Origin of the sequence: Curtobacterium sp. NPDC088465 (assembly GCF_044753165.1) — a bacterium.
In the GTDB taxonomy this organism is placed as follows: Bacteria; Actinomycetota; Actinomycetes; order Actinomycetales; family Microbacteriaceae; genus Curtobacterium.
In genome coordinates this window covers 1-115,343 of the sequence record NZ_JBIVMR010000001.1, presented here as the reverse complement: position 1 = coordinate 115,343, position 115,343 = coordinate 1, and the positions used below count along the sequence as shown (strand labels likewise).

Annotated in this window: 102 protein-coding genes and 1 tRNA gene (1 of these 103 running past the window's edge); 75 read left to right on the top strand and 28 right to left on the bottom strand. The window is 72.2% G+C overall.

Annotated features, from left to right (window positions below; translation table 11 throughout):
- The 4 genes from ACIP6W_RS00515 to ACIP6W_RS00500 all read left to right on the top strand — a co-directional run.
- Positions 1–1,298, top strand: the 3' portion of a protein-coding gene (locus ACIP6W_RS00515) for an anthranilate synthase component I family protein (protein WP_400427641.1). It extends 205 nt beyond the left edge of the window; 1,298 of the gene's 1,503 nt are visible here — the last part of the coding sequence; its start codon lies beyond the left edge, outside the window; the stop codon is at positions 1,296–1,298.
- Positions 1,299–1,416: 118 nt separating this feature from the next.
- Positions 1,417–2,313, top strand: coding sequence for a hypothetical protein (locus tag ACIP6W_RS00510; RefSeq protein WP_400427638.1), 897 nt, complete (start codon positions 1,417–1,419; stop codon positions 2,311–2,313).
- 83 nt (positions 2,314–2,396) lie between these two features.
- A complete protein-coding gene (locus tag ACIP6W_RS00505; RefSeq protein ID WP_400427636.1) occupies positions 2,397–4,007 on the top strand; it encodes a DNA polymerase Y family protein in 1,611 nt (536 codons plus the stop codon).
- 10 nt (positions 4,008–4,017) lie between these two features.
- Positions 4,018–7,431: an error-prone DNA polymerase gene (locus ACIP6W_RS00500; protein WP_400427634.1), complete on the top strand. Its 3,414-nt coding sequence runs from the start codon at positions 4,018–4,020 to the stop codon at positions 7,429–7,431.
- Between the two features lie 36 nt (positions 7,432–7,467).
- Here the strand turns inward: ACIP6W_RS00500 and ACIP6W_RS00495 are convergent, their stop codons facing one another.
- Positions 7,468–8,967 (bottom strand): sensor histidine kinase, encoded by a 1,500-nt coding sequence (locus ACIP6W_RS00495; protein ID WP_400427632.1) that lies wholly within the window; start codon positions 8,965–8,967, stop codon positions 7,468–7,470.
- On the bottom strand, positions 8,964–9,641 hold the full coding sequence (locus tag ACIP6W_RS00490; protein WP_066653196.1) for a response regulator transcription factor: 678 nt from the start codon (positions 9,639–9,641) through the stop codon (positions 8,964–8,966). Before ACIP6W_RS00490 ends, ACIP6W_RS00495 begins: the two co-directional genes overlap by 4 nt.
- Before the next feature lie 217 nt (positions 9,642–9,858).
- Between ACIP6W_RS00490 and ACIP6W_RS00485 the strand changes: the two genes are divergently transcribed.
- Positions 9,859–10,272 carry a hypothetical protein gene (locus ACIP6W_RS00485; protein WP_400427630.1) on the top strand — a complete coding sequence of 138 codons (414 nt, stop codon included), beginning with the start codon at positions 9,859–9,861 and terminating at the stop codon, positions 10,270–10,272.
- Positions 10,273–10,322: 50 nt separating this feature from the next.
- Here ACIP6W_RS00485 and ACIP6W_RS00480 read toward each other — a convergent pair whose 3' ends face one another.
- The gene (locus tag ACIP6W_RS00480) at positions 10,323–11,399 is read right to left on the bottom strand and encodes an aromatic acid exporter family protein (RefSeq protein WP_400427628.1); all 1,077 of its coding nucleotides are present in this window, start codon (positions 11,397–11,399) and stop codon (positions 10,323–10,325) included.
- Between the two features lie 80 nt (positions 11,400–11,479).
- On the opposite strand from ACIP6W_RS00480, the gene ACIP6W_RS00475 reads away from it, so the two are divergent.
- Both ACIP6W_RS00475 and ACIP6W_RS00470 read left to right on the top strand, forming a co-directional pair.
- Positions 11,480–12,724: a phosphotransferase enzyme family protein gene (locus ACIP6W_RS00475; RefSeq protein WP_400427626.1), complete on the top strand. Its 1,245-nt coding sequence runs from the start codon at positions 11,480–11,482 to the stop codon at positions 12,722–12,724.
- A gap of 476 nt (positions 12,725–13,200) precedes the next feature.
- Complete coding sequence (locus ACIP6W_RS00470) at positions 13,201–15,327, top strand: DEAD/DEAH box helicase (RefSeq protein ID WP_400427624.1); 2,127 nt, start codon at positions 13,201–13,203, stop codon at positions 15,325–15,327.
- Positions 15,328–15,450: 123 nt separating this feature from the next.
- On the opposite strand, the gene ACIP6W_RS00465 is transcribed toward ACIP6W_RS00470, so the two are convergent.
- Positions 15,451–15,723, bottom strand: a complete 273-nt coding sequence (locus ACIP6W_RS00465; RefSeq protein WP_349874149.1) for a mycoredoxin — start codon at positions 15,721–15,723, stop codon at positions 15,451–15,453.
- 60 nt (positions 15,724–15,783) lie between these two features.
- Between ACIP6W_RS00465 and ACIP6W_RS00460 the strand changes: the two genes are divergently transcribed.
- Positions 15,784–17,316: a CYTH domain-containing protein gene (locus ACIP6W_RS00460; protein ID WP_400427622.1), complete on the top strand. Its 1,533-nt coding sequence runs from the start codon at positions 15,784–15,786 to the stop codon at positions 17,314–17,316.
- A 369-nt stretch (positions 17,317–17,685) separates the two neighbouring features.
- On the opposite strand, the gene ACIP6W_RS00455 is transcribed toward ACIP6W_RS00460, so the two are convergent.
- From ACIP6W_RS00455 to ACIP6W_RS00440, 4 genes are all read right to left on the bottom strand, one after another.
- Positions 17,686–18,066, bottom strand: coding sequence for a hypothetical protein (locus ACIP6W_RS00455; protein WP_400427619.1), 381 nt, complete (start codon positions 18,064–18,066; stop codon positions 17,686–17,688).
- Positions 18,059–18,574, bottom strand: coding sequence for a hypothetical protein (locus ACIP6W_RS00450; protein WP_400427616.1), 516 nt, complete (start codon positions 18,572–18,574; stop codon positions 18,059–18,061). Before ACIP6W_RS00450 ends, ACIP6W_RS00455 begins: the two co-directional genes overlap by 8 nt.
- A 97-nt stretch (positions 18,575–18,671) precedes the next feature.
- Positions 18,672–20,843, bottom strand: a complete 2,172-nt coding sequence (locus tag ACIP6W_RS00445) for a S9 family peptidase (RefSeq protein WP_400427613.1) — start codon at positions 20,841–20,843, stop codon at positions 18,672–18,674.
- Positions 20,840–22,072 (bottom strand): Fic family protein, encoded by a 1,233-nt coding sequence (locus tag ACIP6W_RS00440; RefSeq protein ID WP_400427611.1) that lies wholly within the window; start codon positions 22,070–22,072, stop codon positions 20,840–20,842. Before ACIP6W_RS00440 ends, ACIP6W_RS00445 begins: the two co-directional genes overlap by 4 nt.
- A gap of 110 nt (positions 22,073–22,182) precedes the next feature.
- On the opposite strand from ACIP6W_RS00440, the gene ACIP6W_RS00435 reads away from it, so the two are divergent.
- A complete protein-coding gene (locus ACIP6W_RS00435) occupies positions 22,183–23,382 on the top strand; it encodes an amidohydrolase (RefSeq protein ID WP_400427608.1) in 1,200 nt (399 codons plus the stop codon).
- Between the two features lie 148 nt (positions 23,383–23,530).
- Here the strand turns inward: ACIP6W_RS00435 and ACIP6W_RS00430 are convergent, their stop codons facing one another.
- Together ACIP6W_RS00430 and ACIP6W_RS00425 are read right to left on the bottom strand one after the other, a co-directional pair.
- Complete coding sequence (locus tag ACIP6W_RS00430; protein ID WP_400427605.1) at positions 23,531–24,421, bottom strand: aminodeoxychorismate lyase; 891 nt, start codon at positions 24,419–24,421, stop codon at positions 23,531–23,533.
- 35 nt (positions 24,422–24,456) lie between these two features.
- On the bottom strand, positions 24,457–24,807 hold the full coding sequence (locus tag ACIP6W_RS00425) for a tryptophan synthase subunit alpha (RefSeq protein ID WP_066653218.1): 351 nt from the start codon (positions 24,805–24,807) through the stop codon (positions 24,457–24,459).
- Between the two features lie 84 nt (positions 24,808–24,891).
- Here ACIP6W_RS00425 and ACIP6W_RS00420 point away from each other — a divergent pair, with 84 nt between their 5' ends.
- On the top strand, positions 24,892–25,398 hold the full coding sequence (locus tag ACIP6W_RS00420; protein WP_400427603.1) for an 8-oxo-dGTP diphosphatase: 507 nt from the start codon (positions 24,892–24,894) through the stop codon (positions 25,396–25,398).
- Here ACIP6W_RS00420 and ACIP6W_RS00415 read toward each other — a convergent pair.
- The 3 genes from ACIP6W_RS00415 to ACIP6W_RS00405 all read right to left on the bottom strand — a co-directional run bounded on the left by ACIP6W_RS00415 (position 25,395) and on the right by ACIP6W_RS00405 (position 29,195).
- A complete protein-coding gene (locus ACIP6W_RS00415; RefSeq protein ID WP_066653223.1) occupies positions 25,395–25,694 on the bottom strand; it encodes a hypothetical protein in 300 nt (99 codons plus the stop codon). The two genes, ACIP6W_RS00420 and ACIP6W_RS00415, sit on opposite strands and share 4 nt — an antisense overlap.
- Positions 25,695–25,747: 53 nt before the next feature.
- Entirely contained in the window at positions 25,748–27,172 is a 1,425-nt protein-coding gene (locus ACIP6W_RS00410; protein ID WP_251154808.1) for an ABC transporter permease, read from the bottom strand.
- Positions 27,173–27,506: 334 nt separating this feature from the next.
- A complete protein-coding gene (locus ACIP6W_RS00405; RefSeq protein ID WP_209686086.1) occupies positions 27,507–29,195 on the bottom strand; it encodes a sodium:proton antiporter in 1,689 nt (562 codons plus the stop codon).
- Between the two features lie 116 nt (positions 29,196–29,311).
- Here ACIP6W_RS00405 and ACIP6W_RS00400 point away from each other — a divergent pair, with 116 nt between their 5' ends.
- The 3 genes from ACIP6W_RS00400 to ACIP6W_RS00390 all read left to right on the top strand — a co-directional run bounded on the left by ACIP6W_RS00400 (position 29,312) and on the right by ACIP6W_RS00390 (position 32,474).
- Positions 29,312–30,568: an inorganic phosphate transporter gene (locus ACIP6W_RS00400; RefSeq protein WP_081984745.1), complete on the top strand. Its 1,257-nt coding sequence runs from the start codon at positions 29,312–29,314 to the stop codon at positions 30,566–30,568.
- The gene (locus ACIP6W_RS00395) at positions 30,568–30,864 is read left to right on the top strand and encodes a hypothetical protein (RefSeq protein ID WP_066653232.1); all 297 of its coding nucleotides are present in this window, start codon (positions 30,568–30,570) and stop codon (positions 30,862–30,864) included. Before ACIP6W_RS00400 ends, ACIP6W_RS00395 begins: the two co-directional genes overlap by 1 nt.
- Before the next feature lie 125 nt (positions 30,865–30,989).
- On the top strand, positions 30,990–32,474 hold the full coding sequence (locus ACIP6W_RS00390) for an aspartate ammonia-lyase (protein WP_066653235.1): 1,485 nt from the start codon (positions 30,990–30,992) through the stop codon (positions 32,472–32,474).
- Positions 32,475–32,577: 103 nt separating this feature from the next.
- Here the strand turns inward: ACIP6W_RS00390 and ACIP6W_RS00385 are convergent, their stop codons facing one another.
- Both ACIP6W_RS00385 and ACIP6W_RS00380 read right to left on the bottom strand, forming a co-directional pair.
- Positions 32,578–33,666 (bottom strand): YihY/virulence factor BrkB family protein, encoded by a 1,089-nt coding sequence (locus ACIP6W_RS00385; protein WP_066653237.1) that lies wholly within the window; start codon positions 33,664–33,666, stop codon positions 32,578–32,580.
- A gap of 176 nt (positions 33,667–33,842) precedes the next feature.
- Positions 33,843–35,159, bottom strand: coding sequence for an MFS transporter (locus ACIP6W_RS00380; RefSeq protein ID WP_400427600.1), 1,317 nt, complete (start codon positions 35,157–35,159; stop codon positions 33,843–33,845).
- 245 nt (positions 35,160–35,404) lie between these two features.
- Between ACIP6W_RS00380 and ACIP6W_RS00375 the strand changes: the two genes are divergently transcribed.
- The 3 genes from ACIP6W_RS00375 (at position 35,405) to ACIP6W_RS00365 (ending at position 39,067) form a co-directional block, all read left to right on the top strand.
- On the top strand, positions 35,405–35,776 hold the full coding sequence (locus ACIP6W_RS00375; RefSeq protein ID WP_058728797.1) for an FKBP-type peptidyl-prolyl cis-trans isomerase: 372 nt from the start codon (positions 35,405–35,407) through the stop codon (positions 35,774–35,776).
- Entirely contained in the window at positions 35,776–36,612 is an 837-nt protein-coding gene (locus ACIP6W_RS00370; protein ID WP_066653239.1) for an aldo/keto reductase, read from the top strand. Before ACIP6W_RS00375 ends, ACIP6W_RS00370 begins: the two co-directional genes overlap by 1 nt.
- Before the next feature lie 208 nt (positions 36,613–36,820).
- A complete protein-coding gene (locus ACIP6W_RS00365; RefSeq protein ID WP_400427598.1) occupies positions 36,821–39,067 on the top strand; it encodes a HelD family protein in 2,247 nt (748 codons plus the stop codon).
- On the opposite strand, the gene ACIP6W_RS00360 is transcribed toward ACIP6W_RS00365, so the two are convergent.
- The 3 genes from ACIP6W_RS00360 to ACIP6W_RS00350 form a co-directional block, all read right to left on the bottom strand.
- Positions 39,057–39,335, bottom strand: coding sequence for a protealysin inhibitor emfourin (locus tag ACIP6W_RS00360; protein WP_066653244.1), 279 nt, complete (start codon positions 39,333–39,335; stop codon positions 39,057–39,059). The genes ACIP6W_RS00365 and ACIP6W_RS00360 overlap by 11 nt on opposite strands.
- A gap of 17 nt (positions 39,336–39,352) precedes the next feature.
- Positions 39,353–40,405 carry a M4 family metallopeptidase gene (locus ACIP6W_RS00355; RefSeq protein ID WP_400427595.1) on the bottom strand — a complete coding sequence of 351 codons (1,053 nt, stop codon included), beginning with the start codon at positions 40,403–40,405 and terminating at the stop codon, positions 39,353–39,355.
- Positions 40,406–40,489: 84 nt separating this feature from the next.
- Positions 40,490–41,590, bottom strand: a complete 1,101-nt coding sequence (locus ACIP6W_RS00350) for a glycoside hydrolase family 6 protein (RefSeq protein ID WP_209686078.1) — start codon at positions 41,588–41,590, stop codon at positions 40,490–40,492.
- A 103-nt stretch (positions 41,591–41,693) separates the two neighbouring features.
- On the opposite strand from ACIP6W_RS00350, the gene ACIP6W_RS00345 reads away from it, so the two are divergent.
- The 3 genes from ACIP6W_RS00345 (at position 41,694) to ACIP6W_RS00335 (ending at position 43,303) form a co-directional block, all read left to right on the top strand.
- Positions 41,694–42,140 carry a VanZ family protein gene (locus ACIP6W_RS00345; protein ID WP_066653249.1) on the top strand — a complete coding sequence of 149 codons (447 nt, stop codon included), beginning with the start codon at positions 41,694–41,696 and terminating at the stop codon, positions 42,138–42,140.
- Between the two features lie 118 nt (positions 42,141–42,258).
- Entirely contained in the window at positions 42,259–42,528 is a 270-nt protein-coding gene (gene rpsO / locus ACIP6W_RS00340) for a 30S ribosomal protein S15 (RefSeq protein WP_058742593.1), read from the top strand.
- 154 nt (positions 42,529–42,682) lie between these two features.
- Positions 42,683–43,303: a CE1759 family FMN reductase gene (locus tag ACIP6W_RS00335; RefSeq protein ID WP_400427593.1), complete on the top strand. Its 621-nt coding sequence runs from the start codon at positions 42,683–42,685 to the stop codon at positions 43,301–43,303.
- A gap of 27 nt (positions 43,304–43,330) precedes the next feature.
- On the opposite strand, the gene ACIP6W_RS00330 is transcribed toward ACIP6W_RS00335, so the two are convergent.
- Positions 43,331–44,542: a coiled-coil domain-containing protein gene (locus tag ACIP6W_RS00330; RefSeq protein WP_400427590.1), complete on the bottom strand. Its 1,212-nt coding sequence runs from the start codon at positions 44,540–44,542 to the stop codon at positions 43,331–43,333.
- Between the two features lie 306 nt (positions 44,543–44,848).
- On the opposite strand from ACIP6W_RS00330, the gene ACIP6W_RS00325 reads away from it, so the two are divergent.
- Entirely contained in the window at positions 44,849–47,122 is a 2,274-nt protein-coding gene (locus tag ACIP6W_RS00325) for a polyribonucleotide nucleotidyltransferase (RefSeq protein ID WP_066653253.1), read from the top strand.
- An 81-nt stretch (positions 47,123–47,203) separates the two neighbouring features.
- On the opposite strand, the gene ACIP6W_RS00320 is transcribed toward ACIP6W_RS00325, so the two are convergent.
- Together ACIP6W_RS00320 and ACIP6W_RS00315 are read right to left on the bottom strand one after the other, a co-directional pair.
- A complete protein-coding gene (locus tag ACIP6W_RS00320) occupies positions 47,204–47,731 on the bottom strand; it encodes a YbhB/YbcL family Raf kinase inhibitor-like protein (protein ID WP_400427588.1) in 528 nt (175 codons plus the stop codon).
- A gap of 124 nt (positions 47,732–47,855) precedes the next feature.
- The gene (locus ACIP6W_RS00315; protein WP_066653259.1) at positions 47,856–48,503 is read right to left on the bottom strand and encodes a TetR/AcrR family transcriptional regulator; all 648 of its coding nucleotides are present in this window, start codon (positions 48,501–48,503) and stop codon (positions 47,856–47,858) included.
- Positions 48,504–48,748: 245 nt separating this feature from the next.
- Between ACIP6W_RS00315 and ACIP6W_RS00310 the strand changes: the two genes are divergently transcribed.
- Positions 48,749–50,083, top strand: a complete 1,335-nt coding sequence (locus tag ACIP6W_RS00310; RefSeq protein WP_066653262.1) for a pitrilysin family protein — start codon at positions 48,749–48,751, stop codon at positions 50,081–50,083.
- Positions 50,084–50,088: 5 nt separating this feature from the next.
- Positions 50,089–50,691 carry a histidine phosphatase family protein gene (locus ACIP6W_RS00305; RefSeq protein WP_066657952.1) on the top strand — a complete coding sequence of 201 codons (603 nt, stop codon included), beginning with the start codon at positions 50,089–50,091 and terminating at the stop codon, positions 50,689–50,691.
- 50 nt (positions 50,692–50,741) lie between these two features.
- Here the strand turns inward: ACIP6W_RS00305 and ACIP6W_RS00300 are convergent, their stop codons facing one another.
- Complete coding sequence (locus ACIP6W_RS00300; protein WP_251154818.1) at positions 50,742–51,251, bottom strand: GNAT family N-acetyltransferase; 510 nt, start codon at positions 51,249–51,251, stop codon at positions 50,742–50,744.
- Between the two features lie 22 nt (positions 51,252–51,273).
- Between ACIP6W_RS00300 and ACIP6W_RS00295 the strand changes: the two genes are divergently transcribed.
- Both ACIP6W_RS00295 and ACIP6W_RS00290 read left to right on the top strand, forming a co-directional pair.
- Complete coding sequence (locus tag ACIP6W_RS00295; protein WP_209686068.1) at positions 51,274–52,026, top strand: 4-hydroxy-tetrahydrodipicolinate reductase; 753 nt, start codon at positions 51,274–51,276, stop codon at positions 52,024–52,026.
- A 47-nt stretch (positions 52,027–52,073) separates the two neighbouring features.
- Positions 52,074–52,490, top strand: coding sequence for a tetratricopeptide repeat protein (locus tag ACIP6W_RS00290; protein ID WP_400427585.1), 417 nt, complete (start codon positions 52,074–52,076; stop codon positions 52,488–52,490).
- 109 nt (positions 52,491–52,599) lie between these two features.
- Here ACIP6W_RS00290 and ACIP6W_RS00285 read toward each other — a convergent pair whose 3' ends face one another.
- Positions 52,600–53,511 (bottom strand): TIGR01777 family oxidoreductase, encoded by a 912-nt coding sequence (locus ACIP6W_RS00285; RefSeq protein WP_400427582.1) that lies wholly within the window; start codon positions 53,509–53,511, stop codon positions 52,600–52,602.
- 78 nt (positions 53,512–53,589) lie between these two features.
- Between ACIP6W_RS00285 and ACIP6W_RS00280 the strand changes: the two genes are divergently transcribed.
- The 17 genes from ACIP6W_RS00280 to dapF all read left to right on the top strand — a co-directional run bounded on the left by ACIP6W_RS00280 (position 53,590) and on the right by dapF (position 72,131).
- The gene (locus tag ACIP6W_RS00280; protein ID WP_251154821.1) at positions 53,590–54,414 is read left to right on the top strand and encodes a thymidylate synthase; all 825 of its coding nucleotides are present in this window, start codon (positions 53,590–53,592) and stop codon (positions 54,412–54,414) included.
- Positions 54,414–54,920, top strand: a complete 507-nt coding sequence (locus ACIP6W_RS00275; protein ID WP_400427580.1) for a dihydrofolate reductase — start codon at positions 54,414–54,416, stop codon at positions 54,918–54,920. Before ACIP6W_RS00280 ends, ACIP6W_RS00275 begins: the two co-directional genes overlap by 1 nt.
- 372 nt (positions 54,921–55,292) lie before the next feature.
- Positions 55,293–56,270, top strand: a complete 978-nt coding sequence (gene dapA, locus ACIP6W_RS00270) for a 4-hydroxy-tetrahydrodipicolinate synthase (protein WP_058730183.1) — start codon at positions 55,293–55,295, stop codon at positions 56,268–56,270.
- Between the two features lie 48 nt (positions 56,271–56,318).
- Positions 56,319–57,995 (top strand): ribonuclease J, encoded by a 1,677-nt coding sequence (locus ACIP6W_RS00265; RefSeq protein ID WP_209686063.1) that lies wholly within the window; start codon positions 56,319–56,321, stop codon positions 57,993–57,995.
- A 183-nt stretch (positions 57,996–58,178) separates the two neighbouring features.
- On the top strand, positions 58,179–59,198 hold the full coding sequence (locus ACIP6W_RS00260) for an HlyD family efflux transporter periplasmic adaptor subunit (protein ID WP_400427578.1): 1,020 nt from the start codon (positions 58,179–58,181) through the stop codon (positions 59,196–59,198).
- On the top strand, positions 59,195–59,962 hold the full coding sequence (locus tag ACIP6W_RS00255; protein WP_400427576.1) for an ABC transporter ATP-binding protein: 768 nt from the start codon (positions 59,195–59,197) through the stop codon (positions 59,960–59,962). Before ACIP6W_RS00260 ends, ACIP6W_RS00255 begins: the two co-directional genes overlap by 4 nt.
- Positions 59,959–61,206, top strand: coding sequence for an ABC transporter permease (locus ACIP6W_RS00250; RefSeq protein ID WP_066653280.1), 1,248 nt, complete (start codon positions 59,959–59,961; stop codon positions 61,204–61,206). Before ACIP6W_RS00255 ends, ACIP6W_RS00250 begins: the two co-directional genes overlap by 4 nt.
- A gap of 68 nt (positions 61,207–61,274) precedes the next feature.
- Positions 61,275–64,352, top strand: coding sequence for a DNA translocase FtsK (locus ACIP6W_RS00245; protein WP_400427573.1), 3,078 nt, complete (start codon positions 61,275–61,277; stop codon positions 64,350–64,352).
- 4 nt (positions 64,353–64,356) lie between these two features.
- The gene (gene pgsA / locus ACIP6W_RS00240; RefSeq protein ID WP_066653285.1) at positions 64,357–64,992 is read left to right on the top strand and encodes a CDP-diacylglycerol--glycerol-3-phosphate 3-phosphatidyltransferase; all 636 of its coding nucleotides are present in this window, start codon (positions 64,357–64,359) and stop codon (positions 64,990–64,992) included.
- A gap of 44 nt (positions 64,993–65,036) precedes the next feature.
- Positions 65,037–65,564, top strand: a complete 528-nt coding sequence (locus ACIP6W_RS00235) for a CinA family protein (protein ID WP_400340869.1) — start codon at positions 65,037–65,039, stop codon at positions 65,562–65,564.
- 155 nt (positions 65,565–65,719) lie between these two features.
- Positions 65,720–66,028 carry a helix-turn-helix domain-containing protein gene (locus ACIP6W_RS00230; RefSeq protein ID WP_058742950.1) on the top strand — a complete coding sequence of 103 codons (309 nt, stop codon included), beginning with the start codon at positions 65,720–65,722 and terminating at the stop codon, positions 66,026–66,028.
- A 65-nt stretch (positions 66,029–66,093) separates the two neighbouring features.
- Positions 66,094–66,318 (top strand): DUF3046 domain-containing protein, encoded by a 225-nt coding sequence (locus ACIP6W_RS00225; RefSeq protein ID WP_209686053.1) that lies wholly within the window; start codon positions 66,094–66,096, stop codon positions 66,316–66,318.
- 257 nt (positions 66,319–66,575) lie between these two features.
- On the top strand, positions 66,576–67,634 hold the full coding sequence (gene recA / locus ACIP6W_RS00220) for a recombinase RecA (RefSeq protein ID WP_066653287.1): 1,059 nt from the start codon (positions 66,576–66,578) through the stop codon (positions 67,632–67,634).
- The gene (locus tag ACIP6W_RS00215) at positions 67,631–68,734 is read left to right on the top strand and encodes a RecX family transcriptional regulator (RefSeq protein ID WP_400427570.1); all 1,104 of its coding nucleotides are present in this window, start codon (positions 67,631–67,633) and stop codon (positions 68,732–68,734) included. The genes recA and ACIP6W_RS00215 overlap by 4 nt, the downstream gene beginning before the upstream one ends.
- Positions 68,735–68,795: 61 nt before the next feature.
- Entirely contained in the window at positions 68,796–70,289 is a 1,494-nt protein-coding gene (miaB, locus tag ACIP6W_RS00210; protein ID WP_251154829.1) for a tRNA (N6-isopentenyl adenosine(37)-C2)-methylthiotransferase MiaB, read from the top strand.
- Positions 70,276–71,244, top strand: a complete 969-nt coding sequence (gene miaA / locus ACIP6W_RS00205) for a tRNA (adenosine(37)-N6)-dimethylallyltransferase MiaA (protein ID WP_400427567.1) — start codon at positions 70,276–70,278, stop codon at positions 71,242–71,244. Before miaB ends, miaA begins: the two co-directional genes overlap by 14 nt.
- Entirely contained in the window at positions 71,241–72,131 is an 891-nt protein-coding gene (gene dapF / locus ACIP6W_RS00200) for a diaminopimelate epimerase (RefSeq protein ID WP_066653297.1), read from the top strand. Before miaA ends, dapF begins: the two co-directional genes overlap by 4 nt.
- Positions 72,132–72,422: 291 nt before the next feature.
- Here dapF and ACIP6W_RS00195 read toward each other — a convergent pair whose 3' ends face one another.
- Positions 72,423–73,037: a class I SAM-dependent methyltransferase gene (locus ACIP6W_RS00195; RefSeq protein WP_209686045.1), complete on the bottom strand. Its 615-nt coding sequence runs from the start codon at positions 73,035–73,037 to the stop codon at positions 72,423–72,425.
- A 61-nt stretch (positions 73,038–73,098) separates the two neighbouring features.
- On the opposite strand from ACIP6W_RS00195, the gene hflX reads away from it, so the two are divergent.
- A complete protein-coding gene (gene hflX, locus ACIP6W_RS00190) occupies positions 73,099–74,637 on the top strand; it encodes a GTPase HflX (protein WP_251160849.1) in 1,539 nt (512 codons plus the stop codon).
- 195 nt (positions 74,638–74,832) lie between these two features.
- On the opposite strand, the gene lexA is transcribed toward hflX, so the two are convergent.
- Positions 74,833–75,477: a transcriptional repressor LexA gene (gene lexA, locus ACIP6W_RS00185; protein ID WP_066653301.1), complete on the bottom strand. Its 645-nt coding sequence runs from the start codon at positions 75,475–75,477 to the stop codon at positions 74,833–74,835.
- Between the two features lie 235 nt (positions 75,478–75,712).
- On the opposite strand from lexA, the gene ACIP6W_RS00180 reads away from it, so the two are divergent.
- The 24 genes from ACIP6W_RS00180 (at position 75,713) to ACIP6W_RS00065 (ending at position 100,654) form a co-directional block, all read left to right on the top strand.
- Entirely contained in the window at positions 75,713–76,087 is a 375-nt protein-coding gene (locus ACIP6W_RS00180; RefSeq protein ID WP_066653310.1) for a LysM peptidoglycan-binding domain-containing protein, read from the top strand.
- A 98-nt stretch (positions 76,088–76,185) separates the two neighbouring features.
- Positions 76,186–77,310, top strand: a complete 1,125-nt coding sequence (locus ACIP6W_RS00175) for a histidinol-phosphate transaminase (protein ID WP_400427564.1) — start codon at positions 76,186–76,188, stop codon at positions 77,308–77,310.
- A complete protein-coding gene (hisB, locus tag ACIP6W_RS00170; RefSeq protein ID WP_066653318.1) occupies positions 77,307–77,909 on the top strand; it encodes an imidazoleglycerol-phosphate dehydratase HisB in 603 nt (200 codons plus the stop codon). The genes ACIP6W_RS00175 and hisB overlap by 4 nt, the downstream gene beginning before the upstream one ends.
- The gene (gene hisH / locus ACIP6W_RS00165) at positions 77,906–78,541 is read left to right on the top strand and encodes an imidazole glycerol phosphate synthase subunit HisH (protein WP_066653320.1); all 636 of its coding nucleotides are present in this window, start codon (positions 77,906–77,908) and stop codon (positions 78,539–78,541) included. The genes hisB and hisH overlap by 4 nt, the downstream gene beginning before the upstream one ends.
- A gap of 109 nt (positions 78,542–78,650) precedes the next feature.
- Complete coding sequence (priA, locus tag ACIP6W_RS00160; RefSeq protein ID WP_066653322.1) at positions 78,651–79,397, top strand: bifunctional 1-(5-phosphoribosyl)-5-((5-phosphoribosylamino)methylideneamino)imidazole-4-carboxamide isomerase/phosphoribosylanthranilate isomerase PriA; 747 nt, start codon at positions 78,651–78,653, stop codon at positions 79,395–79,397.
- Between the two features lie 5 nt (positions 79,398–79,402).
- Positions 79,403–80,236: an SseB family protein gene (locus ACIP6W_RS00155; RefSeq protein WP_400427562.1), complete on the top strand. Its 834-nt coding sequence runs from the start codon at positions 79,403–79,405 to the stop codon at positions 80,234–80,236.
- Positions 80,237–80,346: 110 nt separating this feature from the next.
- Complete coding sequence (locus tag ACIP6W_RS00150) at positions 80,347–81,225, top strand: ParA family protein (protein WP_066653324.1); 879 nt, start codon at positions 80,347–80,349, stop codon at positions 81,223–81,225.
- Positions 81,209–82,105 (top strand): ScpA family protein, encoded by an 897-nt coding sequence (locus ACIP6W_RS00145; RefSeq protein WP_374109569.1) that lies wholly within the window; start codon positions 81,209–81,211, stop codon positions 82,103–82,105. Before ACIP6W_RS00150 ends, ACIP6W_RS00145 begins: the two co-directional genes overlap by 17 nt.
- On the top strand, positions 82,095–82,781 hold the full coding sequence (gene scpB, locus ACIP6W_RS00140) for an SMC-Scp complex subunit ScpB (RefSeq protein WP_285841128.1): 687 nt from the start codon (positions 82,095–82,097) through the stop codon (positions 82,779–82,781). The genes ACIP6W_RS00145 and scpB overlap by 11 nt, the downstream gene beginning before the upstream one ends.
- A gap of 1,195 nt (positions 82,782–83,976) precedes the next feature.
- The gene (locus ACIP6W_RS00135) at positions 83,977–84,732 is read left to right on the top strand and encodes a pseudouridine synthase (protein WP_066657976.1); all 756 of its coding nucleotides are present in this window, start codon (positions 83,977–83,979) and stop codon (positions 84,730–84,732) included.
- A gap of 11 nt (positions 84,733–84,743) precedes the next feature.
- A complete protein-coding gene (locus ACIP6W_RS00130) occupies positions 84,744–85,877 on the top strand; it encodes a prephenate dehydrogenase (protein WP_374109571.1) in 1,134 nt (377 codons plus the stop codon).
- A 200-nt stretch (positions 85,878–86,077) separates the two neighbouring features.
- The gene (gene cmk, locus ACIP6W_RS00125) at positions 86,078–86,761 is read left to right on the top strand and encodes a (d)CMP kinase (protein WP_245172547.1); all 684 of its coding nucleotides are present in this window, start codon (positions 86,078–86,080) and stop codon (positions 86,759–86,761) included.
- 122 nt (positions 86,762–86,883) lie between these two features.
- Complete coding sequence (gene der / locus ACIP6W_RS00120; protein ID WP_066653326.1) at positions 86,884–88,407, top strand: ribosome biogenesis GTPase Der; 1,524 nt, start codon at positions 86,884–86,886, stop codon at positions 88,405–88,407.
- A 15-nt stretch (positions 88,408–88,422) separates the two neighbouring features.
- A complete protein-coding gene (locus ACIP6W_RS00115; protein WP_400427560.1) occupies positions 88,423–89,022 on the top strand; it encodes a hypothetical protein in 600 nt (199 codons plus the stop codon).
- 70 nt (positions 89,023–89,092) lie between these two features.
- The gene (locus ACIP6W_RS00110; RefSeq protein ID WP_209686029.1) at positions 89,093–89,623 is read left to right on the top strand and encodes a hypothetical protein; all 531 of its coding nucleotides are present in this window, start codon (positions 89,093–89,095) and stop codon (positions 89,621–89,623) included.
- A gap of 58 nt (positions 89,624–89,681) precedes the next feature.
- On the top strand, positions 89,682–94,145 hold the full coding sequence (locus ACIP6W_RS00105) for an FtsK/SpoIIIE domain-containing protein (protein WP_400427558.1): 4,464 nt from the start codon (positions 89,682–89,684) through the stop codon (positions 94,143–94,145).
- 129 nt (positions 94,146–94,274) lie between these two features.
- Entirely contained in the window at positions 94,275–94,571 is a 297-nt protein-coding gene (locus tag ACIP6W_RS00100; RefSeq protein ID WP_058728075.1) for a WXG100 family type VII secretion target, read from the top strand.
- Positions 94,572–94,651: 80 nt separating this feature from the next.
- Complete coding sequence (locus ACIP6W_RS00095) at positions 94,652–95,203, top strand: hypothetical protein (RefSeq protein WP_144411262.1); 552 nt, start codon at positions 94,652–94,654, stop codon at positions 95,201–95,203.
- On the top strand, positions 95,200–96,054 hold the full coding sequence (locus ACIP6W_RS00090) for a hypothetical protein (RefSeq protein ID WP_251160843.1): 855 nt from the start codon (positions 95,200–95,202) through the stop codon (positions 96,052–96,054). Before ACIP6W_RS00095 ends, ACIP6W_RS00090 begins: the two co-directional genes overlap by 4 nt.
- Positions 96,047–97,546, top strand: coding sequence for a hypothetical protein (locus ACIP6W_RS00085; RefSeq protein ID WP_209686022.1), 1,500 nt, complete (start codon positions 96,047–96,049; stop codon positions 97,544–97,546). The genes ACIP6W_RS00090 and ACIP6W_RS00085 overlap by 8 nt, the downstream gene beginning before the upstream one ends.
- A gap of 631 nt (positions 97,547–98,177) precedes the next feature.
- Entirely contained in the window at positions 98,178–98,645 is a 468-nt protein-coding gene (locus ACIP6W_RS00080) for a hypothetical protein (RefSeq protein ID WP_209686020.1), read from the top strand.
- Between the two features lie 244 nt (positions 98,646–98,889).
- Complete coding sequence (locus ACIP6W_RS00075) at positions 98,890–99,324, top strand: hypothetical protein (protein ID WP_400340809.1); 435 nt, start codon at positions 98,890–98,892, stop codon at positions 99,322–99,324.
- A 103-nt stretch (positions 99,325–99,427) separates the two neighbouring features.
- Positions 99,428–99,676, top strand: a complete 249-nt coding sequence (locus tag ACIP6W_RS00070) for a hypothetical protein (protein WP_209686016.1) — start codon at positions 99,428–99,430, stop codon at positions 99,674–99,676.
- 108 nt (positions 99,677–99,784) lie between these two features.
- On the top strand, positions 99,785–100,654 hold the full coding sequence (locus ACIP6W_RS00065; protein ID WP_066653379.1) for an oxidoreductase: 870 nt from the start codon (positions 99,785–99,787) through the stop codon (positions 100,652–100,654).
- Positions 100,655–100,869: 215 nt separating this feature from the next.
- Here ACIP6W_RS00065 and ACIP6W_RS00060 read toward each other — a convergent pair whose 3' ends face one another.
- Both ACIP6W_RS00060 and ACIP6W_RS00055 read right to left on the bottom strand, forming a co-directional pair.
- A complete protein-coding gene (locus tag ACIP6W_RS00060) occupies positions 100,870–103,038 on the bottom strand; it encodes a RecQ family ATP-dependent DNA helicase (RefSeq protein WP_400427553.1) in 2,169 nt (722 codons plus the stop codon).
- Positions 103,039–103,128: 90 nt separating this feature from the next.
- Positions 103,129–104,643, bottom strand: coding sequence for a hypothetical protein (locus tag ACIP6W_RS00055; protein ID WP_400427551.1), 1,515 nt, complete (start codon positions 104,641–104,643; stop codon positions 103,129–103,131).
- 71 nt (positions 104,644–104,714) lie between these two features.
- On the opposite strand from ACIP6W_RS00055, the gene ACIP6W_RS00050 reads away from it, so the two are divergent.
- From ACIP6W_RS00050 to ACIP6W_RS00020, 7 genes are all read left to right on the top strand, one after another.
- Positions 104,715–105,545, top strand: a complete 831-nt coding sequence (locus ACIP6W_RS00050) for an endonuclease/exonuclease/phosphatase family protein (RefSeq protein WP_400427549.1) — start codon at positions 104,715–104,717, stop codon at positions 105,543–105,545.
- Complete coding sequence (locus tag ACIP6W_RS00045; protein WP_400340801.1) at positions 105,542–106,141, top strand: hypothetical protein; 600 nt, start codon at positions 105,542–105,544, stop codon at positions 106,139–106,141. The genes ACIP6W_RS00050 and ACIP6W_RS00045 overlap by 4 nt, the downstream gene beginning before the upstream one ends.
- A gap of 170 nt (positions 106,142–106,311) precedes the next feature.
- A tRNA-Pro gene (locus ACIP6W_RS00040) sits at positions 106,312–106,385 on the top strand.
- Positions 106,386–106,507: 122 nt separating this feature from the next.
- Positions 106,508–107,488 carry a GNAT family N-acetyltransferase gene (locus ACIP6W_RS00035; protein WP_400427547.1) on the top strand — a complete coding sequence of 327 codons (981 nt, stop codon included), beginning with the start codon at positions 106,508–106,510 and terminating at the stop codon, positions 107,486–107,488.
- A 99-nt stretch (positions 107,489–107,587) separates the two neighbouring features.
- Positions 107,588–109,075 (top strand): hypothetical protein, encoded by a 1,488-nt coding sequence (locus ACIP6W_RS00030; RefSeq protein ID WP_400427545.1) that lies wholly within the window; start codon positions 107,588–107,590, stop codon positions 109,073–109,075.
- Between the two features lie 80 nt (positions 109,076–109,155).
- Entirely contained in the window at positions 109,156–109,785 is a 630-nt protein-coding gene (locus ACIP6W_RS00025; RefSeq protein ID WP_400340796.1) for an SRPBCC family protein, read from the top strand.
- Positions 109,782–110,453: a DUF4166 domain-containing protein gene (locus ACIP6W_RS00020; protein ID WP_251160833.1), complete on the top strand. Its 672-nt coding sequence runs from the start codon at positions 109,782–109,784 to the stop codon at positions 110,451–110,453. The genes ACIP6W_RS00025 and ACIP6W_RS00020 overlap by 4 nt, the downstream gene beginning before the upstream one ends.
- Positions 110,454–110,465: 12 nt before the next feature.
- Here ACIP6W_RS00020 and ACIP6W_RS00015 read toward each other — a convergent pair whose 3' ends face one another.
- The gene (locus ACIP6W_RS00015; protein ID WP_066653399.1) at positions 110,466–110,714 is read right to left on the bottom strand and encodes a hypothetical protein; all 249 of its coding nucleotides are present in this window, start codon (positions 110,712–110,714) and stop codon (positions 110,466–110,468) included.
- 306 nt (positions 110,715–111,020) lie between these two features.
- On the opposite strand from ACIP6W_RS00015, the gene ACIP6W_RS00010 reads away from it, so the two are divergent.
- Entirely contained in the window at positions 111,021–112,130 is a 1,110-nt protein-coding gene (locus ACIP6W_RS00010) for a fatty acid desaturase family protein (protein ID WP_400427542.1), read from the top strand.
- Positions 112,131–112,262: 132 nt separating this feature from the next.
- A complete protein-coding gene (locus tag ACIP6W_RS00005) occupies positions 112,263–115,046 on the top strand; it encodes an alpha/beta fold hydrolase (protein WP_400427540.1) in 2,784 nt (927 codons plus the stop codon).
- The last annotated feature ends 297 nt before the right edge of the window (positions 115,047–115,343 follow it).

Genomic DNA, 115,343 nt, shown 5'->3' with positions numbered 1-115,343 from the left:
TCCGGCACGAGGACCGACGTGCGGTGCTCGACGTCCCGTCCGCCGCACGGCAGTGGTTCGGGGCGTCGCGCACCGAGGGGCGTGCCGCGTTCGCGGTGCTCGACGACCTGCTGACGTGGACCCCGCAGCTCGACGCCCCGGTGCCGGGCTGCGGCTTCGCGCTCGGCTGGGTCGGGTTCCTCGGGTACGAGCTCGGACGGGAGTCCGGCGGCCCGGACCGCACCGCGGCGCACGCGGACGCCGACCTGCGTTTCGTGGACCGCGCGGTCGTGGTGCACGCCGACGGCAGCGCCTGGGCGCTCGCACTGGTGACCGACGACGAACCGGTGGCCAGTGCGGCGAACCGTGCGTGGCTCGACGGGCCGCACACGGGACGGCCGTCGGCCGACCCGCCGGACGGTGCCACGGGCCTCCCGGTCGACGCCGACGGACGCGTGACCCGCGACGCGTACGAGGCGGCGGTCGAGGCGTGCCGCGCCGAGATCCGTGACGGGAACGCGTTCCAGGTGTGCCTCACGACCGCCTTCGCGGTCGGTGCGTCCGGACGGGAGGCCCTGCTCGCGCCCGCCACCGATCCGCACCTGGTCGAGTACCTGCGACTGCGGCGTGCGGACCCCGTCCCGTTCGGTGCCTGGCTGCGACTCGGCCCCCTGCGGGTCGCGAGCCGTTCCCCGGAGCGGTTCCTGCGGGTCGACGCCGACGGCACGGTCGTCGCTGAGCCGATCAAGGGCACCCGGCCCCGCGACACGGACCCGGACCGCGACGCCGCAGCGCGTACGGCACTCGCTGCGAGCGCGAAGGACCGCGCCGAGAACGTCATGATCGTCGACCTGCTGCGGAACGACCTGCTCCGGACGGCGGTGCCGGGAACGGTGCACGTCGAGCGGCTCTGCGACGTCGAGACCTACGCGACCGTGCACCAGCTCGTGTCGACGGTGTCCGCCGTGCTGCCGGCCGGGGCGTCCCGCGCGGCGGTCGTGCGCGCCGCGTTCCCGCCGGGGTCGATGACGGGGGCGCCGAAGATCAGCGCGATGGCCATCGCCGACCGGCTCGAGGGCGCGCCGCGGGGCGTGTACTCGGGGGCGGTCGGGTACTTCTCGGCGGACGGTTCGGTCGACCTGTCGGTGGCCATCCGCACACTGGTGACGGTGCTGGACGACCGGGGAGCGGAACGGTCTCGGACGTTCGGGGCCGGAGGCGCGGTGACGTGGTCCTCGGTCGCGTCGGACGAGGCAGACGAGGTCGAGACGAAGACGCGGTCGGTGTTCGGAGCACTGGGGGCCTCGGCCCGCTGGTGAGCCGGACGACCGTCCCGGTGCGGGGCGGTTCCGCCGCCCGGTGCGGTCCGGGCGTGTCGAACGGGTGTTCGATCCGGTCGTCCGGCGGATGTCGGACCCGGTTGACATCATCGAACACATGTTCGAATATGAGGGCATGCAGACGGCGGCGGCACTCCTGTCGCCCGGGCCCGAGGGGGCGACCGGGCCCGACGTCCCTGCTCGCGCGGGGGGCCGGTCGGGGTCGACCCGTCCGACCCGACGCGTCGACCACCTGGGCGACGCCCGGGCGGCGCTCGAACGCATCACGGCGCTGCGCTCCCGGGTCTCCGAGATGGAAGCGCCCCGCGTCGACGTCCAGGGGCTCCCCACCGCCGACGCCCTGCAGCCGTTGCTGCCCGGCGGCGCGATCCGGGTCGGGGGGTCCTACGCCGTGCAGGAGTCCGTGCTGCTCGCCATGACCATGCTGCAGGCGGCATCGGCCGAGGGCGCATGGTGCGCCGTGGTCGGGGTGCCGTCCTTCGGGGTCGAGGCGGCGGCGGCGATGGGGATCGACCTCGAACGGCTCGTGCTCGTGCCCGACCCGGGCGACCAGTGGCTCACGGTGACCGCGGCACTCGCCGACGTGGCACAGGTCGTCCTGACGCGACCGCTCGGCCGGGTCGTGCCCGGTGACGTCTCCCGGCTGTCCGCGCGGTTGCGGCAGCGGGGCGGAGCGCTCGTCGCCCTCGGGGCCTGGCCGGGCGCCGACGTCACGCTGCGGGTGAGCGGCTCGGTGTGGAACGGCATCGGCGACGGCCACGGGTACCTGACGGAGCGGCGTGCCACGGTGACGGCGTCCGGTCGCGCGGGGGCCGGACGCCCCGTCAGCGCCGACCTGCTGCTGCCGGCGGCCGACGGGGCGGTGCGACCCGCTGCGCCCCTCGTCGCGCGGGCCGGCGGTACCGGCACGGGCGTCGCCGGTGCCCCCGGCGCCGTGGGGGCCGACGGTGCCGGGGCGTCCCGGGTGCTCCGCCCGGTCGCGGTGGCGTCGTGAGTCCGCGGGGACGAGCCCGTGCCGCCTCGCTACGCGGTGCGACCCGGGGGACCGTCGGCGCGGGGGTGCCGGGGCCGGGGGCCGTGCGTGCCGACGCGCTGGCTCGTGGTGGTGCCCTGCCGGAACCGCCGCCCACGCGCACGATCGTGCTCTGGTGCCCGGACTGGCCGGTGATCGCGGCCGCTCGGGCCGCGGGGTCGCCGCCCGAGCACCCGTTCGCCCTGGTGGCGAAGGGAGTGGTGTTCGCCAGCTCGGCCAGTGCCCGGCAGCAGGGGGTCGTGCGGGGCCTCCGCGTGCGCGAGGCCCAGGCACGCTGCCCGGAACTCGTGGTCGAGCCCTACGACGACGCGCTCGACCACCGCGCGTTCGAACCCGTCATCCGCGCGATCGAGGAGGCGGTCCCCGGGGTCGAGGTCCTGCGTCCGGGCACGGTCGCCCTGCGCTCCCGGGGGCCCGCTCGGTACTACGGCGGCGAGCGGGCAGCCGCGGCGACGCTGGCCGGGATCGCTGCCGACCACGGTGCCCCGGGTGTGCGCGCCGGGGTGGCGGACACCCCGTTCGCGGCCGAGCAGGCAGCGCGGGCGCGTCCGGTGCGGCCGGGGGAGCGCGTGCGCATCGTTCCGGTGGGCGGGTCGGCCGCGTTCCTGGCGGACCTGCCGCTCGGGGTGCTCGGCGACCCGGACCTGGCGATGGTGCTCGGGCGGCTCGGCATCGCCACGCTCGGCGACTTCGCCGCGCTCGGCGACGAGCAGGTGCGCGACCGGTTCGGTGTCGCCGGGGCGTTCCTGCACCGGCTGGCGGGCGGCCGTGACCCGCGCGAGGTCGCCGCGCGGGCGGTCCCGCCGGAGCTCCGGGTCGAGGCGTCCTTCGAACCGCCGCTCGACCGAGCCGACCAGGTGGCGTTCGCCTTCCGCCGGTCGGCCGACGACTTCGCCGCACGGCTGCGCGCGGCCGGACTCGTCGCGACCACGATCCGGGTGGGCATCGTCGACGAACGCGACCTGCTGCTCGAACGGACCTGGGTGCACCCGCGTTGGTTCGACGCCGCCGACGTCGTCGACCGCGTGCGCTGGCAGCTCGCCGGCGGCGTGGACCCCTCGGGGCTCGAGGCACCCGTGGTCCAGGTGGTGCTCGAGCCGGTCGCGGTCGACGACGCGTCGAACCACGAGCGCGGACTCTGGGGGACCGGACCCGACGAGCGGGTGCACCACGCCCTCGCCCGGGTGCAGGGGCTCGTGGGGCACGAGGGCGTGGTCACCCCGCGGATCGGCGGCGGCCGCACACTGGCCGAGCGCGTCGTGCTCGTGCCGTGGGGCGACGCTCCGGTCGGCGGCGAGCGGGCGCTGGCGACCGTGCGCGACCGACCGTGGCCGGGGCGGCTCCCTGGCCCACCGCCCGCGACCGTGCTCGAGCGGCCCCGTCCGGTGGACGTCGTGGCAGCGGGGGGCGCCACCGTCGACGTCGACGACCGCGGCGCACTGACCGGGGTGCCGGAGCGGTTCCGGGCCGAGGGCGAGCGCGGCGGCCGGTACGCGTCCGTGACCGCGTGGGCGGGGCCGTGGCCGCTCGTCGTGCGGTGGTGGGAGGCCGGCGGGCGGCGACTGCACCGACTGCAGCTCGTCGACGACGACGGCCGGGCCTGGTACCTGGTGCTCGCCGACCACCGGTGGTGGGCCGAGGCGGTCGCGACGTGAAGGAGACCTGATGGGCTACAGCAACCCACCGATCCCGTGGTCGCAGTTCGAGCGCGCCCTGTCGGACAAGCGTCCGGACAGTGCGCACGCCGGAGACGGCGGGGACAGCCCGGCGTGGTCACGCAAGCGGTCCCGGTACGTCCCGCCGACACCCGTGGCCGACGACGACGCCCCGGTCGTGCCGTACGCCGAGCTGCACGCGCACTCGACCTTCAGCTTCCTCGACGGCGCCAGCGGTCCGGAGCACCTGGTGGAGGAGGCCGCCCGGCTGCACCTGCACGGCCTGGCGCTGACCGACCACGACGGGTTCTACGGTGCTGCCCGGATGGCCGAGGTGGCCGAGGCGTACCCGACCGTGACGACCGTGTACGGCACCGAGCTGTCCCTCGGGCTGACCGAACCGCAGAACGGCGTCCCCGACCCGGAGGGCACGCACCTGCTGCTCCTCGCCGACGGCCAGGACGGCTACCACCGGCTCGCGGCCGCCGTCACGCGGGCGAACCTGGCCGCCGGTGCCGAGAAGGGGCGGCCGCAGTACGACCTCGACGAGCTCGCGGCGCAGGCCGACGGGCACTGGCGGGTCCTCACGGGCTGTCGGAAGGGCACCGTGCGCCAGGCCCTCGAGCGCGGGGGCGAGTCGGCGGCGGACGAGGCCCTGCGTGCGCTGCTCGACCGGTTCGGCACGGCCGGGGTGGTCGTCGAGCTGACCGACCACGGCGAACCGCTCGACACCGCCAGGAACGACGTCCTCGCGGCGCTCGCAGCGCGGCACGGGCTGCCCGTCGTGGCCACCGGGAACGTGCACTACGCGACCCCCGACCGCTTCCCCGTGGCGACCGCGCTGGCGGCCGTGCGGGCGCGGCGCAGCCTCGACGAGATCGACGGCTGGCTGCCGGCGGCCCCCACCGCCCACCTGCGGTCCGGTGCCGAGATGGCCAGGCGCTTCGCCCGGTGGCCGGGCGCCGTCGAGACGAGCGTCGACCTGGCCGACGAGCTCGGCTTCCGCCTGCGGACCGCCAAGCCCGGGCTGCCCGACGTCGAGGTCCCCGAGGGACACACGACGATGTCGTGGCTGCGCGAGCTCACCTGGCAGGGTGCCCGACGGTTCTACCCGGGCAGCGCCGACGGTGTCGACCCGCAGAAGCGCGAGCGCATCGAGCGGGAGCTCTCCGTCATCGCGGACAAGGACTTCCCGGGGTACTTCCTGATCGTGCGGGACATGGTGCAGTACGCCCGACAGCGGGGCATCCTGTGCCAGGGGCGCGGCTCGGCGGCGAACTCGGCCGTCTGCTACCTGCTCGAGATCACCGCGGTCGACTCGATCCGGTACGGACTGCCGTTCGAGCGGTTCCTGTCGGCGATGCGCGACGAGGAGCCCGACATCGACGTCGACTTCGACTCGGACCGTCGCGAAGAGGTGATCCAGTACGTCTACGAGAAGTACGGACGGTTCAACGCGGCACAGGTCGCGAACGTCATCACCTACCGGCCGAAGGGTGCGGTGCGGGACATGGCGAAGGCACTCGGGCACAGCCCCGGGCAGCAGGACGCCTGGTCGAAGCAGGTCGAGCGGTGGGGATCGGTCACCGAGAGCCAGGACCACGACATCCCGGACACCGTGGTCGACATGGCACAGCAGGTGCTCGGCTTCCCCCGGCACCTCGGCATCCACTCCGGCGGCATGGTGCTCACCGACCGGCCCGTGGGCGAGGTCGTGCCCATCGAGCACGCCCGCATGGACGGTCGGACCGTGCTGCAGTGGGACAAGGACGACTGCGCCTTCATGGGGCTCGTGAAGTTCGACATGCTCGGGCTCGGGATGCTCGCGGCACTGCAGTACTCGTTCGACCTGGCCGACGAGCACTGCGGGGAGCGCTGGGACATGCACTCGATCCCGAAGGAGGAACAGGGCGTCTACGACCAGCTCTGCCGCGCGGACACGATCGGGGTGTTCCAGGTGGAGTCACGCGCACAGATGGGCACGCTCCCGCGGCTGCTGCCCCGGCGGTTCTACGACCTGGTGATCGAGGTCGCGCTGGTCCGCCCGGGGCCGATCCAGGGCGGCGCCGTGCACCCGTACATCCGGCGCCGGACGGGCGAGGAACCGATCACGTACATCCACCCGTCGCTCGAGCCCGTGCTCGAGCGGACGCTCGGGGTGCCGCTCTTCCAGGAGCAGCTCATGCAGATGGCCATCGCCGTCGGCGGGTGCTCCGGGGACGACGCGGACCTGCTCCGCCGGGCGATGGGCTCGAAGCGCGGCCACGAGAAGATCGAGCGGTTGCGCGAGAAGCTCTACGCGGGGATGGCGGCGAACGACATCCACGGCGAGGACGCCGACGCGATCTACGCCAAGATCCAGGCGTTCGCGAACTTCGGGTTCGCGGAGAGCCACTCGATCAGCTTCGCGCTCATCGTCTACGCGAGTGCCTGGATGCGGTTGCACTACCCGGGGGCGTTCCTGGCGGCGCTGCTCCGGGCGCAGCCGATGGGGTTCTACTCACCGCAGACCCTGGTGGCCGACGCCCGGCGGCACGGGGTGCGGGTCCTGCGGCCGGACATCCTGCGCTCGGCGGTCGACGCGACGCTGGAGCCCCTGCCCGACGGCGAGGGCGGTGCGCCGGGATCCGACACCTGCCTGGCTGAGGAGCAGCCGCCCGTGCTGCCGTTCGACGGCTCGCTGCCCGACGACACCGCGGAACACCGCCGCGACGGTGCCTTCGCCGTCCGACTGGGCCTCGCCGAGGTCGCCTCGCTCGGTCGGAGGAGCGCCGAGGCGATCGTCGCGGAGCGCGAGCTGCACGGACCCTTCACGGACATGTCCGACCTGGCCCGGCGGGTCCGGCTGACGACGGCGCAGCTCGAGGCCCTGGCCGCGGCGGACGCCTTCGCCGGGCTCGGCATCGACCGGCGCAGCGGCATGTGGTCGGCGGCGCAGGCGGCAGCGGAACGACCCGACCAGCTGCCCGACACCCAGGTCACCGTGCAGCCGCCGCTGTTCGGGCAGATGACGAGTGGGGACGTCCTGATCGCGGACATGTGGTCGACGGGCATGTCGACCGACGACCACCCGGTGCACCACGTCCGGCCGCGACTGCGTGCCCGCGGGGTGCTCAGCGTGCAGGACACCGCGACGGCGGAGACCGGACGACGGGTCGAGGTGGGCGGCATCGTGACGCACCGGCAGCGCCCGGCGACGGCGTCGGGCATCACGTTCCTGAACGTCGAGGACGAGACCGGCCTGGTGAACGTCATCTGCAGCGTCGGGGTGTGGGGGCGGTACCGGCGGGTGGCGCGGGAGTCACCGGCCGTGGTGGTGCGGGGGATCCTCGAACGGTCGCCGGACGGCGTGGTGAACCTGGTGGCGGACCGCATCGAGCACCTGCCGCTGGCGGTGCGGACCCGGTCGCGGGACTTCCAGTGACCGGTCGGGGCCCGATCGCGCGACCCCCGGTGCCGGTCAGGACCCGGTCTGCTCGCGCACCACGGGGATGCGCACGGTGACCTCGAGACCACCGGAACGGACGTTGCGGAGGGCGGCCGTGCCTCCCGACCGCTCCGCGATGGCACGCACGATCGCGAGCCCGAGGCCCGACCCACCGGGCACCGGCACCCCGCCCGTCGCCGGGTCCGGGTCGCGACGAGAGGTCCGGGCTTCGTCCGGCCGGGTGAACCGGTCGAACGCGACGGGGATGAACGACTCAGGGACGCCGGGCCCGTCGTCCGTGACCTGCAGGACGCCCTCGTCGCCCTCGACCCGCCACGACACGAAGACGCCGCCGCCGCGGGGGAGCGCGGCGACCGCGTTGCTCGCCGTGTTCGTGACGAGCTGCGCCATGCCACCGGTGTCGAGGCGGAAGCGCGGTTCCGCCGCCCCCACCGGGTCCGGGGTCCGCTCGAGGTCGAAGTCCACCGTGACGTCCTTCGCCGAGGCGATGAGGCGCACGCGGTCGACGGCGGCCATGACCTCGTCGCCCAGGTCGCTCCAGGTGGTCGTCGGCTGCGCGCCGTCCTGCTCGCGCTCCTCCGCGTCCTCGATGCGCGACAGCGTGAGCAGGTCGTTCGCGAGCCGCGAGAGCCGGGCGACGCTCCGCTTGGCGCGGTCGATGTGCGCCGCGAGCGCCGCCGCGTCGTCGCCGTCGAGCGAGGCCAGGTCGAGCTGGGTCGTGAGGATCGCGAGGGGCGTCCGCAGCTCGTGGCTGGCGTCCGAGACCATCTGACGCTCGCGCTCCGTCACCTGGCGGGTCCGGGCGAGGAAGGCGTTCAGCGTGGTGGCGAGCGAGGCCAGTTCGTCCTGCGCCGGGCCGACCGGCAGCTCCGCACGCTCGGGTGCGACGGAGAGCCGCTCGGCTTCGCGGCGCATCCGGTTCACCGGGCGGAGTGCGGCGGTGGCGAGGGCCCACGACGCGATGCCGAACGCGATGAGGATCGCGAGGCCGGTGAGCGACAGGGTCGTGGTGAGGTCGTCGACCACGATTGCCTCGGCCTGCGAGTTGCGTGCGGCGACGACGGTCCACCGCCCGGCGGCGTTCACCGGGTGCTCGATGACGACGCGGTACTCCGACCCGGAGACGGTGATCAGCGACGTGCCGGCCTCGGTCGACGTCAGGCTGCCGAGCGCCCGTTCGACCCGGGGCGGCATGGTCGACAGCCGGATCTGGCCGGAGGGCGCCACGACGGCGACGAGCTGGGCGTTGCCGGGTGCGGACAGGTCGGGGTCGCTGTCGACCTCGAGCGTCGCGACGTACGGGTCGACGTCGGCGTCGAGCAGGGTCCGGGTGGCGCTCGCGACGACGCTGACGACCTGGAAGCGCATGACGAGCACGAGCAGCAGGATCACGACCGCCGCGATGGCCGTCGAGCCGATGGTGATGCGCGCACGGAGCGAGAGCACCCGGAGCGGCCGGGGCAGTCCGCGTCCGCCGCGGCCCGTCCCGGTCGTGGGTGCCGACCCGGTCACGCCCCGAGCAGGTCGAGCCGGTAGCCGCGGCCCCGGACCGTCGCGATGGCGACCGTCGCCTCGTGCGAGGTCAGCTTCTTGCGGAGGTACGAGATGTACTGCTCGACGACGTTCGGGTCGACGTGCTGCGAGCCGTCCCAGACCTCCTCGAGGATCTTCGGACGGTCGACGACCGTGCCGACCGATCGGGCGAGCAGCCGGAGCAGGGCGAACTCGGTCGGGCTGACGGCGACGCGCTGGCCCTTGATCGAGACCCGTCGGGCCTCGGAGTCGATGGCGACGTCGCCGACCTCGATGACCCGCTGCCCGGCGGCCGACTCGCGGCGACCGAGCGCGCGGAGGCGGGCGGTCAGCTCGGCGAAGGCGAAGGGCTTCGTGAGGTAGTCGTCCGCGCCGGCGTCGAGCCCGAAGACCCGGTCGTCGACGGCGTCGCGCGCGGTGACGAGCAGGATGCGCACGGGGTCCTCGCGCTCGCGGATCCGGCGGGCCAGCTCGAAGCCGGACATGCCCGGCATCATGACGTCGACCACCGCGAGGTCGAAGGCCTGCTCGCCGAGGGCGATGAGCGCCTCGACACCGTTCTCGACCGCCGTGACGCGGTACCCCTCTGCCGCGAGCCCACGCTCCATGAGCGCACGCATCTCGTCGTCGTCCTCGACCACCAACAGGCGCATGATCGACCTCCTCGGCCCCCATCGTGGCAGGGAACGGCGGTCCGTGGGCGGTTCCGGCTCGGAAGTCGCTGAATCTCGTCACAGCGACTCGTCCGCGCCACCCGGACGAGGGCAGAACGTTCCGTCCCGCAGAGTGGGGTATCGGCCGCGCGAGCAGCGCGTTGCTAGGCTCCGCACCGGACACGGCGTACCCGACGCAGTGTCCCGAGGGGGCACCATGCAGGACCAGGAGAACCGTCCGTACCGTCCGGACGTCAGCGACCACCCGGCCATCGTCCGGTTGCACGCGGAGCTCGAGGCGGCGCGGCACGGCATCGACGTGCTCGGCGAACTGGAGGACGTCCGCCGCGAGCGGGTCGTCGCGGAGCTGCTGAGCGCGGTCCCGGACGTCGCGAGCCGTGCGGCCTACGAAGCCGGCCCGGATCGTGCGGTCGCGACCATCCAGGGCTTCGAGGGCGTCCGGTCGGACGACCACGCGTCGACGACGGCCCTGTGGGACCGACTCGTCCTCACCGCCGTCGAGGCGGCGGCTGCCGTCGAGGCGGCGGTCGCGGTCGAGGCAGCGGCCGAGGCGTCGGGCGCCGGACCCGCGGCGGTGTCCGGCCGCGCGGAGCACCGCGCTACGGCCTGACGCGTCCGCGCGACGGCCTGACGCGCCCGCGCGACGGCCTGGGACTCGCCTCAGTCGTCCTCGCCGAGCAGCTCCTCGCGCACCCGTCGGATGTCCTCGAGCAGAGCGCCGATCAGCACCCAGTGCCGTGAGTTCGGTCGGACGACCTCGAGCGGCGCCGTCAACGCGGGCTCCGTGGCCGACGTGTCGTCCGCGGCGGTGCCCGTGAAGCCGTCACGCTCCGCGTGGTGCAGTCGCGTCGCCTCGACCCGCGCGCTCAGCGCGCGCACGTCCGCCCCGATCCGGGCGACCTCGGTCGCGATGCTGCCCACCACCGGGTCCGACCGGAGGTCCGGTGCGGTGTTGTCGCGGATCGCCCGGGTCATCCCGGTGACGCGCGTGACGAGCACACGGAGGTGCTCCGCGACCGCGGTGTCCCGCTCCAGGATCGTCCGGTGCCGGCCGCCGCGAGGGTTCATCGTGAGGGACTCGCCCGCAGCGGTGAGCGAGGCCTCGGCGCGGGCGTGCTGCTGCCGGAGCGCCCGCGCCTGCCGCAGGGCCTCGTCCCACCGGCCGGCGTCCCAGCCCTCGGTGAGGCCGATCGCGATCCGTTCGAACGCGGCGGCGGTGTCGCGCGCCAGGCGAGCGACCGCGAGGTGTGCCGGCTCGAGCAGGACCGGCGGCACGATCACGGCGTTCACCGCCAGTGCGACGACCGCACCGATGACGGTCTCCAGGATCCGGTCGGCCGAGTAGTTCGGTGTGACGACCCCCGCGGTCAGCACGAGCATGCCGCTGATGCCGACCTGGGTCGCCGAGGTCGGGGTCAGCCGGAGCGCCCAGCTCAGCAGGATCGCCAGGACGATGACGACGAGCACGACCCAGACCGAGTCGCCGAGCAGCAGGTGGAACGCGGTCGCCAGCACCACCCCGAGCACCACACCGGCGCTGCGCTCGAGACCCTTCACGAACGACTGGTTGATGCTCGGCTGCACCACGAGCAGCGCGGCGATCGCGGCGAAGGTGGGGAACGGTCCGTCGATGAGGACCCGGCAGAGCAGCACCGCCGCGACCACGGCGACCGCGGTCTTCACGACCTGCAGGAACGGCGTGCGGCTGGAACTGCGGAGGCGCGCGACCGGGTTCACGACGACCACGGTAGCCACCAGCCGCACGCCGAGCCGTGCACGATGGCGACGAATCCGCCGCGGCACGGTTGACTGGTCCCGTGTGGCCCAACCACGAGCGCGTCATCCCGCAGGCCTTCGCCGGCTCCGGGACCTCCGTCGTGGCCGCACGCGCGCACTCGGTCGAGCCGTCGGGCAACGGGTACCTGTACGGCTACGAGGTCGACACCGTCGACCGCGCCGGCCAGCGGGCCACCGTCCTGACCTACGTCGACACCGGTGGCGCCCACGACCAGAACAGCGCCATCGTCACCGACCCCGCCACCGGTGACCCGGTCTCGGTCTGGGCCTACCCGAACGACCCGGGGCTCCCGGTGCTGCCGCAGGTGACGTACCGCGACGCCGTCGCCGAGCTCCTCGCCGGCCTCGGCCTGCCGGTCACCGACCCGACGCTGTCGGTCGCCGCCTACCGCCCGGGGAAGCGCGCGGTCGTGCGCGTCGACGCCCCGGAGCGCGTGCTGTTCCTGAAGATCGTCCGCCCGCACCGCGTCGCGCCGATCGTCGAGACCCACGAGCAGTTCGTCGCCGCCGGGCTGCCGGTCCCGCGGGTGCTGTCGAGCCGGGGTGACGGCCTGCTCGTGCTCGAGCGCATCCGCGGGGTGCCCGCGGGCAGCCGCATCACCGAGATCGCCGACGACCCGCGGTTCGTCGCCTCCCTCGCCGCCCTGACCGGCCGGATCGCGACGGTGCCGATGACGCAGCAGGCCCGCGCGGACGCGATGGACCACGCCGACTGGCACCGGCGCACGCTCGTCGCCGCCCTGCCGCAGGACGCGGCCGAGATCGACGAGCTCTACGACGGCATCGGGCGGCGGTCCATCGGTTGGGGGGCCGCCCCCAAGCAGGTGGTGCACGGCGACCTGCACCTCGAGCAGGTCTTCGTCGACGAGGACGAGCCGTGGCGCATCTCCGGCCTGCTCGACATCGACACGGCGGGCTGGGGGTTCCCGGTCCGCGACGTGGGTGCGGTCGTCGCGCACCTGGTCGTCACCGGCCTGTGGCACCGGTCCCGTGGGGACGCCGAGCGCGGGGCAGCGGCGGAGCGGCTCGCCGACGCGGTCGCCCGCGACTGGGTCGCCCGGAACCCGGCCGAGGCCGACCGCATCGGTCCGGCGATCGGCGCGCAGCTCCTCGCGCACGCCGGTGGGCAGGCGACGACCGGGTCCGAGAACGGCATCCGGACGGCGCAACAGCTGCTTGCGGCGACGCGTGCGGCGCTCGCCGAGGCGGCGCCGGCGGTGCCGTCGGCCGGCACCCTCCGTCCGCGGTCGGCACCGCAGGTCTGACCCGGCCGTCGGACGGTCGCCGGCCGCGCGGTGGTGGTGGGCAGTGCCTCCCGGCCGTCGTGGCGTCCCCTCCACCGCGCGGTCGGACGGGAGGCGCGACGCGCGCGGGTCCCGTCGAGTCGCCTCCGTCGGGGGTGCGGGAGTAAACTGAGTCCAGCACGCACCGTGTCGTCGCGTGCCGCGTCGTTTCCGGACGTGGCAGTCGGTCACTTGACCGACGTGGGGACCGGATCCGTGGGCGTCCGACGGGCACCACGTGCGTGCGACGGCGCCGGGTCCCGGCGCGGATCGTCGTGTCGAGCACCCGAGGGGTGCCGGCTGCACGGACCGCGGGAGTCCACCGGACGTCCCACGGCGGGACCGGCGCACGAGCGGGCCAGGGTGGCCCGCGGACCGGGGTCGTGCCAGACGCCGGTCGAGGACTTCCCGCCACGACGGCGGCTCGCCCGTGGAGAACGGGCGGAACAGGAGGAGCGTTGGCTCGATCAGGCACCCGGCGAGCAGCCGGCGGGACGCGGACCGCGTCGCGCCGTACCCGCCCGCTGGACAACGACGGCGTCATCCCGGTGCTCGCCCGCGCGGTGCGCGAGGTGGAGGCGGCGGCGCAGCGCGGACCGCTGAAGGCGTCCAACCGGTCGAAGTTCCAGGCGGTCGCGCTGCTGATGCGCGAGGAGCGCGCACGGGTCAAGGCCGACCCGGAGCTCACCGACGCGCAGCGCGCCGAGCAGCTCAAGCGTCTCGACGGTGTCGCCACGATCCTGGCGAAGACCGCCGCGCGGGACACCAGCGTGATCCAGCTGCTGACCGAGGAGGCCTCGGTGAGCGAGGCGACCCGCACGGTCAAGCGCGACATGATGATCGCCGGCGGCATGGAACTGCAGCCCGAGGACCTCGTCATCGCGGCCGAGCCGTCCCCGGTGGTCGACGCCCCGGTGCGCTCGGTCGTGCCGCAGGCGGTCGTGCAGCGCCAGCTGGCCAACCCCTTCCTCGCGCCCGACTTCGCCCTCGCCGACCAGCCCGTCGCCCACCCGCGTCGCCTGGCGAACTGGGAGCTGTTCGGTCCGCTGTTCAAGTCGTTCGAGTACGGCGCCGGCGGTGGCGCGGCGTCGATGCCGTTGCCGGAGCCGACCTCGCTGCACTCGCGGTCCGGCACCACGCTGATGAAGCACCAGGCGGAGCTCGTCGCCGCCGCGGCGCAGGGACACCGCACGTTCCTGCTCGCGGACGAGCCCGGCCTCGGCAAGACCGCGCAGTCGCTGCTCGCCGCCGACGCCGCGAACGCCTTCCCGCTGCTGGTGGTCGTGCCCAACGTCGTGAAGACCAACTGGGCGCGCGAGGCCGAGCGCTGGGTGCCGAACCGCACCGCCACCGTCATCCACGGCGACGGGGACGACCTGGACGGCTTCGCCGACATCGTCATCGTGAACTACGAGATCCTCGACCGGCACGCCGGCTGGCTCGGGGCCTTCGGCTTCAAGGGCATGGTCGTCGACGAGGCCCACTTCATCAAGAACAAGGAGTCGCAGCGCTCCCGGTTCGTGCTGCAGCTCGCCGAGCAGATCCGTGCGCGGGTGTCGTCGCCGCTGTTCCTGGCGCTGACCGGTACCCCGCTGATCAACTCGGTCGAGGACTTCCGCACCATCTGGGAGTTCCTCGGCTGGATCGACGACAAGAAGCCCCGCGCGACGCTCATGAACGAGCTCGAGGACATCGGGCTCACCCCGGCCGACCCCGGCTTCTTCGTCGAGGCCCGCAAGGCCGTCATCGACCAGGGCATCGTCCGACGCCGCAAGGTCGACGTCGCCGCGGACATCCCCGCCCGTCGCATCGCCGACATCCCGGTCGAGCTCGACGGCGACGAGGGCCGCTCGATCCGCGACGCCGAGCGCGAGCTCACCGCGAAGCTGGTCCGGCGCTACCACCAGGCGCTCGACGCCCGCACCGGGCAGGACCCGGTCGTCGGCATCGACCACAAGCTCGTCCGCCAGGTCGCGCGGTGGGAGCTCGAGGACCAGGACGCGTCGTCGACCGGCGAGAACGTGTTCTCGATGGTGCGGCGGATCGGTCGCGCCAAGGCGCAGCTCGCGGCGGACTACGCGGCGCAGCTCGCGTCGAACGTCGGCAAGGTCGTGTTCTTCGCGAAACACCTCGACGTCATGGACCAGGCGGAGGAGGTCTTCGCCCGCCGGCACCTGAAGACCGCGACCGTCCGCGGCGACCAGACGCCCGCACAGCGCACGGCCGAGATCGACGCGTTCGTGAACGACCCCGACGTGGCCGTGATCGTCTGCTCGCTCACCGCCGCCGGCGTCGGCCTGAACCTGCAGGTGGCATCGAACGTCGTGCTCGCCGAGCTGTCGTGGACCTCCGCCGAGCAGACGCAGGCGATCGACCGCGTGCACCGGATCGGGCAGGAAGAGCCCGTCACCGCGTGGCGCATCATCGCGGCGCAGACGATCGACACCAAGATCGCCGAGCTCATCGACTCGAAGGCGTCCCTGGCCGCCCGCGCGCTCGACGGCTCCGACGAGGAGATCGACGACTCGGGCGACATCCAGCTCGACGCGATGGTGGCGCTGCTGACGGAGGCGCTCGGGGGCTGAGCGCTCGGGCGCGGCGCCGCGCCGTGGCGCGATGTGCTCCCGCAGAACACGAAGCGGCTCGGACCACGGACTTCCGTGGTTCGAGCCGCTTCCGGTCGTGCAGCGCGCCGGCGACGTCCGGCGTCAGACGCGCGACTGCACCTCGGCCAGGGACGGGTTCGTCGCCGTGCTGCCGTCCGGGAACACCAGCGTCGGCACGGTCTGATTGCCACCGTTGACCTCGGCGACGAGCTCGGCCGTGCCCGGGGTCTGTTCGATGTCGACCTCGCGGAAGGGCACGCCCGCCTTCGTCATCTGGTTCTTCAGCCGGGCGCAGTAGCCGCACCAGCTGGTCGTGAACATCGTGACGCCGCCGGCCTCGGGCACGAACGCGTCGCGGGTGACTGTCTCGCTCATGTGCCCAGGCTAACCCCGCCGGTTCGGGGAACCCCGGTGACCCCTGGTAGACAGGACCGCGTGACGGACACCCACCTCGAGATCGAGCGTACGTACGACATGCCCGAGGGCGACGACCTGCCGGACCTCATCGGCGTCGGCAGCATCGCCCGGACGGAGCACCAGGAGCAGTTCGAGCTCGACGCCACCTACTGGGACACCGAGCGGTACGACCTCGTCGCCTCGCGGGTGACCGTCCGCCGACGGACGGGCGGGCCGGACGCCGGCTGGCACATCAAGCGCGCCGCGTCGGAGACGGTCCGGCACGAGCAGCACTTCCCCCTGACGGACGACGCCGACGCGGTGCCCGACGAGGTCCTCGCCGCGCTCTTCACCGAGCGCCGGGGTCGCGGGCTGCGCCCCGTCGTCCGCATCACCACCACGCGGGCGGTCGTCCGGCTGCTCGACGAGGACGACGACCAGGTCGCCGAGCTCGCCGACGACCGCGTGGTCGCCCGGCGACTCGACGACCAGGCGCCCGCGACCCCGCGCACCTGGCGCGAGGTCGAGGTGGAGGCGGCCGAGGGTGTCGACGAGCAGGTGGCGCACGAACTCTTCGCCGCGCTCGACGGACGCTTCGCCGCCGTCGGCGCGCACCCCGCGGCAGTCACCTCGAAGCTCGCCCGTGGGCTCGAGGGCGCACCGGCCGCGCGACTCCGCACGGCGGAGAAGCCCGACAAGCAGACCGCAGCACGGGCACTGACGAAGCGCCTGCGCAAGCTGCGCACGGCCCTGCTCGCCCTCGAGGGACAGCTGCGCACCGGGGCCGAGGCAGACCTCCGCGAGACGGCCCGGACCGCCCTCGACATCGCCGCGGTGCTGGGCTCGTACCGGCCGGCCTTCCCCGCGACCGCGGCGACCGACCGGGCAGCGGCGGCCGCGGACGCCCTGGCCGCGGTGACGGCGCGTGCGGCGCTGGCCGACTACCTCGTGGAGCGGCTGCCCCACGCGTCGACCCCGGCGCAGGACCTGCTCGTCGACGCGATGACCCGCGAGCGGGTGCTCGCCGCCACCCGCGAGCGCCGTGCGGTCGCGGTCGGCGAGGTCACCGCGTTCCTGCACTCGGAGCCGTACCTCGAGCTCCTCGACGCCCTGGACGACGCCGTCGAGCGGCCGGCTCCGACCGAGTGGGCGCTGCGGTCACCGAAGCGCGTCGCGCAGGACGTCTCGGCGGTCGAGAAGCCCCGCGTCCGCGAGCTCGTCCGGAACGCCGTCGGGGACGAGGACGAGAGCGTCGGGCTCGTGGACCGTGAGGCCGCCGACCGTGCCGCGACCGAGGACGCCTGGCGCGCCGCCATGCGTGCCCGTGCGGCGATGGACGTGCTCGGTGACGAGGCCTTCCCGCACGCGCTGTGGAAGCGGATCGGCGACGCCGCGGACGTGCTCACCGAGCGGGTCCGGTCGCTGCACGCCCTCGACGTGCTCCGGGTGCACTCCGGCATCGCCGAGCGTGGCGGCGAGGGCACGTTCGGCTACGGCGTGCTCGCGGGGGACCGGGTGCGGCTCGCCGAGGACTCCTACGACCAGGCGGTGCACGCGCTCAACCGCGTCTGAACTCGGCGAGCAGCAGGAGGTCGGCGCACTGCCGTCGCGGTTCCGCTCAGTAGGAGGCGATCGGCGCCGCGGAGCCGCCGCATCGACAGGACTTGCTCGATTTCATCGGAGTCTTGTCGCTCTGACGAAACGACCGGCGGTGGCCAACCGACGTGCGTGGGTCGAGCCTTCACAAGTGGACTAATCAATCCTGAAATGCCGGGGCTCACTCGTTGAGCCTCCAGATGTTAGGCCGACCGGCTCACCTGCGTCTAAATTGAGTCCTGGCCAAGGCCTTCCCCGTGCCGAGCACTATTTCCGACTGCGACTTGCCGGGCCCGCTAGGCGTGAAAGTCTGATCTCCGTCTAAATCACTTTCAGTGAATCTTCTCAATCTGATTCGGCGAGTGAATCCAGTTCGCGGAGGAGAGCCGCGGCGATCTTCGGAGCGCCAGTAACGTTGCGTCGGACCAGAGGGAACAAATCGTTGATCCAGTCCGAAGGAGACCCGTCCTCTGGGTTGAAGGGAATCGTTTCGAAAGTGTCGTACGGGCGGTCGGGGTTGGCTCCATCGCGCTGGTAGACGGACAGCGTGAATGGGAAGCGATTATCATTATCCTTTGCTGCGAGTTCATATCGAGTAAAGCGAGTCGCATCCGTTACGAACGTTTGTCCCGACTGCCTATCTTCGAGTTCCCAGGAAAGACGGTGGGCTTGCGTCAGTCGAACAAGTCGTGCGGCAATCTCTGCCCATTCGTCTTCCTCAAACACCGGATACTCCTTGGATAGAATTACGAAGATCTGTAGTAGTTGTAGTCAACCGCAGGCTCGCTCTACTCAATTCGAGCCTCAGTGCTTCAGAGGGGCGGGAGATCTTTGTGACGGAACTGCGTGCTATTGTTGCTTTGAGATTTAGTGCATCTTCAGACAATTTTCGCAAGTCCTCGGGTAGAGCTCCGTGTTCTTCGTCATGCTTGTCCAGCAACTGAGCCGACTCGGTCGCAACATTCGCGAAACGAACGAGGGAGAAGATAAGCACGCTGCGATCTTCACCTGTTGCGGCGCTATCGATGTCATTGACCACCTGCTGCACTTGCCCGAGGGCATAGAGGAGCTGGTTATGAGCGAGAGTAGCTTGAGTTTCTTTTGCTGCTCGAGCCGTGGCCTTGGCCACCTTGTTCGCACCACGAGCCTGAAGGTAGGCCAGAGCGAGGCCGAGGAGTGTTAGACCTAGACCGACCACATCGAACCAGCCGAAGGTGGTTTGTGGGTCAAACATCTTTCTCCTGCCATGAGGTGCTATGACGGCTTTGAAGCGAGCTTACTTCATGTCAAGCCCAAGTCTGCGCTTGAGTCGGTCGCCGCCGGTCGGCCGCTCAGCCGGCGGCGACCGGTTCGGCGGAGGCCGCCGCCGGGTTCACGTCAGCCAGGCCGAGCACCTCGAGCATCCACGCCAGCTCGAACGCCCGTTCACGCCAGGAGTCATACCGGCCGCTCACCCCGCCGTGACCCGCGGCCATCTCGGTCTTCAGCAGCACCGGAGCGCCGACCTCCCGGAGCTTCGCGGTCCACTTCGCCGGCTCGACGTAGAGCACCCGCGTGTCGTTGATGGACGTCACGGCGAGGATCCGCGGGTACTGCACGTCGTCGCGCACGTTCTCGTACGGCGAGTACTCGCTCATGTACCGGTAGACCTCGGCGTCGTGCAGCGGGTCGCCCCACTCGTCCCACTCGATCACGGTGAGCGGCAGGTCCGGGTCGAGGATGCTGGTCAGCGCGTCGACGAACGGGACGGCGGCCAGGATGCCCGCGAAGCGCTCCGGTGCCAGGTTCGCCACCGCGCCCATGAGCAGGCCACCGGCGCTGCCGCCCTCGGCCACGAGACGGTCGGCGCTCGTCCGGCCGCTCTCGATCAGGTGCTCGGCGACCGCGACGAAGTCGGTGAAGGTGTTCTTCTTCGTCAGGGTCTTGCCGTCCTCGTACCAGTGGCGGCCCATCTCGCCGCCGCCCCGCACGTGGGCGACCGCGAAGACGACCCCGCGGTCGAGCATCGACAGGCGCATGACGCTGAAGCCGGGGTCGATGGAGTGCTCGTACGAGCCGTACCCGTACAGGTGCAGCGGCGCCGGGGTGTCGGCGTCGACGGCGTCGCGGCGCCAGACGAGCGAGATCGGCACCTTCGTGCCGTCCGGGGCCGTCGCCCAGTCGCGCTCCTGCACGTAGTCCGCCGGGTCATAGCCGCCGAGGACCGGCTGTCGCTTGAGGACCGTGACCTCGCCGGTCGCCAGGTCGAGGTCGCTGACCTCGGACGGGGTGACGAACGACGTGTACCCGATGCGCAGGGTCGGCTGCTCCCACTCGGGGTTGCCGCCGAGCCCTGCCGAGAAGAGCGCCTCGTCGAAGGGGACCTCGTGCGCGTCGCCGTAGCCGTCGCCCTCGATCGGGATGACGGCGACGCGGGGGAGCGCCTCGGCCCGGTACTCGAGCGCCAGGTGCCCGGCGAAGGCGTCGACGGACTCGATGCGGCGCTCGGTGTGGTGCGCGACGACGACGCGGCGGTCGTGCTCCGAGGTGGGGTCGTCGGCGGGGACGTCGACGAGCTCGAAGTTCTCGGCGCCGTCGTTGTGCAGCACCAGGAAGCGGTCGCTCCCGCCGACGATGGCGTGCTCGATCTCGTACTCGACCCCCTCGCGCCGCGGCCACACGACCCGGAACTCGCCGGTCGGGTCGGCGGCGTCGAGCACCAGTGCCTCGGACGTGATCTTGGAGCCGAGCTCGATGACGATGTACTGCGACGAGCGGGTCACGCCGACGCCGACCCAGTAGCGGTCGTCGGACTCCTCGAACACGACGACGTCGTCGCCGGTGGCGCTGCCGACGGTGTGCCGCCAGATGCGGTCCGGACGCCAGGACTCGTCGACGGTCGGGTAGAACACGTAGCGCCCGGACGGGTCGAAGGTCGCGCCGGAGCCGGTGTCCGGGATCTCGTCGCCGAGGTCGGTGCCCGTCGTGAGGTCGCGCACGTGCAGCGTGTAGCGCTCGTCGCCCTCGACGTCGACGCCGTAGAGGAGACGGGTCCCGTCGTCGCTGATGTCGTAGCTGCCGAGCGAGAAGAAGTCGTGCCCCTCGGCCAGGGCGTTGCCGTCGAGGACGACCTGCTCCCCGGGCAGGGCCGTCGCACCCTCGTCGACCGCGGGCGGCGTCCAGTCGTCCGGGCCGGTGATCGGTGCGCGGCAGTGCACGCCGTACTGGCTGCCCTCGGCCGTCCGCGTGAAGTACCACCAGTCGCCCATGCGCACCGGGACGGAGAGGTCCGTCTCCTGCACGCGGTTCTTGACCTCGGCGAAGATGCGGTCGCGGAGGCCGGTCAGGTGCTCGGTCTGTGCCTCGGTCCAGGCGTTCTCGGCCTCGAGGTGGGCGAGGGTCTCCGGTGACTCCTTGTCCCGCATCCACTCGTAGTCGTCGACGAACTCGATGCCGTGGTGGGTCCGCGTGACGGGCCGCTTCGCGGCGGTCGGCGGGGTGGCCTGGGCGTGCTCACTGCTCACCACGCCACCCTATGCGCCCGGGCCTCGACACCTGCTCGCACGCGCTCGGCGAAGGCGTCGAGTTCGGCCGCCACCGCCGGCGCGATCCACGCACGGCGCCGGCGACGGGCCGTCACCGGACGGAGGACCCCGGCTCGGCACAGGTCGGTGACCGTGGTCTCGAGCAGCGTCTCGGCCGTCCCCGAGACGTCGCCCCGCGCGATCGCGCGGCGGAGGAGCTCCTCCGCGTGGTCCTCCGTCAGGACGGCGTCCTGGTCGAGCGCCCGCCCGAGCACCGCGTGCGGGCCGGCGGCGCAGGTCGTCGCCGCACGGTCCTCGGCGACCTCGCCGAGCAGCAGCCCCGTGACGAGCGCCTCGTCCGATCCCGCGCCCACGGCGATGGCGACGTCGCGCACCCACGCGTCGACGTGTCCCTCGCGGTACTGCGTCAGGTGCTGGAAGTACCGGGTGCGCTCGGCGACCAGGACGGACGAGACGGGTGGACTCGCGGTCCGCGTCGCACCCCGGTGCCGCAGGACCGCCGCGACGAGCGCGCGACCGGTCCGTCCGTTGCCGTCGGTGAACGGGTGGATCGACTCGAACTGCGCGTGTGCGATCGCCGCCTGGGCCACGGGGTGCAGGTCGTCGCGCGCGAGGAACGCGAACAGGTCGGCCATGAGCGACGGGACGAACTCGGGCGGCGGTGGGACGTGGTCGGCGTCCCGTGGTGTGCGCCCGCCCCCGATCCAGTTCTGCACGGTGCGGTAGCGACCCGCGTGCGGGCCGTCCACGGGGTCGCCGCGCAGCAGACCACGGTGGGCGTCGAGGAGCGCGGTCTCGTCGAGGTGTCCGGCTCCGGCTGCCCGCACCAGGCGCTCGAGGGCGTCCCCGGCCTGCACCATCACCGAGGCGCTCGTGTTCGCGCGCACGCCCACCAGCGCCCGGGCGACGTCCTCGGCCGTGGCGTCCTCGTGCTCGATGCGCGAGGTCGCGACCGCCTCGGTCCGGGTGAGCAGCCGGTGCAGGGGACCGGCTCCGCCGTCCTCGTCGAGCGCCCGGAGCGCCGTCAGGCTCCGGTCGAGCAGTGCAGCGGTCGCTCCGTCGGGCTCCCAGTGCGCGTCGGCGATGCACGGTGGGACCGAAGCGGTGACGGTCGCCGTCTGCCGGACGGTCCGGTCGCCGCGGGTGGCGCTGCGCCACGGCCGGACGACGGTGTCGTGGGCGGGCCAGGGTGGTCGGGGTCGGGACACGGAGCCTCCTGCGTCGATCGTCGGTGTCGAGACGGTAGGACGGACGCGACCGCGGACGCCAGGGATCGGTATGTCGTGGGGACGAGGGTGCTCCGCCGTACCGTTGTGGCATGCGCAACTCGTTCGTCGTCACCGGGGCCCACGTCGTCCCCGTCACCGCTCCGCCCTTCGACGGGGGTGCCGTCCTCGTGGAGGACGGCCGCATCACCGCCGTCGGCCCCGACGTGGCTCCGCCGCCCGGCCTCCCCGTCGTCGACGCCGCCGGCGCCTGGCTCGTCCCCGGGTTCGTCGAGTCGCACGGCCACGTCGGCATCCACGAGGAGGCGAACGGCTGGGCCGGCAACGACACCAACGAGATGACCGACCCGAACCAGGCTGCGGTGCGGGCGATCGACGCCGTGGACATCGACGACGAGGGGTTCCGCGACGCACTGTCCGGCGGCATCACGAGCATCGTCGTGAAGCCCGGCTCCGGCAACCCGATCGGCGGGCAGACCGTCGCGATCAAGACCTGGGGTGGTCGCACGATCGACGAGCAGCTCATCTCCGACGCCGTCAGCGTCAAGAGCGCCCTCGGCGAGAACCCGAAGCGCGTGTACGGCGACAAGGGGAGGACGCCGTCGACGCGCCTCGGCGTGGCGAAGGTCGTCCGCGAGGCGTTCGTCGCCGCGCAGGACTACCGCGCCGCCCGTGCGGCCGCCGCCGCGAAGGGGGAGCCGTTCACCCGCGACCTGACGAACGAGACGCTCGTCCGGGTGCTCGACGGCGAGCTCGCGTGGGACCAGCACGTCCACCGGCACGACGACCTCGCGACCGCGCTCCGCCTGGCCGACGAGTTCGGGTACCGGCTCGTCGTCAACCACGGCACCGAGGCGCACAAGATCGCCGACCTGCTCGCCGAGCGCGACGTCCCGGTCATCTACGGCCCGCTGTTCACGAGTCGCTCGAAGGTGGAGCTCCGCGACCGCGGGATCCCGAACGTCGTGGCGCTCGCCGCCGCCGGCGTCCGGGTGGCGATCACGACGGACGCGCCGGTGGTGCCGATCGCGATGCTGGTCGACCAGGCCACCGCCGCGGTCAAGGAGGGCCTGCCCTGGCAGACCGCGCTCGAGGCCCTGACCACCAACCCGGCGGACTTCCTCGGCTTCGGGGACCGGGTCGGCCGGATCGAACCGGGCTTCGACGCCGACCTGGTCCTGTGGGACGGCGACCCGCTCGCCGCGACCAGCCGCGCGACGCGCGTCTGGATCGAGGGTGCGTCCGTCTACGAGTGGGCCGACGGGACGGGCGTCACCACGCCGCGCTGGTGACCCGGTGACGGCCTGGAGGCCCGTGGCGGCCCCGCCACGGGCCTCCAGGCCGTCCCGCCGCACCCGCAACACGCAACCTCGGCGGTTGCTCGCAGCGCTGTACCGCTGCGAGCACCCGCCATCGTGGCGTTTCGCGGAAGATCAGGCGTCAGGCGTCGCGGGACAGCAGGAAGTCGTTGATGCGCTCGGTCATCGGCAGGTCCATCTCCCGCGCAACCCCGTTGACCGATCGGATCGGTGCCGCTTGACGGACGCTCGACAGCAGCCACAGGGCGTCGGCGGCCTCGAGGTCGGCCAGCGTGACGAGCTCGTAGGACGTCGCGATGCCCTCGCCCTCGGCGAAGCGGAACACGTCGGCCTGTGTCGTCCCGGCCAGGATGCCGATGTCGGTCCGCGGCGTCACCAGACGGCCGTCCACCGACATCACGAGGTTCGCGCGGGTGCCCTCGAGCACGTAGCCGTCGGTCGACACGAAGAGCGCGTCGTCCGCTCCACGACGCTCGGCCTCGCGGAGCGCCGCCATGTTCACCGCGTACGACAGCGTCTTCGCGCCCTGCAGCAGCCACGGCGAGGTCCGCGCGACGTCGTGCCGGTAGCCGCGGTCGAGCGTCACGACGGCGATGCCCTCCGTCCGCGCAGGGGTCTGGTCGCCGGACGGCGCCGCGTAGACCCAACCGGTCGGCCGCCCGGAGCCCTCGACGCCGCGGGTCATGACGGTCTTCGCGAAGGCCTCGTGCACCGGGTCGAGCCGGGCGCACACCGCCTCGATCGCCTGCCGCCAGGCGTCGACGTCCGGTGCGGGCAGGTCGAGCATGGCGGCCGACCGGACGAAGCGCGCCAGGTGCGGCTCGAGTGCCTGCGGTCGACCGTCGACGACCGTGATGGTCTCGAACACCCCGTCGCCCCGGATCGCACCGAGGTCCTGCACCTGCAGGTGCTCCTCGAGCGGCTTCGCCCACGTGTAGGCGTCGGCCTCGGGGTCGTGCGGGGCGGCGTCGCGCGAGGGCTGGTTGAGGACGGCGAGGACGGTGTCGGTCATGCCACCATCCAACCGCAGCACCGGGTCGGTGGTCGTCAGTCGCGCCCGGGGAGCGCGCCCATGAGCTTCCACACCGCCGGCGTCAGCTCGGGGTGCTGCAGGGCGATCCGGCGGAGCCGGTGGTACTCCTCGCCGAGCTCGGTGCCCTGCCCGGAGGCCGGGTGGCCCGCCCAGTGCACGCTGCGCTGCCCGATCGCCGCGTCGAGCTCGACGGCGTCGGCGCGGAGGATGAGCACGACCTGCTCGTCGACGGTCGGGAGCGTCGGCATGAACTCCCACGGGTCCTCGCCTGCACGGCTGCGGTGCTCGACGATCATCGAGATCTCCTCGGCGGCCTCGGCGCGCAGCACTTCGAGGCTGCGCCCGGTCCTGCGGGGCTCAGCCATGGTGCCCCCGCAGCACGCCTGCCATGCCAGCGATCGTACGCCAGCGCGGAGCGTCCACCGGACACGTCCGCAAGACTGGGGACCGTGACCGAACGCGACGAGACGAAGTCCCAGCACGCCCCGGTCGTGGTCGTCTACCTGCTCCGTGACGGTCCCGACGGCCCCGAGGTGCTGCTCGGCGAGAAGCGTCGGGGGCTCGGGGCCGGGCGCCTCGTCGGTCCGGGCGGCAAGCGCGAGCCGGGGGAGCCGCCGGTGGCGGCAGCGGTGCGCGAGGTGGCGGAGGAGGTCGGTCTGCGGCTCGAGTCGGACGACCTGGAGGCGCGTGGCACGTTGGACTACCGGTTCCCGTTCCGTCCGTCCTGGTCGCAGCGCTCGGACGTCTTCGTCTGCCGCCGCTGGCAGGGGACCCCGTCGGGCAGCGACGAGCTGGAGCCGCGGTGGGTCCCCGTCGACGCGGTGCCCTACGACGCGATGTGGGACGACGCGCGCTACTGGTTGCCGGCCTTGCTGGCCGGCGGGAGCGTCACGGCGCGCTTCACCTTCGCGGAGGACAACGCGACCGTCTCGGGCTTCAGCGGCGAAGGCGTCTAGCGGGCGCCCGCACGACCCTGCTGGACGCGGGTACTGCCGGTGCGCGCCTCCTCCGCGGCGGCGAGGACGTCGGCGTCCCCGCTGCGACCACCGAGCGGGCGGACGAAGAAGTCGACGATGCCCGCCGCGATCGCCCCGAGGACCGCGAACATCGCCCAGCCGACGAACAGCCCGGCGGTGTTCCGGCCGTCGGCGGGGGCGAGGAACACGCTCGCGGCGTAGAGCGCTGCCGCCAGCACGAGGAACGCCACGACGGCGGTGACGAGGACGCGGTGCCAGGCGGTGCGCGGGTGCATGCGGAACAGGATACGCGCGCTCCGGGGAACGACCGAGCGGGCGCCGGAGCCGCTCAGCGCTCGGCGTGCCGTCCGTGCTGGCGCTCGTCGGGCGCGCCGGTCCGCGTCGTGCGCGATCCTGCCGGGGCCGGGCGGCGACCGGACGCGTCCACGCGGGGGACGGGACGGGTGCGGGGGCCGGTGGCAGCGCCTCCCGGTCGCGCCGGGCCGGACCGGTCCGCCTGCCGCACCACGGGGATGCGTCCGGTCGGGGTGGTCTCCTGCTCGAGCCCGTCGCGACCGCCGGTGAAGACGTCGCCGGCGACACGCTCGTCCTCCCAGTCGTCGTCGCGCAGGACGCTCAGCGTGCCGGTCTCGGTCGAGGTCAGTCCGTGGCGCTCGAGCTCGGCGTCCCGCTGCTTCCCGAGGAACTCGCGGTTCGCGGTCTGCGCGTCCTGGAACATCGTCGTGCGGTTGTTCACGATCGCCGCGATGCGACGGCGCTCCCACCACTGCTTGCCGAAGAACATCAGCACGAGCCCGGCGGCGGCGTAACAGCCCATCGTGACCAGCCCGCGACCGAAGCCGGGGCCGACGCCGTAGATCTCGTGCTTGATCATGTCGACCATGCTCGAGCCGACCACGACGTGGTTGAGCCACGCGAAGGGCTCCGGCATGAACCACTTCGGGTACGCGCCGCCGGAGGACGGCATCGACAGGAAGACGAAGCAGATCATCGCGGGCGCGGCGATGAACCGGCCGACGAAGTAGCTCAGGCCGTTGACGGCGAGACCGATCGCGACGATCCAGCCCCAGGCGATGAGGACGAGTCCGATCCAGTGCCCGTGGATCGCGCCGACGACCGGGCCGGCGAGCGTGTTCGTGATCAGGGAGATCACGAGGCCGCCGACGACGATCACGGTCATGCGGGTGCGGTGCCGCAGCGGACCGCCCATGATACCGATGAACATCGCGACCATGTAGCCGCCGATGCACCAGGCGAGCATGACGTACATCGCGACGGTGCCGTACTCGTCGTACGCGGGCAGCGGTGCGAGCTCGGTGACGGTCGGGGCGGCGACTCCGATCCCGGTGAGCACGCTGGTCAGCGTCGCGGGGACGAGCGAGGCGACCTGGAACTGGTGGGCGCTCGCCTTGAAGACCTCGTTCGCCGAAGGGTCGTACGCGACGGCCATCGTGCCGGCCAGGACGTCCTGCTTCGCGCGGGCCAGCGACTCGTACGTGTGGAACACGTACTCACCGGGCAGGGCCTTGCCGACGGCGGCGACGAGGGTCGGATCGCTGCCGACCAGGGCGACGGGGACGTCGTGCGGGTGGGGAGCGTGGAAGGCGAAGACGTAGCAGAGGCAGAAGCCGACGATGAAGAACAGCGGCATCCAGAGCTGCAGCCCGATGAGCTGCAGCGAGGGGTGGAGCGTGCCGTACCAGCGGCGGTACCGGCTGATCCGCTGCGGCTCGGGCACCGGTGCCTGGCGCACGCGCCCCGCACGGCTGCCGGCGCTCCGGCTGCCGGCGACGGGAGCACCGCGACGGGGCCGCGAACCGCCCCGCGTCGAGGGCCGGGTCTGCCGGGGCTTCGGCGCGGACGACCGCGGCGCTCCGTCACGATCGGGGAGGTCGCTCTTCCTGGGGACGTCGTTCCGCGGCTCGCTCACTCGGCGCTCTGCTCCTTCTGCTGGTCGGAGCATCACGGTACGCCGGGCGTGCTCACCGCGCCCCGTGAGCTGTCGGGGCAGGACCGGCTGCGGCGGCCCGGGACCGGCAGCGCCGGGGCAGGACCGGCTGCGGCGGCCCGGGACCGGCAGCGCCGGGTCAGGACCGGCTGCGGGAGGCCTGGGCCGAGTCCATCGCGAGTTCCTCGGCGTCGAGCGTCACGAGCACGCGGCGCATGACCTCCTCGTCGAGGTTGCCCTTCTCGCGTTCCTCGAGCACGATCTCGCGGCGACGGTCGAGCAGTTCGCGGCGGATGTCCTGGATCTGGGCGCCGCGGAGTCGCAGCGGAGCGTTCCGGTCCTCGACCTCCTCTTCCTCGGCGTCGCGGCGGAACGTCTCGGCCTGTCGTTCGAGGCGGGCCTTCAGTCGGTTCACGACGCTGTCCGATGCCTCGGCGCCGTACTGCTCGGCCCACGCCGGTCGCCTCCGTTCGAGCAGGGCGATCGCGGCCTCGGTGGTGCGCTGGTTGAGGCGCATCTCGCTCCGGACGTCCGCCTCGCCCTCGGCCGGGTCCTGCACCTTCAGCGCCCGGATCACGAACGGCAGGGTCAGCCCCTGGAGCAGGAGCGTGCCGACGGTGACCACGAAGGCGATCACGAAGATGGTGTCCTGCGCCTTGACGTCGACCGAGTTGCCGACGACGGAGACCGCCGCGGCGAGGGTCACCACACCGCGCATGCCGGTCCACGAGATGACGGTGAGCTCCCGCCAGTTCAGCTTCGGTTCGGCGGAGCCGCGCAGCCAGCGCAGGGACGGGTGACCGCGGGACAGTCGGACGCGCAACGGCCGCAGCCACCGGCCGTTGAAGCGGTTGCGCGCGTACGACTCGAACACGAAGAGCGGTCGCACGAGGATCACGACGACCAGGACGACGGCCGCCGCGGTGAGGGTCTGCGTCAGGCTGCGGTCGCTCTCGACGAGGTCCTGGACGACGGTCTTCAGCTGCAGGCCGATGAGGGCGAAGACGAACCCCTCGAGGATCACGTCCGCACTCGTCCACAGCGGGCGCTCCTGCAGCCGGGTCGCGTAGCCCTCCTTCGGCGAGTTGTAGCCGATGTACAGCCCCGCGGTGACCACGGCGATGACCCCGGAGCCGGAGAGGTGCTCGGCGAGGACGTACGCGACGAAGGGCAGCAGGATGCTCATGATCGTCTCGACGACCGGGTCGTTGATGCGCATCCGGATCCAGTGGACGGCGACGCCGAGGACGATGCCCACCGCCAGGCCGACACCGATCGCGAGCCCGAAGATGCCGAGGTCCTGCCAGATCGTCAGCGACGTCCCCGCCGCGATGAGCGTGAAGACCCGCACGAGGGTGAGGGACGCGGCGTCGTTGATGAGGCTCTCGCCGGACAGGACCGTCATCACCCGGCGGGGGAGTCCGAGCTTCCGGCCGATCGCCGCGGCGGACACCGCGTCCGGCGGGGCGACGACGGCGCCGAGCAGGATCGCCGCGGGCCAGTCCATGTCCGGGATGATGATGTACGCGGCGAGGGCGACCGCGAGCGCGGTGACGATCACGAGGAAGATACCGAGACGGCGGATCTGCTTGATCGACTGCCGGAAGCTCTGCCACGACACGTCGAGGGCGGCGGAGTAGAGCAGCGGCGGCAGGACGACGGTGAGGATCACCTCGGAGTCGATCTCGATCTCCGGCAGGCCCGGCAGGAACGACACCGCGAGCGCCACGGCCGTGACGAGCAGCGGCGCGGGCAGCCCCTTGGCCCGCGCGAAGCCGGTCACCGCGAGTGAACCGATCAACAGGATGAGGAGTTCCGCGGTGTCCATGGGGTCCATTCTCCCATCGACATGATTCGCAGGCTGAACGATCCCGCAGGTCGGGTGGCGCGGCGGCGGACGACAGGGTTTGCCCCGGAGCCGATCGGCTGCGACACTTGCCCGCGGTGGACATCACACTCATAGTCGTCCTGGTCATCGCGTTGGCCCTCTTCTTCGACTTCACAAACGGTTTTCACGACACCGCCAACGCGATGGCGACACCGATCGCCACCGGTGCCATGAAGCCCAAGGTGGCCGTCACGGTCGCCGCGGTGCTCAACCTCGTCGGTGCGTTCCTCAGCACCGCCGTCGCGACGTCGATCTCGCACGGCCTGATCAACGAGGGCCCCGGTGGCGTCGCGATCACCCCGGAGATGATCTTCGCGGGCCTGATCGGCGCGGTCGTCTGGAACATGATCACGTGGCTGCGCGGTCTGCCGTCGTCGTCCTCGCACGCGCTGTTCGGCGGGCTCATCGGTGCCGCGATCGTCGGAGCCGGCTTCGACTCCGTGAACTACGCCGCGCTGCTGACCGTCGTGATCATCCCCGCGTTCCTGTCGCCGGTGATCGCCGCGCTGGTCTCGCTCCTCGCCACGCGCATCGCCTACCGCGTGACCCGTCGTCCGGTCTTCCCGAACGAGCGCGGCGGCTTCCGCATCGGCCAGGTGTTCACGAGCTCGATGGTCTCCCTCGCGCACGGCACGAACGACGCGCAGAAGACGATGGGCGTGATCACGCTGACGCTGATCGCCTCGGGCGCGCAGTCGGCGAACCAGGGCGTGCAGTTCTGGGTCGTCGTCGCGTGTGCGCTCGCGATCGCACTCGGCACGTACACCGGTGGTTGGCGCATCATCCGCACCCTCGGGTCGGGTCTGACCGAGATCCGCGCCACCCAGGGCTTCGCCGCCGAGGCGTCCACCGCAGCCACCATCCTCGCGTCGAGCCACCTCGGCTTCGCGCTCTCGACCACGCAGGTGTCGTCGGGGTCGATCATCGGCGCCGGGCTCGGCCGTCGTGGCTCGAAGATCCAGTGGTCGACGGCGGGCAAGATCGTCGTCGCCTGGTTCATCACGCTGCCGGCCGCCGCAGCCGTCGGCGCGATCGCGTCCGGCATCGCCCGGCTCGGTGTCGGGGGACTCGTCATCGACGCGGTCGTCGGCGCCGCCGTCATCCTCGGGCTCTACCTCTGGTCGCTGCGGAAGCCGCACGACCAGGCCGCCGCGATCGAGGTGGACGTGGCCGCCAACGCGGTCTTCACCCGCAAGGAGCTCCGCGACATGCAGCGCAAGAAGCGTGCCGCCCAGGTCGCCGAGCGGCGCGCCGAGCTCAGCCGTGAGCGCACCCTGCGCCGCATGGCCGGACGGAACGGAGGGCGCCGCTGATGGGCATCGACTGGTTTGCATTCCTCACCGTGGCGATCGTCGCGGTCGTCTCCGCGTGCTTCGTGGTCCTCGTCTACTCGATCGGCCTGCGCCTCTGGAGCGCCGCCGACACGCGCGCCGGCAAGTACACCGTGAAGGACGACGGCACCGTCGGCCCCGCCACGGCCGGCTTCCCCCAGCCCGGCACCGTCCAGCCCGGCGTCCGCGCGTTCCGCGCGCTCGCCGTCGCGTGCTTCGCCGTCTCCGGCCTGGCCGTGCTCTACGGCATCTACCTGATCGTCCCGCAGTTCCACTGACGGTCACGTCCACCTGACGGACGGGAGGCCCGTGGCGACGCCGCCACGGGCCTCCCGTCCGTCGTCGGTCACCACGCGCGCCCGCCTGCCGGACCCGACCGGCCGGACGGGCTAGCCTCGACAGGGTGACCGGCAACGAAGCAGCGCGCACCAGGACCGAGACCGACTCGCTGGGATCCCTCGAGGTCCCCGCCGACGCGTACTGGGGCATCAACACCCTCCGGGCGCTCGAGAACTTCCCGATCACGTCGGTGCCGATCGCGGTGTACCCGGACCTCGTCGAGGCGCTCGCGACCGTGAAGCAGGCGGCCGCGCGGGCGAACAAGGCCATCGGCGTGCTCGACGCCGAGCGTGCCGACGCCATCGACCAGGCGGCGCAGGAGGTCCGCGACGGGAGCCTCCGCGACCAGTTCGTCGTCGACGTCGTGCAGGGCGGCGCGGGGACGTCGACGAACATGAACACGAACGAGGTGCTCGCCAACCGCGCCCTCGAGATCCTCGGGCGTGAGAAGGGCGACTACGCGTACCTGCACCCGATCGACCACGTGAACCGCAGCCAGTCGACGAACGACACCTACCCGACGAGCATCAAGCTGGCGATGATCCTGGGGGTGCGGCGGCTCACCGAGCAGCTCGAACTGCTCTCCGACGCGTTCGCCGAGCGCGGCCGGGCGTTCCAGGACGTCCTGAAGGTCGGGCGCACGCAGCTGCAGGACGCCGTGCCGATGACCCTCGGGCAGGAGTTCACCGGGTTCGCGCACACCATCCAGGAGGACGTCCTGCTCCTCCGCACGGTCTCGCCGCTGCTCGCGGAGACGAACCTCGGGGCGACGGCCATCGGCACGGGCATCACCGCGGACCCGCAGTACCGCGACGAGGTCCGTCGGCAGCTGCAGGTCGCGAGCGGGCTCGACATCGTCACCGCACCCGACCTGATCGAGGCGACGAGTGACGCCGGTGCCTTCATGACGCTGTCCGGCACGGTGAAGCGCAGCGCGGCCAAGCTGTCGAAGATCTGCAACGACCTGCGGTTGCTCGCGTCGGGGCCGCAGGCGGGGCTCGGCGAGATCACGCTGCCCGCACGCCAGGCGGGGTCGTCGATCATGCCGGGCAAGGTCAACCCGGTGATCCCGGAGGTCGTCAACCAGATCGCGTTCGCCGTCGCCGGTGCCGACACCACGGTGACGATGGCCGCCGAGGGCGGGCAGCTGCAGCTCAACGCCTTCGAGCCGATCATCACCCACTCGATCCTGCAGTCGCTGCAGTGGATGGCGAGCGGGTGCGCCACGCTCCGGGTGAACTGCGTCACGGGCATCGAGGCGAACGAGGCCAAGCTCGCCGCGCAGGTGGACACCAACGTCGGCGTCGTCACCGCGCTGACGCCCTACATCGGCTACGCGGCCGCGGCGTCGATCGCGCACACCGCGTTGACGACCTCGACGCCGATCGCGACGCTCGTCACGGCGGCGGGGCTGATGGACGAGGACCAGGTGCAGCGGGTCCTGTCGCCGGCGCGCTTGTCGGGCATCGAGCTCGCGACGGGGGCGATCCCGATCGTCACCGAGGAGATGTTGGACGCCGAGGCGGAGCGGGTCGCGCGCGAGCGCTGACCCCGTCCCGCGGGACGCAACCTCGGCGGCACTGCGCAGCGGTACAGCGCTGCGAGGCGTCGCCGACGTTGCGTCGTGCGGAGCGCCGCGCGAGCGCTGGAGCCTAGGGCAGCGGGGGCTCGCCGACCCGCACCTGGTGCGACATCGCGCGCAGGTGCTCCTCGGTCGGCGAGGGCTCCTCGTGCTCGTCCTCGGCACGCTGCTGCGCGGCGAGCCGGACCCGGTGCGCCGCAGCGATGTCCTGGTCGCGCCAGCGTGCGAGCGTGAAGTTCCGCGTGACGTCGCGGAGTGGCAGTCGGATCGACTCGTCAGCCTCGATGCCCGCGAGGAGCTGGCGCATCCGGATGACCTCGGAGTCGAGCTCCCCGCCGACGACGAGCACGAAGTTCGAGATGTACAGGTACACGAGCAGCAGGATCGCGCCACCGAGCCACCCGTAGGCCCGGTTCCCGCTGCCGCCGACCGTCTCGACGTAGATCGAGAAGCCGAGGGTCGCCACCGCCCAGGTCACGATCGCGAACGCCGCTCCGGCCGACACCCACCGCAGCTGCGGGGTCTTCACGTTCGGCGTCGCGTAGTAGAGGACCGCCACCATCACCACGAGGACGACGGCGAGCACGGGCCACTTCGCCACGTTCCACAGGTCGTCGATCCACGGTGCCCACCCCAGCTGCCGGACGATCGCCGCCGAGATCGTCGGGGTGCCGAGCAGGATGACGATCGCGATCGCCCCGCCGACCATCACGAGCAACGTGACGAGGAGCATCATGCTGCGGAACTTCCAGATCCGCCGGCCCTCCTCGACCTCGTAGGCGGTGTTCATCGCGCGTCCGAACGCCGTGGCGTACCCGGAGAGCGACCACAGCGTCAGGACGAGCCCGATCGAGAAGCCCACCCACGGGTTGTCGAGCGTCAGCAGCTGGCGCAGCGGCCCCTCGAGGTGCTGCGCGGTCTCGGGGCGGACGATGAAGCCCAGCACCTGGATGATGTCGGTCAGGCTGTCGCCCTGCCGGTCCACGACGGACAGGGCCGACACCACGGCGAGCGCCGCGGGGAACACGGTCAGCAGGGCGAAGAACGTCAGGGAGGCCGCGGCGTCCACGACGCGGTGGCGGATCACCGAGTGGTAGGTGCGCCGGACGACCGCGCGGACGCCGGTCCGCTGCAGGTCGCGCGAGGCGCTGTCGGGCATGCGATGTACCGTACCCGACCCCACGACGGCCGGGAGGCGCGGTGCGGCACCGCCACGCGCCTCCCGTCCGCGGACAGCTGCACGAGACTCGGCCCCGCGGACAAATTCGCCGTTCCCGCGCGCGAGTCTCGTCCGCCAGGCCGAGTCTCGGACCTGACGGGGCCGGCACCCGCCGGTCAGTTCGCGTGCGGGTCGAGTGCGTCGTACCGGCGGAAGGAGGGCACCAGCCGGAGCAGCAGTGCCACGAGGCCGATGATCAGCACGCCGCCGATGATCGGCGGGTACGCGATGCCGGCCGCGACGACGAGCCCGGCGTACAGGTCGCCGAGGCGCGGACCGCCGGTCACGACCACGATGAAGATGCCCTGCAGCCGTCCGCGCATCCCGTCGGGCGAGGCCGCCTGCAGGATCGTGTTCCGGAACACCGAGCTGACGTTGTCCGCGCCGCCCGCCGCCGCGAGGAACAGCGCCGCGAGTCCGAGTGCGGGCAGGATCTCGACGCCGAAGGCCTCGCCGGACCGACCGCCGAGCAGGTGCGCCACCGCGATGACGACGCCGAACGCCGCGATCGCACCGCCGTACGCCGTGATCGCCCAGCCGACGGCCTCGCCCTGGCGTCGCACGTGCCCGAGCGGGCCGGAGAACACGCTCGACAGCAGCGCGCCGACGGCGTAGGCGGCGGTCAGGGTGCCGACCGTGATCGACCCGCCGCCGATGACCAGCGCCCCGATCGCCGGGAAGAGCACGCGCGGCTGGCCGAACGTCATCGCGACGATGTCGAGCACGAACGTCATCGTGATGTTGCGGGACCGCCTGAGGAACCGCGCACCCTCGACCAGGGAGCGCAGCCCGGGGCGGAGGGCGTCGTGCTCCGCGGCCATCCGGGGGAGGGTGAAGACGCCGAGGAAGGCGAACGTGAAGAGCACGACGTCGATCGTGTAGGTCGGTGCGAAGCCGACGCTCGCGATGAGGACACCGGCGATCGCCGGGCCCACCGTCACCTGGAACCCGGACGCGATGCCACCGAGGGCGCTCGCCGCCGGGAGCAGGGCCGTCCCGACGAGTCGGGGGACGATCGCCGAACGCGAGGCGTTGCTCACCGTCGCGGCGACGGCGTTGACGGTCGCGAGCACGTAGAGGAGCGCCACGCTGTGCAGCCCGAGCCAGGCGTGCGTGGCGATGAGCGCGACCGCGGCCCAGGCGATGATCGCGGACACGAGGGCCACGAGCCGCCGGTCGAAGGCGTCCGCGAGCATCCCGCCGTACAGCCCGGCGACGATCATCGGGACGAGGGCGATCACGCCGACGAGCGCGACCGCGAAGGTCGAGCGGGTGATCTCGTACACCTCGAGGCCGACCGCGACGGTGGTCATCTGCGTGCCGATGCCGGCGATCGCCGTGCCGGCCCAGAGCCGCGCGAACGCGGGGGAGCGGCGGAGCGGGGTGAGGTCGGCGAGCAGGCGGCGGCGGGGTGCGGTGTCAGGTCGTGTCACGGTGGAACCATTCTGCGGCCTGCGCCGCCCCGAGCGGGCGGAATCTGCGGGCTCCGGCGACGCGAGCGGTCGGAATCTGCGCACTCCGGCGACGCGAGCGGGCGGAATCTGCGGGCTCGGGCGACGCGAGCGGGCGGAAAGTGTCGCGTTCGTCCGCTGAGCGTGACGGATCGTGCCCGTTCGCGGGGAGCGAGACGCCCGCGCCGCCGGGGAAGCCACCACACCCCAGCTGGTTGACTGACGCCATGACTGACCTCAACAGCAAGCCCGAGTTCGACGCCCCCGAGGGCCCGGCCCCCACCGAGCTCGTGATCACCGACATCGTCGAGGGTGACGGCGACGTCGCGCAGCCCGGCTCGACCGTCAAGGTGCACTACGCCGGCGTCGAGTACGAGTCCGGCGAGGAGTTCGACAGCTCGTGGAACCGGGGCGAGCCGATCGACTTCCCGCTCGCAGCACTCGTCCGTGGCTGGCAGGAGGGCATCCCCGGCATGAAGGTCGGCGGGCGCCGCAAGCTCACCGTCCCGCCGGAGCTCGCCTACGGCCCGGCCGGCGGCGGGCACTTCCTCTCCGGCAAGACCCTCATCTTCATCATCGACCTGCTCGGGGTCCGCTGATGCAGGTCGGCGCGCCCACCATCGAGCTGAACGACGGCCACCGCTTCCCGGAGCTCGGCCTCGGCACCTACGGGCTGAACGGCGACGAGGGCACCGCAGCGGTCGGCGCGGCGATCACGAGCGGCTACCGGCTGCTCGACACCGCGCTGAACTACGGCAACGAGGACGCCGTCGGCCGCGCCGTGCGCGAGTCGGAGGTCGACCGCGAGGACCTCGTCGTCACGTCGAAGCTGCCCGGGCGGCACCACGGCTACGACGAGGCACACCGCTCGATCGACGAGACGCTCGGCAACCTCGGGCTGGACCGCGTCGACCTGTACCTCATCCACTGGCCGAACCCGTCGGTCGGGAAGTTCGTCGACACGTGGAAGGCCTTCGTCGACCTCCGGGACAGCGGCAAGGTCCGCTCGATCGGCGTCTCGAACTTCACGCCCGAGCACCTGAAGGCGATCATCGACGCCACCGGTGTCGCCCCGGCGGTGAACCAGGTGGAACTGCACCCGTACTTCCCGCAGGCCGAGCTCCGCAAGGTGCACGCCGAGTACGGCATCGTCACCGAGAGCTGGAGCCCGCTCGCGAAGCAGTCCGAGCTGCTCACCGAGCAGCCGGTCCTCGACGCGGCGGCCGCGCACGGCGTGACGCCCGGCCAGGTCGTGCTGCGCTGGCACGTCCAGCTCGGCGCGGTCCCGGTGCCGAAGTCCGGCGACGCGGACCGGCAGCGGGAGAACCTCGACGTCTTCGGCTTCGCGCTGACCGACGACGAGGTCCGCGCGATCTCCGGGCTCGAGCGCGGGCGTCTCTGGGACGGCGACCCCGACACGCACGAGGAGATGTAGGGGCTCCCGCCCCCACGGACGGACGGGCGCGCCCCGCTGAGCGGCGACGCGAAGCGTCGCGCGGGGCGCGCCGACCGAGCCTGCGAGGGAGGGGTGTCGGCCGACACCGCGCCTCCCGTCCGTCCCCCGGTCGCCCGTGCGTCTCGTCGCCCCCGGAGGTCGCCCGGCGGGACTACACTGGACACCCCTGTTTCCCGAAGGGTGGCGTGTGTCCGAACCGACCGAGACCGACCGCGAACGTAGCTACGTCGACGGTCTCTTCACCCGTCTCGACGAGCTGACGGCCGAGGCCGAGCAGCGTCTCGCCGAGACCCGCCGCCAGGCGGTCGGCGGCAACCACCAGAGCCGCAGCGAGCGTGACGCCTACGCACGCCTGTACGAGGACACGATCGCCACGCTCGACCGCGTCGGCGACCGCCTGGTCTTCGGTCGGCTCGAGGTGTCCGAGCCGGAGTCGCCCGACGACACGTTCCGGTACATCGGCCGCGTCGGCCTCCGCGACGTCGAGCACCGACCGCTCCTGCTCGACTGGCGCGTCCCCGGTGCGAGCGCCTTCTACCAGGCGACCGCAGCGCACCCGATGGGCATGCGCGCCCGCCGTCACCTGACGCTCGAGGGTCGCACGGTCGTGAACGTCGAGGACGAGGTCTTCGACGCGACCCTGTACGACGACGAGCGCACGCACCTGCAGGGCGAGGGAGCGCTGCTCGCGGCGGTCACCGCCGAGCGCACCGGTCGGATGACCGACATCGTCGCGACGATCCAGGGCGAGCAGGACCGCATCATCCGCTCCGCGCTCGAGGGTGTCCTCATCGTGCAGGGCGGCCCCGGTACGGGCAAGACCGCCGTGGCGCTGCACCGCGCCGCGTACCTGCTGTACACGCACCGCGACCGGCTCCGGGGCTCCGGCGTGCTCATGGTCGGGCCGTCCCCGGCGTTCCTGACGTACATCGAGCAGGTGCTGCCGTCGCTCGGCGAGACCGGCGTGGTGATGGCCTCGCTCGGGTCGCTGTACCCGGGCGTGCACGCGACGATGCACGACCACGGGGACGTCGCCGCGGTGAAGGGCTCGGCGCAGATGGCGTCGCTGCTCCGCCGTGCCGTCCGCTCCCGCCAGGTCGTCCCGACCGAGTCGGTCGTGCTCGACGTCGAGGGGGAGCGGCTCACGGTGCCACCGCAGCTCGTCGCCGACGCCCTCAAGCGGGCGCAGGACCGCGGGAAGCCGCACAACGTCGCCCGGGTGACCTTCAACAAGATCGCCCTCGACGCGATGACCCGCCTGCTCGCCGACCAGCTCCGCGCCCGCGGCACGACGGTGGACGAGGCCGACGAGAAGGTCCTGCGCGAGGACATCCGCAGCTCGTACGACGCCCGTGTCCTGCTCAACACCGCGTGGCTGCCGCTGCCGCCGGAGAAGTTCCTCGAGGACCTGTACGCGCGCCCGAACTGGCTCGCCTCGCTCACGCCGGACTGGACACCCGCACGCCGCGCACTGCTCCAGCGACCGCGTGGCGCGGGCTTCACGATCGAGGACGTCCCGCTCCTCGACGAGGCCGCCGAGCTCCTCGGGCCGTTCGACCCGACCGGCGGTGCCGCGAAGCGCGCGGCCAAGGCCAGCCGCAACCGCGACATCGAGAACGCCCGCCAGGCGATCGAGAACATGGGCGTCGAGGGCATCGTCTCCGCCGAGCAGGTCGCGGGGTCCTTCGCCGAGGGCGGCGATCCCCGCACGACGGCCGAGCGCGCCGCCGAGGACCGCGAGTGGACCTACGGGCACATCGTCGTCGACGAGGCCCAGGAGCTCTCACCGATGCAGTGGCGGGTCCTCGCCCGCCGGAACCCGCTGCGGTCGTTCACGATCGTCGGTGACATGGCGCAGGGTTCCTCGCCGGCCGCCGCGCGCACGTGGGACGACGTCGTCGGTGCGCTCGCACGCCGCCGTCGCGGACGTGCGCCCGTGGTCCCGCTCGACCACCGGATCGCCGAGCTCACGGTCAACTACCGCACGCCGCGCTCCATCGTGCAGGCGGCGGGTGCGTTCGCCGACGCCGCCGGACTGGCGGTCACGCGCACCGAGGCCGTGCGCGACGGCGACCCGGTCGACCGCGTGTCCGTGCCCCGGGCGGCGCTGCTCGACACGGTCGCCGAGCACGTGGACGCCGAGCGGGAGCGCATCGGCTCGGGCACGATCGGCGTCATCGTGCCCGAGGCCGAGCTCACCGCCGTCCGCGACCGACTCGCCCGCACCGACGCCGACGTCCGCGGGCTCGGTTCACCGCGGCCGGGGTCGGTCACGGTGCTCTCGGGAGCGGACGCGAAGGGCCTCGAGTTCGACGGCGTCCTGCTCGTCGACCCGGACCGGGTCGGCGCCGACGCGGCACGCGCCGCGGCCGCGGTCTACGTGGCGATGACGCGACCGACGCGACGGCTGGTCGTCGTCGACGTCACCGACTGATCGGCTCGCCCTCGTCGCGCACCCGCGCGACGAGGGCCGCCCACGCGCCGTCGAGCTGGCTGCCGGGGATCGTGACGGTGGTGCGGGCGACGCTCACCGTCCACGTGAAGTCGTCGGGCACCGCCTGCCGCCGCCGCGCCGGGGCCTCGCGCGGGAGGGCGCCGACCAGGTCGTCCCAGGCGTCCGGGTCGTCGCACGAGTCGGTGTCGATCCGCCAGCCCCGCGAGAGGCCGGCGAACCCACCACTGCGGCGGACGACGATCTGCATGCTCCGGTTCTACGCCGTCACGGACCGGTGAGCACGCCGACGCTCCGCCAGGCGTCCTCGACCGCGGCGTGCTCCGTCGAGCCCTGCCCGAAGCGTGCCGCGGCGGCGTCGACCGTGACCCGTGCGAAGCCGGCGAAGTCGATGTCCTCGGTGGTCTCGGGCGACGTCAGGGCGTCCCACCAGACGGCTCCCGCGCCCTCCCACGCGTACCCGCCGATGGTGGTCGCAGCGAGGAAGAATGCGTGGTTCGGGATGCCCGAGTTCAGGTGCACGCCGCCGGAGTCCTCGGTGGTCTCGACGTAGTCGGCCATGGTCGCCGGCTGCGGGTCCTTCCCGAGCACCGGGTCGTCGTACGCGGTCCCCGGGGCCCGCATCGACCGGAGTGCCACGCCGTGCACGGCGTCGGTGAAGAGCCCCTCGCCGATCAGCCACGTGGCCTGGTCGGCGGTCTGCCCGGCGGCGTACTGCGCGACCAGCGAACCGAACACGTCGCTCACCGACTCGTTCAGCGCGCCCGACTGCCCCTGGTACGTCAGGTCGGCGGTGTACTGGGTCACGCCGTGGGCCAGCTCGTGGCCGATGACGTCGAGCGCGACCGTGAAGCGCCGGAACACCTCGTCGTCCCCGTCGCCGAACACCATGCGCCGCCCGTCCCAGTAGGCGTTGTCGTAGTCCTGCCCGTAGTGCACCGTGGCGTCGAGGGGGAGCCCGGCGCCGTCGATCGACACCCGGCCGAACACGTCGAGCCAGAACGCGTGCGTCGCGCCGAGTCCGGCGTACGCCTCGTCGACCGCGGCGTCACCGGAGTCGGGGTCGCCCTCGCGCCGGACGACCGTGCCGGGCAGGGTGGTCGTGCCGCGCGCGTCGGCGACGGTGCGCTGCGGCGAGCGGTCGACCGAGCCGCTGATGCCCTGCGGTCGGACGCGGTGCTCGTGCTTCGGAGCGGTGACGACGTCCATCTCGGCCAGCGCGGTCCGTGCCGCCGAGGCCGCGCGGGGGTGCTGCGACGCGGCGGCGACGGCGCGCAGCAGGTACGGCGGGACGACGGAGTGGCGGCGGGTGGCGGTCATGGCGCCATGGAACCACCGACGACCGACGACGGTGCTGCCCGGTCCGGAGCGGCTGGCCGGCTGGGGCTGCGGGGGCCCGGCGGGTCAGTCGCGCTGGCGGTGCTCCACCAGCGCCAGGGCGTACGACTCCCACCACTGCCCGGCCGCCGGCCCGCCGTTGCAGGTGCCGTCGCTGAGCCCGGGCGTCTTCACCCAGAGCAGGGCGTCGAGCCGGGTGGACCCCGCGGTGACGTGCGGTGCCTGTCCGAGTCCCGCACCCTCGGGGTTGCACCAGGTGCCGCGCCAGCCCTGCCCGTTCCGCGAGACGTCGATCACGAAGTGCGGGTCGCCACCGATCGCGTCCGCCAACCGGTCGGCGTACGCGCGTTCCGTGTCCACCCGGTAGAAGTTCGAGACGTTCGTCGCGAAGCCCTGCGTCCGGTCGACCCCGGCCGCCCGCAGCCACCGTGCCATCTCGGTGACGGGGACCCGGTCCTCGTTGCCGCCGTCGAGGTACACCGTCAACCCGTGTCCGGCGAGCTCGTCCACGGCGAGGTCCAGCAGTCGCAGGCGCTCCCGGCCGAGGCGCTCGCAGACGTGGATCTGCGCGATCGAGTCCGGTTCGACGAGCACGACCGCGTGCGAGCCGGCCATCGCCCGGACGGCCGACCGCACCCACGGCAGGTAGGCGTCCTCGGCGGTGCCGCCGGCGGAGTAGCTGCCGCAGTCGCGGTCCGGGATCGCGTAGAGGACGAAGACGGGCGTGCGGTGCTGCTGCTCGGCGCCCCGGACCACCCGCCGGACGACCTGTCGGGTGACGGACTCGGAGGGGTTCGTCAGCCAGGTCGCGACGGGCTGGTCCGCGATGACGTCGATCTGCTCGGCGGTCGCGCGTTCGCCGTCCGCCCGGGCCTCCGCGGCTCGGCGCGCAGCCTGTCCGTCCTGGTCCGGCTGGTGGGCCAGGCCGCCCGGGAACGCGGTCGCGGCCGACTCGCGCTCCGCGATCGCCCGGCCCGGCTCGACACCGTTGCTCCTCGTCGTCGTCGCGCCGGGGGTGCCGGTGCCGTCCGGACCGTCATCGGACCCCGACACCGTGGAGAGGACGAGCCCGCCCACGGCCACGGCGACGACCGCTCCCACGGCGAGCACCGCCCACTGTCGTCGTCCGCTGCCCCTGGTGCGGCCGCGCGTCCCCTGCTCCGGCATGCGTCCATGCTGGCAGCAGGCCACAGCGTCGTGCCAGGGTGGCCCGGCGTCCGCCCAGGTGGGGCGCGGCCGGCTGCCAGGAGCCGGCAGCGATACTGACCGGATGTTCCGGAAGCTCCTGCTGCTCGCTCTCACCGCCGGCTACGCCTGGGTGATCTGGCGGATGACCCTCACGCCGCGGGTCTTCACGCATGCGCAGGACGAGCTCGTGCTGCACGTGATCGGTTGGCTGCAGCAGCTGCCGCACGGTGCCTGGTTCACCTACGACCGGGTCGAGTTCCTCGCGAACATCGGGATGTTCGTCCCCGTCGGGATGATCGCGGCGCTGTGGCTGCCGCGTCGCTGGTGGCTGCTGGGCGCCGTGGTCGCGGTCGTCCTGTCGGTCGGGATCGAGCTCGCGCAGGCCCGCTTCCTGCCGTACCGGGTCGCGGATCCGCGGGACGTGCTGTCGAACGGTCTCGGCGGGCTGCTCGGTGCCACCCTCGTCGGGCTCGTCCGGAGCCTGCTGCCGGTGCCGCGACGGCAGCGGCTGCGCGCCCGCCCTGCCTGATCTCTGGTAGTCTCGTCCGGTTGCCGTCGAACGGCCGCGGACAAAGAGCGCCCATGCATCAGGCATGAGCACCGCGCAACGACAGTTCTCGTTCAGAGGACAGGGAAGGGGATCATCCATGGCACTTGACGCGAAGGTCAAGCAGGAGATCATCGAAGAGTACGCGACCCACCCGGGCGACACCGGATCCCCCGAGGTCCAGGTCGCCGTTCTGACGCGTCGCATCAACGACCTGAACGAGCACCTCAAGGAGCACAAGCACGACCACCACTCGCGTCGTGGTCTGCTGCTCATGGTCGGTCAGCGTCGCCGTCTCCTCGGGTACCTCTCCGACGTCGACATCAGCCGCTACCGTGCGCTCATCGAGCGCCTCGGCCTGCGTCGCTAGTCGACTCGCAGACACTGCGTGACCGAACGCCCCGGTCCTCCTCGTGAGGACCGGGGCGTTCCTCGTCCCCGGCCAGCCACGACCGGGAATGGTTGCGCCCCGGCCTCGGTTCGGTACGATGTTCATGCAAACGCATCGAAAGTCGGGAACTGTCATGACCACCATCGCCGTCGTCTCCGCCGGGCTCTCCGAGCCCAGCTCCACCCGCCTGCTCGCGGATCGGCTCGCCGCGTCCGCGGTCACCGCCGTCTCGGCCGACCAGCCGGGAGGCACGGTGGACGTCCGTCACGTCGAGCTGCGTCCGATCGCCCACGAGATCGTCGACGCGATGCTCACCGGGTTCGCCGCACCGGGCCTGGCCGCCGCTCAGCGCACCGTGCTCGAGGCAGACGCGCTCGTCTTCGTCACCCCGGTCTTCACCGCGGGGATGAGCGGTCTGGCGAAGTCGTTCCTCGACGTGCTCGACAAGGACGGCGTGACCGACCTGCCGGTGCTGCTCGCGGCGACCGGGGGCACCGCACGGCACTCGCTCGCGATCGACCACGCCCTCCGCCCGGTGTTCGCGTACCTGCGCGCCGCCGTCGTACCGACCGGTGTCTTCGCCGCGACCGACGACTGGGGGAGCGAGGCGGACTCCGCCGCGCTGGACGCACGCATCCGCCGGGCCGGGGCCGACCTGGCCTGGGCGATCCGCGCCTCCCGGCGGACGCCGCAGCAGGAGACGCTCGCCGCGCCGACCGACTTCGCGTCCCTGCTCGGTGGCCTCGGCCACTGACCCGCGGTACCGGACGGTGTCGGCCGGTCAGTACCAGTGCGGGTTGACGCTCATCTCGTGGTTCCACGCCGCGCAGGGCGAGCCGTAGGCGTCGTGGATGTACGCCAGCCCCCAGTTGACCTGGGTGGCGGCGTTCGTCCGCCAGTCCGCCCCGGCGACCGCCATCTTGCTCGCGGGCAGTGACTGGGGGATGCCGTACGCACCGCTCGAGGCGTTGAAGGCGTTGGCCCGCCAGCCCGACTCCTGGTTCCAGAGGGAGACCAGGCACGAGAACTGGTCGCCGCCCCAGCCGTAGGCGCCGATCGCACTGCGGGCGTACGCCTGCGCACCGGCCGGGTCGACCGTGACGCCGCCCGTGCTCGGGTAGGACGTGTCGGTCCCGCCGCTGGTCGCGACCGGCGCCGGGGCCGAGGGGGCGGCTGCCGCCGCCGCGCGCTGGGCTGCGGCGGCTCGCTCGCGCGCCCGCTGCTGCGCGGCCTTCTGTGCGGCGACCTGCACGCCGAGCTCGTACCGCTGCTCGGTCGTGGCGGTGGTGTCCTTCAGGGTGGCCAGCTGCGCGTAGAGCTCGTCGCTGTGCTGCTGGGTGTCGGCGACGGCCCGCTCGGCGGCGTCGGAGGCCGTCCGGGCCGTGGCGGACCGTTCCTCGGCGGCGGCGGCGAGGGTGCTCCGCTCGGACTCGGCACGCTCGGCCTGGTCGTGCAGCGACTCCGCCGTGCGGCCGGCGACCGAGGCGTCCTCGAGGACGCCCTCCCACGTGCTCGAGAGCTGGTCGACGGCGCCGAGCTGGTAGAGCAGCTGGTCCGGGTCGTCCGTGGTGGCGATGCGCGTGGTCATCGCGTTCTGGCTGCCGTCCCGGTACAGGGTCGCGGCGAGCTGCCCCGCACGGTCCTGCGCCTGGGTGGCGGTGCGCTCGGCGGTGTCGGCCTGGGACCGGAGCGCCGTGGCGGTCTGCGTCGCCGACGCGAGGTCCGCCTCGGCACGCTCGGCGGCCTCGGAGGCGTCGAGGGCGGTCTGCGACTTCGCCGCGGCGTCGGCCTGCACGGACCGCAGTGCCGCCTGCACCTTCGTCGCCTCTGCGGCCGCGGCCTGCTCGTCCCCCTTCGCGCGTTGCACGTCCTGCCACGTGGGGTACTCCGTCGTCGACGCGCTCGCGGGCAGGGCAGTGACGACCGGTGCGACGAGCGCGCCCACGACCACGGCGGCCGCGACGAGCACGCGCCGGGGAGGGCTGGTGCGCATGTCGGCAGGCTACCGGGGACACGCCCGTTCGCCAGGAGCAACACCCGCCGGGTGCCTGAGGACTGGTAAAGTCCTCATCGTCCGGGGACCGTTCTCCGGACGTCACGCTCCGGACGTCACACTCGCGGAGCTGGCACACAACACTGCGCAGACCGGGCACGGAGCTGGTCATCGGTGGTGGCTCGCGGGCCGTTCGGAGTCCCGAGTGCTTCTACTGCTGGCCAGACATGCGCCCCGACCCCTCGGCGCGCACGCACCACGAGTGCCGTCGCCCAGGTCTGCCGAACACGTCAAGGAGGCACCCTTTTGGAGGGTCCCGAGATCAAGTTCGCCGAAGCCGTCATCGACAACGGCAAGTTCGGCAAGCGTGTCGTCCGGTTCGAGACCGGCCGCCTCGCACAGCAGGCCCAGGGCGCGGTCGCCGCGTACCTCGACGAGGAGACCATGCTCCTCTCGGCCACCAGCGCCGGCAAGCACCCGCGTGAGGGCTTCGACTTCTTCCCGCTGACGGTCGACGTCGAGGAGCGCTCGTACGCCGCCGGCAAGATCCCCGGTTCGTTCTTCCGTCGCGAAGGCCGTCCGAGCACCGAGGCGATCCTCGTCTGCCGTCTCATCGACCGGCCGCTGCGCCCGTCGTTCGTCGACGGCCTGCGCAACGAGGTCCAGATCGTCATCACCGTCCTGAGCATCGCGCCGGACGAGTTCTACGACGCGCTCGCGATCAACGCGGCGTCCGCGTCGACGCAGATCTCCGGTCTGCCGTTCTCGGGCCCGATCGCCGGTGTGCGCCTCGCGCTCATCGGTGACCAGTGGGTCGCGTTCCCGAAGGCCTCGCAGCTCGAGGAAGCGGTCTTCGACCTCACCGTCGCCGGCCGTGTCGTCACCGACGACCAGGGCAACGAGGACGTCGCGATCATGATGGTCGAGGCGGAGGCGACCGAGCACGCCTGGGGCCTCATCCAGGGCGGCGCCACCAAGCCCGACGAGGCGATCGTCGCGCAGGGCCTCGAGGCGGCCAAGCCGTTCCTCAAGGTCCTCGTCGAGGCGCAGGCGAAGATGGCCGCACAGTCGGCCAAGGAGATCCAGGACTACCCGGTCTTCCCGCCGTACGCCCCCGAGGTCTACTCCGCCGTCGAGGCCCTCGCCCTCGACGAGCTCAAGGACGTCTACCAGATCGCCGGCAAGCTCGAGCGTCAGGACAAGGACGACGCCCTGAAGGCCCGCGTCAAGGAGGCCGTCGCCGCCAAGGTCGAGGCCGGGGAGCTCCCCGAGTCCGCCAACGGCCAGGTCAGCGGTGCGTACAAGTCGGTCACGAAGAAGGTCGTCCGCGGCCGCATCCTGACCGAGCAGGTCCGCATGGACGGTCGCGGCCTCGCCGACATCCGTCCGCTCGACGCCGAGGTCGCCGTGATCCCGCGCGTCCACGGCTCGGCGATCTTCCAGCGCGGCGAGACGCAGATCCTCGGCGTCACCACGCTGAACATGCTCAAGATGGAGCAGCAGATCGACTCGCTGTCGCCCGTCACGAAGAAGCGCTACCTGCACCACTACAACTTCCCGCCGTACTCGACGGGTGAGACCGGTCGCGTCGGTTCGCCGAAGCGTCGCGAGATCGGGCACGGCTTCCTCGCCGAGCGCGCCCTCGTGCCGGTGCTGCCGTCGCGCGAGGAGTTCCCCTACGCCATCCGTCAGGTGTCCGAGGCCCTCGGCTCCAACGGTTCGACGTCGATGGGCTCCGTCTGCGCCTCGACCCTGTCGCTCCTCAACGCCGGTGTGCCGCTGCGCGCGCCGGTCGCGGGCATCGCGATGGGCCTCGTCTCCGACACCGTCGACGGCCAGACCCGTTACGCGGCGCTGACCGACATCCTCGGTGCCGAGGACGCCCTCGGCGACATGGACTTCAAGGTCGCCGGTACCTCCGAGTTCGTCACCGCCATCCAGCTCGACACGAAGCTCGACGGCATCCCGTCGTCGGTCCTCGACGCCGCGCTGAAGCAGGCCAAGGAGGCCCGCTCGGCCATCCTCGGTGTGCTCACCGAGGCGATCGACGCCCCCGACGAGATGGCGGACACCGCTCCGCGCGTCATCTCGGTGCAGATCCCCGTCGACAAGATCGGCGAGCTGATCGGCCCGAAGGGCAAGACGATCAACGGGATCCAGGACGAGACCGGCGCCGACATCTCGATCGAGGACGACGGCACCGTCTACATCGGCGCCGTCGACGGCCCGTCGGCCGAGGCCGCCCGTGCGCAGGTCAACGCCATCGCGAACCCGACGAACCCGGAGATCGGGGACCAGTTCCTCGGCACGGTCGTCAAGATCGCGACGTTCGGTGCCTTCGTGTCGCTGCTCCCGGGCCGCGACGGTCTGCTCCACGTCTCCGAGGTCCGCAAGCTCGCCGGTGGCAAGCGCGTGGAGAACGTCGAGGACGTGCTCGGCGTCGGCCAGAAGGTCCTGGTCGAGGTCACCAAGGTGGACGACCGCGGCAAGCTCTCGCTCGCGCCGGTCGTCGCCGACGAGGTGGACACCGAGGGCCGCGAGGGCCACGAGAAGCACACCGAGGACAACGCCGAGGGTTGATCCCTCGCGCCTCGCGCTGCTGACACGACGACGGCCGCCGCTCCTGCTGGAGCGGCGGCCGTCGCCGTGTCCCGGGCGGCGTCAGGAGGCGGGCGTCTCCTGCGTGCCGGTGAGCTGCGCGCGGCCGAGCAGGTGCTCGCGGAGCAGGAAGCCGACGACCGCCGGCGTGGCGTCGGCGGGGGCCTCGAGCACCGGCACGTCGAGGGCGCTGACGGTGAAGACGTAGCGGTGCGGACCCTGGCCGGCGGGCGGGGCGGCACCGAGGAAGGTGTCCGTGCCGTACTCGTTGCGACGCCGCAGCGCCTCGGCGGGCAGCAGCGCGTCGTCGGTGCCGGCGCCCTGCGGGAGCGACGTGGTCGAGGCCGGGACGTCCGTCAGGCTCCAGTGCCAGAAGCCCGAGCCGGTCGGCGCGTCGGGGTCGTACACGGTGAGGACGTAGCTCTGCGTGCCGTCGGGGGCGCCGGACCACTCGAGCGCGGGGGAGCGGTCCTCACCACCGGCGTCGGAGCCGCGTGCCCAGTCGGGCAGTGCGCCACCGTCGCTGAAGTCGGGGCTGGTCAGGGTGAACGAGGGGACCTCGGGGAGGTTCCAGTTGGGGTCGTTGGCCATGCGTCCAGCCAACACCCGCGTCCTGTCCCGTGGATGGGACGGACGGGAGGCGCGGGACGGCGCCGCCACGTGCCTCCCGTCCGTCCGCTGCCCACCCGGGAGGCGTCGGACGCGCCCGTCGTGGTCAGCGCGTGATGACGCGCTCGACGACCCGCCCGAGCGCGGCGGTGGCCGCGATGGCGTCGCCGGCGTACGCACCGGCCATGACGCCGTCGCGCGCGAGCATGAGCTCGTCGGCGCCGTCGCCCGGCATCGGGTGTCCGGCGCGCTGCAGCAGCGCGAAGAGCTGTTCCGTGTACCAGTCGCGGTGCGCGGCGACGACCTGGCGGACCGGGTCGCGGGGATCGTGGTACTCGGCAGCGGCGTTGAGGAAGGCGCAGCCGCGGAAGTCCGGTCGGCCGACGTCGTCCGAGACGGCGGAGACCCAGGCGCGGACGGCCTCGACCGGGGAGGCTGCCTCCTCGACCAGGCGCGCGAAGGCCTGCTGCACCCGCTCGTCCTGCGCCCGGATGTAGGCCAGGATCAGGTTGTCCTTCGACCCGTAGTGCTTGTAGAACGTCGCCTTCGTGACGCTCGCCTCGGAGATCAGGCGGTCGACGCCGACGCCGCGGATGCCCTCTTCGTAGAAGAGTCTCGACGCGGTCTCGAGGATGCGGACCTTCGCGCCGCCGGAGCGGGGAGCCGGGGGGACGCTCGACCCGTCCGGCGACGCGAGGTTCGTGCTCGGGCCGGGGAGACGCTGGACGGCCGGTTGGGGGGAATCGACCGTCACAGCGCTGCTCCTCGGACTCATCGGCTCCGCGGGGGAGTGGGGGGACTCTGCCGCGCAGGACTGATGTCCCGAGCCACCGGGTCGGAATCTAGGGGGGCTTCCGACCCGATGTGACGACTGTACCACAGTGAGGACAGACAGACGAGTCTTTCTATCCTCCTCGGATGTACCCCAGTTCGAGGCACGCGCCGCGAGCCTGTGGAATCTGGATGATCGGCCCTGCCGGGTCAGTAGGCTCTCCTGCGATGAACCAGCCAGTGCCGTTGCCGCTCGAGGCCCAGGACACGTCCTTCCTGACGTCCGGTGGTGCCTTCGTCCGTCGATCCGTGCTGCCGTCCGGTGTCCGGGTCCTCACCGAGTCGGTGCCGGGGGCGAGCTCCACGAGCCTCGGCTTCTGGGTCGGTGTCGGGTCCCGTGACGAGCGCGAAGGGCAGTTCGGGTCCACGCACTTCCTCGAGCACCTGCTCTTCAAGGGCACCGGTCGACGCAGCGCACTCGACATCGCCATCGCGTTCGACTCCGTGGGCGGTGAGCACAACGCCGCGACCGCCAAGGAGTACACCTGCTACTACGCGCGGGTCCGGGACACCGACGTCCCGATGGCGGTCGGGGTGATCGGCGACATGGTCACCGGCTCGGTGCTCGACGCGGACGCCTTCGCCGTCGAGCGCGGCGTCATCCTCGAGGAGCTGGCGATGGCCGCCGACGACCCGGCGGACGTCGCGGGCGAGGCCTTCTTCGCCGCTGCCTTCGACGGGCACCCCCTCGGCCGTCCGATCGGCGGGACACCCGAGAGCATCCGTGCCGTCGGGCGCGACGAGGTCCTCGACCACTACCGGGAGCACTACGCACCGAACGGCATCGTCGTCACCGCCGCTGGTGCCGTCGACCACGACCGCTTCCGCGAACTCGTCGAGCGCGTCTTCCGCGACGCCCCGCGGGCCTCGCCGCTCGCCCGGCGCTCTCCGCAGCCCGTCGCCGACCCGGCGGTGCCGCGCCTCGCCGTCGCGCACCGGCCGACCGAGCAGGTCAGCATGCTCCGTGGTTCGCAGGGGCTGGACCTCCGCGACGAACGCCGCCCGGTGCTCAGCGTGCTGAACGCCGTGCTCGGCGGGGGCATGAGCTCGCGCCTCTTCCAGGAGGTCCGCGAGCGCCGCGGACTCGCCTACGCCGTGTCCTCCTTCGCCCCGGCCTACCTCGACAACGGCGCCTTCGGCGTCTACGCCGGCTGTGCCCCGGACAACGTCGCCGGCGTGGTCGAGATCATCGACGCCGAGTTCGCACGGATGGTCGACGACGGCATCACCGAGGACGAGCTCCGCCGCGCCAAGGGCCAGATCGAGGGAGCCCTGACGCTCTCGCTCGAGGACTCCGACGCCCGGATGACCCGCCTCGGCCGGTCCGAACTGGGCACGGGGGAGTTCACCGACCTCGGCACCGCGCTGCAGCGGGTCGACCGGGTCACCGCCGGCGACGTGCTCGACCTGGCGCGCGACCTGCTCACCCGACCCACGATCACCTCGGTGGTGGGAGCCGTGCAGCGGGACGAACTCGCCGCGGCCATCGGCGTCGAGGGGTGACGGACGTGTCGCACTACCTGTACCTCGTCCGGCACGGCGAACACCAGGACGCCGAGCACGGACTCCGCGACGGCAAGCTCTCCGAACGCGGCAAGCGCCAGGCAGTGCTCGTCGCCGACCGCCTCGGCGGGGTGCCCTTCGACGGCGTGTACCACTCGCCGCTCGACGCCCCGAGCGAGACGGCTGCGTACCTCGCGCAGCGGTTGCCCTCGATCCAGCCGGAGCCCTCGACGTTGCTCTTCGACTGCATCCCGTCGGGACCGACGCCGGACATGCCGCACGCGTACCAGGGCTGGTACGGCGGCGTGACGGAAGAGGAGATCGTCGCCGGGCAGGCCCAGATGGGCGACGCCGTCGCCGAGTGGTTCACCCCGGCGCGCGAGGATCGCCACGACCTGCTCATCACGCACAACGCCGTGATCGGCTGGTTCGTCCGCGAGGCCTTCCAGGCACCGGAGTGGCGCTGGATGGGCACCAACGTGGCGCACACGGCACTCACCATCATCCGGATCCGCTCCGCGAAGCCGGCCGAGGTGGTCACCCTCAACGACCTGGCCCACCTGCCGGTGGAGCTCCGCACGGGTCTGCCGGTCGAACAACCCGTCTAGCGGCCCGCCACCCAGCGCGCCACGGGGCCGGCCGGGAGGCACGACACCGGTCAGCGCACCGGCTTGCGGTACCAGGCGGTCGCGTTGGGGTTCTCGTTGAACGCCGCGGTGCGCTCGTACCCGCGGCTCCGGTACATCGCACCCGCGGCGACGAGCGAGTCGTTCGTGTCGAGGACGACGCTCGTCGCGCCGAGGTCCCGCGCGGCGCCCTCCAGTGCGTCCATCACCGCGGTCGCCACGCCCCGACCCCGTCCGGCGGGGGAGACGTAGACGTGCTTCACCTCGAACCGTGCGTCGTCGTCCGGCGTGGCATCGCCGTCCGCACGGGCGGCGATCCGTCGCAGGCCGCCGCACCCGATCGGGAGCGCCCCGTCCTCGTCGACCTCGTACGCGACCACGAACACGCCGTTCGGCGCCGTGAACTCGACGGCCGGGGTGCGCTTCCGCGAGTACGAGCCCTGCGCACTCGGGAAGGTGGCCTCGCGCTCGTCGAGGTAGGCGTCGAGCAGCGCGTCGACCTCGGGTGCGTCGGCGGGAACGGACCTGACCTGGAGCGGCATGCGTCGATCCTAGGATGGAGCCATGGTCACTCCCGTCGCCGTCGTCGGCGCCACCGGTCGTCTCGGGGGCCTGGTGGCCTCCGTCGTGGAGTCGCTCGACGGCTTCGAGCTCGTCGCGTCGCTGTCCTCGAAGGACGCCGTGCACGAGGCACCGCCGTCGGTGTTCGGCGGAGCAGCCGTCGTGGTGGACGTCACCGTCCCCGCACTGAGCCCCGCGATCGTCGACCACGCCCTGGCGAGCGGCGCGAACGTCCTCGTCGGGACCTCCGGCTGGTCGCTCGACCGCCTCGCGACGCTCCGCTCCGGGCTCGAGGCACGGCCCGACCAGGGTGTGCTCGTCGTCCCGAACTTCTCGATCGGGTCGGTGCTCGCCACGCACCTCGCCACGATCGCCGCGCCGTGGTTCCCGTCCGTCGAGATCGTCGAGACGCACCACGCGGGCAAGATCGACAGCCCGTCGGGCACCGCCGTCCGGACCGCCGAGCTCATCGCGGACGCCCGTCGCGAGGTCGGTCCCGTCGACGCCCCGCACGTCGACCAGCGTGCCCGCGGGCAGCAGGTGGCGAGCGTCCCGATCCACTCTCTGCGTCTGCCGGGGGTGAAGGCGGTGCAGGACGTGCTGCTGAGCGGCCCCGGTGAGACCGTCACGATCCGCCACGACACGAACGACGACGTGGCGTACGTCGCAGGCGTCCGGGCGGCGCTGTCCGCCGTGGTCGGTGCCCGCGGCCTGACCGTCGGGCTCGGCAGCGTCCTCGGCATCGGCCAGCCGTGACGTCGACCTGGCGGTCTCTCCGCTCCCCGTTCTGGGGTGCGGCGCTGATGACCCTGCTGCTCGCGCTCTACATCGGGCTCGTCGGTCAGCGTGCGCTCGCGTTCGTGGCGACCGGTCAGCCGATCGGCATCGGCATCGGCGTCGCGCTGTTCGTCGTCGCGGCGATCGGCGCGCTGCTGCTCGTGCTCGAGGTCCGCTTCGGGCTGCGCATCACACGGCTCGGCGCGCGACTCGAGCGCGAGGGCGCGACCCCGGACGACGTCGTCCCCGTCCGCCCGTCGGGGCGCCCCACGCGCGAGGCAGCCGACGAGCTGTTCCCGCGGTACCGGGACGCCGTCGAGGCCGACCCCGAGGACTGGCGCGGCTGGTACCGACTGGGCATCGTCTACGACGCCGCCGGTGACCGCAAGCGGGCGCGAGCGGCGATGCGGACCGCACTGGCGAAGGCGGCGGCGACCCGCTGACGGACGGGAGGCCCGTGGCGGTGTCCGCCACGGGCCTCCCGTCCGTCAGTCGTCGGGTCGTTCCGGTCGTCGGGTCGTTCCGGTTCGTCGGGTCGTTCCGGTCGTCGGGTCAGAAGGCCGCGTCGACCGCGTCCTCGGCGCGCTCGTACCGGAACCGGTAGCCGGACCCGGTGAGCTTGCGCGGCACCATGCGCTGGCTCGAGAGCAGCATCTCGTCGGCGGCCTCGCGGAGCAGCGTGCGCAGGGCGAAGGCCGGCACGCTGAACAGGTAGGGGCGGTGCAGGTCCTCGGCGACGCGGCGGGTGATGCGGTTCGACACCGCGGCCTCCGGCCCGGCCAGGTTGACGGGGCCGCGCACGTCGGCGGCCTCCGGGCTGGTGGCGAGGTGCACGATCGCGCCGACCTCGTCCTCGAGCGCGATCCACGGCCAGAACTGGCCACCGGTGCCGAGCTTGCCGCCCAGTCCCGCCTTGGTGAGCGGTACGAGGGGTGCGAGTGCGCCGCCGCCCTGCCCGACCACGATGCCGGTGCGGAGCAGGACGACGCGGACGCCCTCGGGGGCTGCGGTCGCGGCGGCCTCCCACTGCGTGCAGACGTCGGCGAGGAAGCCCCGGCCGGCCTCGGCGTCGTCGTCGAGGACGTCCACGGGACGGTCGCCGTACACGCCCGAGGCCGACCCGGACAGGAAGAGCGCCGGAGGGTTCGTCGCGTGGCGCATCGCCTCGACGAGGGTCTCCGTGGCCTGCACGCGCGAGTCGAGGATCTCCCGCTTGTACGACTCGGTCCAGGGCAGCCTGCCGATGTTCGCGCCGGCGAGGTTGATCACGACGTCCGCGCCGTCGAGCACCGCCGGGTCGAGCGGTCGCGTGCCGGGGGACCAGCGGAACGCGCTCGCGGTGCGGGGTTCGCTGCGGGTCAGCGTCGTGACGTGGTGTCCGGCCTCGCGCAGGGCGCGGACGAGGGGGGTCCCGATGAAGCCGGACGCACCGGCGACGAGGATCGAGAGCGGCTGGGTCGACATGCGGCCCACGGTACTCAGCGAGCCCCGGGTTCTCCTCGTGGACGGAGGCTCGCCGTGTCGTGGACGTAGGCTCTCCGTGTGAGCGAGACCGTGCAGCCCGATCCCACCGTCCCCACTCCCTACGAAGACCTGCTGCGCCGGGTGCTCGAGGAGGGTGCGCCGAAGGGCGACCGCACCGGCACCGGCACGCGCAGCATCTTCGGCGCGCAGCTCCGGTACGACCTGTCGCAGGGCTTCCCGCTGGTCACGACCAAGCGCGTGCACTTCAAGTCCGTCGCCTACGAGCTGCTCTGGTTCCTGCGCGGCGACGGCAACGCCCGGTGGCTGCAGGAGCACGGCGTGCGCATCTGGAACGAGTGGGCGGACGAGGACGGCGACCTCGGCCCGGTCTACGGCGTGCAGTGGCGCTCGTGGCCGACACCGTCGGGGGAGCACGTCGACCAGATCGCCCAGGTGATCGAGCAGATCCGGACGAACCCGGACTCCCGTCGTCTCATCGTCTCGGCCTGGAACGTCGCCGACGTGCCGGAGATGGCGCTCGCCCCCTGCCACGCGTTCTTCCAGTTCTCCGTGGTCGACGGCAAGCTCTCGTGCCAGCTGTACCAGCGGAGCGCGGACATGTTCCTCGGCGTGCCGTTCAACATCGCGTCCTACGCGCTGCTCACGCACATGATCGCCGCGCAGACCGGGCTCGAGGTCGGCGACTTCGTGTGGACCGGCGGCGACTGCCACGTGTACGACAACCACGTCGAGCAGGTCCGCGAGCAGCTCTCCCGCACGGCGTACCCGTACCCGACGCTCGAGATCGCTCCGCGCGACTCGATCGACGACTACGTGTACGAGGACTTCACGGTCGTCGACTACGAGCACCACCCGGCGATCAAGGCCGCGGTCGCCGTCTGATGGGGTGGACCGAGCCCGTCCGCGGTGTCGGCATGGTCTGGGCGCGCACCGCGTCCGGTGTGATCGGCGCCGACGGCGGCATCCCGTGGCACGTCCCGGAGGACCTCGCGCACTTCCGGCAGGTCACCGGCGACGCCGTGGTCGTGATGGGGCGGCGCACCTGGGACTCACTGCCGCCGCGCTTCCGACCACTGCCGGGGCGTCGGAACGTCGTGCTGACGCGGGACCCCTCGTGGTCGGCCGAGGGCGCCGAGGTCGTGCACGACCTGGCGACCGCACTCGACACCGACGAGACCGTGTGGGTGATCGGCGGGGGAGCCGTCTACGCCGACGCCCTGCCCTTCGCCGACCGGGTGTCCGAGACGATCGTCGACCGCGACGTACCGGGAGACACCCGCGCGCCGGCGCTCGACGACGTGTGGGAGCTCGTCGACGAGGGCCCGTGGCAGGAGTCGCGCGTCGACGCCACCCGCTACCGCTTCCGGGAGTGGCGCCGCCGCGCGTAGTGCCCGCGGTGCCCGCGGTGCCCGCGGTGCCCGCGGTGCCCGCGGCCGGCACGCGCCGGCGCGACGTGCTCGCGCACAACACGAAGCACGTCGCGCCACGCAATCCCGTGGCGCGACGTGCTTCCGGTTGTGCACCGCGCCAGCGCGCGGCGTCCACCCGCCGGGCCGTGAGTCGCCGCACGGAGCCGAGCCGCGCCTCCCGGCCGCAGCCGCGCGCCGTCCGCGAGCCGCGCCTCCCGCACGGAGCCGAGCCGCGCCTCCCGGCCGCAGCGGAGCCGCGCCGGAGCCGGCCGCGGCGTCGCACCGTCCGCGAGCCGCGCACCGTCCGACCGGACGGCGGTGCCGTCGCGCATCCCCGGTACGCTGGAGGGCGTGTCCCCGCGTGAGAATCCCTTCGGTCAGGTCCTCGTCGCCCTCGTGACGCCGTTCACGGCCGACGGCGAGGTCGACTGGCCCGGCGTCGAGCAGCACATCGACGACTGCATCACGGCCGGCGCCGACGGCATCGTCGTCACCGGCACCACCGGCGAGACGAGCACGCTGACCGACCCGGAGAAGCTCCGCCTGGTCGAGGTCGGCAAGTCCGTCGCCGCGGGCCGCGCGAAGATCATCACGGGCGGCGGCTCCAACGAGACCGCGCACGCGATCCACCTCTACAAGCAGAGCGAGAAGGCCGGCGCCGACGGCGTGATGATCGTCACGCCGTACTACAACAAGCCGACCCAGGCGGGCGTCCTCACCCACTTCCGGATGATCGCCGACGCCACCGACCTGCCGGTGATCCTGTACGACATCCCGGGCCGCACGGGCATCCCGATCACGTACGAGACCATCGTGCGGGCGTCACACCACCCGAACATCCTCGCCGTGAAGGACGCCAAGGGTGACTTCGCCGAGGTCTCCCGGGTGCTCAACAACACCGACCTCATGTACTTCTCGGGCGACGACACGAACGTGCTCCCGCACCTGTCGATCGGCGCCACCGGGCTGATCGGCGTCACGGCGAACATCACGAGCACGCCGTACCGCACGATCGTCGACGCCGTGAACCGCGGCGACCTGGCGACCGCCACCGCGGAGCACAAGCGCGTCGAACCGCTCGTCCGTGCGATCATGACCCACGTCCCCGGGACCGTCGCGGCGAAGTACGTGCTCCACGGCCTCGGCCGGATCGGCAGCCCGCGCGTCCGGCTGCCGCTCGTCGGCCCCGAGGACACCGAGGCCTACGCCATCGAGACCTCCCTCGAAGCGGTCCGGGACATCCCCGGTGCCGACTTCTCGAACTTCCGCCCGGACCGCAACGCGGCGGCCGGCGGCGCACTGCCGAAGGTGCCAGGCACCACACGTTAGGAAAGCACGCGGCGCAGCGGTAGCGCGTCGCACGACAGTCAGGACCGAATGCCCACCCAGATCTCCACACCGCAGCCGCTCGAACCCGGCACCCTCCGCGTGATCCCCGTCGGGGGTCTCGGCGAGATCGGTCGCAACATGACCGTGTACGAGTTCGACGGCAAGCTGCTCGTCGTCGACGCCGGCGTGCTCTTCCCCGAGGAGCACCAGCCGGGCGTCGACCTCATCCTCCCCGACTTCGGGCCGATCCGGGACCGTCTGGACGACGTCCTCGGTGTCGTGCTCACCCACGGGCACGAGGACCACATCGGCGCCGTCCCCTACCTGCTCAAGCTCAAGGGCGACATCCCCCTGATCGGTTCGACGCTGACCCTCGCGCTCGTCGAGGCGAAGCTCAAGGAACACCGGATCAAGCCCTACACGCTCGTCGTGCAGGAGGACCAGACCGAGCAGCTCGGTCCGTTCCACCTCGAGTTCGTCGCCGTGAACCACTCCATCCCGGACGCCCTCGCCGTCGCGATCACGACCCCCGCCGGGCGCGTGCTGCACACCGGTGACTTCAAGATGGACCAGCTCCCGCTGGACGACCGGATCACCGACCTCCGTGCCTTCGCCCGCCTGGGCGAGCAGGGCGTCGACCTGTTCCTGCCGGACTCGACCAACGCCGACGTCCCCGGGTTCACCGCGCCCGAGCGTGACATCGGACCGGTGCTCGAGAACGTCATCTCCCGCGCCCGCAAGAAGGTCGTCGTCGCCAGCTTCTCGTCGCACGTCCACCGCGTGCAGCAGGTCCTCGACGCCGCCGCCGCGACCAACCGCAAGGTCGCGTTCATGGGGCGGTCGATGATCCGGAACATGACCATCGCCGCCGAGCTCGGCTACCTCCGGGTGCCGGACGACGTGCTCATCGACACGAAGAAGGCGAAGAACGTCCCGGACGACCAGATCGTCTACATGTCGACGGGGTCGCAGGGCGAGCCGATGGCCGTCCTCGCGCGCATGGCGAACCTCGAGCACCAGATCGAGATCGGCGAGGGCGACACCGTCATCCTCGCGTCGAGCCTCATCCCGGGCAACGAGAACGCCGTCTACCGGGTCATCGACGGGCTGACGAAGCTCGGCGCGAAGGTGGTCCACAAGGGCAACGCGAAGGTGCACGTCTCCGGCCACGCGTCGGCCGGCGAGCTCCTCTACTGCTACAACATCCTGCGCCCGCGCAACGTGCTGCCCGTGCACGGCGAGCACCGCCACCTGTACGCGAACGCCGACCTGGCGATCCAGACGGGTGTGCCGCCGCGCAACGTCATCCTCGGCCAGGACGGCATCGTCGTCGACCTGAAGGACGGCGTCGCGAGCGTCGCCGGACAGCTCGACATCGCCTACGTCTACGTCGACGGATCGACCGTGGGCGAGATCACCGACGCCGACCTCAAGGACCGTCGGGTCCTGGCGGAGGAGGGCTTCATCTCGATCTTCTGCGCCGTGGACTTCACGACGGGGCAGTGCGTGGTCGGCCCGGAGATCCAGTCGCGCGGCTTCGCCGAGGACGACTCCGTCTTCGACGACGTCCGTCCGCAGATCGCGAAGGCGCTCGCCGACGCGGCGGGCAACGGCACACGGGACGCGCACGCCTTCCAGCAGGTCGTCCGCCGCACCGTCGGCCGCTGGGTGAACACGAAGCACCGCCGCCGCCCGATGATCGTCCCGGTGGTCATCGAGGCGTAGGCAGACGCGCCGCAGCCGGCCGGGAGGCACGGCGAGCGTTCCCCGGGAACGCTCGCCGTGCCTCCCGGCCGCGTTGCACCCCGTGGTGCGGACGGGCGTCCACCGCGCGACCGGCCGGGTGGCCGACCTGCGTCATCCCACAGGCTGATGCTCCCTCGGTATGTCAGCCAATACCGTCCCAGGGTGACCGTCCTGCGTCGCTGGGTGTGGCCCGGCCTGAAGTTCCTCGTGTTCGCCGCCATCGCGGTGTCCCTCGTCCGCCTCGCCTTCTTCGCGGCGCAGCCCGAGGGCGAGGAGACGACCCCGACCGCGCAGCTGGAGGACCCGACCGTCACCGTCGAGACGGGGGACGTCGTCAACGACGTCGAGGCGACCGGTCACGTCGAGTCCGTCGCCGCGACGCCGGTGCGTTCCACCGCCGAGGGCACCGTCAACCGGGTCTTCGTGACGAACGGCACGCACGTCGAGCAGGGCGCGCCGATCATCGACCTGCGGGTCGAGACCCCGGCGGAGGGCACGACCGAGGACGGCGAGCCCTCGCCGGCATCCGTGACCTTCGCGACCGTCGTCGCCTCGTCGTCCGGCACGGTGTCCGGACTCGACCTGGTGGCGAAGCAGCCCGTCGCGATCGGTGACACCGTCGCCCGGGTCGCCCCGGAGTCGTACCGTGTGACCGCGACGCTCGAGGCCGCGCAGCTCTACCGACTCACCTCGCGCCCCTCCGAGGCGACCGTGACGATCACGGACGGGCCGGCGCCCTTCACCTGCACGAACCTCGCGCTCAGCTCCGCGTCCGCCTCGGCGGCGGGCGAGCCGTCGGACGCGGGTGCCGACGGTGCGGACGGTGGCGGGGGCTCCTCGGGTGCCGACGGTGCGACGCAGCTGCGGTGCGACGTCCCCGGGGACGTCACCGTGTTCCCGGGGCTCGAGGTCACGGTCGCCGTGTCCGCGGGCTCGGCCGAGGGCGTGCTGACGCTCCCGACGACCGCCGTGCAGGGGACCGCGCAGCGCGGCGTCGTCACCGTCGTCGACGACGACGGGAAGCGCTCCGAACGCCAGGTCGCCCTCGGCCTCAACGACGGCGAGACGGTCGAGGTGCGTGAAGGGCTGACCGAGGGCGAGACCGTCCTGCAGTTCGTCCCCGGCAAGGAGGCGCAGCCCGAGGACGAGTTCGCCGAGGACGGCGCGGTGGTGACCGGATGAGCCTCGTGCACGTCCGCGACCTCCGGAAGTCCGTCCCGCTCCCCGACGGCTCCACGCTGGAGATCCTGCGCGGTGTCGACCTCGACGTCGAGGCGGACAGCCGCGTCGCCATCGTCGGCCGCTCGGGCTCGGGCAAGTCGACCCTGCTCAACGTCCTCGGCCTGCTCGACACCCCGAGCGAGGGGATGCACGAGTTCGACGGGCGGGACGTCGGCCGTGCCGGCTCGGTCCGACGCGACCGGGTGCGCGGCGCGGACGTCGGCTTCGTCTTCCAGCAGTTCAACCTGCTGCAGGGTCGCACCGCGGTCGAGAACGTCGAGGTCCCGTTGCTCTACGCGACCGGCCGGGCGTTCTGGTCCCGTCGTCGCCTGGCACTGGAGATGCTCGACCGGGTGGGCCTCGCCGACCGTGCCGACACGCAGCCGCACCGGCTCTCCGGCGGGGAGCAGCAGCGCGTCGCCATCGCCCGGGCACTCGTCCGGTCGCCGCGGCTCATCCTCGCCGACGAGCCGACCGGTGCACTCGACGTCGACACCGGCCGCGTGGTCATGGAGCTGCTCGAGACCGTCGCGGCCGAGACCGGCGCGGCGCTCGTCACCATCACCCACGACACCGCGGTCGCAGCACGGGCGGACGTCGTCCACCGGATCGACCACGGGCTCGTCGTCGACACGGCAGCGTCCGCTACCGCGTCCGCCTCCGCGTCAGGGTCCGCCTCCGCGTCCGAGTCCGCCTCCGTCGAGCGGCCGGGGGTGGCGGCGTGAACCGGCTCCTCACCACCGTCGTCGGGACGTTCGTCGAGTCCTGGCAGGAGCTCCGCGTGCACCGCGGCCGGGTCGTGCTCAGCCTGATCGGGGTCACGATCGCGGTGGCGTCGCTCGCGGTCGTCGTCGGGTTCGGGTCGCTCGCCGAGCGGGTGACCGCCGCCTTCAACGAGCAGTACGGCGGACGGCCGGCGACCTACCAGGTCACCGGCTCGTCCTCGGCCACGGGGGACGGCACGGGTGCCGCTGCCGCGGCCGACGCTGCGGCGCTCGACCGGGAACTCCGCGCCGGCGCCGAGCGCTACCACGTCCGGTTCTCGACCGAGGCGTCGTGGACGCAGCGCCCCGTGCAGTTCCCCGACGGGGTCACCCTGGCCCAGGGCGTCACCGTCGACCCCGCGTACGCCGAGATGCACCGCGTCCGCGTCGACGACGGCGCGTGGTTCACCGAGGACGACCGGGATCGACTCGCGCCGGCGCTCGTCGTCAACCAGGCGTTCCTCGACCGTCTCGGCAGCCCGGACGTCGTCACGCACCCGGTCGTGCGCCTGCCGGGGACGCCCGACGTCACCGCGGTCGTGATCGGCCGGTACGTGTCCTCGGAGTACGACACCGAGCCGATGTTCTACCAGCTGGCGCGGTCGGTCGCGACGTCGAGCGCGGAGGCCGCACCCGACGACGGTTCGCAGCGGCTGTTCGAGGTGTGGGTACCGGAGAGCGACGGGAAGGCGGTCGCCGGACGGATCGCATCGGACGCCGAGCGGGCGCTCGGCCCCGGGTGGACCGTCGACGCGAACCGTTCCGACGCGGCCGGCTCGGTCGACGGCGACCCGCTCGGTGCGCTGCGCTGGGTGATCGCCGGGGTCGCCGTCCTCGTCCTGGTGCTCGGCGGGCTCGGGCTGCTCAACGTGTCGCTGGTGAGCGTCCGGCAGCGGATCCGCGAGATCGGCATCCGACGCGGGGTCGGTGCGACCGCCGGACGCATCTTCGTCGCCGTGCTGCTCGAGAACGTGCTGGGGACGCTGGTCGCCGGCGGGATCGGCGTCATGGTCGGCGCGGCGGTGCTCGGGAACGAGACCGTCCGGGGGCTGATCACGAGCGGGGTCGACGTCGGGGGAGCGCCCTTCCCGGTCGAGGCGGCGCTGATCGGTGTCGGCTCGGCGCTGCTCGTCGGGGCGCTCGCCGGGTTCCTGCCCGCGATCGTGGCGGTCCGGGTCAAGGTCATCGACGCGATCCGGTACTGAGCGCGGAGGGCGTCCGGTCGCGGCGGGGCATCCACGGAATGTCCCGAGCGGGGATTAGGCTCCGTCGCATGGCCGGAGGCACCAAGTCGACCACGCGCTCGCGCGCGTCCACGTCGTCCCGCGGGAGCGGGTCGCGCGGTACGTCGCGCACGCAGGCCACGACGAAGAAGCTGCCGCAGGCGGCACCCACCCCGGTGTTCCGCGAGCAGAACCCCGTCGTGACCGCATGGCTCGCGATGGCGCACGGCGTCGGAGCACTGTTCCGGCTGCTCGGCAAGGAGACCCTCGCCAAGGACGAACGACGCGACGGTTTCCCGTTCCTCCTGTTCGTGCTCGCGCTCGCGGGCGGTGTCGTCGAGTGGCTCAACCCCACGAACCCGGTGTCCGTCACGCTCGACGCCTACACGTTCGGCGGGCTCTTCGGGCGACTGGCGGTCGCACTGCCCGTCATCATGATCGTCTTCGCCGGATGGCTCTTCCGCCACCCGGCGTCGGTGCACGACAACACCCGGATCGGCATCGGTCTCGGGCTGATGCTCGTCTCCATCGCGTCGCTCTGCCACGTGTTCGGCGGGCAGCCGAGCGCGTCCGACGGCATGGTCGCCCTGGCCGCCGCCGGTGGTGTCCTCGGCTGGGTGGTGATCAGCTGGCTCGTCGCGGTCGCCACCGTGTGGGTCGCGGTGCCGGTCGCGGTGGTGCTGCTCGTGCTGTCGCTCTTCATCATCACGAAGACCCCGCCGAACAAGACCGGACGCCGCCTCCACGAGCTGTACGCGTACCTGTTCGGTGCGCCGGCCCCCGTGGCCGAGGACGAACCCGCCACCGAGGCGGACGCCGCTCCGGCAGCGTCCCGAGCACGGACGTCGAAGCGCCGCACGAAGGACCAGACCGACTTCCCGCTGTTCGAGGACCTCGGGTTCGAGGACGAGCAGGCTGCCGGCAGCGAGGACGCCGAGAGCACCGTCCCGTGGTGGCGCCGGAACAAGTCCGGTCGCGAGGAGGACCCGGCGTACGACAGCCCCGTGCTGCCCGCGTCGGCGACGCAGGCCGTGCCCGACCGCGGAACCGGTGCCGGAGTCGGCGTCGGTGCCGGTACGGCTGCAGGTGCCGCTGCCGGTGCCGCTGCTCCGGCCTCCGGCGCGAACGCGGGCGCGGCCGCCGGACTCGTGGACCACACGCCCGTGGTGCCCGCCTCGGTGAACCTCAACGACTCGGTCGAGCACGACGACGTGCACGGCGCACAGGAGGTCGAGCAGGACCTCGCCGTCGCCGAACAGGCCCTCCGCGACTTCGGCACCCCGGTGCCCGAGCAGCCCGCGGCGGTCGCCCGGCCCGACGCCGGGGTCTCCCCGGTGGTCTCGCCGACGGCGCCCGAGCCCGAGGCCGCTGACGACGGCCTGCCCGCCGCGACCGCCGCCGACGAGGACCCGGCAGCCCCGTACCGCCTGCCCGCAGCCACCACCCTCAGCGCCGGCACCCCCTCGGTCGCCCGCAGCCAGGCGAACGACGACATCGTGGCGGCGATCACCGGCGTGCTCACCGAGTTCAAGGTGGACGCGAAGGTCACGGGGTTCTCGCGCGGACCGACGGTCACGCGCTACGAGATCGAGCTCGGTCCCGGTGTGAAGGTCGAGCGCGTCACGGCGCTGTCGAAGAACCTGTCGTACGCCGTCGCGTCGAACGAGGTCCGCATCCTGTCGCCGATCCCGGGCAAGAGCGCGATCGGCGTGGAGATCCCGAACACGGACCGCGAGATCGTCTCCCTCGGCGACGTCCTGCGCTCCGGCGCGGCCACGAAGTCGAAGCACCCGATGACCATCGGCGTCGGCAAGGACGTCGAGGGCGGCTTCGTCGTCGCGAACCTGGCGAAGATGCCGCACCTGCTCGTCGCCGGCTCCACGGGCTCCGGCAAGTCGGTGTTCATCAACTCGATGATCACCTCGCTGCTGATGCGCGCGAAGCCGTCCGAGGTCCGCATGGTCCTCGTCGACCCGAAGCGCGTCGAGCTGTCGATCTACGCCGGGGTCCCGCACCTCATCACGCCCATCATCACGAACCCCAAGAAGGCCGCCGAGGCGCTGCAGTGGGTCGTGAAGGAGATGGACATGCGGTACGACGACCTGGCGTCGTTCGGGTTCCGGCACGTCGACGACTTCAACAAGGCCGTGCAGAACGACGAGATCGTCCTGCCCGCCGGCAGCGAGCGGAAGCTCAAGCCGTACCCGTACCTGCTCGTCGTGGTCGACGAGCTCGCGGACCTCATGCTCGTCGCCCCTCGGGACGTCGAGGAGTCGATCGTCCGGATCACCCAGCTCGCCCGTGCCGCCGGCATCCACCTGGTGCTCGCGACGCAGCGGCCCTCGGTCGACGTCATCACCGGTCTCATCAAGGCGAACGTCCCGTCGCGCGTGGCCTTCGCGGTCACGAGCGTCACCGACTCGCGGGTCATCCTCGACCAGCCGGGCGCCGACAAGCTCATCGGGCAGGGTGACGGGCTCTTCCTGCCGATGGGCTCGTCGAAGGCCGTCCGTGTGCAGGGTGCCTGGGTGCAGGAGAGCGAGGTCGCCGAGGTCGTCGCGCACGTCACGCGCCAGGCGCGCCCCGAGTACCGGCAGGACGTCCAGGCCGTGGTGGAGCGCAAGGAGATCGACGCCGACATCGGCGACGACCTCGAGCTCCTGCTCGCCGCGGTCGAACAGGTCGTCTCGACCCAGTTCGGCTCGACCTCGATGCTGCAGCGCAAGCTCCGCGTCGGCTTCGCGAAGGCGGGCCGACTGATGGACCTCATGGAGTCGCGTGACATCGTGGGGCCGTCCGAGGGGTCGAAGGCCCGCGACGTGCTCGTCACGCCCGACCAGCTCCCGGGCGTGCTCGCGAAGCTCCGGGGCGAGGAGCCGCCGGCTGCTCCGGCTGCCGACGGACCGCCGTCGGTCCGGCCGGGAGGCACGACCTCCGTCGCCGGGGCCGACCCGGCTCCGGCTGCGGCCGGCTCCGGGGCTCCTGCCGGACCCGCCGGGGCGGGTGCCGGTGGTCAGGACGACGACCGGTACGGCTCGGACCCGGTGGCGGACATGACCCGCGGGTACCCTGAGGTCGAGGACGACGGACCGGACGAGGACGCATGGGGACTGACGGGCAGGGAGTGAGCACGTGACCAGCTCGGAGACCACACACGGGGCTCGGTTCCCCTGGCGCGGACGGTTGCTCCGCAAGGGGGACGGCCCGGCATCGACCGCGAACGTCGCCAACATCATCACCGTGGTGCGCATCCTCATGGCGCCGCTCTTCTTCGTGATGCTGCTCTCCGACGGCGGCCAGGACACGTCGTTGCGCGTCTGGGCGGCCGTCGTGTTCGTCGTCGCGATCGTCACGGACAGCGCGGACGGCATCATCGCCCGACGCCAGAACCTGGTCACGGACTTCGGCAAGCTCGTCGACCCGATCGCCGACAAGGTCCTGATCGGCGGTGCCCTCGTCGCGCTGTCGATCCTGGGTGAGCTGCCGTGGATCGTCACGGTGCTGATCATGCTCCGGGAGATCGGCATCACCGTGTTCCGCTTCGCCGTGCTGTCCGACCGGGTCATCCCGGCGAGCCGCGGCGGCAAGATCAAGACCGTGCTGCAGGCCGTCGCGATCACGCTCGCACTGTTCCCGTGGTGGAACGTCGTCGGTGACCTGGCGCACTGGGTGAACGGCATCCTCATGACGGCGGCGCTCCTCGCGACGGTGCTCAGCGGGGCGGACTACCTGTGGCAGGCCTGGAAGCACAACCGCCGAGCAGCATGACGTCGGCCGGTACCGGGGCCGCCGGTCCGACGGGTCGGTCGTCGATGCCGGGGTCGGGGTCGCAGTCGGGGTCGGTGTCGGACGAGGAACTCGCGCGCGCGCTCGTCGGTGTCCTGACCGCCCGGGGCGAGACCGTCGCGGTCGCCGAGTCCCTCACGGGCGGACTCGTCGTCGCGACGCTCGTGGGCGTCCCCGGGGCCAGCGCCGTCGTCCGCGGCGGGGTGGTCGCCTACGCCACGCCGGTGAAGGCGACGGTGCTCGGGGTCGACGCCGACCTGCTCGCGTCGAACGGCGCGGTCGACCCGGAGGTTGCACGGCAGATGGCCTCGGGCGTCCGGACGGCCCTGGCGGTGGACGGCGTCCCCGCCACGTGGGGGATCAGCACGACCGGCGTCGCCGGACCGGACCCGCAGGACGGCAAGCCGGTGGGCACCGTCTTCGTCGGCATCGCATCCGCGGAACGCAGTGTCGCGACGGAGTTGCACCTCGAGGGGGACCGGGCAGCAATCCGCTCGGCCACCGTCTCCGAACTCCTGGCACGGATGACGACCGAGGTCGACAGCGGGGAATAGGTCCTGTTGCCACTGGGTTACATCCCACGCAATCTCCAGCAGGACGGCAGCCGGCGTGGTTAGCATGCTGCGAACGGCAACGCTACTGTTGCTGAACCCGACCCCAGGTCACCCGGACCGGGCGGGCGCGGAGACGACAGGAAGGAGGAGTCCACATGGTTCTCGTTCGTCAGGAGATCGGCGACGTGCTTCGGGACTTCCGCTTGCAGAAGGGCCGGACCCTCCGTCAGGTCGCATCCAAGGCCAGTGTCGCGCTCGGGTACCTCAGTGAGGTCGAGCGTGGGCAGAAGGAGGCCAGCTCCGAGATCCTCGCCTCGGTCGCGGATGCCCTCGACACCCCGATCTCGACCATCATGCGCGAGGTGGGCGACCGTCTCGCAGTCGTCGAGGGGCTCACCCCGGTCCCCGACACACTGCCCGACGACCTCGTCGCCGAGTTCGACAACGACCTCGCGGTGCGCTGACGCACCACCCCCTCGAACGCCCTCGCCGGTCCGCCGGCGGGGGCGTTCGTCGTTACGCTGGACCGATGCGCGTGAGTGAGTTCTGGCGAGCCGTCGACCAGGTGTTCGGGGAGGCCTACGGCGCCGTGGTGTCCCGCGACGTCGTGCTCGAGGAGCTCGGTGGACGTTCGGCGGCGGACGCGCTCGACGCGGGCATCGACGCCAGGCGGGTGTGGGAAGCACTCTGTGACTCCCAGGACGTCCCGCTGGACAAGCGGCACGGCAAGGGCCTGGCGGAGCCGCGCGACTGACTCCGTCGTCCGAAACTGTGTTCGGCGTGTTGCTCGAACGCGTGTTCGATCGGTGCTAGGTTCCTGCACATCGGCGCTGTCCCGGACCATCGTCCACAGGTCGCGCGGTCGCAGGCAGTGATGTCGGTGGCCCGCCCTAGGTTCGAGGTCATCGGGAACAGCCCGAAGCCTTGTCGCCGAACACCAGCCCTGCACCACCGGCTGGGGTGGACGCGACAGCCTACAGGCGGCCGACACCGAGCACGAAGGAGCACCCCATGCCATCACCCGCAGACCGCGAGAAGGCCCTCGAGACCGCACTCGCCCAGATCGACCGGCAGTTCGGCAAGGGGACGGTCATGCGTCTCGGCTCGGACGAGCGCGCGCCGGTCGCCACCATCCCGACCGGCTCCGTCGCGCTCGACGTCGCACTCGGCATCGGCGGCCTCCCGCGCGGCCGCATCATCGAGATCTACGGCCCGGAGTCGTCGGGTAAGACGACCCTGACGCTGCACGCCATCGCGAACGCGCAGCGCGCGGGTGGCATCGCAGCCTTCATCGACGCGGAGCACGCGCTCGACCCCGAGTACGCGAAGAAGCTCGGTGTCGACATCGACGCCCTCCTCGTGTCGCAGCCCGACACCGGTGAGCAGGCGCTCGAGATCGCCGACATGCTCGTCCGCTCGGGGTCGATCGACCTGATCGTCGTCGACTCGGTCGCCGCCCTGGTGCCGCGTGCCGAGATCGAGGGCGAGATGGGCGACTCGCACGTGGGTCTCCAGGCGCGCCTCATGTCCCAGGCCCTGCGCAAGCTCGCCGGTGGCCTGAACCAGACGCAGACCACGATGATCTTCATCAACCAGCTGCGCGAGAAGATCGGCGTGTTCTTCGGCAGCCCGGAGACCACCGCCGGCGGCAAGGCGCTCAAGTTCTACGCGTCGGTCCGCCTCGACATCCGTCGCATCGAGACGCTGAAGAGCGGGACCGACGCCGTCGGTAACCGCACCCGCGTCAAGGTCGTGAAGAACAAGATGGCTCCGCCCTTCAAGCAGGCCGAGTTCGACATCCTGTACGGTACGGGCATCTCGCGCGAGGGCTCGCTGCTCGACTTCGGTGTCGACCACGGCATCGTGAAGAAGTCGGGTGCCTGGTACACCTACGACGGCGACCAGCTCGGGCAGGGCAAGGAGAACTCGCGCTCGTTCCTGATCCAGAACGCGGACATCGCGGCGGAGATCGAGGGCAAGATCCTCGCGAAGCTCGGCGTCGGTGGCGCCAAGGCCGATGCTCCGGTCGAGTCGATCGCGCCGAAGCTGGCGGAGCGCAAGGGCGCGTGACCGGCGCAGACGACCACGACGAGGGCCTCGCACCGGTCACCGACCTGTTCGGTGCGCGGTCCCGTCGTGGTCGACGCACCCCGCCGGCGGAGCCGGAACCTGTCCGATCGAGCCCGGTCGAGCCGGGCACGGTCAGGCCGGGCACGGTCGGGCCGGGCACGGTCGGGCCGAACCCGGTCGAGCCGAGCCTGAGCCCGGTCGATCTGGCTCCGCGCGCGGAGCGTGGCGTTCCCGGCGGCACCGGGTCGTCCGACGACGGCTGGGCGCCCGAGTCGATGGTGCTCGGTGACGACGAACGGCGGTTCGGCCGGGGGGCGACCACCGCGGTGAACGACGAGTCCGCCAGCTCGGGGTCGGCGACGGGGACGCCCGTCGAGGACGACCCGCCGGTGCCGGCCGCGATCCCGTTCCGCGGACAGCAGTCCGAGGCGGAGTGGGTGTCACCGGTCGTCGGCGACGGCTCCGGTCGGAGTGCACGTGCCGAGCAGCACGGGTACGACGAGGACACTGCGGACGCCGCGAGCGCATCGGTGTTCGCCATCGCCAGCGGTGACGAGATCGACCCGGCCGACGCCCCACGACCGCTCGACGAGCAGCGCGCCGATGCCGAGCGTGTCAGCATGCGCGCGCTCGGGCGCAAGGGGGTCAGCGAATCGGAGATGCGGCAGCTGCTGACGAAGCAGGACCTCGACGACGACGTCGTCGAGTACGAAGTCGCCCGACTGGTGCGCGTGGGTCTGCTCGACGACGTGGCCCTCGCCACCGACCTGGTGGACCGGCTGCACGAGCGCAAGGGCCTCGGTCGCCAGGGCGTGGTCGCCGAGCTGCGGCGCCGTGGCATCGACCAGGCGGCGATCGACGCGGCGCTCGAGGCCGCGGAGGACGACGCCGACGACGAGTTCGTCCGCGCGATGGAGCTCGCTGAGAAGCGTGCACGCCAACTCCGTGGGCTCGACCGTGCGACTGCCGAGCGGCGCCTGAGCGGCTTCCTGATGCGCAAGGGGTACGGCTCGGGAGTCGTCCGCATCGCGGTGGAGCGGGCGCTCGACGGTCCGCCGCGACGCTCGCCCTCGGGTGGGGGCACCGTCCGCTTCGAGTAGCGCGGCGGCGGGCTCGACGGCCGTCCTGCGGACGCCGCGGTCGACCTACACTGGGACGATCATGGCCACCGTCGAAGCCCGCCCCAGAACCTACGAGGTCCGCACCCACGGGTGCCAGATGAACGTCCACGACTCGGAGCGCCTGAGCGGGTCGCTGCAGGCGGCCGGGTACGTCGCGTCGGACGGCGAGCAGGCGGACGTGGTCGTCATCAACACCTGCGCCGTGCGCGAGAACGCGGACAACCGTCTCTACGGCAACCTCGGGCAGCTCGCGGGCATCAAGCGCACGCACCCCGGCATGCAGATCGCCGTCGGCGGGTGCCTGGCGCAGAAGGACAAGAACGTCATCCTCGAGAAGGCGCCCTGGGTCGACGTCGTCTTCGGCACGCACAACATGGGGTCGCTGCCGACCCTGCTCGAGCGGGCTCGGCACAACGACGAGGCGCAGATCGAGATCCTCGAAGCGCTCGACGTGTTCCCGTCGACGCTGCCGACCAAGCGCGACTCCACGCACAGCGGCTGGGTGTCGATCTCCGTCGGCTGCAACAACACCTGCACCTTCTGCATCGTCCCGTCGCTCCGTGGCAAGGAGAAGGACCGTCGTCCGGGCGACGTGCTCGCCGAGATCCAGGCGCTCGTCGACGACGGAGCCATCGAGGTGACGCTGCTCGGGCAGAACGTCAACTCCTACGGCGTGGAGTTCGGCGACCGTCAAGCGTTCGGCAAGCTGCTCCGCACCGCCGGTCAGATCGACGGCCTCGAGCGCGTGCGGTTCACGAGCCCGCACCCGGCCGCGTTCACCGACGACGTGATCGACGCCATGGCCGAGACCCCGAACGTCATGCCCCAGCTGCACATGCCGCTGCAGTCCGGGTCGGACCGGGTGCTCAAGGCCATGCGTCGGAGCTACCGGAGCGAGCGGTTCCTCGGCATCCTCGACCGCGTGCGGGCGAAGATCCCGGACGCCGCGATCTCCACCGACATCATCGTGGGGTTCCCCGGTGAGACCGACGAGGACTTCGAGGACACCCTGCGCGTCGTGGAGCAGTCGCGGTTCGCCTCGGCCTTCACGTTCCAGTACTCGATCCGTCCGGGCACGCCGGCGGCGACGATGCCGAACCAGCTGCCGAAGGAGGTCGTGCAGGAACGCTACGACCGGCTCATCGCGCTGCAGGACCGCATCACCGCCGAGGAGCACGCGAAGCAGGTCGGTCGGAGCGTCGAGGTGCTCGTCGCCACCGGCGAGGGCAAGAAGGACGAGACCACCCACCGCCTGTCCGGCCGCGCCGAGGACTCCCGCCTCGTGCACTTCGCCGTGCCGCAGGGCTCCGCCGTCCCGCGTCCCGGCGACGTCGTCACCGTCGAGATCACGCGCGCAGCCCCACACTTCCTGATCGCCGACAACGAGGGCCCCCTGCGGATCCGTCGGACCCGTGCCGGTGACGCCTGGGACCGTGCGCAGGCCGAGAGCTGCGGTGTGCCGACCCCGTCCGCCCCGGGCGCCGGGCCCCGTCCGGTCTCGCTCGGGCTGCCGAGCCTCCGTGTCGGACGCTGACCGGCCGCTCGCGGCGGTCGGACCGCGCCAGGACCGTACCCCCGACCTGATCGCGGTCGTCGGTGCGACCGGCACCGGCAAGTCCGAGGTCGCCCTCGCCGTCGCGGAACGGCTGCGGGCGAGCGGCCGTCCCGCGGAGGTCGTGAACGCCGACGCCATGCAGCTCTACCGCGGCATGGACGTCGGCACCGCCAAGCTGTCGGTCGCGGAGCGGCGGGGCATCCCGCACCACCAGCTCGACGTGCTCGCGGTGACCGACGAGGCGAGCGTCGCGGCCTACCAACGCGGCGCCCGTGCGGACGTCGAACGGATCACGGCGGACGGCGGCACCGCGGTGCTCGTCGGCGGCAGCGGGCTCTACGTGTCGGCGGTGCTGTTCGACCTCGCCTTCCCCGGCACCGACCCGGAGCTCCGCGCCGAGCTCGAGCGCGAGCACGCCGAGCACGGGCCGAACGCCCTCCTCGCGCGCCTGCGCGCCCTGGACCCGGCCGCGGCAGCCGACGTCGACTCCCGCAACCCTCGGCGGCTCATCCGGGCCGTGGAGATCGCGAGCCGGTCCGAGGTCGTGACCCCGCGCCTCCCGGCCGCGCCCCGCGCATGGCGACCGGCTCGGGTGCTGCACCTGCACCGCGAGCGCAGCGGGCTCGTCGCGTCCCTGCACGCGAGGGCCGAGCGGATGTTCGCCGACGGCCTCGTCGACGAGGTGGAGGCGCTCTGCGCGGAGGGGTTGGAGCAGGGACGCACGGCCCGCGCGGCGATCGGGTACTCGCAGGCGCTCGACGTCCTGCACGGCCGAGCGACGACGGCCGAGGCGGTGGAGGCGACGGCGGTCGCGACCCGCAAGTACGCCAGGCGACAGGTGTCCTGGTTCAAGCGGTACGACGCCGAGGTGGTCGACGTCAGCGGCGCCGACGTCGCGGGGCTGCATGCGGCGGCCCGTAGGATCGTGCCGTGACCGAGCTGCACTTCACGAAGGGCCAGGGGACGGGCAACGACTTCGTCCTGTTCGCCGACCCCGACGCAACGGTCGACCTGACCCCCGAGCGCATCCGGGCCATCGCCGACCGCCGCTTCGGCGTGGGCGCCGACGGTGTCATCCGGGCGGTCCGGTCGGAGGCGATCCCCGAGGGGCGCACGCTCGTCGCCGTCGAACCCGCCGCCACCTGGTTCATGGACTACCACAACGCCGACGGCTCGGTCGCCGAGATGTGCGGGAACGGCATCCGCGTCTTCGCGCGGTACCTGACCGAGTCCGGGCTCGTCGACCTCGCGCCGGGGGAGACGCTCACGGTCGGCAGCCGCAAGGGGCTCGTCGACGTCCAGCGCACCACGAACGGCTTCTCGGCCGACCTCGGGCGCTGGGGCCTCGGCATCGAGGGCGGCGGGGCGAACGACGTCACCGTGCGAGCGAAGGAGCTCGACGGTGCACGACCCGGACTCGGCATCGACGTCGGCAACCCGCACGTCGTCGTGGCCGTGGCGACCGAGGACGAGCTCGCCGAGGTCGACCTGACGTACGTCCCCGTCCTCGACCCGGCGCCCGCAGCGGGCGCGAACGTCGAGTTCGTGCTGCCCGGTGACCCCCTCGTCAAGGACGGTGTGGGGGAGATCACCATGCGCGTGCACGAACGGGGGAGCGGCGAGACGCTGTCCTGCGGCACCGGTGCGGTCGCGGCCGCCCTCGCCACGCGGTACTGGGCGGGGCCCTCGGCGCCGGACACCTGGCGGGTGCGGGTGCCGGGCGGGGTCGTCACCGTGCGGATGTTCGCGGCGGAGGACGGCGAGCACGTCGCGCTGGCCGGTCCGGCAGAGCTCGTGTTCTCCGGGGACCTGACCGTCTGACGGTGCCGCGGTGCCGCGGTGCCGCGGTACCGCGCTGCCGCGGTACCGCGCTGCCGCCGTGCCGGCGCGAGCGGGACGCCGTCGTGCCAGTGCGACGGCGAGGTGCAGACGACGCGCCGGCGTGCTCGCGAGACACCGGCGTGTCCTCGAGACGCCGTCATGCGTGCGAGACGCCGTCGATCTCTGCGGCGTCTCGGCTGTCCGGATGCGTCTCGCGTCGACGCCGGCGTCTCGTGCGGGTACGGGCGCAGCCCAGCGCAGCCCGACCCGCCGCCTGCGCCCTGCCCCGGGCTACTCGGCGGTCCGGCGGACCCGGATCACGCGGAAGCCCTTGTCGGTCGTGGCCCGCGACACCGCGAACCCGTCCCCGAGCGCGTCCCCGAGCCACCGCTGCAGGGAGTCCCCGCCGAGGTCCTTCGACACCACCAGCCAAGCGTCCCCGCCGACCTCGAGCCGGGGCAGCCACGTCAGCAGGATGGCGTGCAGTTCGTCCTTGCCCACCCGGATCGGCGGGTTGGACCAGATCGTGCGGAAGCGCAGGTCCGCCGGGAGCTCGTCCGGCAGCCCGACGGTGACGTTCGACACCCCGGCTGCGACGGCGTTGCGCTGCGCGAGACCGAGGACCCGCTCGTTGACGTCCACGCCCCAGACCCGGGCGTCCGGCGACTCGAGCGCCATCGTGATCGCGATCGGCCCCCACCCGCAGCCGATGTCGAGCAGGTCGCCCTCGGGCGCGGGCGGCGGCACGGAGCCGAGCAGCACCCTGGTGCCGCGGTCGACACCGTCCGGGCTGAACACGCCCGCGGCGGTGGACAGCGTGAGCGACCGTCCGGCGAGCGTGACGTGCACCTGTCGCTCACGGGCCTCCGACGAGGGGTTCGCGGAGAAGTAGTGCTCGTTCGCCATGGAAGAACCGTACCGGCGAGCCCGTGTGTCCCGGGCGTGGCGGCGGTACCCTGTGGAGAAGATGACGGAAACCACCATGAACGACGGACGATCCGACGACAGCGCCGAGGGTGTCGTGGAACGCGTCCTCCGCAATGCCGAGACCCGGGCCACGTCGGCGATCTTCGCTCCGGCCCAGGCCATCCAGACACGATCGGTCGACGAGCACGGCTGGTCCGGCGACGGCGACCAGTACGAGCGCGAGGACCGCGCCGCCCTGCGGCGCGTCACCGGGCTCTCCACCGAGCTCGAGGACGTCACCGAGGTCGAGTACCGGCAGCTCCGGCTCGAGCGGGTCGTCCTGATCGGCGTGTACCCCCAGGGCGACGCCCAGGACGCCGAGAACTCCCTCCGCGAGCTCGCCGCCCTGGCCGAAACCGCCGGTGCCGTGGTCCTCGACGGGCTCCTGCAGCGCCGGCCCAACCCCGACCCGGCGACCTACCTCGGCAAGGGCAAGGCCGAGGAGCTCGCCATGGTCGTCAAGGCGACCGGCGCCGACACGGTCGTCGCGGACACGGAGCTCGCCCCCTCCCAGCGCCGAGCGCTCGAGGACGTCGTGAAGGTGAAGGTGATCGACCGGACCGCCGTGATCCTCGACATCTTCAGCCAGCACGCCACCACGCGCGAGGGCAAGGCCCAGGTCGAGCTGGCCCAGCTGCAGTACCTGCTGCCGCGCCTGCGCGGCTGGGGTGAGTCGATGTCCCGCCAGGCCGGTGGCCAGGTCTCCGGCGGTGCCGGCATGGGCTCCCGTGGTCCGGGTGAGACGAAGATCGAGCTCGACCGCCGGCGCATCAACACGCGCATGTCGAAGCTCCGCCGTCAGATCGCGGGCTTCCGACCGGCCCGGGAGGCCAAGCGCGCCGACCGGCACCGCAACGAGGTGCCGAGCGTCGCGATCGCCGGGTACACCAACGCCGGCAAGTCCTCGCTCCTGAACCGCCTGACGAGCGCGGGCGTCCTGGTGCAGAACCAGCTGTTCGCGACCCTCGACGCCACGGTGCGCCGGACCGAGAGCAGCGCCGGCCGCGAGTTCACGTTCGTCGACACGGTGGGCTTCGTGCGGAACCTGCCGCACCAGCTGGTCGAGGCCTTCCGCTCCACGCTCGAGGAGGTCGGCGAGGCCGACGTCATCGTGCACGTGGTCGACGGGTCGCACCCCGACCCCTCCGCGCAGCTCGCGACGGTCCGCGACGTGATGGGTGACGTCGGAGCGCGGGACATCCCCGAGGTGGTCGCGTTCAACAAGGCGGACCTCATCGACGAGGCGCAGCGACTCGTGCTGGTCGGACTCGTGCCGGACGCGGTGTTCGTCTCCGCCCGGACCGGCGAGGGCGTCCCGGAGCTCCTCGCCGCGATCGAGGCCCGGCTGCCCGAACCGGACGTCGAGTTGACGGTGGTGATCCCGTACGACCGTGGCGACCTGGTGTCGTCGCTGCACGACGCGGGTGCGGTCGAGACGACCGACTACGTCGAGGACGGCACCCGCCTGCGGGTGCGCGTCTTCCAGCGCCAGGTCGCGGAGCTCGACCCGTACGTGGTCACGCCGGTCGCGACGGCGTAGTCCCGCAGGCGGTCGCGCCACACCACCGGCCGGGAGGCACGGGTCGGCTCCGGCGCGCCGGTCCGGCCCGTCGGCGGTACGGTGCGGTCGCCCGCCCACGTCGCACCGTCGGACGGTGCGGCGTGACTTCGCACAACGCGGAGCAGCCCGCGCCACGGAATTCCGTGGCGCGGGCTGCTCCGCGTTGTTCCGGCGTCAGATCGAGCGCAAGACCGCCACGACCTTGCCGAGGACGGTTGCCGCGTCGCCGAGGATCGGTTCGAACGCGGAGTTGCGCGGGAGCAGCCACGTGTGGCCGTCGCGCTGGCGGAAGACCTTGACGGTCGCTTCCTCGTCGAGCATCGCGGCGACGATGTCCCCGTTGTCCGCGGTCTGCTGCGACCGGACGACCACCCAGTCGCCGTCGCAGATCGCTGCGTCGATCATCGACTCGCCGACGACCTTGAGCATGAAGAGGTCACCCGTGCCGACCAGCTGCCGGGGGAGCGGGACGATCTCGTCGACGTGCTGCTCGGCCGTGATCGGCACACCGGCGGCGATCCGGCCGACGAGCGGGACCAGGGTCGTGGCGTCGACGTCGGGCGTCTCGACGTCGGGGGTCGGCTCGTCGACCAGGACCTCGAGCGCGCGCGGACGGTTCGGGTCACGACGGATCCAGCCGCCGAGCTCGAGCTGGCCGAGCTGGTGGGAGACGCTCGAGAGCGAGGAGAGGCCGGCGGCGTCGCCGATCTCCCGCATGCTCGGCGGGTAGCCCCGGCTGGCGATCGACGCGCGGATCGCGTCGAGGATCGCCTGCTGCTTCGCCGTCAACGGCTTCTGGACCCGCAGTTCGTCCGCCACGTCGTCTCGCCCTTCGTCGGTGCCGGGCGGTCGGGCAGGAATGTCAGTGGTCCCCGCTTGACTCGTCCCAGTCGATCGAAACAGTATCCGACCGCTCCGGGCCGGACAAACACCTGTTCGAGCGTGTCGGCAGAAAATCCCGCACAGATCTCTTCCTGGGACTTGTGCGAGGTCGCATTCGAAACTATGTTCGGTACACGACTTCGGTTCCTCCGAACGGGAAGGCAAGAACGACATGAGCACCATCGCCATCGCTGACCAGCGCACCGCGACGCCCGCCGTCCGTACCCGCCTGCGCATCACGCGCCGCGGCCGCATCGTCCTGACGACCGTCGCGGCCCTCCCGGTCTTCCTCGTCGTCGCCCTCTCCGTGCTGAACGGTGGACAGGCCTCTGCCGGCGACTCCTCGCGTGCCGGTGCTCCCGTGCACTTCGAGACGGTCACCGTGCAGCCGGGTGAGACCCTGTGGCAGCTGGCAGAGGAGACCGCCCCGCAGGCCGACCCCCGCGACTTCGTGCAGGACGTCGTGAGCCTCAACGCCCTCGACGGTTCGACGCTGCAGGCCGGCGAGCAGATCGCGATCCCGGTCAAGTACACCGCGGGCAACTGATCCGGTCGGCGCTCGCCTGACCACCGTCCGGTCGGCGCTCGCCTGACCACCGTCCGGACGGCCGGTCGCCGTCGGGGGTCCCGGCCTACGATGGGTCGGTGGACACCACGCTCGAAGACCTCCCGATCCGTGACGACCTCCGTGGGCAGAGCCCGTACGGAGCTCCGCAGAAGCACGTGCGCGTCCAGCTCAACGTCAACGAGAACACGCATCCCGTACCGGAGGCCGTCGCCGAGGACATCGTCGCCTCGATCCGGCAGGCCCTGGCGACCGTGAACCGCTACCCCGACCGCGAGTTCACCGAGCTCCGCGAGTCCCTCGCGGGCTACCTGAACGGTGGACTCTCCGCCGGGCAGCAGCTCACCCCTGCGCACCTGTGGGCGGCGAACGGGTCGAACGAGGTCCTGCAGCAGCTCCTGCAGGCGTTCGCTGGCCCGGGCCGGTCGGTGCTCGGGTTCCCGCCCACGTACTCGATGCACTCGATCCTCGCGTCCGGCACCGGCACGCGCTGGATCCCCGCGCAGCGCGACGACGAGTTCCGCATCGCGCCGGAGACGGTCGTCGCGGCCATCCGGGAGCACCGACCCGACATCGTGTTCCTGTGCGGCCCGAACAACCCGACGGGCACCCCGCTCGACATCGAGACGATCCGCGCGGCCTACGACGCGACGGACGGCATCGTGATGGTGGACGAGGCCTACGCCGAGTTCATGCCCTCGGACGCCCCGAGCGCCGTCACGCTGCTGCCCGGCCGTCCGCGGCTCGTGGTCTCCCGCACGATGAGCAAGGCCTTCGCCTTCGCCGGAGCCCGCGTGGGGTACCTGGCGGCCGACCCCGCCGTGGTCGACGCGCTCCGCCTGGTGCGGCTGCCGTACCACCTGTCCGCGCTGACGCAGGCGGCGGCGGTGGCGGCGCTCCGTCACGCCCCGGCGATGCTGGCGATGGTCGACGACATCAAGCAGCAGCGTGACCGGATGGTCACGGAGCTGCGGGCGATGGGGTACCGCACGTACGAGACCTGGTCGAACTTCGTCCTGTTCGGCGGGGTCGCCGACCCGAGCGCGGCGTTCGAGGCCCTGCTCGACCAGGACGTCATCGTGCGCGACCTCGGCATCCCGAACCACCTGCGCGTGAGTGCGGGGACGGAGGAGGAGACCACCGCGTTCCTCGAGGCCATGCGCCGCGTGGCCGCCGTGCAGCCGCCGGTTAGGGTTGACGCATGACCGCCCGCACCGCCTCGATCAGCCGGAGCACCAGCGAGTCGAGCATCGAGCTCTCGCTCGACCTGGACGGCACCGGTTCGTCCGACGTCTCGACGAGCGTGCCCTTCTTCGACCACATGCTGACGGCGTTCAGCAAGCACTCGCTCATCGACCTCCGCGTGCGCTCGACGGGCGACACCGACATCGACGTGCACCACACGGTCGAGGACACGGGCATCGTGCTCGGGCAGGCCCTGAAGCAGGCCCTCGGCGACCGTGCCGGCATCGGCCGTTACGGCGACGCGCTCGTCCCGCTCGACGAAGCCCTGGCCCAGGCCGTGGTGGACGTCTCCGGTCGTCCCTTCCTCGTGCACTCCGGTGAGCCCGAGGGGTTCGAGTTCCACCGGATCGGTGGGCACTTCACCGGTTCGATGGTGCGCCACGTGTTCGAGGCGATCACGTTCAACGCCGGCATCACGGTGCACGTCCGTGTGCTCGGTGGCCGCGACCCGCACCACATCGCCGAGGCCGAGTTCAAGGCCTTCGCGCGCGCGCTGCGCCGCGCCGTCGAGCTCGATCCGCGGGTCGACGGCATCCCGTCCACGAAGGGGAAGCTGTGACCGCGAAGCCGAACGTCGTCGTCCTCGACTACGGATCGGGCAACGTCCACTCGGCTGCCAAGGCGCTCGAGCGCGCCGGCGCCGACGTCACCCTGACCGCCGACAAGCAGGCCGCGCTCCGCGCCGACGGTCTGCTCGTGCCGGGTGTCGGCGCGTTCGCCGCCGTCGTCGACCAGCTCGAGGGCGTCCGCGGCGGCGAGATCGTCGACCACCGTCTGGCCGGCGGGCGACCGGTGCTCGGCATCTGCGTCGGCATGCAGGTCATGTTCGCCCGCGGGGTCGAGCGCGGTGCGGACGTCGAGGGGCTCGGCCAGTGGCCGGGCACGGTCGAGGAGATCCGTGCCGAGGTCCTGCCGCACATGGGCTGGAACACGGTCGAGGCCCCCGAGGACTCCGTGCTCTTCGACGGCCTGCACGACGAACGGTTCTACTTCGTCCACTCGTACGGCGTGACGGACTTCCCGCTCGACGCCTACGGCCCGTTCCGTGCGCCGCGTCTGACCTGGGCCGAGCACGGGCAGCGGTTCGTCGCCGCGGTGGAGAACGGCCCACTGACGGCCACGCAGTTCCACCCGGAGAAGTCGGGGGAGCCGGGCATCCGGCTGCTCCGCAACTGGGTCGACTCGCTCTGACCCGGCCGTCCACCGGGCGCACGACCGCCCGACGGACGCGAGCCGCGCCTCCCGGCCGTGGCATCCACCGGGGCGGCCGCACCACACCCCACCGAGAACCGACAGGACCATGACCGACCTCACCTCGACCCCGCCCCTCGTCCTGCTGCCCGCCGTCGACGTCGTCGACGGCCAGGCCGTCCGCCTCACGCAGGGCGAGGCCGGCAGCGAGACCTCGTACGGCGACCCCGTCGCCGCGGCCCGCACCTGGCGCGACCAGGGTGCGGAGTGGATCCACCTCGTCGACCTCGACGCGGCGTTCGGGCGCGGTGACAACCGGGCGGTCATCGCGAAGGCGATCCGCGAGGTCGAGGGCGTCTCGGTCGAGCTCTCCGGCGGGATCCGCGACGACGCCTCGCTCGAGGCGGCGCTCGCGACCGGTGCTGCGCGCGTCAACCTCGGCACCGCGGCGCTCGAGAAGCCCGAGTGGGCTGCGCGCGTCATCGGCGAGTACGGCGAGCAGATCGCCGTCGGACTCGACGTCCGCGGAACCACGCTGGCGAGCCGCGGCTGGACCGAGGACGCCGGGGACCTGTGGGAGGTGCTCGACCGGCTCGAGGCCGCCGGGTGCGCCCGCTACGTGGTGACCGACGTCACGAAGGACGGCACGCTGCAGGGGCCGAACGTCGAGCTCCTGCGCGAGGTCTGCGACCGCACCGACCAGCCCGTGGTGGCCTCGGGCGGCATCTCGACGCTCGAGGACCTCCGAGCGCTGCGCGAGCTGGTGCCGCACGGTCTCGAGGGCGCCATCATCGGCAAGGCGCTGTACTCCGGCGCCTTCACGCTGCCGGCCGCCCTCGACATCGCCTCGGAGTAGGCACCGTGGCGGGCATCTCGAACGGTCGCGGCGCCGGGCCCGAGGCACCGGCGTCGGGGGCGCACGACGGCGCCCACACCCCGGGCGGTGCCGCGGACTCGGCGGGGAACCCGTGGGCGGGACGGACCTTCGACGCCCACGACGACGTCTACGCCGACGACGACGGCCTGGCGGACCCGGCGCTCGTCGCCGCGATCACCGCCCTGCAGCAGGGCGGGTCGCAGCGCGAGGTCGTCGAGGCCCTGCGTGGCGCACGACTGCTCATCCCGCTCGTGGCCGAGGCCGGTGACGTCGGCCACACCCCCGACGGGAAGCTCGTCGACAAGACCCAGGAGCTGTCGATCGTCACCGTCGCCGGCCCCGACGGGCGCAGCGTCATGCCGGCGTTCACGTCCGCCGAGGCGATGCGGTCCTGGGACGCCACCGCCCGACCGGTCCCCGCGGACGCACGCCGGGTGGCGATGGCTGCGGCGAGCGAGGAGACGCAGCTCGTCGTGCTGGACCCGACCGCGCCGACCGAGTTCGTGCTCCGTCGACCCGCCGTGTGGGCGATCGGGCAGGACCTGCCGTGGACGCCGTGCTTCGAGGACGCCGAGGTCGGGCAGGCCTTCGCCGCCTCCGTCGTCGACGAGTCCGCCGTCGCACGCGTCGAGCTGTCGCCGGGCGACCCCCTCGGACGCTTCGCCGGTGCCGAGCTGACGGTCGGGCTGGCGCTGCACCCGGGGCTCGACCAGGCTGCCGTCCAGGCGCTCGTCGGCCGGCTGCAGCAGCGGTGGACGGCGGACGCCGTGATCGCGGACCGGGTGGACAGCATGCGCGTGGCGCTGCGACCCGCCTGACGCAGGACCGACCGTGCGGCCGGGAGGCACGGCCCGGCGCCGTCCCGCCCGCTGCGGCCCGTGCGGCGGTGCGACGGGGGCCGCTCGCGCCACGCCGGTACGATGACGGGGTGAGCACGAACCCGACGACCACCCCCGGCTCCGAGCAGACCCCGGTCGGCCCCACCGGTCGGCCCGTCCGGCAGTTCCCGGTGCCCGCGCCGCTCGACGGCCACGGCCCGGCTCGCATCATCGCGCTCTGCAACCAGAAGGGCGGCGTCGGCAAGACCACGACGTCGATCAACCTCGGCGCCGCGCTCGCCGAGTACGGCCGCAGGGTCCTCGCCGTCGACTTCGACCCGCAGGGCGCCCTGTCCGCCGGCCTCGGGGTCCGCACCCACGACGTGCCCACGGTCTACGACCTGCTGATGGGTTCCGTGAAGGACCCGCGCGAGGTCATCCGCCAGACGAACGTGCCGATGCTCGACGTGATCCCCGCGAACATCGACCTGTCCGCCGCCGAGGTCCACCTCGTCAACGAGGTCGCCCGCGAGCAGATCCTGGCGAGCGTCCTCCGCAAGGTGTCGAACGACTACGACCTGATCCTGGTCGACTGCCAGCCGTCCCTCGGCCTGCTGACGGTCAACGCCCTGACGGCAGCACACGGTGTGCTCATCCCGCTCGAGTGCGAGTTCTTCGCGCTGCGTGGCGTGGCGCTGCTCATCGAGACGATCGACAAGGTGCGTGACCGGCTCAACCCGGCGCTGCGGCTCGACGGCATCCTCGCGACCATGTACGACTCGCGGACGCTGCACTCGCGCGAGGTCATGGAGCGCGTGGTGGAGACCTTCGACGACCACGTGCTCGACACGGTCATCAGCCGGACGGTGAAGTTCCCGGACGCGACGGTCTCGGCGCGACCGATCACGCAGACGGCGCCGGAGCACGCCGCGGCGCACGCGTACCGGGCGCTCGCCAGGGAGCTCGTCGAGCGTGGCGCCGTCGCCTGACCCACCGAGGTCATCGGCCGACCCGACGACGCCGGCCGACCGCAGCGCCGTCGACGGCGCCGTCGACGGCGCGCCCGCGGGCACCACGACCACCCCGGGCTTCCGGGTCCGACTGCGCAACTTCGACGGTCCCTTCGACCTGCTGCTCTCGCTGATCACGAAGCACGAGCTCGACATCACCGAGGTCTCCCTCGGCGCCGTCACCGGCGAGTTCATCCAGTACGTCCGCCAGGCCGAGTCCGCCGACGAGCTCGACGAGGCCAGTGAGTTCCTCGTGGTCGCGGCCACCCTGCTCGACCTGAAGATCGCCGGGCTGCTCCCGCAGGGTGAGCTCGTCGACGCCGAGGACGTGGCGTTGCTGGAGGCCCGCGACCTGCTCTTCGCACGTCTCCTGCAGTACCGGGCGTTCAAGCAGGCCGCGGAGTGGTTCGGGGCACGGTGGCAGCAGGAGTCCCGCCGGCACGTCCGCAAGGTCCGCCTCGAGGAACGGTTCCGCGCCCGCACGCCGGAGCTCGTCTGGACGCTGTCGGTGCAGGACTTCGCCGCGATCGCGACGCTGGCCTTCGCACCGCGGGAGATCCCGACCGTGGGGTTGGACCACCTGCACGCCCCGCTCGTGAGCATCCGGGAGCAGGCCGCGATCGTCGTGTCGATCCTCCGGACCCGCGCCGACGAGGACGTGTCGTTCCGTGAGCTGGTGGCCGGCGTCTCGGAGACGGGTATCGTTGTGGCTCGCTTCCTGGCGATCCTGGAGCTGTACCGGAACGCGTCGATCTCGTTCGAGCAGTTCGAACCGCTGGGGGAGCTGACACTCCGCTGGACCGCCGAGGACTGGTCCGACGAGAGCCTCGCGAACCTGGGAGCCGACTATGACGGATGACACACGTGCCGCCGCGTCGAGTGCCGAGCCCGGGGGAGCGGACGAGGTCGCCGAGGCCCGCGCGGTCGAGCAGGAACTGCACGCCCAGCACACCCCGCACCCGGACCTGCCGGTCGACCGGCAGCTCGAGGCCATCCTGATGATCGCCGACGAGCCCCAGTCGCTCGTGTCGCTCGGTGCCGCGGTGGGCGCGCCGGTGCCCGCCGTCCGACAGGCGATCGAGCGGCTCGTCGCCGACTTCGACGGTGTCGACGGCACCGTCCGTCGCGGCTTCGAGCTCCGTGAGGTCGGCGGCGGCTGGCGCTTCTACGTGCGGCGCGAGCTCGACGACGTCGTCGAGCAGTTCGTCGAGGCCGAGCGGCCGGCCCGACTGTCGCAGGCCGCGCTCGAGACCCTCGCGGTCGTCGCCTACAAGCAGCCGATCACCCGGTCGCAGATCGCCTCGATCCGAGCGGTGAACGTCGACGGTGTCGTCCGCACGCTCGTCGCCCGGGGGCTCATCGAGGAGTCGTTCACCGACGCCGAGACCGGGGCCGTCAACTACGTCACGTCCGACCTGCTGCTCCAGCAGCTCGGCATCAACTCGCTCGACGAACTGCCGCTGATCTCGCCTCTGCTGGAGGACGGCGCGGACGGTTTCGGGCACAACGAAGGGATCCCCGATGGCCGCGTTTGAGGACGAACGACGAGGTGGGTCCCGAGGGGGATCCGACGGACGCTCCGGCGGGTACGGTCGCGGTTCCGACCGCTCCGGCTCGGGTCGGTCTGGAGGCGCGGGGCGCGACCGCGCCGCTGGTCCCGGCCGTGCGGACGGCCGGTCCGGTGAGGACCGTGGCGGGTACCGCGGACGCGAGGAGCGTCCGACGGGTGGCGACCGCGGCGGCCACCGCGGGCGTGAGGACCGGGCCGGTGGTGACCGTGGTGGGTACCGCGGGCGTGACGACCGTTCGGGTGGCGAGCGTGGTGGGTACCGCGGCGGCTCGGACCAGGGCGGGTACCGCGGGCGTGACGACCGGCAGGGTGGCGAGCGTGGTGGGTACCGCGGCGGCTCGGACCAGGGCGGCTACCGCGGGCGCGATGACCGTTCGGGTGGTGAGCGTGGTGGGTACCGCGGCGGCTCGGACCAGGGCGGGTACCGCGGGCGCGATGACCGTTCGGGTGGCGAGCGTGGCGGGTACCGCGGGCGCGACGACCGTTCCGGTGCTGACCGTGGCGGGTACCGCGGCAGGGACGAGCGATCCGGTGGTGACCGCGGACGGTTCGTGAGCCGCGACACCGACCAGCGCAGCAACGACCGCGGCGGGTTCGTCCGTCGCGAAGACGACCGCTCCGGCGGGTACCGCGGCCGTGACGACCGGTCCGGTGGCGAGCGCGGTGGGTACCGCGGCCGTGACGACCGGTCCGGTGGCGAGCGCGGTGGGTACCGCGGGCGTGATGACCGTTCGGGTGGTGAGCGTGGTGGGTACCGCGGGCGCGAGGACGACCGCCGCGGCGCAGACCGTCGCGACGCCGGTCACCGACCGGACCGCAGCGCCGACCGCCGGGACGACCGCCGTGACGACCGCCGTGACCCAGCGCGCGAGGACCGCCGAACCCCCGACGGCCGACCGAGCACCGTCTGGCACAACGGCCGTCGCTACGTCGGCGGCACGACCACCGCACGCAACGGTGACCGGCCGGGCGCGGGCGCGCGGGGACGCGTGCCGAGCAGCGCGGAGCGCGGGACGACGCCGCGCCCGGAGGGCGCTCGTGACGAGCACGGCGTCCCGGTGGAGGGCACGCCCGAACGTCCGATCATCCCCGACTGGGACGCGACCGAGGCAGGGGCGTCCGCCGGGGGTGTCCCGAGCCTCCAGGCCGACGGCGAGCGTCTGCAGAAGGTGATCGCCGCTGCGGGCATCGCGTCCCGGCGGGTCGCGGAGAACCTGATCGTCGAGGGTCGCGTCACCGTCAACGGTGAGGTCGTCGACGCCCTCGGACGCCGCGTCGACCCCGAGACGGACGCGATCGCGGTGGACGGCGTGCCGGTGCAGGTCGACAGCTCCCGGCGGTACGTGCTGCTCAACAAGCCGGTCGGGATCGTGTCGAGCCTGCAGGACGAGCGCGGTCGACGCGACCTGTCGGAGTTCGTCGACCGGTACGAGGAGCGCCTGTTCAACGTCGGTCGGCTCGACACCGAGACGTCCGGGCTGCTCCTGCTGACGAACGACGGCGACCTGGCACACGTGCTGGCCCACCCGTCGTTCGGCGTGACGAAGACCTACATCGCCAAGGTCGCGGGCAACGTGAACCCGGCGACGGTGCAGCGGCTGCTCGACGGGGTGGAACTCGAGGACGGACCGATCGCCGCGGACAAGGTCCGGCTGCTGGAGTCCGCTCGCGGTGAGTCCCTGGTCGAGATCAGCCTGCACTCGGGGCGCAACCGGATCGTGCGACGCATGCTCGACGCGGTCGACCACCCGGTGCTCGAGCTCGTGCGCCGGTCGTTCGGCCCGCTGCAGCTCGGATCGCTGCCGATCGGCAGGGTGCGCGAGCTGTCCACGGTCGAGCTCGGGGCGCTCCTCCGCATCGCCCGCGACGCGAAGGGTGCTGCACCGGGCGACGCCGACGAGGAGGCTGCCGACTGACGCTCGGTAGGCTGAGGCCCGTGACCGACGCCCCCGCCCCGCTCGCCGAACCGGACATCGACCGGCGGCTGCGCGGACCCGTGCGGGTCGTCGGCGCCGGGCTGCTCGGCGCCTCGATCGGGCTCGCCCTGCGCGAGAAGGGCGTCGACGTCGTGCTCGACGACGTCTCACCGGCCGCGCTGGCGCTCGCCGTCGACTACGGCGCGGGTCGTCGACCGGCCGACGGCGACGAGCCGGAGCTCATCGTGGTCGCGGTCCCGCCGGACGTGGTGGCAGCGGTGGTCGAGCGTGAGCTCGTCGCGTTCCCGCGCGCGGTCGTGACCGACGTCGCGAGCGTGAAGACCGGGCCGCTCGAACGCCTGCGAGCATCGGGCGCCGACGTCAGCCGGTACATCGGGTCGCACCCGATGGCGGGCCGGGAGCGCAGCGGACCGACGGCGGCGCGGGCAGACCTGTTCGTCGGACGCCCGTGGGTGATCGCCGGCCACGACGCCATCTCCTACCAGCGTGCCGCGGTGGTCGAGGACCTCGCCCTCGACGTGGGAGCGACGGTCGTCCCGATGGAGCCGGACTCCCACGACCTCGCCGTCGCGTACGTCTCGCACGCGCCGCAGCTCGTCTCGACCCTGATGGCCGCGCGGCTGCAGGAAGCCCCCGACGGGTCGCTCGACCTGGCGGGCGGCGGTGTCCGCGACGTCACGCGGATCGCCGCCAGCGACCCCGGCCTGTGGGTGCAGATCATCGGGGCGAACGCTGCGAACATCCGGCCGGTGCTGACGGACCTGCGTGACGACCTCGACCGGGTCCTCCGCGCGCTCGACGACCCGGACGGCCAGGGATCCCCCCGGACGATCGCCGAGACCATCGCCGCCGGCAACCGCGGGGTCGAGCGGCTCCCCGGCAAGCACGGTACGACCAAGCGCTTCGCCCAGGTGGTCGTCCTCGTCGACGACACCCCGGGGCAGATCGCCGCACTCCTGCAGTTCATCGGGGAGATCGGCATCAACCTCGAGGACATGCGCCTCGAGCACTCACCGGGCGCACCGATCGGCATCGTCGAGGTGTCGGTCGTGCCCGAGCAGGAACAGCGACTCGTCGAGGAACTCGAGGGGCGCGGATGGAGGATCGCAGCAGCATGGGCATGAACGACGACACGCACGTCACCCTGGACGAGTCCGGCGTCACCGGGGGACCCGAGGGCCCCGACTCCGGCCTGCCCACCCCGACGCCGCCGGGCGACGGAGCGGCCGGCGGAGCCGACGGCGGCGCGCTCGGCGGGCCGGCCGGCGGCCTGGGCACCCCCGGTGGCGAGCCGGGTTCGACCAGCGCTCCGGTCCCGTCCGGTCTGCCGCAGGGCGCCTTCGTGGCGAAGACCGTCATCGCGGTCGACGGACCCGCGGGCAGCGGCAAGTCGAGCGTCTCGCGCGCCGCGGCCCGTGCGCTGGGCTTCGGGTACCAGGACACCGGTGCCGCCTACCGCGCCCTGGCGTGGCACGCACTGCAGCAGGGCGTCGACCTCGACGACCCCGCGGCCGTCGTGGCGAGCTGGGACACCTTCGACTACGCGATCGGCACCGACCCCGACGAGTACTTCGTGCGCGTCGGCGACACCGACGTGACCGACGCGATCCGCACGCCGGAGGTCACCGCAGCGGTCGCGCACATCGCGAAGCTGCCCGAGGTCCGCGAGAAGCTCGTGCAGCTCTTCCGGCAGGTCATGCGGAAGGCCGACGCGCAGGGCATCATCACCGAGGGGCGCGACATCACCACGGTCGTCGCACCCGATGCCGAGGTCCGCATCCTGCTGACCGCCGACGAGTCGGTTAGGATGGCTCGGCGCTCGGCAGAGGTCACCACGCAGTCAGCCGCCGAGACCTCCGCCGCACTCGCCCGTCGAGACGCGGCGGACGCGAAGGTCGTCGACTTCATGAACGCCGCCGACGGCGTCACGACGCTCGACTCCACCGACCTCGACTTCGACCAGACCGTCCAGGCGGTCGTCGACCTGGCCCGAGCGGCCACGCACTGACGCACGACCGGGCGCCGCCCGGTCACCACGACCGGGCTGCCCGGTCACCACGGCCGGGGAACCGGCCCGGCCGGCACCGGCCACCGACACCGCGGCTCCGGTCGCACACGAGGAAACCCACCATGGCCCAGCAGGACAGCCACGACAACGACGACTTCCCGGAGTACGACGACGCGCTCGGCGAACGGCTCGCCGGACTCGACGACGCCGAGGCGGACCAGCGTGCGAACGCGCTCCGCGTCGGGCTCGACGAGTACGAGCTCGACGACGAGGACGTCGCGCTCCTCGACGCCGGCGAACTCGGCGAGGACGGCGTCCACTACCTGCCCGCGTACCCGGTGCTCGCGATCGTCGGGCGGCCGAACGTCGGCAAGTCGGCGCTCGTCAACCGCATCATCGGTCGACGCGAGGCCGTCGTGCAGGACGTCCCCGGCGTCACCCGCGACCGCGTGAGCTACAAGGCCGAGTGGAACGACAAGCGCTTCACGCTCGTCGACACCGGCGGGTGGGAGCCCGACGCCCGCGGCATCAACGCCTCGGTCGCCGCCCAGGCCGAGGTCGCCGTCGACCTGGCCGACGCCGTGCTCTTCGTCGTCGACGTCACGGTCGGCATCACCGCCACCGACGAGCACGTCGTGAAGATGCTCCGCGGGACCGACCGTCCGGTCATCGTCGTGGCGAACAAGGCCGACGACGACCGCCGTGACCTCGACGCCTTCGAGCTCTGGAACCTCGGGCTCGGCGAGCCGCACCCCGTCTCGGCGCTGCACGGCCGCGGTGTCGCGGACCTGATGGACCTCATCATCACGACGCTCCCCGACACGTCGGCCGTCGCCAAGCAGGAGGTCGGCGGCCCCCGTCGCGTCGCGATCCTCGGGCGCCCGAACGTCGGCAAGAGCTCGCTGCTGAACAAGGCGGCGGGCGAGGAGCGCGTCGTCGTCAACGACCTCGCGGGCACCACGCGCGACCCGGTGGACGAGCAGATCGAGCTCGGCGGGCGCGTCTGGCGCTTCGTCGACACCGCCGGCATCCGGAAGCGCGTGCACCTGCAGCAGGGCGCGGACTTCTACGCGTCGCTCCGCACGACCGCGGCGCTCGAGAAGGCCGAGGTCGCCGTCGTCGTGCTCGACGTGACCGAGCCGATCTCGACGCAGGACCTGCGCATCATCGACCTGGTCCTCGAGTCCGGTCGGGCACTCGTCCTGGCCTACAACAAGTGGGACCTGCTCGACGACGACCGGCGTCGCTACCTCGAGCGCGAGATCGAGCAGGACCTGGCGCACGTGGCCTGGGCGCCGCGCGTGAACATCTCCGCCCGGACGGGTCGTCACCTCGAGAAGCTCGTCCCGGCGCTCGAGACCGCACTCGAGTCGTGGGACACCCGCATCCCGACCGGCAAGGTCAACGCCTTCATCGCCGAGCTCGTGCAGGAGCACCCGCACCCGGTCCGCGGCGGCAAGCAGCCCCGCATCCTGTTCGGGACGCAGGCGTCGAGCCAGCCGCCGACGTTCGTGCTCTTCACCTCGGCGTTCCTCGACCCGCAGTACCGCCGCTTCATCACGCGTCGTCTGCGCGAGGTGTGGGGCTTCGAGGGGACGCCGATCAACGTCAACATGCGGGTGCGCGAGCGCCGCAAGCGCACGTAGCGGTCGGACGACGACGTGGCACGGCGAGCACGGCGAGGCCCCCTGGCGGGCCTGCTGGCGCTCGCCGTCGTCGTGTCCGGGCTCGGTGCCGCCTGGCTCGTCACCGGTGACGACGACGTCGTGCGGACCGCACGTGCCACCGACCGAGCGTCGACGGCACCGGACGGAGCCGGACCGCTCGGGGTGTCGAACGCCCTCGGCGCTCCGATCCCCGGTGCCGACCGACGACCGGACGTCCCGCGCAGCGTCGAGGACTGGGTCGGCCGGGTCCTGCCCGTCTCCGGCACCGTGGTGCCCCTGGTCGACGGGGTCGCCGCGACCGTCCGGATCGAGCGCATCGACGAGTCGTCCGTGGCGGTCCGGATCGACGACCTGTCCTCGCCGCCGGGCACGCGCGCGGTCCGACTCGTCCTGTCGCCGGACGCGATGCCCGACCGCAGCACCCTCGCGCACGCCCCCGGCGTCGTGACGGCCTCCGTCGACGAACACACGTCCGGGGGCTTCTCGCTCATCACCAACGGCTCGTCGCTCCAGGCGGACACCCGTTCCGCGGCCCTGGTGGACGACGAGACCGACGAGGTGCTCGGCGTCGCACTGCTCGTCCCCGCCGACTGAGGGGACCCGCGTCGACCGACGAGGACCGGCCCGCACCTCGGACACGTCCCGGATGCGGCACCATTGACGTGTGCGTCTCCCCGTCCTCGCCGACCGTCTCTGGTGCCGGCTGCACCTGGACCGTCTCGCCGGTGGGCGACAGGCCGACTACGTGATCCGCGAGGACATGCTCGCCCACCCGGACACGGTCCGTTCGTTCCGGTGGATCCGCTGGTTGCTCGTTGCCGAGACCGCGGTCGGACTCGCGGCGATCGTCGTCGCCGTGCTGCTCACCCGTGCGGGGGAGACCGTGGCCTGGGCCGTCTGGTTCCGGGCGACCGTGGTGCTCCTCATCACCCTGACGCTCTACGTGTTCGCGTGGCGGGCGCAGCTCGGCTACTACTGGGCGTACCAGCGCCTCCGGCTCTTCAGCAGGATCTTCCCGGTCGTGACCCTGGTCGTCGCTGCCGTCCCCGGGCTCTACCCGTTCTGGATGGTCATCGAGCAGATCCTCTTCTCGCTCTTGATGATCGGCATCGGCGACGTGCTGACGAGCGACCACATGCGCGCGACGTTCCCGAAGCCGGTCCGTACGCCGCGGGAGGACCACTCCACGGACTGACCGACGGCGGTCCCCAGGTCGGCGTGCACCCGTACGATGGTCGGCACGGGGGTGGTGTGTGAAACTCAAGGTGACCATCGCGGGGCCACGAGCAGACCGCGACGTCGTGGTGACGGCGGACGTGACGGCGACCATCGGTTCGCTCGCCGACCGGCTGTCCCGTGGGCGGACGGCGGCCGACGGCGTCCCGCTGACGCTGCGTGTGTGGTTCCCCGACCGACCGCAGCCCCGCCTGCTCAACCCGTCCGCGACGGTGCACGAGTCGTCGCTCCGTTCCGGCTGCCGGGTCGAGGTCGTCGCCGCGACCGACCGCCGCCGGGGCGACGACGTCGAGGACGCCCCCGCGGCCGTGGCGCACGTCGTCTCCGGGCCGGATGCCGGCAACGAGTACACCCTGTCCGAAGGGGTGAACCTGATCGGCCGCGACGCGATGGCCCAGGTCTGGCTCGCCGGGGACGACCTGGTCTCCCGTCGTCACGCCACGGTCACGATCGGTGACACGGTCGAGGTCGTCGACCTGAACTCCGCGAACGGGGTCGAGGTCGACGGTCGGCTCGTCGCGCGGGCGTTCGTCGACCCGGAGACGACGGTCTCGGTCGGTGACACCACGCTGCGCATCCGACCGCTGCCCGCCACACCGCCCGTGCCGGGCACGGGTACCCCGGCGTCCGCGGTCCCCGAGGTGGACTTCAGCCGCTCGCCCCGCGTCGAGCCAGCGCACCGCGGGCGGCAGTTCACGCTGCCCGAGATCCCGGTCCCGGGGGAGAAGCCCCGGCTGCCGATGATCGCGATCATCGCGCCGATCATCCTCGGCGCGGTCCTGTTCCTCGTCACGAAGCAGCCGTACACGCTGATCTTCATCGCGCTCTCGCCGGTCATCATGATCGGTACGTGGATCGACCAGCGTGTCCAGGCCCGGCGGCGCCGCCGCGACGAACGCCAGCGGTTCGAGGAGTCGCTCGCCGACTCGCGCGAGCGGCTGGCGGCGGCCCGCACGACGGAGATCGCGGCGCGGACGGCTGAGTCGCCGGCCCCGGCCGTCGTGACGGCCGCGATGCGCGACCGCTCGGCGCTGCTGTGGACCCGGAAGCCCGAGCACACCACCTTCCTCGAGGTCCGCTTCGGTGCCGGCACGCAGCCGTCGCGGTCGACCGTCACGCTGCCCTCCAGGAACTCCGGCAGCGTCGACGACTGGAACCGCGCCGAAGCACTCGCCGACGAGTACGCCACGGTCGGGCCGGTGCCCGTGGTGGAGACGTTCGAACGTGCCGGCGCGATCGGTGTCGCCGGCACCGGGCTGGCGGCGGACGACGTCGCACGGTCGCTCGTGGTGCAGCTCGCGGGGCTGCACAGCCCGGCGGACCTCGTGCTCACCGCCTTCGCCGGCGGCACCACCACCGACCAGTGGTCCTGGCTGAAGTGGCTCCCACACGTCGACTCGCCCTACAGCCCACTGCGGTCCACGGGGCTCGTGCACGACTTCGCCGGCGCCTCGACGCTGCTGGCCGAGCTCGAGGGACTCGTGGCGACCCGCCGTGCAGCCGGCTCGGGCCGTGGTGAGCAGGTCCGGTCGCGCATCGACGAGTCCCGCGCCCTCGACGAGGACCACGGCGAGTCCGTCGACCGCCTGCCCGCGACGCCGGCCGTCGTCGTGCTCGTCACCGCCGAGGCTCCCGCCGACCGTGCCCGTCTCGTCGCCCTGGCCGAGGAGGGCCCGGACCTCGGCGTCCACGTCCTCTGGCTCGCGCCCACGCTGCAGGCACTGCCCGTCGTCTGCCGGACGCACATCGTGCTCGACCGGACGAGCGGGTCTGCCACGGTCGGCTTCGTCCGGTCCGGGCAGTCCGTGGTGCTCGACGAGCTCGACCGGGTGGACAGCATCGAGGCAGCGACCGTCGCCCGTGCGATCGCCCCGATCCAGGACTCCGGCGCGCGGGTCCTCGACGAGACCGACCTGCCGCACAGCGTGGCGTTCGTCGACCTGTACGAGGGCGACGTCGCCGGTGACCCGTCCGCGATCGTCCAACGGTGGTCGAAGAACGACAGCCTGACTGCCGCGTGGTCACCGGGATCCGGGCGCGAGAGCGGCGGCGTCCGTGCCGTCGTCGGTCAGGGACCGAGCGAGCCGCTCGCCCTCGACCTCCGCGCCCACGGCCCGCACGCGCTCGTCGGCGGGACCACGGGCGCCGGCAAGAGCGAGTTCCTGCAGACGTGGATCATGGGCATGGCGACCGAGTACGCGCCGGATCGACTCACGTTCCTGCTCGTCGACTACAAGGGTGGCGCGGCGTTCGCCGAGTGCGTCGGCCTGCCGCACACCGTCGGGCTCGTCACCGACCTCAACCCGCACCTCGTCCGCCGCGCCCTCACCTCGCTGCGGGCCGAGCTCCGGTACCGCGAGCACCTGCTCAACGACCGTGGCGCGAAGGACCTCGTCACGCTCGAGCAGCGCGGTGACCCGGCGGCACCGCCCGTGCTCGTCATCGTCATCGACGAGTTCGCCGCACTCGCCACCGAGATCCCGGAGTTCATCGACGGCGTCATCGACGTCGCGCAGCGCGGTCGGTCCCTCGGACTGCACCTCGTGATGGCGACCCAGCGCCCGAGCGGGGTCATCAAGGACTCCCTCCGGGCGAACACGAACCTCCGCATCGCCCTCCGCGTCGCCGACCCGGTCGACAGCGAGGACGTCCTCGGCGTGGCCGACGCCGCCTTCTTCGACCCGGGCACCCCCGGTCGCGCGGCCGCCAAGATCGGCCCGGGACGCGTGCTGGACTTCCAGACCGCCTATCTCGGTGGTCGTTCCGACGACGTCGTGCACGAGCCGGACGTCGACGTGCAGGACTTCCCCTTCGGCCCCGGCAGCACCTGGCCGAGTCCACCGCGGGCACCGCGCGACTCGACGCGGGCGCGTGACATCGAGCGGCTCGCCGCCACGATCGTCCGCGCGGCGGACCGGCAGGGCCTCGAGGTCCCGCGGAAGCCGTGGCTGGACCAGCTGCCCGATGCCGTCGGCCTGGAGGCACTGCCCGCCTCCGACGGGTCGGCACTGGTGATCGGGACGGTCGACCTGCCCGAGTCCCAGCGGCAGACCCCGTTCCGTCTCGACCTCGATGCGGCCGGCAACGTGGCCGTGCTCGGCGCGGGCGGGGCCGGGAAGTCCGCGGCGCTCCGCGCCGTGGCGGTGGCGGCCTCCGCCGCAGCGGACCGGTTCCCGGTCCGGATCACCGGACTGGACTTCGGCGGTGGTGGCCTGCGCATGCTCGAGGCGCTGCCGACGGTGGGCACCGTGATCAGCGGGCCGGACGACGAACGGATCACGCGCCTCCTGGCCGACCTCGAGTCGACCGTCGCCGACCGCTCCGGGCGGTTCGCGGCCGCCCGGGCCGCGAACCTCAGCGAGTACCGCGACGTGACCGGCATCGCCGAACCGCGCATCCTCGTCCTGGTCGACGGCATGGGGGCGTTCCGCAACGAGTACGAGTTCCGCCTCGGCACCCAGCCGGTCTTCGACCAGCTCGTCGCGATCGCGGCGACCGGGCGCGCGTTGGGCGTGCACCTGGTGATGAGTGCGGACCGCACCGCGGCCTTCCCGTCGAACCTGCAGGCCGCGATCGGCGAGCGCATCGTGCTCCGCCTGGCGACCGAGATGGAGTACCACGCGGCCGACGTGCCGGCGGACGTGCTCGAGGACGCCGTGCCCGGCAGGGGACTCGTCGACGAGCACGAGGTCCAGATGGCGGTGCCCGGTGGCAGCGCCGACCTCGTCGCGCAGGCAGCGGCGGTCGACGAGCTCGCCGCCGACCTGCTGCACCGTGGGGTCGCGGAGGCCCCGCCGATCCGCCGACTGCCCGAGGACGTCGATCGAGCCGCGCTGCCGGTCGCCGTGGCCGGGCGACCGACGATCGGCCTCGCGGACGACACCCTCGGCCCGGTGGGCATCCCGACCGACGGCCTCTTCGTGGTCACGGGACCCTTCGGCTCCGGACGCTCGACCACCATGCGGACCGTCCTGCGGTCCGTGCGCGCGACGTGGCCGGACCGACCCGCGCACCTGGTCGTCGGCAGGCGGTCCACGCTGCGCGACGCCACCGACTGGGCGTCGGCGGCGCAGGACGCGACGGACGCCGAGGCCATCGCCTCGCAGCTCGCGACCGCGCTCGAGAGCGGTGCGTCGAGCGGGCCGGACCCGGTGATCGTGATCGAGAACGTCGGTGACTTCGAGGGGCTGCCCGCGGAGAGCCAGGTCGCGCGGCTCATCAAAGCCGCCCGCCGTGCTGGCGTGTTCGTGCTCGCCGAGGCCGACACGGTCACGGCCCCGAACGCGTGGCAACTCTTCGCCGAGCTGAAGACCGCGCGTGCCGGGATCGCCCTGCAACCGGAGGAGACCGACGGGCTCACGCTCTTCCGGACGGCGTTCCCGCGGGTGACCCGGACCGACTTCCCCGTCGGGCGCGGCATCATGGTCGACTCCGGGCGGATCACCCGCGTGCAGGTCGCTCGGGACCCCGAGTCCTCCTGATCGGGGACCCGCTCGTCCCCCTCGAACGGGGGTGTGGACATCGCATGGGTTATTTGTTCCGGACCGGTGTTACCGTTGTCGCGGTCGCCGGAGGGGCTGGCGATCCAGTCCACCGTGAAGGGGTGCAACGTGGCCAACATCAACGTCTCCTACCAGGAGCTCAACAGCAACGCCGACCGTCTGCTCGCAGGGCGTGACGAGATCAACGCGACCCTGTCGAAGCTGCAGGCACAGATCGCGTCGCTGACCCAGGCCGGGTTCCAGACGGACCGTTCCTCCGGTGCCTACAACGAGGCGTACAACCGCTTCACGAGCGGCGCGCAGAACACCATCGGCGGGCTCAACGACCTCGCGCAGTTCCTCCGCACGACCGCGCAGACGCTGGGCGACGTCGACCAGCAGCTCGCGTCGCGACTCGGGCGCTGATCGGGACGACCGGACCAGGGACGGCCGGCGCTGCAGGTGCCGGCCGTCTCCTCCGTTGGGGGTAGAGCATGTACGGGGAGATGGCACAGCTCCGGGCGAAGGCCCGTGCGCTGCGCGACGATGCCGACGGGCTGCGGTCACGGGCGAGCGCGCTCGTGGCGCAGGCCGACGGGCTGTCGTCGGCGGGGAAGGCCGCCGACGCCGTGCGTCGTCGCGTCCAGGAGTCGGGCACGGAGCTCGGCAAGAAGGCGCAGCTGCTCGACGAGGCAGCAGACGCACTCGATGCGCACGCCAAGGCAGTCGACGCCGTGAAGGCACAGATCGCGGAAGCCGAACGCATCGCACGTGACCTCTGGAACCAGGCCGCGCACCTGGCGGCGAACGTCGTGAACGCCGTCAAGGACGTCGCGTCGAACGCAGTCAACGGCTTCATGCAGGTGATCGGTGCCGCGGGCTCGGGGGAGCCCGACCACGTCCGTGTCTCCGTCCACGAGCTCGGCGGTCAGCAGGTCTCCGACGGCCAGGTCGCGAGCGCAAGGTCGTTCATCGCGCAGGTGCCGTCACCGCCGCCGTCCGGGTCGAAGGACTGGATCGACGTGCGCGGCGCCGCCATCCGGAACGGCGTCGGATGACCGAGGCACCGGCGACCGACGTCATCGACTGGGACCTGACCGCCGACGAGCTACGAACCGTCCGTGAGCACCTGCCCGGGCTCGTCCTGCCGTCGTTCGTGCCCGGGGGTGCGCCGGAGCAGCAGTCCACGGGAGCGCTGGTCGAGCGCGGGGTGCTCACGCGACAGCCCGACGCTGACGCTGAGTCGTGGTCGGATGACCTCGACGCGCCGTTCCTGCTCACGCTCGCACTGCAGAACGCCGGCTCGATCGTCATCCAGGTGAGCGCCTGGGCGCCCGACACGACGTGGGCGCACTCGACCGTCATCGGGGGCGACGCTGCTTCGCACCTCACCGTGCGGAGCGCGCGACCCGGCGACGGCAGCCGTGCGCACCTGCGCGGAACGGTGCTCGACCAGGCGTGGTCGTCACTCGTCGAACTCATCCCGTCGCTCGAGGTCACCGACCCGGCCCGTGGGACGACGACGGTCAGCACGGTTGCCTCGCAAGCGTTGGTCGACGCCATCCAGCGCGGCGACGCCCGGGTGCTCGATGCCGTCGTCGACGAACTGCACGTCCCGACCGATGCGGTCGGCCTGTTCCGTGGCCTGGCCGAGCCCGTGCAGCACGGCTTCCGCGTGAAGGCCTTCACCGCTGACCGTGGCCCGGTCTTCGTCGCGGACTGGTTCGGCACCCGCCGCGGATGGCTGCGGATGAGCGTCGGACTCGACGCGGAAGCGCGTGGCTCGGAGGTCACGCCCGAACTCCTCACCGATGCCGGCACGGTCACCGTGACGGCGCAGACGGACCAGGAGATCCGCACGGATCTGCTCGGGCTCGTCGCTGGACTCATCAGGGATCGAGATGTCTGACGGGATCAAGGTCGACTACGCGGAGATCGATCGCCTGACCACGGGGATCACCGCGCTCAACGCCTTCGCTGGGCCGCTCGTACCGAAGGTCGGGGCGCTGTCGGTGGACGGGGACCTGCTCGCTTCGGCGATCCTGTCGCCGGGTACGGCGCTCGCGGCCGAGGGCGCGGTGATGAACGCTTCGGCGCAGCTCAGCGTAACGATCGTCTCCAGCGAGGCGCTCGTGATCATCACGGCGTCGATCTCGAAGGTGTACGAGGCTGCTGAGGTCGCCCTGGCCGCGGCGGCGGCGCTCGCGGATGAAGCGGTCGATCAGGCCTTGCTCATCGGGGGGTTGCCGGTCACTCTGGTGACTGTCGTCGATCTACTCGGAGTGTCGCTCGCAACCGGGGCATTCCTGGAGGGGGGTCGGGCGCTCGTTGTGTCGCTGGGCGACGCGCTAGGTAATCCTTCGAGCTGGCGAACATCTGGGGGATTTGCGGGGGAAGTAGCGCGAAGATTCATCGACAACTTCTCCACGTCGAACTTCAGCGCTTGGTCCCTGAAAGCATTCGAGACGGCATTGGGATCGCACGGAGACATTGGTTATGACGCCCTCCTGTCGTTGCTGCTACATCAGGGCGGTGCTTTGCGCTTGTTCGAAGATGGAGCAGGGACGACAAGTCCTTCCGACCTCGGAAACACGCTCAAGAAGCAGAATGATCTCGATCAGATCGCCACGGACGTGTACGGTCGTGCCCAGCAATCGGAGGAGGATGATTACGTACCTCCGCTGCTGACGGACGAGAACGGCAACATCGTGCCACGGAGTGTCGACGAACTATGGGCTGGTGCTGCACAGATTGACGGGATCGGAGCGAAGGAGTACGGGGATCTACGCGTGATGCGTGTTGATGGCCCGGGTGGACCGCGATTCGTCGTCCAGATTCCGAGCACGCAGGTATGGGACCCAAGAGCGGGTACTGTTCCAAATGATGTGACTTCGGATGTCCTGGCAATGCGCTACGGAGATTCGACGACGCTGGCTCAGACGGTGCGGTCGACGCTCGACCGCATACCGGAGATCCGTGACGGTCACGCTCCTGTGATGCTCACCGGATTCAGTCTCGGCGGTATCACAGCAGGCGCCATTGCCGAGGATCCGCAGGGTCTCAACGTGCAGCAAGTCGTTACCGCTGGTGCGCCGATCGGCCGGATGGACATTCCCGACTCCACTGCGGTGACGTCGTTCGAAGCGCGCGAAGACCCGGTTGCGCGTCTCGATGGGGCTACAAATCCTTCAAGGGATGGTTGGAACACGATCAGTGCACCAGCTCCCGCATTATCTGGCCACGGGGGCGAGCAAGACTTCGCAACCGCGCACAACGCTTCGCGTTATGCCATCATGGCAAGGCAACATCCTGACAGCCCCGGCTTGGCAGAAGTTGATCGATTCCTGCAGGGTCAACAGACGGTCCAGGACTACCGATTGGAGCGAAGTGCGGGTAAGTAAGTGGGCGAAAGCGGGCAGCGTCGTGTCGTTGCTGACAACCACGGCGCTCCTCCTTTCTGGCTGCTCGGGAGCCTCGGCCGCCCGGGGGCAGACAACCCAGGAGGCTGAGCAATTTCTGCGATCGCTCGCGGGCGTGGAAGCTGCTGAGGTCTCTGTGGAGCGGAACACGTCGGGACTAGACACCAGCAACTCCAACCGAGCCTTGATCATCCTTACTCTTGACCCGAAGACCACAACCGACTCGATCGACGACGCGGAAGTGGATGCGATAATCCAGACTGGATGGTCCCTACAAGCAAATCGGGAACTGGCCAACGGAGTTGGAATTGGGTTGCAGGGGGCGCCCAAGGTCAGTCTCGGCAAGGTGCTTGAGCGATCAGGTTGGGTGAAGACGGGTGCCGCGCTCCCTGGGAAGACCTCCGCAATAATCCCGGCGGATCTCCTCAGGGACCGTCTGGGCGATTGGCCGGCGGCAGCGCCAACGGTCAATCCAGAGGGTCTCTGAGCCGAGCCAGTCAAACGAGGCCGGTGGGGCTGCTGTCCGCAGCGGTGCTCAAGGACGCAGACCACAGTAACGGCCGATCAGTAGCCGGACCCGGTGCGATCTGCACGATGACCGGGTGGTCAACAGATGAGTTTCAAGAGAAGGCACTTTGCGGTCGCGGCCTTCGCGAGTTTCGCGATCTTGCTCAGCTCGTGCACGTCAGGTGCTCAGTCTGGTCGGACTCTCGACCAGGCGTCCGCTGATGCGGCGGCGATTCGAGGAGTCACCGAAGCCTCCGTGGAGATGCGGAACTACCGTTCCGGCTTCACATCTGAATGGGGGACGACGGTGAACTTCACCCCGTCCCCGGGCTTCGAGGAGGGCAGCAAGAGTGCGGCGCTCCGAGAACTGCTGCGGATCGGGTGGTCCGTGAACGAGCACGAGCTGACCAACGGAGTCGCGCTCTCGGTCGGTCGTACCTCCGGGGTTGACCTCGTCGCGCTGGCCCGGGAATCGCATCTCCCGCAGTTCGCGAGCAACCCAAGGCTGCGGTATCAGATCACGTTCTCTGAGTCGGACATGGAGCAGCTCTTCGGGGCATGGCCGGGCAGTTGAGTACGACTGAAGGGGCCGTCAGTGTGGGTTCTGCACACGCGGCCACGCGCTACGGGATGATGGCCGAAGACGCCCATCGACATTCCGGATCCGATCCGGCTCACCGGCAATCCGAGGTGGATGTCAGCCGATCCCTTTGCGGGAACAAGACCGTGACCGACTACCAGGCCGAGAGATGACGATGCGGAAAGCCGCTGTCCTGGGGATTCTGATTGCCGTTTCTGTCGCATCAGGAGGATGTTCCATGTCGAACGACAACTCCACCGAGACGCAATCGCAGGACAAGGTTGCGCAGCGTCTCAACGGGCTGCCTGATGTATCCGAAGCTACGGTTGAGTACGAGCAGACCACGGACGGCTTGTCGAAGCACTACGCGATCGCAGTCCAGATCACAGCTCCCGAAGCTGGCACATCCGAGGAGAAGGTGGCGCAGCTCGTCGATGAAGTTCTGCCGCTTGCATGGTCTGTGCAGGGCAAGGAGCCTGATCGCGGCGTCATCCTGAGGATCAGAACGAATCCACAGGTCGCAATCGGGCCCATCGCGGTTGCAGCGGGCTGGAAGGACGTGGCATACCCGAAGAACCCTGATCTCCTGGCGAAACTTTCCTATCAAGCGAGCTTCGGCAAGCAAGCACTTGACGATCAGATCGGTCCTTGGCCCGTCGATGCTGACGGATAGATCCACATCGCGCGAGGCAGGTACGGGCTGATCCCGCGAAGTCTCGCAGACATTCGGTCCGACCACGATCGTCGTTCTTGCAGCTGATCAACCGTCAAGCACTGTGAAGGACTTTCCCGAGTTCGAGGAACTCCTCGAGGCCGCGTGCACGGTACGAGATGGTGAGCCGGCCGCGGGCGTTCGAGTCGTCCTGCGCGGTCACGTCGGTGCGCCGCTCGCGGTCGCGCTCGAGCAATCTGGATGGAAAGTCATCGGATGTGATGAGAGTGATCCGGGTACCGTCATCGTGTCGTTCTCTGAACTACAGGAACACTTCGGCGAGTGGCCGGGCAAGGCGGATCTGGTGCGATGAACGTCGCGTCGTCGTGACCCGGCGGTTGGTCTCTTTGCTCACTGGGAATGCGGACCAGGGGACAACCAGGGCCAGGCACACCGCAGTGATCGGGAGCATCGTCGAACCATGACGACGAACAGCCTCCCCGGTGGCACCTACGACCTCGGCGACCTCGAGGTCACCCGCTTCGGCTACGGCGCGATGCAGCTCGCCGGCCCGCACGTCTTCGGCCCGCCGGCCGATCGTGACGAGGCCGTCCGCGTGCTGCGCACGGCGGTCGAGCTCGGCATCACCCACATCGACACCGCGGACTTCTACGGCCCGCACGTCACGAACGAGATCATCCGCGAAGCCCTGCACCCGTACCCGGAGCAGGTCCACATCGTCACCAAGGTCGGTTCGCGCCGGAACGACAAGGGGCAGTGGCCGCCGGCGCGGAAGCCCGAGCAGCTCGTCGAGGACGTGCACGCGAACCTCGAGCGGCTCGGTCTCGAGCAGCTCGACGTCGTGAACCTCCGTGTCGGCGGGTTCGACGCCCCGGAGTCGGGCAGCATCGCACCGCAGTTCGAGGCACTCGCCGAACTGCAGCAGCAGGGCAAGATCCGCCACCTCGGACTGTCGACCGTGACGGGCGCGCAGCTCGTCGAGGCCCTCCGGATCGCGCCCGTGGTCTGCGTGCAGAACATGTACAACGTGGCGCAGCGGGGCGACGACGACCTCGTCGACCTCACGGCGGCCGAGGGCATCGCCTACGTGCCGTACTTCCCGCTCGGCGGATTCTCGCCCATCCAGTCCGAGGCGCTCGACACCGTCGCGCAGCGGTTGGGGGAGTCGCGCCTGTCGGTCGCCCTCGCATGGCTGCTCCAGCGCTCGGACAACATCCTGCTCATCCCGGGTACGTCATCCGTGGAGCACCTGCGGCAGAACGTCGAGGGCGCGGGCATCACGCTGCCGGCGGACGCGATCCGCGAGCTGGACGCGATCGGCGCGGCCTGACCCGAGCGGCGCATGCGGGCGGAGCCGAAGCTGGAGTCGGCACGCACCGACGCCTGCACAACCGGGAGCACGTCGCACCACGGGAATCCCTGGCACGACGTGCTTCCGGTTGTGCGGGAGCACCCCGCACCCCGCACCGAGCACCCCGCACCGCGCAGCCCGCACCCCGCGCCACCGGACGGACCACGGACACGGTCTGCCGGACCCGGCCGGCGTCAGGCCACGGTCGCGAGCGCGAACGGCAGCACGGCCGACGCCCCCGCACGCCGGAGCTCCCGCCCGGCGACGGTGACCGTCCACCGGCTGTCCACCAGGTCGTCGACGAGCAGCACCGGCCCCTGGTGCGACGCCAACGCCGCAGCCAGCTCCGGGTCCACCACGAAGGTGTCCCACACCCCGGCCAGCCGGTAGGCGCTGTTCGTCGCACCGTCTCCGCGGGGCTCCCCGCCGCTCCGTCCGAGGGTCCCGAGGAACTGCAGCCGCCCGATGGACGACAGCGCCTGCGCCAACGACCCGACGAGCTCCGGCCGCGACCGCGACGACATCGCCACGACGCCGGTCGGCCGTTCGGCCCAGGGCCAGTCCTTGAGGGCGCGGATGCACCCGTCGACCAGCTCGCGGGACACGGGTCCGTCCGGAGTGGTGGCCGAGAACAGCGCGCGGAGCGGCCCGCCCCAGCCGAGATCGGTGAGCCGGGCGACGGCGCGGCCCGGTTCGACGAGCTCGCCGGCCGGGATCCTGCCCTTCACGGGCACGCCGAGCGAGGCCATGCCGGACGGCCACTGCGCGCGCGGCGCGATCTCGACGCCGACCCGGTCGAGCGCGGCAGCCGCACCGGAGGTGTCCGACTCCGAGATCGACGTCGGGTACCAGACACCGGCACAGTTGTCGCAGCGCCCGCAGGGTTCGGCGGACGGGTCGTCCAGGTCCTGCTGCAACAGCTGCATGCGGCACGCCGAGGTGGACTCGTACGCGAGCATCGACGCGGCCTCGGCCTCGCGGGCGGCGGCGACCCGCTCGTAGCGGGCGGCGTCGTACTGCCACGGCTGCCCGGTCGAGACCCAGCCGCCGGCGACACGGTGCACGGCGCCGTCGACGTCGAGCACCTTGAGCAGGAGCTCGAGTGTCGATCGCTTGATGTCGACGAGGCCCTCGAGCGCGACGGTCGACATCGCCGTGTCGGTGGAGAGCGCGCCGAGGACGGCGGCGGCGCGGGCCTCGGTCGGCATGGACGCACTCGCGAAGTACTGCCAGATCTCGCGGTCCTCGCGTCCGGGCAGGAGCAGGACGTCGGCGTTGTCGGTCGCACGCCCGGCGCGGCCGATCTGCTGGTAGTAGGCGACGGGCGACGAGGGAGCGCCGACGTGCACGACGAACCCGAGGTCCGGCTTGTCGAAGCCCATCCCGAGCGCACTCGTCGCGACGAGCGCCTTGAGCTCGTTGCCCTTGAGCTGCTGCTCGAGCTGCTCGCGTTCCTCGGTGTCGGTCCGCCCGGTGTAGGCGCGGACGGCGTACCCGTTCTCGCGCAGGAGTCGGGCGATGTCCTCGGCCCCGGACACGGTCAGCGTGTAGATGATGCCGCTGCCGGGCAGGTCGCCGAGGTGCGCGAGCAGCCACCCGAGGCGCTGTCGGGCGTCCGGCAGCGTCAGGACGCCGAGCCGGAGCGACGCCCGCGCCAGGGAACCGCGGATCGTGAAGACGGGAGCGTCCGGACCCGCGGTGAGCTGCTCCGCGACGTCCTCGACCACGCGCTCGTTCGCGGTCGCCGTCGTCGCGAGCACGGGGACACCCTGGGGGAGGGAGCGGATGAGCTCGGCGAGCCGGCGGTAGTCGGGGCGGAAGTCGTGTCCCCAGTCGGAGATGCAGTGCGCTTCGTCGACGACGAGCATGCCCATCCGGGCGATCAGCGTCGGCAGCTGCTCGTCGCGGAATCGCGGGTTGTTGAGCCGTTCGGGAGAGACGAGGAGCACGTCGACCTCGTCACGCGCGAGGGCCGCCTGCGTGTCCGCCCACTCGTGCGCGTTCGCCGAGTTGATCGACACCGCGCGGACGCCGGCCCGCGCGGCCGCTGCGACCTGGTCGCGCATGAGGGCGAGCAGCGGCGAGACGAGCACGGTCGGGCCGCCGCCACGTCGCCGCAGCAGCAGGGTCGCGAGGAAGTACACGGCCGACTTGCCCCACCCGGTGCGCTGCACCACGAGGGCACGCTGCCGGTGTTCGACGAGCGCCGAGATGGCCTCGAGCTGCCCGGGGTGGAAGACCGCGTCCGGTCGCCCGGTCAGGGCGGCGAGGGCCGCCTGCGCTTCCGCAGCGATCTCGGCGGACGGCGGGGCCGCCGCAGGAGCAGGTGAGCCGACGGACGAACCGACACCGAGACCAGACATGACCCCATGCTGTCAGCACCCGCCGACGCACCGTGCCCCGGCCCTCCAGGCTGTGGACACCACGACGGGACGCGACGAGACGCGACCCCGCTACTGGTACGTGATGAGCGACGGCGTCGGCTGCACGTCGGCCATCGTCTGCTGCGGCGAGAGCATCGGCGTGTCCTCGTCGTAGAAGTTCTTCCAGCCCCAGTGCACGCCTTCCGGTGCGTCCTGGTGCAGCGCCTTCCAGGTCGCCTGCTTGTCGGGCTGCGAGCCCTGCCCGTCCACGTGGATGAGGACGTCGAGCTCCGGGTGCGACGCGAGCGACGACCGGTCCTGGATCATCGACAGCCGGAACTGGTGCAGGACGAACGCCTTCGGCGGTAGCCCCTTCGACCGCACCAGGTCGGCGAGCCACGACGAGACCTCGTTCACCTCGGACGCCGAGACGCTGCCGATCTGCTGCAGGGGCACCTGGTCGGCGGTCAGTCGCCACTCCGGGTCGAGTGCGAGCCAGACGTTCGGCTTCGCGAGCAGCGACTCGTACCGCTTCGCCTGCGACAGGAAGTCGGACCGCCCCGGCTGCAGGTCGAGGATGACCGGCATCCCGGCGTCGCTCGCCGCGTCGACGTAGGGCTCCAGCGTCGACGCCGGCAGCTCGGTCGAGTAGTCGCCGTCGGCCCCGGCGTCCCCGGCGGCGACGGTCGCGATGACCTCCATCGCGGGCGTCACCGGCTCGTCGCCGAGCCCGTCGTACTCCTTCGCCGTCCCCTCGGCGCGGCGCACGGTCGCCGCCGGGTCCTGCTCGCCCAGCACCCCGAGCACCGGCGCGCCGGGAGCGCCGTACAGCGCCACGTAGCGGTGTCCGTCGAAGGGCCGCTGCCCGCCGTGCGGCAGCTGCCAGCCGCTCTCCGCCGCCCGGACCGTCCACTGCGGGTCCGGGAGGTCGCCGAACGCCGAGCCGACCAGCACGGTCGGGTGCTCCGCGCGGTCGTGGAGGGCCGACACGACGTCCGGGGCGGCAGCCGGGTCGGTCACGCCGTCCGGCATCGCGACCACACGGGCGCCGGCAGCCTCCGCCGTGGCCACGGCTGCGGCCTCCGACCGACGGTCGGACACGACCACGGTCGCCGCACGGGAGACATCGCTCGCCTCGGGCACGTCGCCCCGCTCCGGCGCGTCCTGCTCCGGGACGTCGGTGTCGACCGCCACGCTGCCCTCGGCCTGGTACCAGTCGGCCCCGAGCCGGCGGAGCTCGGCTGCCACCCGGTCACCGTCGCCACCCGCGTCGGCGGACGGTGTCGACGAGGGCGCGCCGCCGTCGTCCGTCAGCAGCAGTGGGACGTGCGCCGCACGCGCGGCGCTCGCTGCGTCGCGCACCGCGCCCGCGTCGGAGGCCGACGCCACGACCGCGCCGGGAGCCGACGCGAACAGTGCTCGGCTCGCGGCGACGGAGCGCGCCGACGGGTCCTGCTGGGCCACGACGTCCACCGAGTCGGCGGACGTCCGTGTCAGCTGCGCGACCGTCGGCGCGTCGTCGTGGGAGGTGCAACCGGCAGCGCCGAGCAGGAGCCCGGCGACCGACAGTGCGAGCAGGGTACGGGTGGGACGAGCGCAACGCATCCGAGCCACCCTACGAGGGACCGTCACGACACCCTGTGAGCGCAACAGGTGTCGTCTCGTAGACAGGGTGCATGCCATCCGCGCCGGACGACCACCCGACGATCGGGGCGGTGGTGGCCCCCGAGGTGCACTGCGCCACCCTCAACGTCAGACGTCGGGTGCCGCACGCGCCCGGTCACGCCGACGCGTGGGAACGTCGCCGCGACGCCGTCGTCGCGCTCGTCGCCAGCGAGCAGCCGACGGTGCTGGCCGTCCAGGAGGCACTGCCCGCCCAGACCGCGGACCTCACGGCCCGTCTCGGGTCACGCTGGGAACCCGTGGTCGTCGGTCGCGGTGCGCGCGGCGGTGGCGAGGCGGTCGGCCTGTTCCTCGACCGGGAGCGCCTCGACGTCGTCGAGCGGCGCACGTGGGCGCTGTCCCGGACGCCGTCGCGCCCGGGCTCACGGTCCTGGGCGACGGCCTTCCCGCGGCACGCCGTCGGCGCCGTCGTCGCGGACCGCACCACCGGGCGGGAGTTCACCGCGATCGCGACGCACCTCGACGTCGCCTCGTCCTGGGCACGGCTGCGCGGCGCGCAGCTGCTCGGGCGCATCGTCCGCGGGCGCGGACTGCCGGCCGTCGTGATGGCCGACTGGAACTGCCCGGCCGGGTCGGCACCCTGGCGAGCACTGGCGGACGCGGGGGTCGTCGACAGCTGGGGACGAGCCTCCCGGCAGGTGGGGGAGGCCTACGGGACGTACCCGCACTACCGGGAGCCGCGTGTCGGCGGCCGGCGGATCGACGGGGTGCTCGTGACCGAGGACGCCGTCGTCGACCGGGTCGCGGTGAACGTGCGCCGACCGGGCGGTGTCTGGCCCTCCGACCACGCGGCCGTGCACGCGGTCGTGCGGTGGGCCTCGTGATGCGCTCGCTCGGGCTGACCTTCCTGCGCCGGCGGTTCCTGCCGGCCGACGTGGTGCGGGTCCTGACGCTCCTCAGCATCCCCGTGGCCACGATCGGCTGGGGGAGCACGTCGTTCGCGGTGATGTCGCTCGCGTTGTTCGGGGTGGTCCTGCCGCGGATGCTCGGACTCCGACCGGCGTTCGACCTGGCGGTCTGCGTGCTGGTGCTCGTCGCCGGGTGGTCGAGCGCGCTCGAGTGGTACACGTCGGTGTTCCTCTGGGACAAGCTGATCCACGTCGTCCTGACCGGACTGCTCGCGGCGCTGCTCGCGGTGATCGCCGCGGACCTCCGGCTCGTGCCGCACGCCCCGGACGCCGGGCGCGTGACCGTGTCGCTCCTGGTGTTCACCCTCGGACTCGCGATCGGGTCCGTGTGGGAGATGTGCGAGTGGCTCGGGCACAACTACGTCGACTCGGCGATCTACGTCGGGTACGACGACACGATCGGCGACCTGGCCGCGGACGGGCTCGGCGGGCTGCTCGTGGGGCTCGCGCTGCCGTGGCTGGCGGCCGAGCGGGACGTGGTGCGGCAGCCAGCGCGCTCGCCGCGGGGCTGACGGCCCGGCCCGGCCGATCGCTCCCGTGGAGGCGGCGACGCGCCGTGGCACGAGCAGGGTCCGGCGTCCGCTATGCTTGACGGGCTGCTCGCGCTCCGGTCGGACGCGGGCGGTGGAACGCCGGAGACGGAGTTCCGAGCCTCTCGGGGCTCAGAGCTCGTGAGAGCTCACGGGCTGTGGCGCAGCTTGGTAGCGCACTTGACTGGGGGTCAAGGGGTCGCAGGTTCAAATCCTGTCAGCCCGACCGAAACCGATGAAGCCCCCGGCGAGACACGTTCTCGCCGGGGGCTTCTCCGCGTTCCGCACGGGGGAGCGGTGCCAGCCGCTCTTGCGCCGCCGCTGCTCGGCCTCCTAGCGTCGACCGGGATGGACGACGACGATCTGCTCACCGCCCTCGTGCCGTGGGCGCCGGAGCACCTGGCCCGCTGGAACGAGCACTGGCGATCGGACCTGCTGCGGACGGTCGGACCCGACCTCGCACTGGTGGGGGACACCTCGTGGGGAGCGGCGGTCCGCGACGCCGTCGGACTCGCCGTCCCGGACCCGCTCGACTGGGCGAACCGGGTCGTCGTGCTGCCCTCCGGCGGATGGGCCCTCACCGGCATCCGCTTCCGCGGCCGCGACGTGTCGAAGCCGTTCGTCGACGTGATCGCGACCAGCGTGCGCCCCGACGCAGCCGGTCTGGCGGAGCTCGGCTCCGTGCTCGAGGACTTCCGGGCCTTCTCGCCGCTCTGCTTCCGCGTCCGACTCCCCGGAGACCTCCTGCGCGTCCGCGCTCTGGCCGGACACGGGTCCTCGGTGGCAACCGACCAACTCGTGGTCGCGGGGCCGGTGTCGGTGATCGCCGGTCGTGAGCAGACGCCGGGAGCCTCCGCGGTCGAACTCGTCCCGACCACGCCCGAGGCTGCGGCGCCGAGGGTCGCCGCGATCTACGAGACCGTCCGTCGCGTCACGCCCGACCTGGACGAGTGGGCGGCGCCCGCCGACGAGGACGGGCTCGGCGACGCCGACGAACAGGGATTCCTGTTCGAGGTCGTGGTCGACGGACGGGACGCCGGTGTCGTCGCCGCCGCTCGGGACGACGCGTACGGGTTCACCGGGTTCGTCGTCGAGGAGATCGCGCTCGACGACGACCACCGCGGACAGGCACTCGGGCCGGCGGTCCTCCGGGCCTTGGCACGGCGGCTCCCGGCGACGGAGGCCGACGTGCTCTGGGGGCACGTCCACGCCGACAACACCCCCTCGTTGCGTAGCGCCCTCGCCAGCGGTCGGGCGGTCTGCGCCACGTTGGCCTGGGTGACGCCGGACGGCTGGCCCGGGATGCCGGGGTCGCGGCCCGTCAGGTGACCGAGGACCGACCCGGTTCGCTGGAGCCGCTGGCCGTCGCTGCTCACGCGGGACGAAGGGCGACAGGGCAGGCGAAGACCGCTGCGGTACGCTCCCGCCATGCTCTGGGGGAGACGACGCACGGGGTCCGCCGCGCTCTTGGCCGCCACGCTGACCGGGGTCCTGCTGCTCACCGGGTGCTCCGGCAACGTCAACGCGGGGAGTGCGGGTGCCGAGAAGGCCGAGCGCGAGCTGTCGGCAGTCGACGGTGTGCGGTCCGTGCGCGGTTCGGGCACGAACAACCTGCCGTTCGCCGGCGAAGCGTCCGTCACCGTGACCACCGAGGACGACCTGTCCGACGCCGACCTTCGACGCGTGACCCACGAGGTCGGACGCTGGATCCGCGATGCCTCCGGCCCGGGTACGACGTACCGCGGCTCGATGGAGGCCGACGGGTTCGGGTTCTTCCTGGAGGAACGCGCCTCCGAGAACGACCGACTGCTCGCCGTCGTCGATCGGCTCCGCGGCGACGACCGCTGGCTCGGTGGCGACGTCGACGCTCCGTCCGCCTCCGGCACCGGCGGAGGTCGCATCGCACTCACCGTCCGCGATGCCGATGACCTGGTGGCCGGCTGGGAGTCGGTGCGGCGGATCGCCACGTCGTCCGACTGGGACACGTCGTCGACGTCGGCGTCCTGGTCGTCGGCGCAGCAGGACGTCATCCGCTCCGACGACGTGCCGGACCTGCGGATCGCGAACGACATCGCCGGGACGGACGACACCGTCGGTGACCCGACGCCCGAGATCACCGCGTACGAGCGTGTGCGTGCCGCGCACGAGGTGACCCGCGCCTCCGTCACGCCGGGTCGTCTCCAGATGCACCTCGCGGACCTCGACGACGTCGGGGACGCGACGGCGCTCGCACAGCAGGCCGCACCGGACGCGCAGGTCATCGTGGACGGCGGCATCGTCACGAAGGACCAGCCCCGAGGCGACGACGACGTGCCCGACGCCGCCGACTACGCCGAGGCGGACCGGCTCGCTGCGATCGCGGCGCGGCCGGGGGTCGCTGCCGCCGAGCTCACGCCGTCCTGGGTGCGGGTGACGGTGGACGACCCGGACGAGGTCCTCGCGACGGCGACGGCGCTCGCCGCCGCTGCTCCGGCCGATCCGGTGGAGTCGATCCGCGTCGGTCCGCAGGCCGATCCCGCTGACGGCAACGACGACGCTGCTGACCGGGACGCTGCGGACGACACGGACCGTCTGTCCGTGAGCGGCTCCCCGGCGATGTTGGGCCGGTCGATCGACGTCGGCACGGAGCTGCGGGGCTTCCTCCCGGCGTCGTCGGAGCAGTTCGACACGAACCAGTCGGTCGCGGCCACGCTGTCCGACGCAGGTCAGGTGCCGGCGTTCGTCGCTGCCCTGCGACCGGTGCTGCCGGACGGCACCGGGCTGCACGTGAGCCTCGTCGACCGCGGCACCGACAGCACGACGGAGTTGACGCTCCGCGACGGGGAGCTGACGGCCGAACCGCTCCGTGACGGGGAAGAGCGGGGATCGGACCGCACCGACCTGGAACGCGCGCTGCGGGACGCCTGGAACGGCTGATCCGCGACCGACGGCACCGCCGCGACGACCTGTCCCCGGCGTGACGCCGGTCTCCGCCGCGCAGGCGCTACTGTCAGCACGTGGGGACCAGGGGCATCTACGTCGAGACCGTCATCGATGCGGACCTCGACCGCGTGTGGGCCGCGACGCAGGACCCCGAGCAGCACGTGCGCTGGGACGTCCGGTTCTCGGAGATCGTGCCCGCGGGCGCGGAGGACGGGGCACCGACGCACTTCCGCTACGTCCGACGCTCGCCGCTGCACGACGTGCACGGCACCGGCGTGAGCATCGGGGAACGCCGCCGCCCAGACGGATCGCGCACGTCGGCGCTGCGCTTCGGGACCGCCGACCGCCTCTCGCCGATCCGCACGGGCCGGGGCTACTGGCGCTACGTCCCGACCGACGACGGGCGCACGCGGTTCATCACCGGCTACGACTACCACGGCGGATGGGGGCCGCTGGACCTGGTCGTCCGGCCGCTCCTCGGCTGGGCGACCGCGTGGAGCTTCGACCGCCTCCGGATCTGGCTCGAGGGCGGACCCGCACCGGAGGCGTGGCCGCTCACCTCGGTCCTGCAGCCCTGGCGCCGGGACCGGCCACGAGCCTCCAGGACGCTGCGGGCACCCGCAGGCAGCGCCCGACGCACCGACCACCTGCACGACGCGCCGGCGACGCTGGCGACGCTGCCCGACCCGAGGGACGACCGATGACGTCCGTGTTCGAGGAGGCGCTCGGCGCCGACTTCCAGCGACTCCACCCGATGATGCGACGACGCTTCGGAGTCGGCCTCGACGCCGGCGAGGCCTGCACCGGACGTGGCGTCATGTCGTCGATCCGACGCGGCCCGTGGTGGACCGTCCCCTTCCTGCAGATCGGACGGCTCCGGAACATCCTGGTCCCCGACGTGGGGGAGGACGTGCCGTTCACGATCGAGAACCACCCGTACCGCGACGAGCTCGGCCGCGAGACGGTGACGTTCGTGCGGACGTACGAGACCAGGCCCGGTCGCACGGCGCGCTTCGACGCGACGATGGTGCTCGTCGACGGCAGGGTGCTCGACTACCTCGGCACGCACCAGCACCTGGCGGTCGACCTCGACCTGGCGGTGGACGAGCGGGGCGGGCTCGTGCTGACGTCCGACGCGCAGCGGTTCCACGAGGGGCCGGTCTCGTTCCGGTTCCCGATGCTCCTGAGCGGTCGCGCCACCCTGCACGAGTGGTGGTCGGAGGACGACCAGGCGTTCCACGTCGACCTCGAGGTGCACAACCGCGTGTTCGGCTTCCTGTTCGGGTACCGCGGGACGTTCACGTGCGAGTGGACCCCCGCCACCGACGCACCGGACCGGTTGAAGCCGGTCCGCACCGAAGCGCGGACCTGAGACCGCCGGGCGTCAGTCCGTCGCCGCTCGCCCGGAACGGACGGCCCGCACGACCTGGACGACCGCGATCGCGACGACCACGACGGCGACCGCACCGGCGGCCCACGACCCGGCGACCCCGAGCACGGGTCCGCTCGTGCACCGGCTCGTGCCCGCACCCGGCGCTGCATCGGCGCACGAGCTCACCCGCGTGACGGCGAGGAGCAGTGCCGGCACGGCCGTGACGAGTGCCAGCACGACCCACGCGATCGCTCGGTCCACGGCGTGCTCCGTCCGCTCCCGTGGTCAGGTGCGACCAGGCTCGCACGCACCGGGGTGACGGGCCGTCTCGATCCCGCAACGATGGTCGCCGAGCCTGGGCGCCCGGCGGACCGCCACCGGCCGCCGGACGGGAGGCGCGTGGCGGCGTCGTCCCGCGCCTCCCGTCCGCCACGGGTTGCGTTTCCCGGACGTGCGCGCGCCGTCCAGGCGTTCTCCCGGTTCCGTGACCTACTGTCGCCGGAAGCGCGGATGCGTGAACTCTCCGGATCGGTCGAAGGATCGCTCACCACAGAAGGTCGGTCCTCGATGACGACCACCCCGCTCGCCCCCGGTTACACCCGGACCCGACCCGGTCCGGGCAGCCGCAACGGTACGTCCACCTACTCCGCGCTCCTGGCGCAGGTGAAGGAGAACGGCCTGCTCCGTCGGCGCATCGGTTTCTACTGGTCCCTGTTCGGCAGCCTGGTCGCGGGTCTCGCGCTGGCCTGGGTGGCGTTCGCGTTCCTCGGTGACTCGTGGTTCCAGCTGATCGTCGCCGGAGCGCTCGGGGTCATCTTCACCCAGTTCGCGTTCCTGTCGCACGAGGCCGCGCACCGTCAGGTGTTCGCTTCGCAGAAGTGGAACGACCACGCGGGCCGGTGGCTCGGCACGTTCATGGTCGGCCTGAGCTACTCGTGGTGGATGAACAAGCACACCCGCCACCACGGCAACCCGAACACCGTCGGGAAGGACCCCGACATCGCGCCCGACGGCATCCGCTTCCTGCCCGAGGACGCCGCCGAGGCGAAGGGCCCGCTGATGCGGACCTTCCTGCGCTTCCAGGGCTGGCTGTTCTTCCCGCTGCTCACGCTCGAGGGTCTCAACCTGCACCGCTACGCCGTGACGTCGATCGTGACGGGCTCCGGGACGAAGGCGGACGCACGGCACCGGTGGCTCGAGGGCAGCATGCTCGTCGCCCGGTTCGGCATCTACCTGACGGTCGTGTTCTGGTTCCTGCCGTTCGGCATGGCGTGCGCGTTCCTCGGTGTGCAGCTCGCCGTGTTCGGCGTGATGATGGGCGCCTCGTTCGCCCCGAACCACAAGGGCATGCCGACCATCGCGCACGGCGCCAAGGTCGACTTCTTCTCCCGACAGGTCCGGACCTCGCGGAACATCCGCGGTGGCTGGTGGGTGTCGTTCCTGATGGGTGGCCTGAACTACCAGGTCGAGCACCACCTGTTCCCGTCGATGCCGCGACCGGCGCTGAAGCAGGCCCGCCTGCTGGTCCGCGACCACTGCGAGACGCTCGACGTGCCGTACACCGAGACGACGCTGCTGCGGTCGTACGGCATCGTCGTCCGCTACCTGAACCGGGTCGGTCTCGCCGCACGCGACCCATTCGCCTGCCCGATGGTCGCCGAGCTCCGCATCCACTGACGCGGTCCTCCGCGCCGGCGGGCTGCGGGACCTCGCAGGTCTGCGCGGGTTGCCGCACAGCCCCCACTGCGGAGCGCACCCCCGGGGTACCGTCGGGCGACCACAGTCCGCGCGCACGGTGAAGGGGGCCTCGTGACCACGGCGACCGACACGACGGCGACGACCGACAGGACGACGACGCGGCAGCCGACGGCGGACCCCGGAGCGGCAGCGCCGCACGCGGGGACGGAGCCGTCCGTCCTCGACGGTCTGGCCCTCGTCGCCGACCGCGACCCGCACGCCCTCGCCCTGGTCGACGAGCACGGCGAGACCACCCACGGTGCCCTCGACCGCACCGCCCGCGCCCTCGGCCTGCTCCTGGACGCACAGCTCACCCCCGACGACCACACCGGCCGCGGGGTCGACGTCGAGCAGGGCCGTGCACCCGTCCCCGTCGGCGCGATGGTCGCGCACGGTGCCGGGTCGGTCGTCGCCCTCCTCGGACTCCTGCACGCGGGCCGTGTCGTCGTCGCGCTCGACCCGTCCCTCCCCGGGGCCCGGCTGCAGCACGTGGTGGCGCTCGCCGGCATCGTGGACGTCGTCGCGGACGCGGAGCACGCCGACCGCGCCGCGGCCCTCGTCCCCGAGCAGGGCCGGGTGCTGTCGCTCGAGGACCCGCTCGGAGACGCTCGGACCGCCGCCGCGACCGAGGGCGACCTCGCCGTCGTCCCGGGAGCCCGGGAACGCGGTGGTCGCGACCCGGCGGTCGTCGTCTTCACGTCGGGGTCGACCGGGGTGCCGAAGGGCGTCACGATGACCCACCGGCAGCTCGTCGTCGACAGCGTCGCCCAACGGGAGGCCTTCCGGCTCGTCCCGACGGACCGCGTGGCCTCGGTGCTCCCGCACGGGTTCGCCGCCGGGCTGACGCTCGTGCTGTCGGCCCTGCACGCCGGTGCCTCCGTGCACGTCGCCGATCCGCGTCGCACCGGCGTCGACCGCCTCGTCACCTGGGTCCGCGACGCACGCCTGACGACACTGCACACCACCCCGCACCTGCTGCGGTCGATCACCGGCGCCCTCGACCCCTCCGACGACCGGTTGCGTGCGCTCCGCGTCGTCGCCACCCTCGGCGAGGCGGTGACGGGCACGGACGTCACGGCGCTGCGGCCGCTGCTCGGCCCCGGCGCGTCGTTCTGCAACCAGACCGGGTCGAGCGAGACCGCCGTGTACGCCGTGCACGAGATCCGCGCGGGGGACCCGGTGCCCGAGCGCAGCGTGCCCGCCGGCAGGATCGTCACGGGCAAGCGCATCGAGGTCCGCCGACCCGACGGCTCCGTGGCCGACGTCGGCGAGAGCGGTGCGGTCGTCTGCGTCTCCGACGCCATGACGAGCGGGTACTGGGGCGCGCCGGACGCGACCGCAGACCGGGCGGGCACCGCCGCGGACGGCACGCCGACGTGGACGGTCGGTGACCTCGGACGCTTCGACGACCAGGGCCGGCTCACCCTGCTCGGCCGCGCCGACGACGCGGCGAAGGTGCGCGGGCACCTGGTCGAGCCGAGCGAGGTCGAGGCGGCGCTCCGCACCGTCGACGCGGTGCAGGAAGCGGCGGTCGTCGCGGTGCAGGCCCCACCCGCGCCGACCCGGCTCGTCGCCTACGTCGTGAGCCGCCCGGGTCGCCGCTCGCCGTCACCGGCCGCGATCCGCAGGGCCCTCCGCGACCTGCTGCCCGACCACATGGTGCCGACCACGATCGTCCCGGTGACGACGCTGCCCCGGAACGAGCGCGGCAAGGTCGACCGGACCCGCCTGCCCGAGGCACCCGCGCTCAGCACCACGGTGGGCGGAGACGGCGCGGCGTTCGGCGAGGACACCTACGACCAGTGGCAGCTCGCGGTCGGGCAGATCTGGGCCGAGGTGCTCGGGCTGCCCGCCGTCGGGCCGCTCGAGCTGCCGGCGGTCGGGCTCGACAACGACTTCTCCGCACTCGGTGGCGACTCGCTCTCGGCGGAGGAGATGCTCGCCGCCGTCTCCGACCGGCTCGGCGTGGACGTCCCCTCGTCGGAACTCCTCCGGCACCCGACGCTGCGCAGCTTCACCGCGCGGATCCGCCTCGGCGCCGCCGCGGTCCCCGGTCACCCGGACGTCGTGACGCTGACGGCGCGTGCACCGGGCGACGCCGACCCCCTGTTCTGCGTCGCGGGTGCCGGAGCCCTGGCACTGACGTTCGTCCCGCTCGCCCGTCACCTGGGTGACCGTCCGGTGTTCGCCTTCCAGCAGCACGGTCTGGAGCGGCGCTCGGTGCCGGACTGGAGCATCCCGGCCATGGCCCGCCGCTACATCGAGCTCCTGCGGGTCGTACAGCCCTCCGGCCCGTACACCCTCGTCGGGCACTCGTTCGGTGGCCTCGTCGCCCTGGAGATGGCCTCGGTGCTCGCCGGTGCCGGTCACGAGGTCGCCCGGGTCGTCCTGCTCGACACCCACCTGCCCGAGCAGGCCTCCGAGCGGGCCGACACCGTCGAGTTCGGGCAGCTCGACCTCGGCCGGCCGGCAGCGCGTCCGGTGCCCGGCGTGCTCCGGCGGCTCGCCGTGCGCACGAGTGCGCTCCGCAGTCGCTCCGCCACCCCGTTCGCGCGCATCGGCCGCCGGGCTCGGGGCGTCGGCGCCGGGGTGGTCCGCTGGCAGGGCCAGCGCCACTTCCGGGCCTTCTTCGACCAGGCGCTCCTCGTGTCCCGCCGGTGGGAGCCGCGCCCGTACGCGGGCCCCGTCACGCTCGTCGTCGCCGACGGCAACGACTCGGGTCCGGCCCGGTGGGCCCGGTACCTCCGGGGACCGGTGGACGCGGTGCGCGTGCACGCCGAGCACAGCTCGGTGCTGCGGGAACCACACGTCGCCGAGGTGGCGGCGCTCGTCGCCCGGCAGAGCGGGACGCCCTGAGCGAGCGCGGACGGACGGACGGGAGGCGCGGCACCCGACCGGTGTCGCGCCTCCCGTCCGTCGTCGACGTGCGTCTTCCGACCGGAGCGCACCGCCACTGTCCGGTTGCGCACCACAACGAGCGCTCCGGTGGCACATCGGGGTACAGGAACGGCCCTCGAAGTCCGTTTCCTGGGGAAATGCCCGACACGGAACGGGGGACGTGACGAATCTCGGTGTCAGCCCGTCTCATCCGTGAACAGCAACCGCTGGGAACGAGTCCCGGCGGGTCCTCGAAGGGAGACACCAATGGCTGAC

What these genes read in the sequence shown, in the direction of transcription:
- ACIP6W_RS00510 (WP_400427638.1), top strand. Translation starts at nt 1,417, where the DNA reads ATGTTCGAATATGAGGGCATGCAGACGGCGGCGGCACTCCTGTCGCCC.
- ACIP6W_RS00500 (WP_400427634.1), top strand. Translation starts at nt 4,018, where the DNA reads ATGGGCTACAGCAACCCACCGATCCCGTGGTCGCAGTTCGAGCGCGCC.
- ACIP6W_RS00490 (WP_066653196.1), bottom strand. Translation starts at nt 9,641, where the DNA reads ATGCGCCTGTTGGTGGTCGAGGACGACGACGAGATGCGTGCGCTCATG.
- ACIP6W_RS00485 (WP_400427630.1), top strand. Translation starts at nt 9,859, where the DNA reads ATGCAGGACCAGGAGAACCGTCCGTACCGTCCGGACGTCAGCGACCAC.
- ACIP6W_RS00465 (WP_349874149.1), bottom strand. Translation starts at nt 15,723, where the DNA reads ATGAGCGAGACAGTCACCCGCGACGCGTTCGTGCCCGAGGCCGGCGGC.
- ACIP6W_RS00450 (WP_400427616.1), bottom strand. Translation starts at nt 18,574, where the DNA reads ATGTTTGACCCACAAACCACCTTCGGCTGGTTCGATGTGGTCGGTCTA.
- ACIP6W_RS00435 (WP_400427608.1), top strand. Translation starts at nt 22,183, where the DNA reads ATGCGCAACTCGTTCGTCGTCACCGGGGCCCACGTCGTCCCCGTCACC.
- ACIP6W_RS00430 (WP_400427605.1), bottom strand. Translation starts at nt 24,421, where the DNA reads ATGACCGACACCGTCCTCGCCGTCCTCAACCAGCCCTCGCGCGACGCC.
- ACIP6W_RS00425 (WP_066653218.1), bottom strand. Translation starts at nt 24,807, where the DNA reads ATGGCTGAGCCCCGCAGGACCGGGCGCAGCCTCGAAGTGCTGCGCGCC.
- ACIP6W_RS00415 (WP_066653223.1), bottom strand. Translation starts at nt 25,694, where the DNA reads ATGCACCCGCGCACCGCCTGGCACCGCGTCCTCGTCACCGCCGTCGTG.
- ACIP6W_RS00405 (WP_209686086.1), bottom strand. Translation starts at nt 29,195, where the DNA reads ATGGACACCGCGGAACTCCTCATCCTGTTGATCGGTTCACTCGCGGTG.
- ACIP6W_RS00395 (WP_066653232.1), top strand. Translation starts at nt 30,568, where the DNA reads ATGGGCATCGACTGGTTTGCATTCCTCACCGTGGCGATCGTCGCGGTC.
- ACIP6W_RS00385 (WP_066653237.1), bottom strand. Translation starts at nt 33,666, where the DNA reads ATGCCCGACAGCGCCTCGCGCGACCTGCAGCGGACCGGCGTCCGCGCG.
- ACIP6W_RS00375 (WP_058728797.1), top strand. Translation starts at nt 35,405, where the DNA reads ATGACTGACCTCAACAGCAAGCCCGAGTTCGACGCCCCCGAGGGCCCG.
- ACIP6W_RS00370 (WP_066653239.1), top strand. Translation starts at nt 35,776, where the DNA reads ATGCAGGTCGGCGCGCCCACCATCGAGCTGAACGACGGCCACCGCTTC.
- ACIP6W_RS00360 (WP_066653244.1), bottom strand. Translation starts at nt 39,335, where the DNA reads ATGCAGATCGTCGTCCGCCGCAGTGGTGGGTTCGCCGGCCTCTCGCGG.
- ACIP6W_RS00355 (WP_400427595.1), bottom strand. Translation starts at nt 40,405, where the DNA reads ATGACCGCCACCCGCCGCCACTCCGTCGTCCCGCCGTACCTGCTGCGC.
- ACIP6W_RS00350 (WP_209686078.1), bottom strand. Translation starts at nt 41,590, where the DNA reads ATGCCGGAGCAGGGGACGCGCGGCCGCACCAGGGGCAGCGGACGACGA.
- ACIP6W_RS00345 (WP_066653249.1), top strand. Translation starts at nt 41,694, where the DNA reads ATGTTCCGGAAGCTCCTGCTGCTCGCTCTCACCGCCGGCTACGCCTGG.
- rpsO (WP_058742593.1), top strand. Translation starts at nt 42,259, where the DNA reads ATGGCACTTGACGCGAAGGTCAAGCAGGAGATCATCGAAGAGTACGCG.
- ACIP6W_RS00335 (WP_400427593.1), top strand. Translation starts at nt 42,683, where the DNA reads ATGACCACCATCGCCGTCGTCTCCGCCGGGCTCTCCGAGCCCAGCTCC.
- ACIP6W_RS00330 (WP_400427590.1), bottom strand. Translation starts at nt 44,542, where the DNA reads ATGCGCACCAGCCCTCCCCGGCGCGTGCTCGTCGCGGCCGCCGTGGTC.
- ACIP6W_RS00320 (WP_400427588.1), bottom strand. Translation starts at nt 47,731, where the DNA reads ATGGCCAACGACCCCAACTGGAACCTCCCCGAGGTCCCCTCGTTCACC.
- ACIP6W_RS00310 (WP_066653262.1), top strand. Translation starts at nt 48,749, where the DNA reads ATGAACCAGCCAGTGCCGTTGCCGCTCGAGGCCCAGGACACGTCCTTC.
- ACIP6W_RS00300 (WP_251154818.1), bottom strand. Translation starts at nt 51,251, where the DNA reads ATGCCGCTCCAGGTCAGGTCCGTTCCCGCCGACGCACCCGAGGTCGAC.
- ACIP6W_RS00295 (WP_209686068.1), top strand. Translation starts at nt 51,274, where the DNA reads ATGGTCACTCCCGTCGCCGTCGTCGGCGCCACCGGTCGTCTCGGGGGC.
- ACIP6W_RS00290 (WP_400427585.1), top strand. Translation starts at nt 52,074, where the DNA reads ATGACCCTGCTGCTCGCGCTCTACATCGGGCTCGTCGGTCAGCGTGCG.
- ACIP6W_RS00285 (WP_400427582.1), bottom strand. Translation starts at nt 53,511, where the DNA reads ATGTCGACCCAGCCGCTCTCGATCCTCGTCGCCGGTGCGTCCGGCTTC.
- ACIP6W_RS00275 (WP_400427580.1), top strand. Translation starts at nt 54,414, where the DNA reads ATGGGGTGGACCGAGCCCGTCCGCGGTGTCGGCATGGTCTGGGCGCGC.
- ACIP6W_RS00265 (WP_209686063.1), top strand. Translation starts at nt 56,319, where the DNA reads ATGCCCACCCAGATCTCCACACCGCAGCCGCTCGAACCCGGCACCCTC.
- ACIP6W_RS00255 (WP_400427576.1), top strand. Translation starts at nt 59,195, where the DNA reads ATGAGCCTCGTGCACGTCCGCGACCTCCGGAAGTCCGTCCCGCTCCCC.
- ACIP6W_RS00245 (WP_400427573.1), top strand. Translation starts at nt 61,275, where the DNA reads ATGGCCGGAGGCACCAAGTCGACCACGCGCTCGCGCGCGTCCACGTCG.
- ACIP6W_RS00235 (WP_400340869.1), top strand. Translation starts at nt 65,037, where the DNA reads ATGCCGGGGTCGGGGTCGCAGTCGGGGTCGGTGTCGGACGAGGAACTC.
- ACIP6W_RS00230 (WP_058742950.1), top strand. Translation starts at nt 65,720, where the DNA reads ATGGTTCTCGTTCGTCAGGAGATCGGCGACGTGCTTCGGGACTTCCGC.
- ACIP6W_RS00225 (WP_209686053.1), top strand. Translation starts at nt 66,094, where the DNA reads ATGCGCGTGAGTGAGTTCTGGCGAGCCGTCGACCAGGTGTTCGGGGAG.
- recA (WP_066653287.1), top strand. Translation starts at nt 66,576, where the DNA reads ATGCCATCACCCGCAGACCGCGAGAAGGCCCTCGAGACCGCACTCGCC.
- miaB (WP_251154829.1), top strand. Translation starts at nt 68,796, where the DNA reads ATGGCCACCGTCGAAGCCCGCCCCAGAACCTACGAGGTCCGCACCCAC.
- ACIP6W_RS00195 (WP_209686045.1), bottom strand. Translation starts at nt 73,037, where the DNA reads ATGGCGAACGAGCACTACTTCTCCGCGAACCCCTCGTCGGAGGCCCGT.
- hflX (WP_251160849.1), top strand. Translation starts at nt 73,099, where the DNA reads ATGACGGAAACCACCATGAACGACGGACGATCCGACGACAGCGCCGAG.
- ACIP6W_RS00180 (WP_066653310.1), top strand. Translation starts at nt 75,713, where the DNA reads ATGAGCACCATCGCCATCGCTGACCAGCGCACCGCGACGCCCGCCGTC.
- hisB (WP_066653318.1), top strand. Translation starts at nt 77,307, where the DNA reads ATGACCGCCCGCACCGCCTCGATCAGCCGGAGCACCAGCGAGTCGAGC.
- priA (WP_066653322.1), top strand. Translation starts at nt 78,651, where the DNA reads ATGACCGACCTCACCTCGACCCCGCCCCTCGTCCTGCTGCCCGCCGTC.
- scpB (WP_285841128.1), top strand. Translation starts at nt 82,095, where the DNA reads ATGACGGATGACACACGTGCCGCCGCGTCGAGTGCCGAGCCCGGGGGA.
- der (WP_066653326.1), top strand. Translation starts at nt 86,884, where the DNA reads ATGGCCCAGCAGGACAGCCACGACAACGACGACTTCCCGGAGTACGAC.
- ACIP6W_RS00095 (WP_144411262.1), top strand. Translation starts at nt 94,652, where the DNA reads ATGGCACAGCTCCGGGCGAAGGCCCGTGCGCTGCGCGACGATGCCGAC.
- ACIP6W_RS00090 (WP_251160843.1), top strand. Translation starts at nt 95,200, where the DNA reads ATGACCGAGGCACCGGCGACCGACGTCATCGACTGGGACCTGACCGCC.
- ACIP6W_RS00085 (WP_209686022.1), top strand. Translation starts at nt 96,047, where the DNA reads ATGTCTGACGGGATCAAGGTCGACTACGCGGAGATCGATCGCCTGACC.
- ACIP6W_RS00080 (WP_209686020.1), top strand. Translation starts at nt 98,178, where the DNA reads ATGAGTTTCAAGAGAAGGCACTTTGCGGTCGCGGCCTTCGCGAGTTTC.
- ACIP6W_RS00075 (WP_400340809.1), top strand. Translation starts at nt 98,890, where the DNA reads ATGTCGAACGACAACTCCACCGAGACGCAATCGCAGGACAAGGTTGCG.
- ACIP6W_RS00065 (WP_066653379.1), top strand. Translation starts at nt 99,785, where the DNA reads ATGACGACGAACAGCCTCCCCGGTGGCACCTACGACCTCGGCGACCTC.
- ACIP6W_RS00060 (WP_400427553.1), bottom strand. Translation starts at nt 103,038, where the DNA reads ATGTCTGGTCTCGGTGTCGGTTCGTCCGTCGGCTCACCTGCTCCTGCG.
- ACIP6W_RS00055 (WP_400427551.1), bottom strand. Translation starts at nt 104,643, where the DNA reads ATGCGTTGCGCTCGTCCCACCCGTACCCTGCTCGCACTGTCGGTCGCC.
- ACIP6W_RS00050 (WP_400427549.1), top strand. Translation starts at nt 104,715, where the DNA reads ATGCCATCCGCGCCGGACGACCACCCGACGATCGGGGCGGTGGTGGCC.
- ACIP6W_RS00035 (WP_400427547.1), top strand. Translation starts at nt 106,508, where the DNA reads ATGGACGACGACGATCTGCTCACCGCCCTCGTGCCGTGGGCGCCGGAG.
- ACIP6W_RS00030 (WP_400427545.1), top strand. Translation starts at nt 107,588, where the DNA reads ATGCTCTGGGGGAGACGACGCACGGGGTCCGCCGCGCTCTTGGCCGCC.
- ACIP6W_RS00020 (WP_251160833.1), top strand. Translation starts at nt 109,782, where the DNA reads ATGACGTCCGTGTTCGAGGAGGCGCTCGGCGCCGACTTCCAGCGACTC.
- ACIP6W_RS00010 (WP_400427542.1), top strand. Translation starts at nt 111,021, where the DNA reads ATGACGACCACCCCGCTCGCCCCCGGTTACACCCGGACCCGACCCGGT.